General features: G+C 64.8%; 105 protein-coding genes (1 of these 105 running past the window's edge). 50 read left to right on the top strand and 55 right to left on the bottom strand.

Going from position 1 to position 113,261, the window contains the following annotated elements; translation table 11 throughout:
- Positions 1-654, top strand: the 3' portion of a protein-coding gene (locus tag D2N39_RS18210; RefSeq protein WP_054300895.1) for a Crp/Fnr family transcriptional regulator. It extends 45 nt beyond the left edge of the window; only the last 654 of its 699 coding nucleotides appear in the window; its start codon lies off the left edge, out of view; its stop codon occupies positions 652-654.
- 5 nt (positions 655-659) lie between these two features.
- Here the strand turns inward: D2N39_RS18210 and D2N39_RS18205 are convergent, their stop codons facing one another.
- The 9 genes from D2N39_RS18205 to D2N39_RS18165 form a co-directional block, all read right to left on the bottom strand.
- Positions 660-905 carry a cytochrome C oxidase subunit IV family protein gene (locus D2N39_RS18205; protein ID WP_119136200.1) on the bottom strand — a complete coding sequence of 82 codons (246 nt, stop codon included), beginning with the start codon at positions 903-905 and terminating at the stop codon, positions 660-662.
- Positions 902-1,453 (bottom strand): cytochrome c oxidase subunit 3, encoded by a 552-nt coding sequence (locus D2N39_RS18200; RefSeq protein ID WP_233557255.1) that lies wholly within the window; start codon positions 1,451-1,453, stop codon positions 902-904. Before D2N39_RS18200 ends, D2N39_RS18205 begins: the two co-directional genes overlap by 4 nt.
- Positions 1,450-3,369, bottom strand: coding sequence for a nitric oxide reductase activation protein NorD (locus D2N39_RS18195; RefSeq protein ID WP_119136199.1), 1,920 nt, complete (start codon positions 3,367-3,369; stop codon positions 1,450-1,452). The genes D2N39_RS18200 and D2N39_RS18195 overlap by 4 nt, the downstream gene beginning before the upstream one ends.
- A gap of 8 nt (positions 3,370-3,377) precedes the next feature.
- Positions 3,378-4,184 (bottom strand): CbbQ/NirQ/NorQ/GpvN family protein, encoded by an 807-nt coding sequence (locus tag D2N39_RS18190; protein WP_119136210.1) that lies wholly within the window; start codon positions 4,182-4,184, stop codon positions 3,378-3,380.
- A 5-nt stretch (positions 4,185-4,189) separates the two neighbouring features.
- On the bottom strand, positions 4,190-5,554 hold the full coding sequence (locus D2N39_RS18185) for a cbb3-type cytochrome c oxidase subunit I (protein WP_108129644.1): 1,365 nt from the start codon (positions 5,552-5,554) through the stop codon (positions 4,190-4,192).
- A gap of 12 nt (positions 5,555-5,566) precedes the next feature.
- Positions 5,567-6,022, bottom strand: a complete 456-nt coding sequence (locus D2N39_RS18180; RefSeq protein WP_119136198.1) for a c-type cytochrome — start codon at positions 6,020-6,022, stop codon at positions 5,567-5,569.
- 95 nt (positions 6,023-6,117) lie between these two features.
- Entirely contained in the window at positions 6,118-6,987 is an 870-nt protein-coding gene (locus D2N39_RS18175; protein ID WP_119136209.1) for an FAD:protein FMN transferase, read from the bottom strand.
- Positions 6,984-8,183, bottom strand: a complete 1,200-nt coding sequence (locus D2N39_RS18170) for an NnrS family protein (protein ID WP_119136197.1) — start codon at positions 8,181-8,183, stop codon at positions 6,984-6,986. The genes D2N39_RS18175 and D2N39_RS18170 overlap by 4 nt, the downstream gene beginning before the upstream one ends.
- Positions 8,180-10,162, bottom strand: a complete 1,983-nt coding sequence (locus tag D2N39_RS18165; protein ID WP_119136196.1) for a NosR/NirI family protein — start codon at positions 10,160-10,162, stop codon at positions 8,180-8,182. The genes D2N39_RS18170 and D2N39_RS18165 overlap by 4 nt, the downstream gene beginning before the upstream one ends.
- Before the next feature lie 141 nt (positions 10,163-10,303).
- Between D2N39_RS18165 and D2N39_RS18160 the strand changes: the two genes are divergently transcribed.
- The 11 genes from D2N39_RS18160 (at position 10,304) to D2N39_RS18110 (ending at position 19,692) form a co-directional block, all read left to right on the top strand.
- A complete protein-coding gene (locus tag D2N39_RS18160) occupies positions 10,304-12,067 on the top strand; it encodes a nitrite reductase (protein ID WP_119136195.1) in 1,764 nt (587 codons plus the stop codon).
- A 102-nt stretch (positions 12,068-12,169) separates the two neighbouring features.
- Positions 12,170-12,952 (top strand): uroporphyrinogen-III C-methyltransferase, encoded by a 783-nt coding sequence (gene cobA / locus D2N39_RS18155; protein WP_119136194.1) that lies wholly within the window; start codon positions 12,170-12,172, stop codon positions 12,950-12,952.
- Complete coding sequence (locus tag D2N39_RS18150) at positions 12,945-13,253, top strand: c-type cytochrome (protein WP_119136193.1); 309 nt, start codon at positions 12,945-12,947, stop codon at positions 13,251-13,253. The genes cobA (D2N39_RS18155) and D2N39_RS18150 overlap by 8 nt, the downstream gene beginning before the upstream one ends.
- A complete protein-coding gene (locus D2N39_RS18145; protein WP_119136192.1) occupies positions 13,250-14,389 on the top strand; it encodes a cytochrome D1 domain-containing protein in 1,140 nt (379 codons plus the stop codon). Before D2N39_RS18150 ends, D2N39_RS18145 begins: the two co-directional genes overlap by 4 nt.
- Before the next feature lie 2 nt (positions 14,390-14,391).
- On the top strand, positions 14,392-15,360 hold the full coding sequence (gene ahbB, locus D2N39_RS18140) for a siroheme decarboxylase subunit beta (protein WP_119136191.1): 969 nt from the start codon (positions 14,392-14,394) through the stop codon (positions 15,358-15,360).
- On the top strand, positions 15,360-15,830 hold the full coding sequence (locus tag D2N39_RS18135; RefSeq protein WP_119136190.1) for an Lrp/AsnC family transcriptional regulator: 471 nt from the start codon (positions 15,360-15,362) through the stop codon (positions 15,828-15,830). The genes ahbB (D2N39_RS18140) and D2N39_RS18135 overlap by 1 nt, the downstream gene beginning before the upstream one ends.
- Positions 15,827-16,312, top strand: a complete 486-nt coding sequence (gene ahbB / locus D2N39_RS18130) for a siroheme decarboxylase subunit beta (protein WP_119136189.1) — start codon at positions 15,827-15,829, stop codon at positions 16,310-16,312. The genes D2N39_RS18135 and ahbB (D2N39_RS18130) overlap by 4 nt, the downstream gene beginning before the upstream one ends.
- A 3-nt stretch (positions 16,313-16,315) precedes the next feature.
- A complete protein-coding gene (gene nirJ, locus D2N39_RS18125) occupies positions 16,316-17,524 on the top strand; it encodes a heme d1 biosynthesis radical SAM protein NirJ (protein ID WP_119136188.1) in 1,209 nt (402 codons plus the stop codon).
- Positions 17,499-19,124 carry a nitrite reductase gene (locus D2N39_RS18120; protein WP_119136187.1) on the top strand — a complete coding sequence of 542 codons (1,626 nt, stop codon included), beginning with the start codon at positions 17,499-17,501 and terminating at the stop codon, positions 19,122-19,124. The genes nirJ and D2N39_RS18120 overlap by 26 nt, the downstream gene beginning before the upstream one ends.
- A complete protein-coding gene (locus D2N39_RS18115; protein ID WP_119136186.1) occupies positions 19,081-19,341 on the top strand; it encodes a hypothetical protein in 261 nt (86 codons plus the stop codon). Before D2N39_RS18120 ends, D2N39_RS18115 begins: the two co-directional genes overlap by 44 nt.
- 123 nt (positions 19,342-19,464) lie before the next feature.
- The gene (locus tag D2N39_RS18110; RefSeq protein ID WP_119136185.1) at positions 19,465-19,692 is read left to right on the top strand and encodes a hypothetical protein; all 228 of its coding nucleotides are present in this window, start codon (positions 19,465-19,467) and stop codon (positions 19,690-19,692) included.
- 365 nt (positions 19,693-20,057) lie between these two features.
- On the opposite strand, the gene D2N39_RS18105 is transcribed toward D2N39_RS18110, so the two are convergent.
- Entirely contained in the window at positions 20,058-20,594 is a 537-nt protein-coding gene (locus tag D2N39_RS18105) for a MarR family winged helix-turn-helix transcriptional regulator (RefSeq protein ID WP_233557254.1), read from the bottom strand.
- A gap of 119 nt (positions 20,595-20,713) precedes the next feature.
- On the opposite strand from D2N39_RS18105, the gene D2N39_RS18100 reads away from it, so the two are divergent.
- Genes D2N39_RS18100 through D2N39_RS18090 form a run of 3 tightly spaced genes read left to right on the top strand, consistent with a single transcriptional unit; the run spans position 20,714 to position 23,362 of the window.
- Complete coding sequence (locus D2N39_RS18100; protein WP_119136184.1) at positions 20,714-21,877, top strand: amidohydrolase; 1,164 nt, start codon at positions 20,714-20,716, stop codon at positions 21,875-21,877.
- Positions 21,878-21,905: 28 nt separating this feature from the next.
- Positions 21,906-22,643 carry a DUF5058 family protein gene (locus D2N39_RS18095; RefSeq protein WP_119136183.1) on the top strand — a complete coding sequence of 246 codons (738 nt, stop codon included), beginning with the start codon at positions 21,906-21,908 and terminating at the stop codon, positions 22,641-22,643.
- A 26-nt stretch (positions 22,644-22,669) separates the two neighbouring features.
- Entirely contained in the window at positions 22,670-23,362 is a 693-nt protein-coding gene (locus D2N39_RS18090; RefSeq protein WP_119136182.1) for a hypothetical protein, read from the top strand.
- A gap of 373 nt (positions 23,363-23,735) precedes the next feature.
- Here D2N39_RS18090 and repC read toward each other — a convergent pair whose 3' ends face one another.
- The 4 genes from repC to pdxR form a co-directional block, all read right to left on the bottom strand.
- Positions 23,736-24,878, bottom strand: coding sequence for a plasmid replication protein RepC (gene repC, locus D2N39_RS18085; RefSeq protein ID WP_119136181.1), 1,143 nt, complete (start codon positions 24,876-24,878; stop codon positions 23,736-23,738).
- Between the two features lie 276 nt (positions 24,879-25,154).
- Entirely contained in the window at positions 25,155-26,135 is a 981-nt protein-coding gene (gene repB / locus D2N39_RS18080; RefSeq protein ID WP_158589868.1) for a plasmid partitioning protein RepB, read from the bottom strand.
- A gap of 1 nt (position 26,136) precedes the next feature.
- The gene (repA, locus tag D2N39_RS18075; RefSeq protein ID WP_119136179.1) at positions 26,137-27,312 is read right to left on the bottom strand and encodes a plasmid partitioning protein RepA; all 1,176 of its coding nucleotides are present in this window, start codon (positions 27,310-27,312) and stop codon (positions 26,137-26,139) included.
- 383 nt (positions 27,313-27,695) lie between these two features.
- Positions 27,696-29,168, bottom strand: a complete 1,473-nt coding sequence (gene pdxR / locus D2N39_RS18070; RefSeq protein WP_119136178.1) for a MocR-like pyridoxine biosynthesis transcription factor PdxR — start codon at positions 29,166-29,168, stop codon at positions 27,696-27,698.
- Positions 29,169-29,276: 108 nt separating this feature from the next.
- Between pdxR and D2N39_RS18065 the strand changes: the two genes are divergently transcribed.
- From D2N39_RS18065 to D2N39_RS18025, 9 genes are all read left to right on the top strand, one after another.
- Positions 29,277-30,287, top strand: a complete 1,011-nt coding sequence (locus tag D2N39_RS18065) for a TRAP transporter substrate-binding protein (protein WP_119136177.1) — start codon at positions 29,277-29,279, stop codon at positions 30,285-30,287.
- A gap of 65 nt (positions 30,288-30,352) precedes the next feature.
- Positions 30,353-30,889, top strand: coding sequence for a TRAP transporter small permease (locus D2N39_RS18060; RefSeq protein WP_119136176.1), 537 nt, complete (start codon positions 30,353-30,355; stop codon positions 30,887-30,889).
- A complete protein-coding gene (locus D2N39_RS18055; protein WP_119136175.1) occupies positions 30,889-32,229 on the top strand; it encodes a TRAP transporter large permease in 1,341 nt (446 codons plus the stop codon). Before D2N39_RS18060 ends, D2N39_RS18055 begins: the two co-directional genes overlap by 1 nt.
- Positions 32,230-32,285: 56 nt before the next feature.
- Positions 32,286-32,669 (top strand): nuclear transport factor 2 family protein, encoded by a 384-nt coding sequence (locus tag D2N39_RS18050; RefSeq protein WP_054302168.1) that lies wholly within the window; start codon positions 32,286-32,288, stop codon positions 32,667-32,669.
- 30 nt (positions 32,670-32,699) lie between these two features.
- Positions 32,700-34,097 carry an NAD(P)/FAD-dependent oxidoreductase gene (locus tag D2N39_RS18045; protein WP_119136174.1) on the top strand — a complete coding sequence of 466 codons (1,398 nt, stop codon included), beginning with the start codon at positions 32,700-32,702 and terminating at the stop codon, positions 34,095-34,097.
- A gap of 24 nt (positions 34,098-34,121) precedes the next feature.
- Positions 34,122-35,903, top strand: coding sequence for a sulfoacetaldehyde acetyltransferase (gene xsc / locus D2N39_RS18040; RefSeq protein WP_054302166.1), 1,782 nt, complete (start codon positions 34,122-34,124; stop codon positions 35,901-35,903).
- A 59-nt stretch (positions 35,904-35,962) separates the two neighbouring features.
- Positions 35,963-36,976, top strand: a complete 1,014-nt coding sequence (locus tag D2N39_RS18035) for a YeiH family protein (RefSeq protein ID WP_119136173.1) — start codon at positions 35,963-35,965, stop codon at positions 36,974-36,976.
- Positions 36,977-36,979: 3 nt separating this feature from the next.
- Positions 36,980-37,981, top strand: a complete 1,002-nt coding sequence (gene pta, locus D2N39_RS18030; protein WP_119136172.1) for a phosphate acetyltransferase — start codon at positions 36,980-36,982, stop codon at positions 37,979-37,981.
- Positions 37,981-38,709: a sulfite exporter TauE/SafE family protein gene (locus D2N39_RS18025; protein WP_158589867.1), complete on the top strand. Its 729-nt coding sequence runs from the start codon at positions 37,981-37,983 to the stop codon at positions 38,707-38,709. The genes pta and D2N39_RS18025 overlap by 1 nt, the downstream gene beginning before the upstream one ends.
- A gap of 75 nt (positions 38,710-38,784) precedes the next feature.
- Here D2N39_RS18025 and D2N39_RS18020 read toward each other — a convergent pair whose 3' ends face one another.
- The 11 genes from D2N39_RS18020 to D2N39_RS23145 form a co-directional block, all read right to left on the bottom strand.
- Complete coding sequence (locus tag D2N39_RS18020; RefSeq protein ID WP_119136170.1) at positions 38,785-39,837, bottom strand: 2,3-butanediol dehydrogenase; 1,053 nt, start codon at positions 39,835-39,837, stop codon at positions 38,785-38,787.
- A gap of 67 nt (positions 39,838-39,904) precedes the next feature.
- Positions 39,905-41,704, bottom strand: coding sequence for an NAD(P)/FAD-dependent oxidoreductase (locus tag D2N39_RS18015; protein WP_119136169.1), 1,800 nt, complete (start codon positions 41,702-41,704; stop codon positions 39,905-39,907).
- 140 nt (positions 41,705-41,844) lie between these two features.
- Complete coding sequence (locus D2N39_RS18010) at positions 41,845-43,596, bottom strand: sigma-54-dependent Fis family transcriptional regulator (protein ID WP_119136168.1); 1,752 nt, start codon at positions 43,594-43,596, stop codon at positions 41,845-41,847.
- 507 nt (positions 43,597-44,103) lie between these two features.
- The gene (locus tag D2N39_RS18000; protein WP_119136166.1) at positions 44,104-46,698 is read right to left on the bottom strand and encodes a nitrate reductase; all 2,595 of its coding nucleotides are present in this window, start codon (positions 46,696-46,698) and stop codon (positions 44,104-44,106) included.
- Complete coding sequence (nirD, locus tag D2N39_RS17995; protein WP_119136165.1) at positions 46,695-47,030, bottom strand: nitrite reductase small subunit NirD; 336 nt, start codon at positions 47,028-47,030, stop codon at positions 46,695-46,697. The genes D2N39_RS18000 and nirD overlap by 4 nt, the downstream gene beginning before the upstream one ends.
- Complete coding sequence (nirB, locus tag D2N39_RS17990; RefSeq protein ID WP_119136164.1) at positions 47,027-49,462, bottom strand: nitrite reductase large subunit NirB; 2,436 nt, start codon at positions 49,460-49,462, stop codon at positions 47,027-47,029. Before nirB ends, nirD begins: the two co-directional genes overlap by 4 nt.
- A 17-nt stretch (positions 49,463-49,479) precedes the next feature.
- A complete protein-coding gene (locus D2N39_RS17985) occupies positions 49,480-50,667 on the bottom strand; it encodes an MFS transporter (RefSeq protein ID WP_119136163.1) in 1,188 nt (395 codons plus the stop codon).
- 20 nt (positions 50,668-50,687) lie between these two features.
- On the bottom strand, positions 50,688-51,485 hold the full coding sequence (cobA, locus tag D2N39_RS17980) for a uroporphyrinogen-III C-methyltransferase (RefSeq protein ID WP_119136162.1): 798 nt from the start codon (positions 51,483-51,485) through the stop codon (positions 50,688-50,690).
- A 239-nt stretch (positions 51,486-51,724) separates the two neighbouring features.
- Positions 51,725-52,810: an ABC transporter substrate-binding protein gene (locus tag D2N39_RS17975; RefSeq protein WP_119136161.1), complete on the bottom strand. Its 1,086-nt coding sequence runs from the start codon at positions 52,808-52,810 to the stop codon at positions 51,725-51,727.
- The gene (locus D2N39_RS17970) at positions 52,807-53,385 is read right to left on the bottom strand and encodes an ANTAR domain-containing response regulator (protein WP_119136207.1); all 579 of its coding nucleotides are present in this window, start codon (positions 53,383-53,385) and stop codon (positions 52,807-52,809) included. Before D2N39_RS17970 ends, D2N39_RS17975 begins: the two co-directional genes overlap by 4 nt.
- Positions 53,386-53,390: 5 nt before the next feature.
- On the bottom strand, positions 53,391-53,615 hold the full coding sequence (locus D2N39_RS23145; RefSeq protein WP_199725298.1) for a hypothetical protein: 225 nt from the start codon (positions 53,613-53,615) through the stop codon (positions 53,391-53,393).
- Between the two features lie 142 nt (positions 53,616-53,757).
- Between D2N39_RS23145 and D2N39_RS17965 the strand changes: the two genes are divergently transcribed.
- From D2N39_RS17965 to D2N39_RS17930, 8 genes are read left to right on the top strand one after another with little or no spacing between them, the layout of a single operon-like run.
- Positions 53,758-54,234, top strand: a complete 477-nt coding sequence (locus D2N39_RS17965) for a hypothetical protein (RefSeq protein ID WP_119136160.1) — start codon at positions 53,758-53,760, stop codon at positions 54,232-54,234.
- Positions 54,231-56,399, top strand: a complete 2,169-nt coding sequence (locus D2N39_RS17960) for a NosR/NirI family protein (RefSeq protein ID WP_119136159.1) — start codon at positions 54,231-54,233, stop codon at positions 56,397-56,399. Before D2N39_RS17965 ends, D2N39_RS17960 begins: the two co-directional genes overlap by 4 nt.
- A complete protein-coding gene (gene nosZ, locus D2N39_RS17955; RefSeq protein ID WP_119136158.1) occupies positions 56,396-58,324 on the top strand; it encodes a TAT-dependent nitrous-oxide reductase in 1,929 nt (642 codons plus the stop codon). Before D2N39_RS17960 ends, nosZ begins: the two co-directional genes overlap by 4 nt.
- Positions 58,321-59,646 carry a nitrous oxide reductase family maturation protein NosD gene (locus D2N39_RS17950; protein ID WP_119136157.1) on the top strand — a complete coding sequence of 442 codons (1,326 nt, stop codon included), beginning with the start codon at positions 58,321-58,323 and terminating at the stop codon, positions 59,644-59,646. The genes nosZ and D2N39_RS17950 overlap by 4 nt, the downstream gene beginning before the upstream one ends.
- Complete coding sequence (locus D2N39_RS17945) at positions 59,612-60,496, top strand: ABC transporter ATP-binding protein (RefSeq protein ID WP_119136156.1); 885 nt, start codon at positions 59,612-59,614, stop codon at positions 60,494-60,496. Before D2N39_RS17950 ends, D2N39_RS17945 begins: the two co-directional genes overlap by 35 nt.
- A complete protein-coding gene (locus D2N39_RS17940) occupies positions 60,493-61,317 on the top strand; it encodes an ABC transporter permease (protein WP_119136155.1) in 825 nt (274 codons plus the stop codon). The genes D2N39_RS17945 and D2N39_RS17940 overlap by 4 nt, the downstream gene beginning before the upstream one ends.
- Positions 61,314-61,865: a nitrous oxide reductase accessory protein NosL gene (locus D2N39_RS17935; protein WP_119136154.1), complete on the top strand. Its 552-nt coding sequence runs from the start codon at positions 61,314-61,316 to the stop codon at positions 61,863-61,865. Before D2N39_RS17940 ends, D2N39_RS17935 begins: the two co-directional genes overlap by 4 nt.
- A gap of 4 nt (positions 61,866-61,869) precedes the next feature.
- Positions 61,870-62,778, top strand: a complete 909-nt coding sequence (locus D2N39_RS17930; RefSeq protein WP_199725296.1) for an FAD:protein FMN transferase — start codon at positions 61,870-61,872, stop codon at positions 62,776-62,778.
- A 170-nt stretch (positions 62,779-62,948) separates the two neighbouring features.
- Here D2N39_RS17930 and D2N39_RS17925 read toward each other — a convergent pair whose 3' ends face one another.
- On the bottom strand, positions 62,949-63,392 hold the full coding sequence (locus tag D2N39_RS17925) for a Fur family transcriptional regulator (protein ID WP_119136153.1): 444 nt from the start codon (positions 63,390-63,392) through the stop codon (positions 62,949-62,951).
- Positions 63,393-63,508: 116 nt separating this feature from the next.
- Here D2N39_RS17925 and D2N39_RS17920 point away from each other — a divergent pair, with 116 nt between their 5' ends.
- The 4 genes from D2N39_RS17920 to D2N39_RS17905 are packed head-to-tail and all read left to right on the top strand — an operon-like array spanning position 63,509 to position 67,027.
- Positions 63,509-64,405 (top strand): metal ABC transporter substrate-binding protein, encoded by an 897-nt coding sequence (locus tag D2N39_RS17920; protein WP_119136152.1) that lies wholly within the window; start codon positions 63,509-63,511, stop codon positions 64,403-64,405.
- Positions 64,402-65,253 carry a manganese/iron ABC transporter ATP-binding protein gene (locus D2N39_RS17915; RefSeq protein WP_119136151.1) on the top strand — a complete coding sequence of 284 codons (852 nt, stop codon included), beginning with the start codon at positions 64,402-64,404 and terminating at the stop codon, positions 65,251-65,253. Before D2N39_RS17920 ends, D2N39_RS17915 begins: the two co-directional genes overlap by 4 nt.
- Positions 65,250-66,170 carry a metal ABC transporter permease gene (locus D2N39_RS17910; RefSeq protein ID WP_119136150.1) on the top strand — a complete coding sequence of 307 codons (921 nt, stop codon included), beginning with the start codon at positions 65,250-65,252 and terminating at the stop codon, positions 66,168-66,170. Before D2N39_RS17915 ends, D2N39_RS17910 begins: the two co-directional genes overlap by 4 nt.
- A complete protein-coding gene (locus D2N39_RS17905) occupies positions 66,170-67,027 on the top strand; it encodes a metal ABC transporter permease (protein ID WP_119136149.1) in 858 nt (285 codons plus the stop codon). Before D2N39_RS17910 ends, D2N39_RS17905 begins: the two co-directional genes overlap by 1 nt.
- 332 nt (positions 67,028-67,359) lie before the next feature.
- Here D2N39_RS17905 and D2N39_RS17900 read toward each other — a convergent pair whose 3' ends face one another.
- The 7 genes from D2N39_RS17900 to D2N39_RS17870 form a co-directional block, all read right to left on the bottom strand.
- On the bottom strand, positions 67,360-68,886 hold the full coding sequence (locus D2N39_RS17900; protein WP_119136148.1) for a L,D-transpeptidase family protein: 1,527 nt from the start codon (positions 68,884-68,886) through the stop codon (positions 67,360-67,362).
- On the bottom strand, positions 68,879-69,886 hold the full coding sequence (locus D2N39_RS17895) for an ABC transporter ATP-binding protein (RefSeq protein WP_199725295.1): 1,008 nt from the start codon (positions 69,884-69,886) through the stop codon (positions 68,879-68,881). The genes D2N39_RS17900 and D2N39_RS17895 overlap by 8 nt, the downstream gene beginning before the upstream one ends.
- Positions 69,879-70,856: an ABC transporter ATP-binding protein gene (locus D2N39_RS17890; RefSeq protein WP_119136146.1), complete on the bottom strand. Its 978-nt coding sequence runs from the start codon at positions 70,854-70,856 to the stop codon at positions 69,879-69,881. Before D2N39_RS17890 ends, D2N39_RS17895 begins: the two co-directional genes overlap by 8 nt.
- Positions 70,853-71,671 (bottom strand): ABC transporter permease, encoded by an 819-nt coding sequence (locus tag D2N39_RS17885; RefSeq protein ID WP_119136145.1) that lies wholly within the window; start codon positions 71,669-71,671, stop codon positions 70,853-70,855. The genes D2N39_RS17890 and D2N39_RS17885 overlap by 4 nt, the downstream gene beginning before the upstream one ends.
- Before the next feature lie 9 nt (positions 71,672-71,680).
- A complete protein-coding gene (locus D2N39_RS17880; protein ID WP_119136144.1) occupies positions 71,681-72,613 on the bottom strand; it encodes an ABC transporter permease in 933 nt (310 codons plus the stop codon).
- A gap of 63 nt (positions 72,614-72,676) precedes the next feature.
- Positions 72,677-74,314, bottom strand: a complete 1,638-nt coding sequence (locus D2N39_RS17875) for an ABC transporter substrate-binding protein (RefSeq protein WP_119136143.1) — start codon at positions 74,312-74,314, stop codon at positions 72,677-72,679.
- A 42-nt stretch (positions 74,315-74,356) separates the two neighbouring features.
- A complete protein-coding gene (locus D2N39_RS17870) occupies positions 74,357-75,262 on the bottom strand; it encodes a serine hydrolase (RefSeq protein WP_119136142.1) in 906 nt (301 codons plus the stop codon).
- Between the two features lie 134 nt (positions 75,263-75,396).
- Here D2N39_RS17870 and D2N39_RS17865 point away from each other — a divergent pair, with 134 nt between their 5' ends.
- Positions 75,397-76,323, top strand: a complete 927-nt coding sequence (locus D2N39_RS17865) for a LysR substrate-binding domain-containing protein (protein ID WP_119136141.1) — start codon at positions 75,397-75,399, stop codon at positions 76,321-76,323.
- Positions 76,324-76,329: 6 nt separating this feature from the next.
- On the opposite strand, the gene D2N39_RS17860 is transcribed toward D2N39_RS17865, so the two are convergent.
- From D2N39_RS17860 to D2N39_RS17820, 9 genes are all read right to left on the bottom strand, one after another.
- Positions 76,330-77,661: a type II toxin-antitoxin system HipA family toxin gene (locus D2N39_RS17860; RefSeq protein WP_119136140.1), complete on the bottom strand. Its 1,332-nt coding sequence runs from the start codon at positions 77,659-77,661 to the stop codon at positions 76,330-76,332.
- On the bottom strand, positions 77,661-77,918 hold the full coding sequence (locus tag D2N39_RS17855) for a helix-turn-helix domain-containing protein (RefSeq protein WP_108129552.1): 258 nt from the start codon (positions 77,916-77,918) through the stop codon (positions 77,661-77,663). The genes D2N39_RS17860 and D2N39_RS17855 overlap by 1 nt, the downstream gene beginning before the upstream one ends.
- A gap of 278 nt (positions 77,919-78,196) precedes the next feature.
- Positions 78,197-79,726 carry a M81 family metallopeptidase gene (locus D2N39_RS17850; RefSeq protein WP_119136139.1) on the bottom strand — a complete coding sequence of 510 codons (1,530 nt, stop codon included), beginning with the start codon at positions 79,724-79,726 and terminating at the stop codon, positions 78,197-78,199.
- Between the two features lie 4 nt (positions 79,727-79,730).
- Positions 79,731-80,684 carry an ABC transporter ATP-binding protein gene (locus D2N39_RS17845; RefSeq protein ID WP_054301911.1) on the bottom strand — a complete coding sequence of 318 codons (954 nt, stop codon included), beginning with the start codon at positions 80,682-80,684 and terminating at the stop codon, positions 79,731-79,733.
- A complete protein-coding gene (locus tag D2N39_RS17840) occupies positions 80,677-81,657 on the bottom strand; it encodes an ABC transporter ATP-binding protein (protein ID WP_119136138.1) in 981 nt (326 codons plus the stop codon). Before D2N39_RS17840 ends, D2N39_RS17845 begins: the two co-directional genes overlap by 8 nt.
- A complete protein-coding gene (locus tag D2N39_RS17835; protein WP_119136137.1) occupies positions 81,657-82,538 on the bottom strand; it encodes an ABC transporter permease in 882 nt (293 codons plus the stop codon). The genes D2N39_RS17840 and D2N39_RS17835 overlap by 1 nt, the downstream gene beginning before the upstream one ends.
- Positions 82,535-83,461 carry an ABC transporter permease gene (locus D2N39_RS17830; RefSeq protein WP_119136136.1) on the bottom strand — a complete coding sequence of 309 codons (927 nt, stop codon included), beginning with the start codon at positions 83,459-83,461 and terminating at the stop codon, positions 82,535-82,537. The genes D2N39_RS17835 and D2N39_RS17830 overlap by 4 nt, the downstream gene beginning before the upstream one ends.
- Positions 83,462-83,468: 7 nt before the next feature.
- On the bottom strand, positions 83,469-85,031 hold the full coding sequence (locus tag D2N39_RS17825; protein WP_119136135.1) for an ABC transporter substrate-binding protein: 1,563 nt from the start codon (positions 85,029-85,031) through the stop codon (positions 83,469-83,471).
- Between the two features lie 62 nt (positions 85,032-85,093).
- A complete protein-coding gene (locus D2N39_RS17820) occupies positions 85,094-85,990 on the bottom strand; it encodes a MurR/RpiR family transcriptional regulator (RefSeq protein WP_158589866.1) in 897 nt (298 codons plus the stop codon).
- Positions 85,991-86,236: 246 nt separating this feature from the next.
- Between D2N39_RS17820 and menC the strand changes: the two genes are divergently transcribed.
- Both menC and D2N39_RS17810 read left to right on the top strand, forming a co-directional pair.
- Entirely contained in the window at positions 86,237-87,370 is a 1,134-nt protein-coding gene (gene menC / locus D2N39_RS17815) for an o-succinylbenzoate synthase (RefSeq protein ID WP_119136133.1), read from the top strand.
- The gene (locus D2N39_RS17810; RefSeq protein ID WP_119136132.1) at positions 87,367-88,053 is read left to right on the top strand and encodes a GNAT family N-acetyltransferase; all 687 of its coding nucleotides are present in this window, start codon (positions 87,367-87,369) and stop codon (positions 88,051-88,053) included. The genes menC and D2N39_RS17810 overlap by 4 nt, the downstream gene beginning before the upstream one ends.
- A 98-nt stretch (positions 88,054-88,151) precedes the next feature.
- Here D2N39_RS17810 and D2N39_RS17805 read toward each other — a convergent pair whose 3' ends face one another.
- From D2N39_RS17805 to torT, 10 genes are all read right to left on the bottom strand, one after another.
- Positions 88,152-88,955: an SDR family NAD(P)-dependent oxidoreductase gene (locus tag D2N39_RS17805; RefSeq protein WP_119136131.1), complete on the bottom strand. Its 804-nt coding sequence runs from the start codon at positions 88,953-88,955 to the stop codon at positions 88,152-88,154.
- The gene (locus D2N39_RS17800) at positions 88,952-89,794 is read right to left on the bottom strand and encodes a fumarylacetoacetate hydrolase family protein (protein ID WP_119136130.1); all 843 of its coding nucleotides are present in this window, start codon (positions 89,792-89,794) and stop codon (positions 88,952-88,954) included. Before D2N39_RS17800 ends, D2N39_RS17805 begins: the two co-directional genes overlap by 4 nt.
- A 38-nt stretch (positions 89,795-89,832) precedes the next feature.
- Entirely contained in the window at positions 89,833-90,669 is an 837-nt protein-coding gene (locus tag D2N39_RS17795) for an IclR family transcriptional regulator (RefSeq protein ID WP_119136129.1), read from the bottom strand.
- A gap of 10 nt (positions 90,670-90,679) precedes the next feature.
- The gene (locus D2N39_RS23660; protein WP_325048519.1) at positions 90,680-91,129 is read right to left on the bottom strand and encodes a TRAP transporter large permease subunit; all 450 of its coding nucleotides are present in this window, start codon (positions 91,127-91,129) and stop codon (positions 90,680-90,682) included.
- A complete protein-coding gene (locus D2N39_RS17790; RefSeq protein ID WP_325048517.1) occupies positions 91,032-91,901 on the bottom strand; it encodes a TRAP transporter large permease subunit in 870 nt (289 codons plus the stop codon). The genes D2N39_RS23660 and D2N39_RS17790 overlap by 98 nt, the downstream gene beginning before the upstream one ends.
- Before the next feature lies 1 nt (position 91,902).
- A complete protein-coding gene (locus D2N39_RS17785) occupies positions 91,903-92,427 on the bottom strand; it encodes a TRAP transporter small permease (RefSeq protein WP_119136128.1) in 525 nt (174 codons plus the stop codon).
- Positions 92,428-92,465: 38 nt separating this feature from the next.
- A complete protein-coding gene (locus D2N39_RS17780) occupies positions 92,466-93,209 on the bottom strand; it encodes an SDR family NAD(P)-dependent oxidoreductase (protein WP_119136127.1) in 744 nt (247 codons plus the stop codon).
- A 55-nt stretch (positions 93,210-93,264) separates the two neighbouring features.
- Positions 93,265-94,257 (bottom strand): TRAP transporter substrate-binding protein DctP, encoded by a 993-nt coding sequence (gene dctP, locus D2N39_RS17775; protein WP_119136126.1) that lies wholly within the window; start codon positions 94,255-94,257, stop codon positions 93,265-93,267.
- Between the two features lie 320 nt (positions 94,258-94,577).
- Positions 94,578-95,003, bottom strand: coding sequence for a cupin domain-containing protein (locus D2N39_RS17770; protein ID WP_054302047.1), 426 nt, complete (start codon positions 95,001-95,003; stop codon positions 94,578-94,580).
- Positions 95,004-95,686: 683 nt separating this feature from the next.
- A complete protein-coding gene (gene torT / locus D2N39_RS17760; protein WP_119136124.1) occupies positions 95,687-96,763 on the bottom strand; it encodes a TMAO reductase system periplasmic protein TorT in 1,077 nt (358 codons plus the stop codon).
- Positions 96,764-96,841: 78 nt separating this feature from the next.
- Here torT and D2N39_RS17755 point away from each other — a divergent pair, with 78 nt between their 5' ends.
- A complete protein-coding gene (locus tag D2N39_RS17755; protein ID WP_147373512.1) occupies positions 96,842-99,727 on the top strand; it encodes an ATP-binding protein in 2,886 nt (961 codons plus the stop codon).
- On the opposite strand, the gene D2N39_RS17750 is transcribed toward D2N39_RS17755, so the two are convergent.
- On the bottom strand, positions 99,708-100,412 hold the full coding sequence (locus D2N39_RS17750) for a response regulator (RefSeq protein WP_119136122.1): 705 nt from the start codon (positions 100,410-100,412) through the stop codon (positions 99,708-99,710). The genes D2N39_RS17755 and D2N39_RS17750 overlap by 20 nt on opposite strands.
- Before the next feature lie 188 nt (positions 100,413-100,600).
- On the opposite strand from D2N39_RS17750, the gene D2N39_RS17745 reads away from it, so the two are divergent.
- The 3 genes from D2N39_RS17745 (at position 100,601) to D2N39_RS17735 (ending at position 104,591) form a co-directional block, all read left to right on the top strand.
- Positions 100,601-101,545 carry an ABC transporter substrate-binding protein gene (locus D2N39_RS17745; RefSeq protein ID WP_119136121.1) on the top strand — a complete coding sequence of 315 codons (945 nt, stop codon included), beginning with the start codon at positions 100,601-100,603 and terminating at the stop codon, positions 101,543-101,545.
- Between the two features lie 95 nt (positions 101,546-101,640).
- Positions 101,641-102,672 (top strand): quaternary amine ABC transporter ATP-binding protein, encoded by a 1,032-nt coding sequence (locus D2N39_RS17740; protein WP_119136120.1) that lies wholly within the window; start codon positions 101,641-101,643, stop codon positions 102,670-102,672.
- Positions 102,669-104,591: an ABC transporter permease gene (locus tag D2N39_RS17735; protein WP_119136119.1), complete on the top strand. Its 1,923-nt coding sequence runs from the start codon at positions 102,669-102,671 to the stop codon at positions 104,589-104,591. The genes D2N39_RS17740 and D2N39_RS17735 overlap by 4 nt, the downstream gene beginning before the upstream one ends.
- A gap of 282 nt (positions 104,592-104,873) precedes the next feature.
- On the opposite strand, the gene D2N39_RS17730 is transcribed toward D2N39_RS17735, so the two are convergent.
- Together D2N39_RS17730 and D2N39_RS17725 are read right to left on the bottom strand one after the other, a co-directional pair.
- Positions 104,874-105,989, bottom strand: coding sequence for a Gfo/Idh/MocA family protein (locus D2N39_RS17730; RefSeq protein WP_119136118.1), 1,116 nt, complete (start codon positions 105,987-105,989; stop codon positions 104,874-104,876).
- A gap of 8 nt (positions 105,990-105,997) precedes the next feature.
- The gene (locus D2N39_RS17725; protein ID WP_119136117.1) at positions 105,998-106,699 is read right to left on the bottom strand and encodes a GntR family transcriptional regulator; all 702 of its coding nucleotides are present in this window, start codon (positions 106,697-106,699) and stop codon (positions 105,998-106,000) included.
- Between the two features lie 85 nt (positions 106,700-106,784).
- Between D2N39_RS17725 and D2N39_RS17720 the strand changes: the two genes are divergently transcribed.
- From D2N39_RS17720 to D2N39_RS17690, 7 genes are all read left to right on the top strand, one after another.
- On the top strand, positions 106,785-107,942 hold the full coding sequence (locus D2N39_RS17720) for an LLM class flavin-dependent oxidoreductase (protein ID WP_119136116.1): 1,158 nt from the start codon (positions 106,785-106,787) through the stop codon (positions 107,940-107,942).
- A gap of 2 nt (positions 107,943-107,944) precedes the next feature.
- Positions 107,945-108,835, top strand: a complete 891-nt coding sequence (locus D2N39_RS17715; RefSeq protein WP_119136205.1) for an aldo/keto reductase — start codon at positions 107,945-107,947, stop codon at positions 108,833-108,835.
- A complete protein-coding gene (locus D2N39_RS17710) occupies positions 108,832-109,335 on the top strand; it encodes a flavin reductase family protein (protein WP_119136115.1) in 504 nt (167 codons plus the stop codon). The genes D2N39_RS17715 and D2N39_RS17710 overlap by 4 nt, the downstream gene beginning before the upstream one ends.
- Positions 109,336-109,390: 55 nt before the next feature.
- The gene (locus tag D2N39_RS17705) at positions 109,391-109,981 is read left to right on the top strand and encodes a TRAP transporter small permease (protein WP_119136114.1); all 591 of its coding nucleotides are present in this window, start codon (positions 109,391-109,393) and stop codon (positions 109,979-109,981) included.
- Positions 109,981-111,270: a TRAP transporter large permease gene (locus D2N39_RS17700; protein WP_119136113.1), complete on the top strand. Its 1,290-nt coding sequence runs from the start codon at positions 109,981-109,983 to the stop codon at positions 111,268-111,270. Before D2N39_RS17705 ends, D2N39_RS17700 begins: the two co-directional genes overlap by 1 nt.
- A 27-nt stretch (positions 111,271-111,297) precedes the next feature.
- The gene (gene dctP / locus D2N39_RS17695) at positions 111,298-112,356 is read left to right on the top strand and encodes a TRAP transporter substrate-binding protein DctP (protein ID WP_119136112.1); all 1,059 of its coding nucleotides are present in this window, start codon (positions 111,298-111,300) and stop codon (positions 112,354-112,356) included.
- A 48-nt stretch (positions 112,357-112,404) separates the two neighbouring features.
- Positions 112,405-113,261, top strand: an 857-nt coding sequence (locus D2N39_RS17690; RefSeq protein ID WP_119136111.1) for a YeiH family protein, incomplete at its 3' end; no start/stop codon positions are given.

Here is a 113,261-nt window from a genome sequence, read left to right as displayed (position 1 = left end):
GCCTCGGCGCCCGAACCTGTCGTGCAATCGGTGCTGGAGGAAGCACGGATACGCCAGTTCCCGCGCGGCGGCACGATCTTCCTGCAAGGCGAACGCGCCAGCGCGATCTATATTGTGGCCGAAGGCTGGATCAAGCTTTACCGCATCGCGCCAAATGGCGCCGAGGCGGTGGTGGGCGTGTTCACCAATGGCGAATCCTTCGGCGAGGCGGTGGCCTTTCGCAGCGACACCTATCCGGTCGCGGCTGAGGCGGTCACCGACTGCACGCTGATCCGCATTGAGGCCGACAGCTTTCTGCGCCAGATCCGTAACAACCCGGAAGTCGCTATCTCGATCCTGTCGGCGACCTTTACCCATCTGCACAGCCTTGTGGCGCAGGTCGAACAGCTCAAGGCCCGGACCGGCGCGCAGCGGGTGGCAGAATTCCTGCTGGAGCTTGCGCCCTGCCCGGCTGGCGCCTGCGAGGTGACGCTGCCCTATGACAAGGTGCTGATCGCCGGGCGGCTTGGGATGAAACCGGAAAGCCTGAGCCGAGCCTTTGCGCGGCTGAAGGAACAGGGCGTCACCATCCGGCAGAATATTGCCCGGATCGAGGATCTGGAAACGCTGCGCAACTATACCGAGGAAGACCCCGCAATGGCCTGGGCGCGCTGATCCCGTCAGGGAATCGCAACCGCGAGGCTGGTCAGGGCCAGCATGAACAGCGCAAGCCCCAGTGCGAATCCCCGCGCGATGTTCGGGGCCTGCGCAAGATGCAGATAGCGGTTCAGGATCAGTTCCGCCTTGGCCCAGGCAAGCGCAAGCACCACCAGTGCCAGCCAGCGCCCGGAAAGGCCGATCGCGGCAACGGCGGTGGAGGTGGCGGTGAGGGCGATCAGCCAGGCCCAGGCTCGGGTGACGCTCATATCAGGTAAACCACCGGAAACAGCAGCACCCAGACCAGATCGACCATATGCCAGAAGGCCGCCCCCGCCTCGACGGCGCGGGGGGTGGCCAGCCAGCCAACCAGACCCAGCAGCAGGATCCCTGCCAGCACATGCGCCGCGTGAAAGCCGGTCAGCAGCATGTGGAAGGTGTAGAACGCATGGCTTTCAAAGGTCAGACCGGCGGCCCAGAGATCGGCATATTCCTGCGCCTTCAGAAACAGGAACACGCCACCCAGCAGCGCGGCCCCGGCCAGCAGCGCCCGCAACCGGGCACGCCGCCCTGCCCGCGCCGCCTCCAGCGCCAGCGCAGCCAGCCAGCCGGAGGTCACCAGAACCAGCGTGTTGATCCCGGCCCCGGTGCTATGCAGATGCGCCTGCGCCTCGGCAAAGCCCGGCGGATCGGTCAGCCGCACCGCAAGAAACCCCATCAGCCCGGCGCCGAACACCGCGAGTTCCGACAGGATCAGCACCCACATCATCAGATCGCCGGGCAGATCGTCCAGCACGGATGCCTGCGGCGTGGTCATGCCGTCACCAGTTGCCGATAGATCGCGGGCAGCGCACGGGTCAGCTTTTCGGGATCGGCGATCACCTCATAGGCCCCTGCGCCGAAGATGCGCGGAAACCAGTCCTTGCCGTCGCGGTCCACCGTGATGCCGAACACCGCATGTCCGGCGCGGCGGGCCTCCTGCACCGCTTTGCGGCTGTCCTCGATACCGTGACGACCCTCGTAATGGTCCAAGTCGTTGGGCTTGCCATCGGTCAGCACCAAGAGAAGCCGCCGCTTGCGCGCCTCGCGCGTCAACCCGGCCGAGACATGGCGGATGGCCGCACCCAGCCGGGTGTAATGGCCGGGCCGCAGCCCGGCGATCCGCTGTTCGGTGCTGGCCGACATGGGTTCGGTGAAACCTTTCACCTCCTGCACGAAGACCCGCTGGCGGCGGAGCGAGGAAAAGGCGTGGATGGCGAAACGGTCGCCGCAGGCATCGAGGCCCCAGGCCAGTGCCGCCAGCGCCTCGCGTTCGATGTCGATGACGCTGCGCCCGTCATGGCCGTGCCCCGGCAGCGCGCTTTCGGTGCTGCGCGAGACGTCCAGCAGGATCGACACGGCCAGATCGCGGCGTTCGGCCCTTGTCTGGCGCCAGACCCGGTCTGTCCCTTCGCCGGTTGCCAGAAAATCGACCCGCGCGCGCACCGCCCGTTCGGTGTCAAGCACATCGCCTTCCGGGTGGCCAGCGGTCGAGACGAAGCCGGGACGCAGGGCCTCGAACTGGCGGCGGACGGCGCGGATACGGGCGGCGGCGCGCGGATCGTCCCGAAATGCAGGTATTGCCGGGCTTTCCTCGGCCCGTGACTGCAACACCCGGATATGCGCGGGCAGATAGACCCCGCCGCGCACATCCCATTCGGGATAGGTGGTAACGCCCGACAGCGCCTCGCGGTCCACATCCTCGGGCGCAAGGTCGAGATGCAGTTTCAGCCGCGTGGCCGGGGCTTTGGAAATCTGGGCCAGACCGATCTCTTCCTGATCGTCGGCGGCCTTGCCGGCGGTGTCCTCGTCGTCGTCCTCGATCCGGCGGTTGAGGTTGAGGAATTCGGTCATCGACAGGATCGCCTCGAACTTGTGGAGGATGAAACTGTCCTTGCGATCCGCCTGATCGGCCTTGCGGCGGCGGGCGCGGCGGGTGGTCTTTTCCTCGGTCTGTTCCGGGGTGCCTTCGGTCGCGCGAGTTTCGACAGCAGTGGCCTCGGACCGCGACAGCGCCCGCAGATCGGGCCAGAGCGGCACCGGCCGGAACGGGCGATAGCCGCGCGGGGCGCACGCGGGCAGCGGCGGCAGATCAAGCGTCGCACCAAGCGCCGCGCGGATGCGCGCCTCCACCGCCGCCTCGGCGGGCGGCAGGGCGGGCGTGCGGCGCAGCGCCAGCACGGCGGCGCACAGATCGCGGTGCAGCGGGCGGAAGCCCGGCGCATTGGCCAGCGCGGTTTCCGTCATCCGCTGCGCCAGATCCAGCGCCGCCAGATCGGCCAGCAGCGGGTCAACCTCGACCTGCGGCGCGCGGTCTTGCAGCGCCACCGCCGCCGCCGCGAGCCACAGGTAAAGCGCTGCATTGGCCTCGGCCGCCGGAAAGATGGCAAGCGACTCGGGCAAGCGCAACGTGGCGCCGTCAAAACTGGCGCGGGGAATTTCGTCGCGCCATGTGCCCAGCCTTCGTAGCAGGCTCAGCCGGTGCGCGCTGGTTTCCGCCGCCACCGGCTTGATCTCGACGGCGCCATCCCCGCCAAGACCGCGAAACAGGACTGCCAGCCGCCTGCCCACCTGTGACAGCGGGACACGGGCTCCATCGTGGACGGGATCAGCGTCCAGTCGGCTGGCAAAGGCGTGCCACAGTTTCCCGACGGTTTCTTCGGGTTCCCATGGCTCGAACTCGATCCGTGACATGGCCTGCCTCACCCGAATACGGCCGTCACGAGATCGCGGAGCCCGGCCTTCACATCCGGGTCATCGGTCAGCGGTTCAATCATCGCCGCGCGGATCGCGGCCTCGGTTGCCATGCCGCCGGCGATCAGCGAGGCGCAATAGATCACCAGCCGGGTGGAAACCCCTTCCTCCAGATCCTGCCCCTTCATGGCGCGCAGCTTGCCCGCCAGCCGCACCAGCGGCGCCACCCGATCCTCGGGCAGGCCGCTTTCACGGGCGACCACCGGGATTTCGTGTTCCGGTCGCGGGAAGCCAAATTCCAGCGCGACGAACCGTTGCCGGGTCGAGGGTTTCAGCGTCTTGAGGATATTCTGGTAGCCGGGGTTGTAGCTGGCGACCAGCAGGAAGTCGGGATGCGCCTCCAGCTCTTCGCCGGTGCGGTCGATCGGCAGGATGCGGCGATCATCGGTCAGCGGGTGCAGCACCACCGTCACGTCTTTGCGCGCCTCCACCACCTCATCGAGATAGCAGATCGCACCCTCGCGTACCGCGCGGGTCAGCGGCCCGTCCACCCAGACCGTCTCGCCGCCCTTCAGCAGCCAGCGCCCGATCAGGTCCGAGGCAGACAGATCGTCATGGCAGGCTACCGTAAAAAGCGGGCGGCCAAGCTGGTGCGCCATGGCGGCGACAAACCGGGTCTTGCCGCAGCCCGTCGGCCCTTTCAGCAGGACCGGCAGGCGCCGCGCGGCGGCGGCGGCGAAGATCTCGCATTCCGCGCCTTGAGGCCGGTAGAAAGGGGCGTTCGCCGCCCCTTCCGTGATATGGGATCCATCCATCTGCATCACTCCGCCGGCTGGCTTGCGCCGCGTTCGATGATCTCGCGCCGGGGCACGAGCACGGCATAGATGAACAGCACCGCGCCCAGCACCACCGCGACACCCGAGCCGAAGCGCATGGCGTAGAACAGCCAGAGCTGGTCCTGCACATCCATGTAGCCTTCGCCGTTCACCCGTTGCAGGTGCGTCTGGATCGTGCCCGCGAAAGTCAGCGTGAAGGTCATGAACACCACGCCGCCCGACATCAGCCAGAAGCTGACCATGTTCAGCACCTGGTTATACGGGTCACGGCCCAGCAGATGCGGCAACGCATAGGTGATGATCGCCAGATTGAGGCAGACATAGGCACCGTAGAAGGCCAGGTGGCCGTGTGCGGCGGTGATCTGCGTGCCGTGGCTGTAATAGTTCACCCCGTGCAGCGTGTGCAGGAAGCCCCAGACCCCGGCCCCGAAGAAGGCGAGCGTGGCGCAACCAAGGCTCCACAGCAGGGCGGCCTTGTTCGGATGGTCGCGGCGGCCCTTCCAGACCATGACGAAGGCGAAGGACATCATGGCGAAGAACGGCGCCACCTCGAAGCTGGAGAAGATCGAACCGATCCACTGCCAGTAACCCGGCGTCCCGATCCAGTAATAGTGGTGTCCGGTGCCAAGGATGCCGGAAAACAGCGCCAGTGCCGCAATGACATAAAGCCATTTCTCGACGACCTCGCGGTCCACCCCCGTCAGCTTCAGCATGAGGAAGGCGAGGATCGAGGCCATCACCAGTTCCCAGGTGCCTTCGACCCACAGATGGACGATGTACCACCAGTACATCTTGTCGAGCGCGAGGTTATCGGGGTTCACGAAGGCGAACAGGAACAGCAGCGCCAGCCCCCACAGCCCCAGAAGCAGGATATTGGTGATCGCGGTCTTGCGTCCGGCCAGCACCGTCATCGAGATGTTGTAAAGGAAGATCAGCGCCGCGACGACGATGCCCACCTTCACCCAGCGCGGCTGTTCGATGAACTCGCGCCCCTCGTTGCCCAGCAGCCAGTTGCCGTCAAACAGGTTGAACAGATAGGTGACAACCACCCCCGCCGTCCCGATGACGAAGATCGCCAGTTGCAGCCAGGCGAGCTTGGGCGAGTGGATCTCGCGTTCCGCCTCTTCCGGGATCAGGTAATAGGCGGCACCGAAGAAGCCCAGCAGCAGCCAGACGATCAGGCTGTTGGTGTGCAGCATCCGGCCCACGTTGAAGGGCAGGATTTCTGACAGGAAATTGGGCGAGATGTAGATCCAGCCCAGCACCAGCCCCATGGTCACCTGCACGGCGAACAGCGCCATGGCGACAACGAAATAGGCCAGCGCGATCTTTTGCGTTTGGTATTTCATGGCAGTCTCTCCTCAGCCCGCATCATTCGGCGGCCAGTCCTGCGCGCGGATCGTATTGGTCCACAGCAGGAAGTCGGCGATCTGGCGGTATTCATCGTCGGTCAGCCCGAAGTTGGGCATCTGGCGGCGGCCCTCGATCCCGGTCGGCATGGCATCCATCCAGCCTTTCAGCGCGGTGAAGGCGCCTTCATGGTCACCCGGCTCGACGCCCCAGCGCGTCATCACATTGGCCAGTTCCGGGGCGAAATAGGCGCCTTCGCCCAGAAGGGTGTGGCAGTTGATGCAGGCATGCTTTTCCCAAAGCAGTTTGCCCTGCGCGACGCTTTCGGTCAGCGTTGCCTTGTCGGTCGAGGTCTTGGTTATGTAGAAGTGCGAATGGGCCGTCAGACCCACGAAGATGAGGATGAAGAACAGTGACCCGCCGTAAAAGATATTGCGGGCCATGCTCTTGGTCATGACTTCGCGCATGGCGAGGTGTCCTTCCCTGAGCGGTTGCAGTCACCCTTCTGTGAAGAAGCCGCCCGAGTCTGGCCTTAACCAAAGTCAACCCGGCGATGTGACATTCACGCCAGAAGCACGATTTCTGTATCTGGGAAGGCGGCCAGAGCGCGGGTGATGGCGGCGCGGTCCATCAGGCAGAAGGCGGTGGACAGCGCATCGGCAAGCGCCGCGCGCGCGGCAGTGACACTGACGGTCTGCCAACGCGGCCTGAGCGACGCGCGGGGTCCGACGATATGCGGCTGCCCCGCCCCGATCAGCGTGCCGCGCGGCGACGAGGTGGCCATGGCGCCACTGCGCAGCGCAAATTCGCGCAGCGCCTGCCCTTCCGGCCCTGCAATGGTCACGCGCCAAGGGGTGCGGTCGGCGCGTGGGCCGGTGATGGCAATTTCACCCATGTCGATCAGCGCATGGCCATAGCCTTCGGCCCGCAACAGCGCCGCAATGCGGTCGGCGGCCCAACCCTGCGCGATGCCGTTCAGTGTCAGCGCCTGACCGGGGGCCAGCCGGATTTCACGCGCGTCAATCTGCACGCGACCCAGCCCGATGGCAGCGCGGGCAGCCTGTTGGTCGCCGCCTGTCGCCAGAGCCTGCCACAACGGCTGCACCGTGGGATCGAAGGCGCCACCCGTCGCGGCATGCACCTGCCGCGCCAGTGCCAGAACCTCCAGCAGCGCGGGCGGCGGCCCTGCCAGACGGCCATCGCGGTTCAGCCGGGTCAGCGCGGAGTCGCGGTGCAGGCTGAAGACCTGCTCGATCCGGTCGATCTCGGCCGTCAGGCGGGCGAAGGTCAGACTGGCACGAGCCGGGTCTGCCGCCTCCAGCCGCATGCTCACGGCGGCGCCGAAGGCGCGACCTTCCCATGTAGCGGCCTGCGCGGCATGGGGGGCGACCAGCGCGGCGGCGCTGAGGCTCAGGAACCGGCGGCGGTTCATCGCGGCGCTCCGACCGGGGCGCGTGGCAGGCGCGGTTGCCACCAGACCAGCCAGAGCTCCGCCAGATACAGGGTGAAGGCCATGACCCACAGCACGCCGGAGGCCAGCACCGCCGGTTCATAGACCTGCGGAACGGCCGAACCGATCCAGCGCAGCGCAGCGGCGAACGGCAGCAGCGCATAGGCCAGCACCACGCCGCGCGGCGCGACAAGGGCGCGCCCGCTGTGCCCAAGGCTCGCGCGCGACATGACGGCCAGTGTCATGCCGCCGACACCGCCGATAGCCAGCACATGCAGCGCCGCGATCTCGGACCCGAAGCCCAGACCTGCCAGCCCCAGCAGCACAAGGCCAAGCGCGTTCAGCGCATAGGACAGATGCAGCGTCCAGAGGATTGGCCGTCGCCAGGTCCAGCCCCCCCGCCACAACGCGACCCGGCACAGGGCCAACGCCCCGGCCAGCAGCGCCACCGCGCCGGTGAGCGTCTCGGGCAGACCGGCCAGACATGCCACCGGCACCGCGATGGCCGCAGTGACCGAACCCGCCGCCAGCGGACGCGGGTTGACGGGCAGCCGATCCTCACGCCCGCTGGCGACCATGGCGTTGCGGGTAAAGCCCGGTGTCAACCGCCCGCCCATGACGACGATCATCCCGGCCAGCACCAGCAGCCCGCCGCGCAACCCCTGCCCCGCGCTGGCTGTCAGGCCCAGCCAGTCCAGATGCACCAGCAGGTTCGACAGCCAGAACAACGCCAGCATCGCCACGAACAGCAGTTGTGGTCCGCGCGGGCGGCGCAGAAGCTGCATCAGCAACTGAACAGCAAGCAGCGGCGCGAAGGCCAGATCCGCCACCGCCACAACCGGCAGCGGCAAGGCGCCAGAGAACCACAGCGCCAGCCGCCCCGCCAGCCACAGCCCCGCCGCAAGCGCGATAAAGCGATGTGGCGCCGCCTTCCCGCCAGTCCAGTTGGGCACGGCTGTCAGGAAGAACCCGGCCAGCGCCGCGCCGCCATAGCCAAAGATCATCTCATGCGCATGCCAGTGCTGCGGCGCCATGGTGACCGGCAGATCGGCCAACCCGCCCGCGGCCTGAAAGGCCAGCCAGCCGGTCCAAAGCACCATGGCCAGCACGGCAAACAGCCCGGCCGACAGGAAAAAGACCCGGAAGCCTTCAGAGAACAGGCGTTTCACAGCACTCATGGCGTGGCTCCTTCCGAGGCACGGGCGCGGCGCTTCAGCACCGGGCATTGCGTGCCGTCATTCATGATGACCTGACAGCGCAGGCACAGGACACATTCATTGGGGTTGATGCGGCCGATGGTGTCGATGGCGCCGACGGTGCATTTCGTCTCGCACATCCGGCATTCGCGGCCGCATTGCGGGCGGCGCTTCAGCCAGTCGAAGATCTTCAGCTTGGCCGGGATCGCCAGCCCCGCACCCAAGGGGCACAGATAGCGGCAATAGAACCGTTCGATGAACAGCCCCGCCCCAAGGATCGCGGCCACGAACAGCAGGAACGGCCAGGCCCGCAGGAAGCGCAGGGAAATGGCGGTCTTGAACGGCTCGGCCTCGGCCAGCAGCAGCGCGTCATGCATGGAATAGAAGGACAGCGCGAGGATGGCGACGAACAGCGTGTATTTGATGACCCAGAGCCGTTCGTGCAGCGCCTGCGGCACCGCGATCTGCTGCAAGCCCAGCCGCTGCGCCAGCGTATTGGTCAGCTCTTGCAAGGCGCCGAAGGGGCAAAGCCAGCCGCAATAGACCCCGCGTCCCCAGAACAGCATCCCCAGCGCCGCGAAGGACCAGAGAATGAAAATGACCGGCTCGATCAGGAAGGTCTCCCACCGGAAGCCGGTCAGCAGGGAATGGATGAAGGCGACCACCTGCACGACGGAAAGCTGGCCGTTCAGCCCCATGCCCAGCACGAGGAAACTGGCGCCCAGAAAGCCGATGCGCCCGGCCCGCCACAGCTTCGGGCGCCGAGTGATCCATTCCTGCGCGAACAGGATCACCGTCAGCACCAGCAGCATCAGGAGCACGACGCCCGCCTGCACACGCTTGGCCTGCCAGATGCTGCGCCAGAGCGGTTCGGGCGTCGGCGCTTGCAGGATGAAAGCGGCCGGGAGCGCCACCGGCAGGCGGGCGATCAGCGCCACCTCGTCCCCCGTCGCGGTGGGGCGGCTGGCGCGGACCTCCAGCGTGAAGGGCTGCGTCGGGTCGATGGCGGCGGGCAGGGCGAACAGGCTGATCTCCTTCATCGCGGGGGCGTCCTTCAACGCCAGCCGCTTGATCAGGCGATAGCCGTCCGCGCCGGGCTGCCAGCGGGTTTCCCCCTGAACCACGGTCAGCCGGTCGAACCGGCCCGAGCGTTTCCAGTCGATGCCGCGATGCGATTGCAGCCCTGCGGACATGACCAGAAGCGCCGCCTCGCCCGGCCCCAGCGCGCCAAGAGCACGGGTGAATTCCTGTTGGCCCAGCAGGTTCTGGCCGATGGCGGGCGGGTCGATCACCCCGGCCCAGAGATGCAGGAAATCGCCGGGACCGGGCGTGACCGGCACTTTGGCGCCCGCCAGCGCCGTCGCCGCCTCGGTCATGCCGATGCGTGTTTCGCTGATCGCGCCGCTCGCCAGCAACTGCTCCCACCCGGCGGGCGCGAAACTCAGCCGGTCGATGGCGCCACCCGCGATGACGCCCCGCCCCACCGCCAGCGTGCGCGCGCTGCGCAGGATGCCGTCGCGGATGACCCCGGTCGAGACGGTAGCGCGGCTGATGACGTCGGGCGCCTGCGGTGGTTTGGGCGCCGCAAGGTCCAGCCCGGCGAAGCCGCTGACATAGGCGGCAATATCGGCATCCGAAATGCCCAATGTCAGCACCGGCTCGTCATGCCGGATCAGCCGCGCGCCGAGGATCACCCCTTTGGGCGATACGGCGACCAGCACATCCAGCGGCCGCCCGGAATACCCCACCGAACCGGCAATTTCCCATGTGGAGCCGATATGCCCGACCAGATCGCCCCCGGCGCGGACCTCCCAGCCCGGCACGCCATCGTCGATCCGGCGCAGCGTTACCGGGCCCGGCACGCCGGTCAGCGCCGCCGCCTCTTCGGGTGTCGGTCCTTCTTGCGCAAGGGCGATGCCCGCACCCAGCAGCCAGAGTAGCGCTATCAGGATCTGTCGCATGGCGGCGCCCTTCGGCTCGTCGTCTTTCCGCCTCGCACCCTGCCTGCGCGGGAACGTCGCGGCCTTAACCAAAGTCAAAGCCATCACAGCGCGATCACGGGAATGTGCACGCAGCCTCACCAGCTGAACGGAGAGATTCCCATGACCCGCCGAGCCACCCGAGCCAGGACGATCCTGTGGACCAGCGCCGCCCTCGCCCTCGGGCTGATAGCTGCGCCTGCCCTTGCGCAGGACAAGCCAAAAGAGCACGCAGACGGCCCCGCTGCCGCCTATGAACCCTCGATGACCACCCTCGGCCAGTTGCAGGTCGAGATTCCGGGCCGCAAGCCTGACGATCCGGTCATGTCACAAGAGGAGTTTCAGCAGGCGACGCAGATCTATTTCGAACGCTGCGCCGGTTGCCACGGTGTGCTCCGCAAGGGCGCGACGGGCAAGCCGCTGACCACCGACATCACCCGCGCCAATGGCTATGACTACCTGCACAGCTTCATCACCTATGGCTCGCCCGCCGGGATGCCGAACTGGGGCACCTCGGGCGAGCTGAGCGAGGCGCAGGTCGATCTGATGGCGCGTTACCTGTTGCTGGAACCGCCCTCGCCGCCGGAATGGGGCATGCCCGACATGAAGGCGAGCTGGCAGGTGCTGGTGAAGCCCGAGGACCGGCCGAAGCAAAAGGAAAACGACATCGACATCGAGAACCTGATGTCGGTGACCCTGCGGGATGCGGGGCAGATCGCGCTGATTGACGGCGGCACCTATGACATTCGTGCCGTCATCGACACCGGCTATGCGGTGCATATCAGCCGTATCTCGGCCTCGGGGCGCTATCTGTTCGTGATCGGCCGCGACGGTCTGGTCAATATGATCGACCTGTGGATGAAGGAACCGGCCTCGGTTGCGCAGATCAAGATCGGCATCGAAGCGCGGTCGGTCGAGACCTCAAAGTTCGAGGGCTGGGAAGACAAGCTGGCCATCGCCGGCGCCTACTGGCCGCCGCAATATGTGATCATGGATGGCGAAACGCTGGAGCCGCTTAAGATCGTCTCCACCCGTGGCAATATCTATGACGAGCAGGTCTATCACCCCGAACCCCGCGTCGCCTCCATTCTGGCCAGCCATTACAAGCCGGAATTCATCGTGAACGTGAAAGAGACGGGCAAGATCCTGTTCGTCGATTACACCGACCTGAAGAACCTCAAGACGGTGGAGATCGAAGCCGAACGCTTCCTGCACGATGGCGGCTTCGACAGCACGCATCGCTATTTCCTCGTGGCGGCCAACCAGCGCGGCAAGATCGCGGTGGTGGACACCAAGGAAGACAAGCTGACCGCGCTGATCGAAACCGGCGGCCAGACCCCGCATCCGGGCCGGGGCGCGAACTTCACCCACCCGGTCTATGGGCCGGTCTGGGCGACCTCGCATCTGGGCGACGAAAGCGTGGCGCTGATCGGCACCGACCCGGAGGGCCACCCCGATCAGGCGTGGAAGATCGTGGACAACTTCTTTGGTCTGGGTGGCGGCTCGCTGTTCATCAAGACCCATCCGAACAGCACGCATCTTTATGTCGATGCACCGCTGAATCCCGATGCCGAAGTGTCGGCCAATGTCGCGGTGTTCGACATCACCGCCATGGGCGGCGATCCGGATGTGGACCCCGAGTTCACCACCCTGCCGATCGGCGAATGGGCCGGGATCGCGGATGGACAGCCCCGCGTGGTGCAGCCCGAATTCAACAAGGAAGGCACCGAGGTCTGGTTCAGCGTCTGGAACGCCAAGGACAAGGAAAGCGCCATTGTCGTGGTTGATGACACGACGCTGGAGTTGAAGCAGGTCATCAAGGATCCGCGTCTGATCACCCCCACGGGCAAGTTCAATGTGCTGAACACCCAGAAGGACATCTACTGATCGCGCTTCCCCGCCGCGCGGCCTCAGGGGCGCGCGGCATCCCGGCGGGCACATCCTTTGTGCCCGCCCCCTTTTTCAACCAGCCAGTCGGGACCGACAGCCATGAAAGACCTCGCCCCCTCGCAATCCGGCGGTATCGTGCATCTGGTCGGCGCCGGCCCGGGCGACCCCGAGCTTCTGACCCTGCGCGCGCTGCGGTTGATCCAACTGGCCGATGTGGTGGTCCATGACCGTCTGGTCAGCCCCGAGATCATGGCGCTGGTGCCCCCCGCGACGCGACGCATCGACGTGGGCAAGCTGCCGAAACATCATCTGCTGCCGCAAGAAGACATCAACGCGCTGCTGGTCGCTCTGGCGGCGCAGGGGCTGTGTGTGGTGCGGCTGAAAGGCGGCGATCCGCTGATCTTCGGGCGCGGCAGCGAGGAGGCGACGGCGATCCGCGCCGCAGGCCTGCCCTGCACCCATGTCCCCGGCATCACCTCGGCACAAGGGGCCGCCGCCGCGACCGGCGTGCCGCTGACCCACCGGGGGCTTGCCACCGGCGTGCGCTATGTCACCGGACACCGCGCGAAGGACGCGGCGCTGGATCTGGACTGGCGCTCGCTCGCCCATGCCGAGACCACGCTGGTGGTCTATATGGGCGCCGCCGCCATGGCCGAGATTTCGACCCGGCTGCTGGACCACGGCCTGCCCGCCGATCTGCCGGTTCTGGCCGTCGCCGCAGCGACCACGCCGCGTGAACGGCGGGTGCTGTCCACCCTTGCCGACATCGCAACCGCCGTCGCGGATGCCGAGCCGGGGGTGCCGCTGCTGTTCATCATCGGCCGCGTCGTCTCGCTTTACGCGCCCCTGCCCGACGCGGCGCTTCAGGTGGCCCATGCCTAAGCTTGCGCTTTTCCTTGCGATCCTGCCCGGCATGGCACTGGCCGAGATCGCGCCCGAACAGGCGGCGCGGCTGGAACATATCGTCACACAGGATTGCGGCTCATGCCATGGGCTGACGCTGCGGGGCGGGCTTGGCCGCCCGCTGACCACCGAGGCTCTGGCTGGCGCCGACCCCGCCACGCTGGCCACCATCATCCTCGACGGTGTGCCGGGCACCGCCATGCCGCCCTGGCGCCCGCTTCTGACCGAGGAAGAGGCGCGCTGGATCGCCGATTACCTGACCACGAAGGACCAAAGATGAAACGCGCGCTTGCCCTTGCCCTGCTGACCCTTCTGCCGCTGCCCGCGCTGGCGCAGGCGACCGGCGACCTTGGCCTTGTGGTCGAACGCGCCAGCGGCAGCCTGCTGCTGGTGGATCGGTCCGACCGCGCGGCGTTGACGCGGATCGAGGGCTTGGGCGACCTCTCGCATGCCTCGCTGACCTACAGCCCCGACGAACGCTTCGCCTATGTATTCGGCCGTGACGGCGGGCTGAGCAAGGTAGACCTGATCGACCGCAAGGTGGTGGCTCGGACCATGCAGGCGGGCAATTCCATCGGCGGCGCGATTTCCGATGACGGCAGGCTGGTCGCGGTGTCGAATTACGAACCCGGCGGGGTGAAGGTTTTCGATGCCGGGACGCTGGCGCCGGTGGCCGACATCCCGGCGGAGGGCAAGACCATCGGCCTTGTCGATCTGCCCGGCCGCCGCTTTGCCTGGGCGGTCTGGGATACCGGCGAGGTGTTTACGGGCGATTTCTCGGGCGCTGCGCCGGTGGTGACCTCGCTGGGCATCGCCGGGGTCAACCCCTTCGATGCCGTGCTGACGGCGGATGCCCATACCTATCTGGTGGGCCTCTTCGGTGAAAAGGGCGTCATGTCCTATGACCTGTGGTCGCCCGAAACCCCACCGCAGAAGTTTCTGACCGATTACGGCAAGACGGGCGAAGACATGCCGGTCTACAAAATGCCGCATCTGCAAGGCTGGGCCTTCACGGAAGGCCAGTTCGCCCTGCCCGCCGTAGGGCGGCACGAGGTTTTGTGGGTGGACAGCGAAACCCATGCCGACCGGGGCGCGACCCCGGTGCATGGCCAGCCGGTGTTCATCATCGCGCAACCGGCCTCGCCCTATGTCTGGGTGAACTTCGCAACACCCCTGAACGATACCGTGCAGGTGATCGACAGCCGCGACCACAAGGTCGTCGCCACGCTGACCCCCGGCAAGGCGGTGCTGCACATGGAATTCGCCCCGCGCGGCGCCGAGGTCTGGATCAGCGCACGCGATGACGACAGGGTGTTGGTCTACGACACGCGCACCCGCGAGAAGCTGGCAGAGATCGCGGCCAAGGCGCCCTCGGGCATCTTCTTCACGGCGCGCGCGCATCGGCCGGGGTTGTGACCATGAACGCCCTTGACCTGCGTCTGCTGGACGAATTTCAACGCGACCTGCCGCTTTGCCCGCAGCCCTTCGCCGCAATCGGTGCGGCCCTTGGCCTGACCGAAAGTGCGGTGATCGACCGGCTGATCCGGTTGCGGGCCAACGGACAGGTGGCTCGGGTCGGCGGCACGGTGCGCCCCAATACCGCCGGGGCCTCGACCCTTGCCGCCATGGCGGTGCCGGAGGACCGGATTGAGGACATCGCCGCGCTTGTAGGGACCGAGCCGGGGGTGAACCATTCCTATTTGCGCGAGGCCGACTGGAACCTGTGGTTCGTCGCCACCGCCGCCGACAGCGAGGAGCTTGCGGCGCTTCTGGACAGGCTTCGCAGCGCATCAGGGCTGCAACTGCTCGACCTGCGGCTGGTGCGGCCCTTCAACATCGACCTCGGCTTCCGGCTGACAGGCGGTTTGCGGGCCATGCCTTCGGACCGCCCTCCCCTGCCCTATCAACTGCATCCCGGCGACAGCGCCCTGCTGCATGAACTGTCTGCGGGGCTGGCCCTGACCCCGCGCCCCTTCGCCGCGCTGGCGGAGGCACTTGGCCGCGATGAAGACGCCGTGATCACCCGTGTCGCCGCGCTGCTGGCAGCCGGGATCATCACCCGGCTGGGCGTGATCGTGCGCCATCGTGCGCTGGGGTTTACCGCCAATGCCATGGTGGTCTGGGACGCCCCGCCCGAACAGGCTGAGGCTGCGGGCCACGCCCTTGCCGCCCATCCCGGCGTGACGCTGGCCTATGAACGCCGCACGGTGCCCGGCCTCTGGCCTTGGCGGCTTTATTCCATGATCCACGCCCGCAGCAGGCCCGAGGCGCTGGCAGTGCTGGAGGCCGCGACCCGCCTGCCCGCCTTGCAGGGAATGGCCCATCGCGTGCTATTCTCCACCCGCTGTTTCAAACAGACCGGCGCCCGGTTGCGGAGGGCGGCGTGATGCGGCGGCAACTGCCCCCCGAGGCGCTGGACGCCACCGACCGGAAACTCCTCAACCACCTGCAGGACGGGATCGAGATCACCGCCGCCCCCTTCACCGCACTGGCCCGCGAAACCGGCCTGACCGAGGCGGCACTGCTGGACCGTATCGCGCGCCTGCGCGAGATCGGCGCCATCACCCGCTTTGGCCCCTTCCTTGATGCCGCCGCCATGGGCGGGGCCTTCTGCCTTTGCGCCATGGCGGTGCCCGAGGACCGTTTCGAGGAGGTCATGACTTTGGTCAATGCCCATGCCGAGGTCGCGCATAATTATGAACGCCAGCACCGGCTGAACATGTGGTTCGTTCTGGCCTGCGAAAGGGCCGAGGGCATTGCGTCCACAGCCGCCGACATCGAGGCGGAAACCGGGCTGACCGTGCATCTTTTCCCCAAGGTGCAGGAATTCTTCATCGGCTTCCGGGTAGAGGCATGAACATCGACGCCACCGACCGCCGCATCCTTCAGGCCACCGCCGGCGGCCTGCCGCTGACGCCGCATCCCTTCGCGGAAATCGCCCGCTGGCTCGACCTGACCGAGGCCGAGGTGATGGACCGCATGGCCCGGATGCAGGCGGCGGGGGTGATCCGCCGCATCGCGCTGGCGCCCAACCATTACGCGCTTGGCATGGTGGCGAATGGCATGAGCGTCTGGGACGTGGCCGACGACCGTGCGGCCGGGCTTGGCGCCCAAGTCGGCGCCCTGCCCTTCGTCAGCCATTGCTACCTGCGACCGCGCAGTCTGCCCGACTGGCCCTATAACCTGTTCGCCATGATCCACGGCACCAGCCGCCCCGAGGTCGAGACGAAACGCGGGCAGATTGCCCGCCTCCTCGGCCCGGCCTGCCGGGCGCAGGATATTCTCTATTCCACCCGCATCCTGAAAAAGACCGGGATGCGCCTTGCCGAAGGGGGCTGAGCCATGTTCCGTCTGACCCAATACATGCGCGAACTGGTGGCCCCCACCCCGGTGCGCCGACGCGCGGGTGCGGTGAAGCCCGTGGTGATCTGGAACCTGACCCGCACCTGCAACCTGCGCTGCCGGCATTGCTATACCACCTCGGCCGACGTTCCCTTTCCGGGGGAACTGAGCCACGAACAGGCCATGGCGGTGCTGGACGACCTGTATGCTTACGGCATCCCCGCGCTGATCCTGTCGGGCGGCGAGCCGCTGAGCCGGTTCGATTTCTTCGACCTTGCCACGCGGGCGCAGGAACTCGGGTTCCGTCACCTGTCGCTGTCCACCAACGGCACGAAGGTGGCCGAACACATCGACCGTATCGCCGATCTGGCCTTCGATTATGTCGGCATCTCGCTGGACGGGATCGGCGCAATGAACGACTGGTTCCGCGGCATGGACGGCGCCTTTGATGCCGCCCTCGCCGGGGTGCGAGCCTGCAAGGCGCGGGGCGTGAAGGTGGGGCTGCGCTTCACCATCACCGAGGACAATGCCGCCATGCTGTCCGCGATGATGGACCTTTGCGACGCCGAAGGGGTGGACAAGTTCTATCTGTCGCACCTTGTTTATGCCGGGCGGGGCGACAAGAACCGGGGAGAGGATACCGCCCACCGCCGCACCCGTCATGCGATGGATCAGCTGATGGATCGCGCATGGATCGCGGTGGCCGAGGATCAGCCGCTGGAAATCGTCACCGGCAACAACGATGCTGATGCCGTCTATTTCCTGCGCTGGGTGCGGCGCAATTTCGATGCAGACAAGGCCGCACAGGTCGAGGCGCATCTGGCGGCCTGGGGTGGCAATTCCAGTGGGCTGGGCGTCGCCAATATCGACCCGCAGGGCAAGGTGCACCCCGATACCTACTGGTCCGACTATACCGTGGGTTCGGTGAAGGACACGCCGTTCAGCCAATTGTGGACCGGCACCGACCCGATGCTGGCGACGCTGCGCCAGCGGCCGCGCCCCTTGAAGGGCCGTTGTGGCGCCTGCGCCTTCAAGACGATCTGCGGCGGCAATACCCGCATCCGCGCGCTTCAGATCACCGGCGACCCCTGGGCTGAAGATCCGGCCTGTTACCTGAGCAACGCTGAAATCGGGCTGGATGCGGCCGAGCGGCTGACCGTCACGCCATTCCGGGGGAAAAGCCATGATCCGGCGCATCGTTTCCTGTAACCGCGCACCCGGTGGCGCGGACAGGACGCCTCCGGCGGGGGGATATTTTCGCCAAGGTAAATGGGCAGCGGCGGTTCTGCTGGGGCTCGCCGAAGCCGCGCTGGCGGGGCCGGACGGGGCGGCGATCTATGCTGATCTTTGCGCCTCGTGCCATGCCGAAACGCGGCTGGGCGGCAAGGGGCCGGCGCTGATCCCGGAAAGCCTTGGCCGTTTGCAGGGCGACAGGTTGCAGGCGGTGATCGCCGAAGGGCGGGCCATGACGCAGATGCCCGCTTTCCGCGATACGCTGCGCCCCGAGGAGATCGCGGCGGTGGCGGATTATGTCTCGGCCCCGCTGGCGGCCCCGCCCGTCTGGGATGCGGCGGCGATCGGCGCGACGCGCGAGATGACCGCCGATTACCAGGCCGCGTCCGCGCCGGTGTTCGCCGCCGATCCGATGAACATCACGCTGGTGGTGGAAACCGGCGACAGCCATATCTCGGTGCTGGATGGCGACAGCCTTGCGGTGCTGGATCGGTTCGAAACCCCCTTCGCCGTGCATGGCGGCCCAAAGTTCAGCCCAGACGGCCGCTATGTCTTTGTCATGTCGCGCGATGGCTGGGTGCAGAAATACGACATCTGGTCACTGCACGAGGTCGGTCGGGTGCGCGCGGGTCTCAACAGCCGCAACATCGCCATGAGTGCCGACGGCAAATGGCTTGCGGTGGCGAATTACCTGCCTGCAACACTGACGATCCTGTCCACCGATGACCTGAGCGTCGCCCGCGTCATCGCGGTGGCGGATCGCAAGGGGCGGCCCAGCCGGGTTTCCGCCGTCTATCAGGCGCCGCGCCGCAAGACTTTCGTGCTGGCACTGAAAGATGTGCCCGAGATCTGGGAGATCGCCACGTCCGAGGATGGCGGCCCCTATTCCGAGGGGCTGGTCCATTCCAACGAGAACGGTATGGAAGAGGCGATGGGCGTCGAGCGCGGCTTGTTCGCGAGGCGCCGCATCGCGGTTTCGGCGCCGCTGGACGACTTTTTCTTCGACCCCGATTACCGCAACCTGATCGGCGCCAACCGCGAGGGCGAGACCGGCGTGGTGGTGAACCTCGATGTCGGGCGCGATATCGCCACCCTGCCCCTGCCCGGCATGCCGCATCTGGGCAGCGGCATAAGCTGGATGCGCGACGGTCGCCGCGTCATGGCGGTGCCACACCTGAACGAGGGGCGGATCAGCGTGATCGACATGCAGGACTGGCATGTGCTGAAGGTGATCGAGACCTCGGGGCCGGGCTTCTTCCTGCGCAGCCACGATGGCGCACCGCAGATCTGGGCCGATGTCTTTACCGGGCCGCACAAGGGCGAGATGCATCTGATCGACAAGCAGACGCTGGGGGTGGTGAAGGTGCTGAAGCCCGAACCCGGCAAGACGGTGGCCCATACCGAATTCACCCGCGACGGCAGCAAGGCGCTGGTTTCGGTCTGGGAACAGGAGGGCGCAGTAATCGTCTATGACAGCCACAGCCTTAAGGAACTCACCCGCCTGCCGATGCGCAAGCCTTCAGGAAAATACAATGTCTGGAACAAGATCACTTTCGAAGACGGCACCAGCCATTGATCCGCGCCGGATGTGGCGGCTCAGGCTGTGGATCTGGCCCTTTGCCACCGGGGCGGTGGCGATCAACCTTTTTCTTCTGGGGCTGATCCTGCATTCCGTCGGTTTTGCCAATATCGCCCCCGTGTCCGCGTTGGTCTGGAGCCTGCCACTCGGCCTTCCTGCAACCTTGGCCGCTGCACGCTGGATTGGCGGGCTGATCGCCGAGGCAGAGCGGTAACAACCCTGCCTTGCCCTCAGCGCAATGCTGCAATGCAGCATCTCCGGTTGTGAGCTCGGCCCTGCCGACGTAAGTTCAGCCGCAAGGGGGGAAACCAACCGATCCATGCTTCAGGAGGTTTCCATGAGCTATACATCAGACATTCCGAGCCGCAATGCAGGCCTTGGCAAGAAATTCGGCGCGCAGGTTCTTGCATATATTGGCGCCGCGCTGGTCCGCTATGGCGAAATGCGGTCGCGGGCCGACCGCGTGGAACGGCTTCAGGCGCTGAGCGATGCGGAACTGGCCAAGCTTGGCCTGACCCGCGACCGGATCGTGCAGCACGTCTTCCGCGACCAGTTCTACTACTGATCTGTGGCGCCCCTCAACGCCGCAAGGCGTTGATAATGCCCGGTGCCATCGTGCCACTGAATGTGACATGGGCGATCCTCGGATGGCGCATGCAATTCCCCGCCGCGCCCCAAATCGCGGCAGGGATTCCCTCGTCGTCACGGGCCGAGCGTGAACCCCCGCTGTTTCGGGATGCGATGGCAAGGTCTGAGCCGCGCTTTCAGATCCCGCATCCCCCGCCAAGCAGGCCGCTGTCACCAAAGCCAAAGACTGACTGCGCCGCGTGCCGGAGCGGTTGGCACGCCAAGCGCCCTGCCCTCCCCCATCTGAAACCCACCTGTCGCGCCCTGCGCGGCGCGATGTGGACGGTGATGGCCGCCGCGGGGCTAAAGCGTTTCAGCCCGGCGGGCGGCTTCGTCCAACTGACTGGCGGCGCTGCGCTCAAACTCGTCGCTGTCGATCCATTCAGCCAGCCGGTCCATCATGCTGCTGAACGCCGCAACCTCGGCGGCGTCGAAATCCTGAAACAGCAGCTTCAGCCCCACCTCTGACAGAAGATCGGCGCGCGCCCGCGCGGTGCTGCCAGTTTCGGTGATGTAAAGGCCAAAGCGACGGGCATCCTGTGGGTCGTTGTGGCGCTCGACATGCCCGCCACGCACGAGACTCTGGATCAGGCGCGAGGCAAGGCTGCGTTCCAACGCGCCATAGGTGGCGATTTCGGCAAACCCGATGCCGGGGTTATCGCCGATCAGCCGCAGCACCCGCACCGTTCGCACATCAAGCCCCACCAGCGCGACGAAACGGTCATCAAGCGCCCTGACAGCAGCCGTGCCCAGCATGTTCAGCTTGTAGACCGCGTTTCCCTGCCGAAACGCCTTTGACCAGTTCCTGTACATCGCGGCCTTTCCATCGCGTTTCGGCATGCGCCCCCTGTGCAATACCGGCCCTGATCCATCAAGCCGCAAATATTCGTTAGGCACAATAGTATCAATATGAGACTATTTCTGAGTGAAATAATATCAGATGATTCGGGAGGAACAGGATGGGGATGATCGAAAGCATCGTTGCGGCGCAGGACGAATTCGCCCGCATGCGCCGGGCCATGCACGAAAATCCGGGGCTCGGCTTTCAGGAGACCTTCGCAGCGGAACTGGTGGCAACCAAGCTGCGCGAATACGGGATGGACGAGGTGCATACCGGCATCGGGGGCACTGGTATCGTGGGCGTGTTGCGCGGCAAGCGGCCTTCAAACCGCACCATCGGCCTGCGCGCCGATATGGATGCGTTGCCGATCACCGAAGAAACCGGGAAGCCCTACAGCTCCAAAGTGCCGGGGGTCATGCATGCCTGCGGCCATGACGGTCACACCGCCACCTTGCTGGCGACCGCTTGGCATCTTTCGCGCGACCGCGATTTCGCGGGCAAGGTGCATTTCATCTTTCAGCCGGCGGAAGAGGGTCTGGGCGGCGCGCTGGCCATGCTGAAGGACGGGTTGCTGGAGCGGTTTCCCTGTGACCGGATCTATGCCTATCACAACGCGCCGGGCTATGCGAAGGACCACATCTTCACCCGCAGCGGGCGGATGATGGCGGGCAGCCGCTTCTTCACCATCCGGGTGCAGGGCCGCGGCGGCCATGCCGCCCTGCCCCAGACCACCATCGACGCCACGCAGATCGCCGCGAACATCGTGATGACGGCGCAAAGCATCGTGGCACGCAATGTCGATCCCATCGAATCCGGCATCGTGTCCTTCACCGACGTCTATGCCGGGACCAACAGTTTCAACGTAATCCCCGACAAGGCGTCGATGAAGGGCTGCCTGCGTTACTTCAACAAGGCGGTGGGCGACCAGATGACCCAGCGCCTGACCGAGGTGGTGCAGGGCGTGGCTACCACCTATGGCGGCAGCGCCGAGATCACGTTCGAAGACATCTTCGTGCCGCTGGTCAACGACCCGGACGCGACCGCCATCGCGCTTGCCGTCGCCACCGAAACGGTCGGCGCCGAGAACGTGCATGGCGATGTGGCCCCCTTCACCGGCAGCGAGGATTTCGCCTTCATGGTCGAGGATGTGCCCGGCAATTACATCATGGTTGGCGCCGGTCCCGGTGCCATGCCGCACAATCCGGGCTTCGATTTCAACGATGACATCCTGCCCACGGCAGCGAGCTATTTCTGCCGCCTGATCGCGGCGGAACTGGCCTGATCCCATAATCAGCAACAGGGAAAACCAAATGGAACAGGTTCTTCAGATTGCGAACGGCCCGGTCTTGTGGCTGTTCGCAACGCTCGTGATCGGCGTTGTGGTGGTGCAGTCGTTGCTCTATCTGCGCATGACGCTGGATTTTTCGGACCGCTACGCCATCCTGACGCCCGAGGAGCGGCGGATCGTCTACAAGACAGCGGCCATCAACTCGGTCGGCCCCGCCATCGCTATCTTTTTCGTCGCGGTTTCGCTGATGGCCATGGTCGGCGGGCCAGTCACGCTGATGCGGGTCGGTGTCATCGGCTCGGCGGTGTTCGAATTCCTTGCGGCCGATCAGGGCGCCAAGGCGCTAGGCGCGAAGCTGGGCGCCGACAGCTATACGCTTCAGGCCCTTGCCGCCTCGGTCTGGGTCATGACGCTGGGCGGCATGGGCTGGCTGCTTTCTGCCTTCCTTCTGACCAAGGGGCTGGACCGGGCGCAGAACAAGATGTCGGTCAGCAACCCCGGACTGATCCGCGCCGTGGGCACCGCGACCCCCGTCGCCATCTTTGGCCTGCTGGGCGTGAATGCGGTGATCGACAAGACCTGGCTCAGCAATTTCAAGTTCGAGTTGGATGACATGGCTGCCGTCGTCGTTGCCGCGCTGTGCATGGTGATCCTGCACATGATGGGCAAGCACCGGGCCTGGCTACGGGAATGGTCGGTGGGCTTTGCGCTGATCGCGGGGCTGGTCGCGGGTTCGGTCGCCAGTCACCTGCTGGCCTGATCGCACAATACTGGAAAGGAAGTGAGATGACCCAACAGAACATGGAAGGCTTCTACAGAAGCATTTTCATCCCGCGTGCCCATCGCATTGGCCGACTGACCCTTGCTGTCGCCATGGTGCTGTGCCTGATGCCTGCGCTTTACCTGTCCTTCGTGCTGGGGGCCTTTCCGGGTATTGGCCCGATCCTGACCGGCTTTCTGGCCATTGCCACCATCGCGGGCATCATGTGGGTGGTGGAGCCGGTTTCCTATTTCCCCGTCCTTGGCGTCTGCGGCACCTATATCAGCTTTCTGTCGGGCAATATCGGCAACATGCGTATGCCAGTAGTAATTTCCTGCCAAAGCGCCATTGCAGCCGAGGCCGGAACCCGCAAGGCCGAGGTCGCAGCGGTGCTTGGCATCGTGGTGTCCGTGCTGGTGAACCTGGTATTCCTGATCGCGCTGGTGTTGATCGGCGGTGCGCTGATCGCCATTCTGCCGCCACCTATGGCCGATGCGATCAAGGCCTATACCCTGCCCGCGCTTTACGGTGCCGTGGGGGTGATGTTCTACAACAGCGCCACGCGGCGCAATGCAATGACTGGGATCGCAGCGGGGCTTGCCATCTTCCTGTCGCCGATCCCGGAAATCTATAGCTCTGCCGCCGCCGGTATCCTTGCCATCGTGCTTGCGGTTGCACTGAACTGGGGCACTCGCACTGCTGTCGCAAAAGCCACCTGAACGCCCTGCCGTTTCTGCGGGCCGTCTCCAGACAGGGGCGGCCCGTTCGGCATCACCCCAGAGGTCGAGGTGAAGCCCCTGCGCCCGCCACTGGTAAAGCGGTTTCGCTTCGAGTTCTGGCTGACGATCCGATAGAAGCCAGCAAAGAGCGTGCGGGATGTTACGGAGCTGCTCACAACGCCCCTTGCAAGCTTAGGAATGCTGAGTTGCGCAAGGGCTTTGCCAAACTCTGTCAATATACAATCCTTTCGCATTCGTAACTGTAGCGTGCATCGGGCGGGGGCATGGCCGCTATTCTGTTTTCGATCATATTGCAGCACGAGGTCATGTTTACCCCGGTATACGGCTTGTTTGGGGCCGAGAGAGCGGATGTTTACCCCGGTAAACATGGCGATGCTAAGGACACCGCGTGGCGTCTGTTCTGGCAACTGACCAAGGATCGGAACATGCGGACAAGATCAAAGCCCTGTTCCTGCGCCTTGTCAGAAAGACGGGATAAATAGGCCTGAGGGTTGCGAATTCGTCCGAATGCCTGCACCAGACCCAATACTGCGAGGGCAGCACCATGTGGGCCAAGACGGGTTCGCGCGGTCTCTATAACGGTTCGCGAAAGTCCTATTGCAGGTGCAAGGGAAACAGACAGATCAATAATGTCTGACCAACAGCGCGGCCTTTCCAATGCAAATTCCACAGCGGCTGGGGCCAAGCTAATGCATTCTTCAATCGAAAGATCGCTATCAGTGGCGGGCTCTTTTTCTCGTGCGCTGTGCAAACGCAACTCTTGTTCTGCACATTCGTCACCGTGTTCAGATTCATAAGATTCTTTTTCTGGAATCTGAATGTGCCGGTCATTTTGACTGTCGCTGTCGGTCAGATACGATGTTTCCGACGGCTGATCGATCGCCGCAAGAAGCTTCCGCAACTGGTGGCTGTCAACAGAGCGGCGCAGGGCAAGACGGGCTTCTTCGCAAGCCTCGGCTTTCGACGGTTCAGATTGGTGATACAGCGCGTGGCGGATCATTGCGCGCAAGGTTTTGCGCTGCATCTCTTCCCGCTGTTGATCTTCAGCCAGCGCGTCAAGGTCCGGGCGGAGGCGAAAGAGAGGGGTAAGGTCAATGCCATAGGTCAGACAGGTTTCGGCCTGCGCGTCGCGGATCTGATACCGCTTGCCGTTCGGGCTGAGTTTGCGGGTCAGCAGGCCTTTCGATTGAAGGTGAACGATCCGGCGGCGGAGGGTGCGCTCGTCAATCCCGTCACACCGCTCCATCAGCGCGCGATTGGAGGCAAAGACAACCAGTCTCGCAGGTTCGGCAGATTCTGGCACAAAGGACAGCAAACCGCGCAGGACGGTGATGTCACGGTCGCGCAAGCCAAGCGGGCTGCGGCAGATGCGGACAAGATCGAGCACCCGCCAGCGAGGGTCTGCGGATTTTGTGGCAGCCCGCTCGGCTTGCGCGCAGACGTCAGAGCCTGCCCGCCGACCAGCCCGCACGGGCGATGACGAGATGTGTTCCATGGCATGTTCAGTGGAACGATCCAGGCGCTCCGCGGGTCCCGTGCAGACATCAGACCGAAGAACGACACTTTTCCCCAGAAAAAAGGGCAAAAAACATCGGTTCACCGCGATGCGATGTTGCGTGTGATTCGGGCCTGCGCTAGTTTGCTCTTGCTAGAAGATGAGCATTCTCAGGGTTGGCGCCCTGTGGTTTGCGCGGGCCTTCCGGGTGGGTTCCATTCGGGAGGCCTATCCTTTTCCGATCCTGCTCCTCTGTTGGTTTCGGTGTTTCAACTGTCAGTCATCCGTCTTGGGCCGGGTGACGAATTCCTGGTGCAGACGCGAGAAAACGGTTTCCGCATTCTCGTGCAGCCAGGCAGCGAAGTCGGTTTGGCGCGCAGAAGGGCGAAAGCCGAGCTTGCCCCTGTTCAGTTCGACTTCGCCAATGTCTGTGCCATCTTTCGCCGTAATGCTGATCGGCGAACGCGGCTTGGCCGGTGCTTTCGGCGGTGCGGGCAAGGCCTTTACCCAGGCCGCAAACCGCTGGTCTGATGTAAAGCCGTCAGGAAACGGGGCAGGGTGGATCGCCGAGGCGTCGATTCCCTGTTCAAGCACCTTCACCGCCAGCTCATACCAGCGTTTCCAGCCGATCGAAGGCGCGGCCCCGATGCGTTCCAGCACGTCACGCGGAAAGGCCTCGCGCACCTTGCGCATATGCGATGTATGGCTGCGATTCACGTTCAGCGCATCCTGAACAACCCGTGCATCATAGCCCGCATCTTCCAGATCACCGGCGAACAGCGCCTTTTCGATGAAGGAAGGGTCTTTGCGCAGGTTGTTTTCCTGCCCCTGCGCCAGCACCGCCTCTTCATCTGAAAGCGTGCGGATCAGTGCCTTGACCGGAGTTCCCAGCCCCCGGATCGCCGCGAGCCTGCGGCGCCCATAGACAACCTGATAACGCCCGCTCAGCTTCGGATGCGGGCGCAGAAGGATGGGAACCTGCTGGCCATGCTTGGCAATGCTGTCGCGCAGATCGGCGATATCATCATCCAGTGCCCCGATGCGGTCCTTCAGGCCGGTATCTTCGACCAGTTCGGGGTCGATGTCCTGAATGGACCGGCTGCCGACGCTGCGCAGATCGTTGCGGATGGCGGCGATCGGTCCGGCACTTTGAAAGACCTCGGGCATTTTCGGTGCGGTGCGGGGCAGGGGGTCTTTTCCTGCGTCGTCGGCCCGTGCGGCCGGGGCGATGCCTTCGAACATGTTTTTGCGTGCCATGTCAGATCCTCCCCCACGCGCGATGGATGTCCTGCTCCAGCTCACGCGCAACCGCATTGATCGCTTCCATCGCGCGGTCATAGGTGTTGCGGTTCATGCTGCCCCTGCCGACCTCGAAAAGCGTCTGATGCGTCAACCCGGCATCGGAAACGGCGGTTGATTTCAGGAAGGTCTCGGTCATCACCCGCTTCCCGAAATTCGCCCGCAAAAGCCCGGCAACCTGCGCCTGTGGCCCGTCTGATGGCTCAAAACGGGACACCAGATAGCGCAGGAAATCGTATTCCAGCGTCATGCCTGCGTCGCGGATCGTATCCAGCAGCGACGAGGTCATGGTCAGGAACTGGGCCAAAGACGCCACGTCGATAAAGTTCGGCACGACCGGAATGATGATCGAGGAAGAAGCCACCAGCGCAGAGAGCGTAAGGAAGCCCAGTTGCGGCGGACAATCAATGAAAACAAGATCATAGCTTGACTCTACGGATTGGATCGCTTCGCGCAGACGCAGATAGAACGGCGGTTCGGAGCCATGCCGAAGGGCATAGGGCGTTTCGGTTTCATATTCCGAAAGGATCAGCCCGCCCGCCGCGATATCAAGCCCGTGGAAATAGGTCTTTCGCACGACCTCGCTCATCGGCAGCGGGTTATCGTAGCGGATCGCGTCGTAGATCGTGCCCTTCTGGGTAAAGTCGATCTCAGGGCGAAGCCCGGTCATGGAGGACAGCGAGGCCTGCGGGTCCATGTCGATGACCAGCACACGATAGCCGTGCAGGGCATACCACTGGCTCAGATAGGCCGCGGTGGTTGTCTTTGCGCTGCCGCCCTTGAACGATACGCAAGAGATGATCTGCAAGGGCTCGGTGCCGACCCGCCCCCGCAGATACAGTGACGGGTCGCGCGTGGTGCGCGCCAGCGCCAGCCGGATCTGCGCCAGATCTTCGGCGGAATAAAGTTTGCGCCCACGTTCATCCAGGGGAACGTCGGGGATCTTGTCTTCGGCATGCAGTTTGCGCAGGTGGCCCGGCGCGAGCCCAAGAAATTCTGCCGCTTCGGTCGAGGAAAAGCTTCTGAGGTGCTTGCGGGCATCGGGCGCAAAATTGCGCTCCAGATGCAACCGGATCGACTCATGCAGTGTGGATGCGTCGCCTTGAAGCTCGGCAAATACCTGCTCTGCTGCCATGCTGCCCTCTCATTTCAAGCTGGCGCGGTTGGTCCGCACTCAGCATACTCTTCCGAGTCCTTGGTTCTTCGTAGCGCAGAAATCCGAAATTCTCGCAGTTTTCCGCTACGAACAGAAATGCGCCAAGTCGGCCAGTCACGCAAGGAAATTCTACAACTGGTGTGGGGTCACGGTCCCCGATGGCATTCCGCAAGATGTGTAATGAAATTAACGTAATGATAAATATACATAATTCAGGAGACTCTTGAAAGGTGATCCACCCAGATCTTGTTGGTGGCGGTGTCGCAGCTATTCGGTGCAGTGGCAAAAATGGGGATCATTCGAATCGCAGGGCAGGGCGGTCACGGTGCCAAAGCGGGCCCAGACTAGGCGACGCGGCAGTTTCACCGCCAATCCGCCGCGGTTTCAGCCAGATGCGCCACGCCAGCCTTGATCCTGTCCTCGCCGATAGAGGAATAACCCAGACGGAAGTGGCGACAGATGCCGGAGGGGGCGGCAAAGAACGGATGGCCCGGCTCGATCAGCACGCCTTTTGGCCGCAGCGCTTCGGCAAAACTGGCGCTGTCGATGGTTTCGGGGGCGGCAACCCAGAGGCTCGATCCCCCGTGGCGGGCGGCGCCCACCACTTCCAGCGGGGTCTGTGACAGGGCGCTGACCAGCGTTTCGCGTCGGCGGCGGAACACCTCGCGCAGGCGCACCAGATGGGCGTCGTAATGGCCGAGCGCCAGAAAATATCCGGTCACACGCTGCATATGTCCGGGCGCATGGCGCAGCATCATCGCGCGCAGCGCCCGTGCCTGCCGGATGAACGGCTCGGGACCGACCAGATAGCCGATGCGCAGGCCCGGAAACAGCGATTTGGAAAAGCTGCCCAGATAGATCACCCGCCCCGAGGCATCCAGCGACTTGAGCGAAGGGGAGGGGGGTTCGAGAAAGCTCATCTCGGTTTCATAATCATCCTCGACCACCAGAAAGTCATGCCGGTCGGCGGCGGCCAGCAGCGCGCGGCGGCGCTCCAGTGTCATGGTGATGCCGACGGGGATGGAATGGCTGGGCGCAACCAGAACCAGCCCGGTCTGGGGCGGAAGGTCATCGGGGTTCAGCCCCTCTGCATCGGTCGGAACGAACAATGTCGGCATCCCGTGCAGCCGGAGGCTTTCTGCGAAGTCAGGAAAACCGGGGTCTTCGACGACCGCCAGCCGGTCCGGCAAGGCCAGCAGCCCGACCGCGATCCACAGGGCGTTCTGCGCCCCCAGCGTGATCAGCACCTCTTCCGGCCGGGCGCGGATGCCACGGCGGGGCAGGGTGTTGCGGCAGATGTAATCCACCAGCACCGGGTCATCCTGCGTCAGGCTGTCATCCGCCAGTTCGGCAAAGTCGCGCGCCCCCAACGCCCGGCGGGCACAATCGCGCCAGGCGGTGTGGTTGAACAGCTTCGGGTCTGCCTGCCCGTAGATGAACGGATAGGGATAGCTGCGCCAGTCCAGCGGCTTCACGATGCGCCGCCGCCGTGTCAGATCGGGCAGGCGCGCGGCCCAGTTCACCCGGCTGACCGCTGTCTGGTCGATCGCCTCCAGCCGCCGGTGCGGCACTTTCTGCGAGACCGCAAAACCGGAGCGCGGCAGGCTTTCAAGATAACCCTGCGCCACAAGCTCCTGATAAACCAGCGTGACGGTCAGGCGAGACAGGCCAAGATGCGTGGCCAGCGCGCGGGTGGAAGGCATCCGGCTTCCCGGCTGTGCCCGCGTATCCAGCAGGGCCGAGGTGATCGAGGCCGCAAGCTGCATCTGCAACGGCTCGCGCCGGTTGCGATCCACGAAGAACATGTCGGGCGAGATCTGGCCGGTCAGCGGCATGCGAAACTGGACCTAAGTTTGTGCGTAACTGGATATAAACATGCCCGACGCCGCGTGACAACCTGACGCAGCCCGACCGTGAGAGTCGGTAGAACAGGGAGTTCCACCATGACCTTTTCGCCCCGCACGCTGCGCCGTGCGACTGTCCTTGCCATGCTTCTGGCCAGCGCCGTCCCGGCCGCCGCACGCGATTTCCGTATTGCGGTCGGTGACGGGGCAGGCGGCACACAAGAGGCGCTTGGCCTTGCCTTCATCAAGGCGCTGGAAGAAAAATCCGGCGGCGCGGACAGCGGCACGCTGTTCCTGAACGGCCAGCTTGGCGATGAACAGGATACGGTGACCGCAGCCGCGACCGGCACGCTGGATTTCTCGATCCTCGCCATCAACAACATCACGCCCTTCTCGCCCTCGGTCGGCACGCTGACCCTGCCCTATGTCATCCTGTCGCTGGAGGATGCCGAGAAGATCACCCAAGGCGAAATCGGGCAGCAGATGGTTGACCGCACGGTCGAGGACGCGGGCGTGCGCATCATCGGCTGGGCCTATTCAGGGTTCCGTGTTCTGACCAACTCCAAAAAGCCGGTGACCACGGTGGCCGATCTTCAGGGCCTCGTCGTGCGGGTGCCGAAGAACGAGATCATGATCGAGACCTACAAGTCCTGGGGCATCAATCCGACGCCGATGGCCTGGTCGGAAACCTTTGCCGCGCTGCAACAGAAGGTCGTGGACGGGCAGGACAACCCCTACATGACCGTGCACGCGATGAAGTTCGACGAGGTGCAGAAATATGTCACCAACATCCGCTATATCTTTTCGATCGAGCCGCTGATCGTCTCGGAACAGTTGTTCCAGTCGCTCAGCCCCGAAGAGCAGGCCAATGTGCTGGCGGCAGGGCACGAGGCGACGCTGGCCTCGGGGCAGTTCCTGCGAGATCAGGAGGCCCAGATCAAAACAGATCTGGCGGCCAAGGGCATGGAGATCAGCGATCCGGCGGATGGCGAGGCAGAGTTCATCGAACGTGCCACCGCGACGGTCTGGCCCAAATTCTATGACAGCATCGGCGGCAAGGAGGTGCTGAACGGCGTCCTTGCCTCGCTCGGCCGCCCGACCGTCGAGTGATCGCCACCGGGGGCCGCCTCCTAAAGCGCGGCCCCGCCCCTGTCGTCTAGCAACAAGGGTCAGCCATGTCTTCCTTCTGGCGCCATCTCGACAAGCTGGAAAGCTATCTTTGCCAGCTTCTGCTTGCCTGCTTCGTCTGCCTGCTTTTCGTGCAGATCGTCGCGCGGTCGGTTTTCGGCAATTCGATCACCTGGATCGAAGAGCTTTCCGTCATCCTGTTCGTCTGGTTCGCCTATTTCGGGGCCAGCTATGCGGCGCGCATGTATGCGCATAACCGCGTGTCCTTCCACATCAACCGGCTGCCGCGGTCCGTGGCCCGCTGGGTCGAGGCGGCGGGGGATCTGGCATGGATCGGTTTCAATCTCGTCTTCATCCGCTACGCCATCGAATATCTGAGCCTGATGAAGCCTTTCGTGAAGGCGCAGACGCTGGGCTGGCCGATGAAATGGGTCATGCTGGTGCTGCCCGTCGCCTTCACGCTGATGACGCTGCGCATTCTTCAGGTCAACTATCTGAAGCTTGTCCGGGGTCAGGACCCGCGCGACCCTGACGAGGTGGACATGGCCGCCCTTGCTGCCGCAACCAGGGCGGAGGCGGTGTGATGGACGGTCAGATCACGCTGGTCCTGTTTGGCACCTTCCTCTTCCTGATGATCCTCGGGGCGCCGATCTCGGTCGGGCTGGGCGTCTCGGCACTGACGGCCATGTGGTATCTCGGCGACAACCCGATCAAGATGGTGCAGATCGCCTTTTCCTCGGTCGGGGCCTTTCCGTTGATGGCGCTGCCGGCCTTCATCCTTGCCGGGGCACTGATGGAGGCGGCGGGTATCTCGCGCCGTCTGATCACGGTCGCGGAAAGCCTTGCCGGCCCGTTCACCGGCGGTATCTCAGCCGCCACGGTGGTGGCCTGCCTGTTCTTCGGCGCGATTTCCGGCTCTGGCCCCGCCACGACAGCGGCGGTGGGGATGCTGATGATCCCGGCCATGGTGCGGGCGGGCTATGCCAAGGGCTATGGCGCCGCCGTCACTGCCGCTTCGGGCGGGCTGGGCATCGTCATCCCGCCGTCCATTCCGATGGTGATTTTCGGCATCTCGGCCATGGGCATGCAGCCCCCCGCCGAGGCGGTGGAGAAATTCGGCAGCTTCCAGACCGTGTCGATTTCCAAGCTGTTCATCGCGGGTTTCCTGCCGGGCTTCCTGATGGCGGCGGGCCTTCTGGTGATGAACTGGTTGCGCTGCCGCGCGGCAGGCTATTGCGGCGGGGCCGACCCGCTGTCGTCCGCCCATATCTTCGACGCCTGCCGCAAGGGGTTCTGGGCGCTGATGGCCCCCTTCGTGATCCTCGGCGGCATCTATGCCGGGCTCTTCACCCCGACCGAGGCTGCCATCGTCGCCATTGCCTATACGCTGTTCGTCGGCATCTTCATCTACCGGGAGATCCGCCTGACCGAGGTGATGAAATCGCTTGAGGCGACCACCTGGCTGACGGGGCGTGTGCTGCTGGTGCTGTTCACCGCCACGATCTTCGGCCGCATTCTGGTGGAAAACCAGATCCCCGCGCATATCGCCGATGCGATGCTGGGCCTCACGCAGAATATCGCCGTGATCTGGGCGCTGATCATCGTCTTCCTGCTGTTCGTCGGCATGTTCATGGAAACGCTGGCCGCCATCATGATCCTGGTGCCGGTGATGCTGCCGGTGGCCTATTCGGTGGGGATCGACCCGATCCACTTCGGCATCGTGATGATCTGCACCCTTTCGGTCGGGTTCCAGACCCCGCCGCTGGGCGAGAACCTGTTCATCGCCGCCGGGATTTCCAAGGTTTCCATCGAGGAAATCTCGCTGCGCGCCCTGCCATTCGCCGCCGCCAGCACCGCGATGATCGCCGTGATCGCGGCCTTCCCTGAAATCACGCTCTGGCTGCCCAGGGTGATGGGCTACTGACCCCCGTTTTCCGGCCCGCCCGTTCCGGCCCGGCCACTCTTGAAAGGACCAACCATATGACCCTGACCGCCGATGATCTGAAGGCTACGTTCGATGCCTTCAACCGCCATGACATCGACGCCGTGATGACCCATTTCGCCGAAGATTGCGTGTTCACAACCGTCGGCGGTTCCGAAGTGTTCGGCACGCGGATCGAAGGCCGCGACGCCATTGCCCAGGCCTTTGTCGCGGTCTGGACCGCGATGCCCGACGCCGAATGGGCCGATCACCGGCATTTCGTCTGCGGCGACCGCGCCGTGTCGGAATGGACGTTTCGCGGCACCGATGCCGAAGGCCGCCGGACCGAGGCGCAGGGGGTGGACCTGTTCACCCTGCGCGACGGCAAGCTGGTGATGAAGCAGGCTTTCCGCAAACAGCGCCCCGTCATCCAGACGCGCTGATCCCACCCCCACCATAGCAGGAATGCGTCGATGCAAGGCACGACACCAAGACGCGCACGCGCGCCATACAACCAGAAGTATGATCCGGTTACAGATAAATCCATCGGAAGTGGGGGCGATTATGCCCCGACCTACTGGATCGGCACCGCAGGCCCCGCCCCGCAGGATGATGGCCCGGTGACAGGCGACATGGATGTCGATGTCGTCGTGATCGGATCGGGCTATACCGGGCTGTCCTGCGCGCTGCATCTGGCCAAGGAATTCGGGATCAAGGCGCATGTGCTGGAGGCCAACGGGGTGGCCTATGGCTGCTCCACCCGCAACGGCGGACAGGCACAGATCTCGTCCGGGCGGCTCAAACGCTCGCAATGGATCGAGCGCTGGGGTCTGGAAACCGCGAAGGGCCTGCATGCCGAGGTCACCGAAGCCTTCGATCTGTTCCGTAGCCTGATCCGCGATCACGCCATCGACTGCGAACCGCAGGACGGCGGGCATTATTACATCGCCCACAAGGGATGGATGATGCCGAAGCTGGCGAAGGAAGCCGCACTGCTGCGCGAGACCTTCGGTTACGGCGCCCGGATGCTTGACCGCGAGGAACTGCACGAAACGGCGGTGCGCGATCAGGAAGCCCATGGCGCCCTGTGGGAGCCGGACGGCACCGCGATCCATGCCGCGAAACTGGCCTTCGGCTATCTGCGGATTGCGCGCGAACTGGGGGCGAAGGTCCATACTGACAGCCCTGTAGAAAGCTGGCAGACGATCAATGGCATTCACCATCTGCGCACCCCCGGCGGCACGGTGCGGGCGCGGGCGGTGGCGGTGGCGACGGCGGGCTATGCCCCGCGCGGCCTGCATCCGCGCCTGCGTGACCGGATCATGCCGATCATGTCGAACTCCATCGTCACGCGGAAACTGACCCCGGCGGAACGTGAGGCCTGCGGCTTCAAGGTCGGCTCGCCGCTGACCGACACGCGCACCCTGCGCCACTACTATCGTCTGCTGCCCGATGGGCGGGTGCAGATCGGATCCCGCGCCGCGATCACCGGGCAGGATGCGGATAACCCCTCCCATCTGGCGGGCCTGCGCGAAGGCCTGGCCCGCAAGTTCCCTGCGCTGCGCGGCATTGATCTGGATTACAGCTGGTGGGGCTGGGTCGATGTCAGCCATGACATGATGCCCCGCATCACCGCCATGCCCGGCCTGCCCAATGCCTTTTACGCCATGGGTTATGGCGGCAATGGCGTCATGTATTCCGCCCAGGCAGGGCGGCGCATGGCGCAGATGGTCGCCGGGCGCGCCTCGGATGTGCCGCATCTGCCGATCTTCCATCAGGAACTGCCCCACGAGGGCTGGAAGACGCCGTTCCGGCGGCTCGGCCAGTGGGGACTCTACAAACTTTACCACTTTCAGGACGAACGCGGCTGACGGCTGCGCAGAAGGAGACACGCAATGAAAATGACCACTGAAGAAGCCTTCGTGAAAGTGCTTCAGATGCACGGGATCGAACATGCCTTCGGCATCATCGGTTCCGCCATGATGCCGGTTTCGGACCTGTTCCCCAAGGCGGGCATCACCTTCTGGGATGTGGCGCATGAAACCAATGGCGGGCTGATGTGCGACGGTTTCATCCGCGCCACCGGCAAGATGGCCATGGCGATTGCCCAGAACGGGCCGGGCGTCACCGGCTTCGTGACGGCAGTGAAAACCGCCTACTGGAATCACACGCCCATGCTGCTGGTGACGCCGCAGGCCGCCAACAAGACCATCGGTCAGGGCGGTTTTCAGGAGATGGAGCAGATGCGCCTGTTCGCCGACAGCGTCTGCTATCAGGAAGAAGTGCGCGACGCCTCGCGCATCCCCGAGGTGCTGAACCGCGTGATCCTGCGGGCATGGCGCAATTCGGCCCCGGCGCAGATCAACATCCCGCGGGACATGTGGACGCAGGTGATCGACGTCGATCTGCCGCAGATGGTGCATTTCGAACGCCCGGCGGGCGGCGAAGAAGCGGTGGCCGAGGCCGCGCGTCTGGTGTCCGAGGCCCGGTTCCCGGTGATCCTGTCGGGCGCGGGTGTGGTGCTGGGCGGGGCGATCCCCGATGTGGTGGCGCTGGCTGAACGGCTGGATGCGCCGGTCTGCTCCAACTACCAGCACAACGACAGCTTCCCCGGCACGCATCCGCTGGCCATGGGGCCTTTGGGCTACAACGGCTCGAAAGCCGCGATGGAGGTCATCGCCAAGGCCGATGTGGTGCTGGCACTGGGCACGCGGCTCAACCCGTTCTCGACCCTGCCGGGCTATGGCATCGACTACTGGCCGAAAGAGGCCAAGATCATTCAGGTCGATATCAATGCCGACCGGATTGGCCTGACCAAGAAGGTAACGGTCGGCATTCAGGGCGACGCGGGCAAGGTGGCGCGCGGTATCCTCGCACAGCTTTCGGGCACGGCGGGCGACGAAGGCCGGGCCGATCGCCGCGCGCTGGTTTCGCAGACCAAATCCCGCTGGGCGCAGGAGCTTTCCAGCCTCGATCATGAACAGGATGATCCGGGCACTGTCTGGAACGAGGAGGCCCGCAGCCGTGACGCCGATCTGATGTCGCCGCGTCAGGCCTGGCGCGCCATTCAGGCCGCGATGCCGGACGAGGCCATCATTTCGTCGGACATCGGCAACAACTGTGCCATCGGCAACGCCTATCCCGCTTTTGAAAAGGGCCGCAAATATCTGGCACCCGGCCTGTTCGGCCCCTGCGGCTATGGCTTCCCCGCGATCCTCGGCGCCAAGATCGGCTGCCCCGATACCCCGGTGATCGGCTTTGCCGGTGACGGTGCCTTCGGTATCTCGATGAACGAGATGACGGCCTGTGGCCGCGACGACTGGCCCGCCATCACCATGGTGATCTTCCGCAACTATCAGTGGGGTGCCGAAAAGCGCAACACGACGCTGTGGTATGACAACAACTTCGTCGGCACCGAACTGGACCGCGACACCAGCTATGCCGCGATTGCACGGGCTTGCGGGGCGCATGGCGTGCAGGTCCGCTCCACCGCCGATCTGACCGAAGAACTGCGCCGCGCGGTAGAGCGTCAGATGAAGGACCGCCAGACCACCTTCATCGAGGTTCTGCTCAATCAGGAACTGGGCGAGCCCTTCCGCCGGGATGCGATGAAAAAGCCCGTGCCGGTGGCGGGGATCAGCCGTGAGGACATGCGCCCGCAACGCGGCGCGGTCTGAGACCTTCGGCGCGGCCCCGATAATGCGGGCCGCGCCGCCCCTTCCCCTTGAGGTTCGTCATGCTTGACACCGTTACCCGCGCGCCGTCGCAGATCCGGCTGCTGTTTCCCGGCCTCATCACCGCCACGCTGGTGGGCGTGACGGCACAATTCCTGTCGGAACATTACGGCGCGCCCGCCATGCTGATGGCGCTGCTGCTGGGCCTCGCGCTCAATTTCCTGTCCGAAGATGGCAGCCGCACGGCGCCGGGCATCGCCTTTACCGCCCGCACCGTCCTGCGTCTGGGGGTCGCGCTGCTGGGGGTGCGGATCTCGGTCGAGATGCTGGGCGCCCTTGGCCCCGGCCTGATCGCGCTGACCGTGGCGGGGGTGGGGGCAACCATCCTGTGCGGGCTGGCCTTGGCCCGGCTGACCGGACGCGACTGGCGCTTTGGGCTGCTCACCGGCGGGTCGGTGGCGATCTGCGGCGCCTCGGCCGCCATGGCGATTTCGGCGATCCTGCCCCGGCACGAGAAATCGGAACGCGATCTTGTGTTTACCGTGCTGGCGGTGACCGTGCTGTCAACCGTGGCCATGGTGGTTTACCCCATGATTTCCAACGCGCTCGGCTTCACCGCGATCGAAAGCGGCGTGTTTTTGGGCGGCACCATCCATGACGTCGCGCAGGTCGTGGGTGCCGGCTTCTCGGTCGGGCAGGAAGCGGGTGAAACCGCGACGCTGGTCAAGCTGATCCGAGTGTCGATGCTGGCGCCGGTCGTGCTGATCGCCTCGCTGGCCATCCGGGCGAAGGGGCTGGCGGCGAGTGAAGGCGCCCGTCCGCCGCTGCTGCCGGGCTTCGTTCTGGGCTTCGTGGCCTTGGCCGCCCTCAATTCTATGGGTCTGATCCCGGCAGAGCTGGCCGAGGGCGCGGCACTTCTGTCCCGCTGGGCGCTGCTGATCTCGATTGCTGCGGTTGGCATCAAGACCTCGCTGGGGAAAATGCTGGAGGTCGGTCCTGTCGCCATCGGCCTGCTGGTCGTTGAAACCCTGTTCATCGGCAGCTTCGTGCTGACCGGCCTGCATCTTCTGGATTGAGCCATGAAACCGCTGGACCGCATTCTTGAAGCCTGCCACGCCGCGCCGCGCCACATCCTGCTGCCCGAGGGCGAAGACCCCCGCATCCAGGCCGCTGCCGTTCAGGCGGTGGCACGGGGGCTGGCCCGTATCACCCTGCTGGGCGATCCGGCGCGTGTGGGTCCGGCGCTGGTTGCGCTGGGGGCTGCGCCCGGCGCGGTGGCGGTGATCGACCCGGCCCGCGCCCCGGATCTGGAGACGCTGGCGGCCGAATGCCACCGCCTGCGCGCGGCGCGGGGGGTGACACCGGATCAGGCCCGTGATCTGGTGCGCGATCCGCTGGTGCAGGCCGCGCTGCGGGTGCGGCTTGGTCAGGCCGATGGCACCGTGGGCGGGGCGGTCGCCACCACCGCCGATACCGTGCGCGCCGCCTTGCAGTTCATCGGGCGCGCGCCGGGCATCAATACGGTGTCCAGCTTCTTCCTGATGCTGTCCTGCGCCAAGGACGCGCCGATCAAGGGCGGCATGGTCTTTGCCGATTGCGGGCTGGTCATCACCCCGACAGCGGCAGAGCTGGCCGACATCGCCCGCGCCTCCGCCGCCTCGGCCCGCGCCCTGCTGAACGAGCCGCCCCGCGTGGCGCTGCTGTCCTTTTCCACCGCTGGATCGGCGGAACATGACAGTCTCGCCCGTATCCGCGAGGCGCTGGAGCGGGTGCGGACGGCCGAGCCGGATCTGGAAATCGACGGCGAAATCCAGTTCGATGCGGCCATCGACGATGCGATCCGCAGCCGCAAGGCACCGGGCAGCCGTCTGTCGGGGCGGCCCAATGTCTTTGTCTTTCCCGATCTGGCATCGGGGAATATCGGTTACAAGATCGCGCAGCGGCTGGGCGGGCTGACGGCCATCGGGCCGGTGTTGCAGGGGTTGAACCGTCCGGCGAACGACCTGTCGCGCGGATGCAGCGCCGAGGATGTGCTGGCGGTGATCGCCGTCACATCGGCCCAGTGCAGGGACGCCGCCTGATGAGCACGATGCTGCCCGCCGTGCTCGCGGCCATTCTGGTCGCCGGGCTGGCGCGGGCGCTCACCGGCTTTGGTTTCGCGCTGTTGGCGGTGCCGCTGCTCAGCCTGCATATGGCTGTGCCCAATGCCGTGGCGCTGACCATCGTTCTTCAGGTGGCGATGGTGCCACGGGATGTGTTTGTCTCATGGCGGCGGCTGGACCGGGGCTATCTGCTGCGGCTGCTGGTCTGGGCGCTGCCTGCCATACCGCTCGGCCAACTCGCGCTGCTGTCGGTGCCTGCCGAGGGCGCGCGCATGGCATTGGCGGGGCTGGTGCTGACGGGCGTGGGGATGAGGGCGGCCCCGCCGCCCCTCGCCGGACTTCTGCGCCGGATGCCGGTCGGCGTGGCCGGGTTTCTGGCGGGTTTCATGGGTGGGCTTGCCGCGATGCCCGGCCCGCCCGTTGTCCTGCATGCCCTGTCGCGCCCCGATGCGCCTGATCGGACGCGGGCCACCCTGCTGCTGTTCTTCGGGGCGCTTTCCATCTGCGCACTGCCGGTGCTGGTGCAAAGCGGTGCGGCGGATGCGGGTCTTGGCTGGTTGGCGCTGTCTGCGCTGCCCGTGCTGCTGCTGGCCGACAGTCTGGGCCGCCGCCTGTCTGGATATATCAGCGTCTCTGCCTATCACAATCTTTCCGCCGGGCTGCTGTGCCTGTCGGCCTGTCTGGCGGTTTACCCCGTGCTGCGCTGACAAAAGCCAGACAGCGGGGCAGGGGGATGGTAAGCCCCCGGTCCGCCGAACCGGGGACCAGTTCTTTCGCCGAAACTACTCGGGTGCCTTTACCAGAATCTTCACCTGCGATTTTTCGGCCACCAGCGCCTCGAACCCCTGCGCGACGATATCGTCAAGCGCGATGCGCTTGGTGACCAGCTTCTCGGCGCTGAAATAGCCCTGCACCATAAGCTCCATCACCGCCGGATAGATGTGGCGATAGGCAATGGTGCCCTGAAGCTGACGCTCTTTCAGCACGACGGTGTTGGGGTGAAAGGCCGCGTCGCCTTCCCAGATCGAAACGATCAGCGTCTGGCCCTCATGCCGGGTGCTGTCGATGCACTGCGGCAGTACGCGCGGAACCCCGGTCACCTCGAAGGCCACATGAACGCCGCCGGTCACCGCGCGGATCATCTCGACCGGATCGGCCGTCATCGGGTCAATCGCGGTGGTCGCACCCAGTTCCAGCGCCTTGCGCCGCCGCTCGGGCGAGGGTTCGACGACGTGGATCTGGGCGGCGCCGGCGACGCGCAGCGCCTCGACCACCAGAAGCCCGATGGGGCCCGCGCCAAAGACGGCAGCGGTGTCCCCGGCCCGGATCGCCGACATCCGCACCGCATGCAGCGCCACGGCGGCGGGTTCGACCAGCGCGCCTTGTTCCATCGACAGTTCGTCCGGCATCTTGTGGACCATGCGTGCGGGCACCACCGAGGTTGCGGCAAAACCGCCGTGACCGCCGGAAAGCCCGACGAAACCAAGTCTGTCACAGAGGTTGTATTTCCCCTCGCGGCAGCCCGGACAGGTTCCGCAGGCAAAGATCGGCTCTATGGCCACCCGATCGCCGGGGCGCAGCCCGGTCACGCCCTCGCCCAGCTCGGTGACAGTGCCGCAATATTCGTGGCCCATGGTGATCGGCGCCTTGTCGCGGCTCAGCGGATGGGCCTCGCCTACCGGAATGAAGATCGGCCCGGCCAGATATTCATGCAGGTCGCTGCCGCAGATTCCGGTCCAGGCAACCTTGATGGCAACCTCACCGGGGCCGGGGGTAGGGGTGTCGATGTCTTCGACGCGAATATCCTTCACGCCATGCCAACGTGCGGCTTTCATGGAAGTCTCCTTCAGTGTGGGGAAAATGCCCCGGCCTCAGAGGCCGGGGCAGGGCGGCGCGGCCGGGTCAGGACAGGTGATGAACCTCTTGCAGCCCGTAGACCGGGGTCTCGATCCCCTCCATCCGGGCCTTGAGCTGAAGCGCCAGATACAGCGAATAATGCCGCGACTGGTGCAGGTTGCCGCCATGGAACCAAAGCTGCTCCTGCTGCGTCGGCTTCCACATGTTGCGCTGTTCGCCCTCCCACGGGCCGGGGTCTTTCGTGGTGTCCGAACCAAGCCCCCAGACCTTGCCGACCTTGTCGGCGACCTCCTGGCTGATCAGATCGGCCGCCCAGCCATTCATCGAGCCATAGCCTGTCGCCAGCACCACCAGATTGGCGGGCAGCCGTGTGCCATCGGTCAGCACAACGGCATCTTCCTCGAAATGATCAATACCGCCCTTGGCCAGCTTCACCTCGCCGTCGATGATCAGCTGGCTGGCGCCCACGTCGATGTAATAGCCCGAGCCGCGGCGCAGGTATTTCATGAACAGGCCCGAACCATCATCGCCCCAGTCCAGATCGAAGCCCGCCTTTTCAAGCCCTGCGTAGAAGGCCGCGTCGCGTTCGCGCATCTGGTCGTAAAGCGGGATCTGGAATTCGTGCATGATCTTGTAGGGCAGCGAGGCGAAGATCATGTCCGCCTTTTCGGTCGTCATGCCATTGGCCACCGCCTGTTCGGAATAAAGCGCGCCAAGGCCGATCTCCATCAGGCTGTCCGAGCGCACGATATGCGTGGACGAACGCTGCACCATCGTCACATCGGCATCGCCTTCCCAAAGCGCGGCGCAGATGTCGTGGGCCGAATTGTTGGAGCCGATGACCACAGCCTTCCTGCCTGCCCATGCATCCGGCCCCTCGTGCTGTGACGAATGCTGGATCGTGCCCCTGAACGTCTCCATGCCGGGGAAACGCGGCATGTTCGGCTTGCCTGACATGCCGGTCGCCAGCACCAGATGGGTGGGTTCCAGCGTGACCGCCTCGCCGTCGCGGCTGACCTCGACCCGCCACTTTCCGGTGGCCGGATCATGGCTGGCGCGCGTCACTTCAGAGCGCGTCCAGTAATTGATCTCCATGACCTTGGTATACATCTCCAGCCAGTCGCCGACCTTGTCCTTGGGGGTGAAGACCGGCCAGTTGTCCGGAAACTTGATGTAGGGCAGGTGGTCATACCAGATCGGATCATGCAGGCAGAGCGACTTGTAGCGGCTGCGCCACTGGTCGCCGGGCCGGTCATGCTTGTCCAGCACGATGGTGGGCACGCCAAGCTGGCGCAGCCGCGCGCCAAGCGCGATGCCGCCCTGACCGCCGCCGATGATCACGACATAGGGCTGGGTGGTGTAGCCAAGGCTTGCCTCCTCCGCCTCGCGGCGTTCCTTCCAAGAACTGCGGTTCTTCTGCGCGCCGTGTTCGGCCCCCATCGGACGACGGGTGCCGCGGGGTTCCTCGAAGCCCTTCAACTCCTGAAGGGCGGTCAGCAGGGTCCAGATCCGGCCATCGCGCAGCCGTATCAGGCCCCAGCCGCGCCCGGCCTTCGTCTCGAAGGTGATCCACGCCGTGATCACACCGCCCTCCTCGGCGGGGGTCTCTCCGGTCTGGATCTGGAAGTTGCCGGGCCGGGTGTGGGCAAGCTGGCTGTGCAGCAGGTCCGCAACCCCCGCAGGCCCCTCGACCGTCTTGAGGTTCCAGCTTACCGCAACCAGGTCGCGCCAGTAGCTGTCGGTCGCAAACAGCGCCGCCGCGCGGTCGGCATCGCCGCCCTCCAATGCGGCGTTGAGGCTGTCCAGCATCTCCTGTGTCTGGCTGACCACTGTCATATCAAGCATCGCGTCTCCTCCTCTGCGCGTGTCTCGCGAGGAAGTATCGGGCGATGAATCAGGCGCGATCCACGTTTGCGAGGGCTGATGCCGGGGAAAAGTGCTCGCTGCGGCGCGGCATGTTGCGCATGCAACGCCTGCGCAACAGATCACGCGGGCGGCTGCAACCCGGCGGCGCGTATCCGGCGCAGGATGGTCGAACGGTTGACCCCGAACCGCCGGGCGGCACGGGCCATGTTCCAGTCGCAGGCGACCAGAACCTGCTCCAGCGCTGCCCACGGATCGGCAGACCCCGTGGTTGGCGCGTCGGACGAAGGCGCAGAATAGACCGGGCCGGGCAGGTCGGGCAGGTCGATGACCGGCCCGATGCAAAGCGCCGCCGCAACGTCCAGCACCTGTTCGAGTTCACGGATATTGCCGGGCCAGCGCCGTCCCATCAGATCGGCGCGGGCAGAGGGCGACAGGCGGATCGTGTCGGCCGCGTGGCGACGCAGATGGCGTGTCATCAGCCAGTCGATATCCCGCCGCATCCGCAACGGCGGCATCTCCAGCACACAGCCCGCCAGCCGGTGAAACAGCGGGCGCGGCACGCCGATCCGGGCCGGGTCGAGACAGGTCGTGGACAGCGGGCGCAGGCTGGGCCTGCGATCCAGCAGCCCGCTCAGCGCGATGGCGGTGTCGGGTGCCAGATCCTCGATCCGGCGCAGGACGAGCGTCGTCAGGCCAATAGCCTCCAGACAGGCATCGGTCAGGGCCTCGGGCGTCAGCCCCGCACATTCGAGGCTGATGAACCCCTGCGCCTTTCCCGTCATGTGGATCGCCCGTGCAAGCTTGGTCTTGCCGGTGCCGGTTTCACCCGTGATCAGCAGCGGCACGGTGCCGGGGGCCAGCCGCTCGGCCTGATCCAGCAGGCGCAACATTCCTGCGTCGCCGCCGGTCAGCCCTGCCAGCGCCCCGCCGGTGCGCATACGCTGATGTGGCTGGCGTGGTGCCTTGGGGGCGATGGCATGCCCGAACAACGCCCCGCCGTCCCGCGTTTCAATCACACGTTCTTCGGTCGGACGGTCGCGCATCAGATCGGGGAGGTCGTCAACGCTCATGTTCAGGACCTCGTCGATCCGCTGTCCGAGGATCGTTGCGCCCTCAGGGAACAGCCGGCGTGCGGCACGGGTATAGCCCAGCACGCGCCCGGCGCCATCCAGCCGCACCGCCGCCTCGGGATCGACGTCCAGAAATTCCGGGCTGGATGAAAGCCGCAGCACCCAGTCGCGCGGGCTTTCGGCCATCAGGTTCGCCATTTCGACCCGTCGCGCCGCCGTGGTCACGAGGCTCATTGCAAGGTTCTGGCTGGTCTTGGGCGCAGGAGAGCGCAGCAGCGAGATATCCAGCACCGCGGCAAGCTGCCCGAGGCTGTCGAAGATCGGCGCCGCCGTGCAGGACAGGGCGGTATGCGCATTGCCGAAATGATCATCCTGATGCACCGTCACCGGCTCCTGCAAGACGATGCAGGCGCCCACGCCGCAGGTTCCGGCCAGGTTTTCCGACCAGTTCGATCCAAGATATAGCCCAGAACGGCGCAGATCCTCGGTGAAAAGGTCGTCACCGAAGAAATCCACGCAGACCCCTTTGGCATCGGTCAGCAGCAGCACATAGTTCTGACCCGCGACCTGCCGGAACAACGACTGCAACCCTGATCGTGCGGTGGCAATCAGCCATTCGGCCTGCTTGCGATGATCACGCAGTTCCGCCTCGGTCACGATATGGGCCGGGTCAGCGCGGGTCGGGTCCATGCCATAAAGCTCGACACAGCGCCGCCAGGAGGCAGAGACAAAGCTGTCCCGCCCGGTCTGGCTGCCGTCCAGCACCCGCCCGATCTCCTCGACATGCCGCAGGTCTTTCATGGCGCATCGCCTCCCGCAGGGACTGTAGCACAGGACACAGCCATCGGAGATGGAACATTGGTCGAAGACAGCGGGCATCCGCCGGCGGCCTTGTGATGCTTGCGGGGCAAACGGCGTGGCAGGCGCATAGCCAATAGCCTGTCCGAACCGGGCGATATGCCCGGCTCTGTCCGTGCCCGGATACTGGCCGTTCTGGTTGCGGCGGTCCTGCTGGTGGTCGCTGGTGCCTTCACGGCTTCGGTGCGCGAAATGCGCGATGTGGCAGTCCGGAACGTCACGGCGCCAGATCAGCCAATGCAGGTTTTCATGGCAAGGGCCAGGTATCAGTCTCGGGGTATGCGCTGAAGTCGCAGCCGATAATCTGCTGATGCGGGGGCCGAACGGAACCGGCAAGCGCATGCATGATCCGGCGCAGGCGGCCCTGCTGGTGTCAGACGGGCTGACCACCGACCGGACCTTCCTGCACGATCTGGGGCACCTGCCGCGCGGAAGGTCTGTCGCAGCAGTCTATTCCGCAGCCTGGGGTCGGGCCAGTTGCGACAGAAGTGCGGCAATCTCGGGTCGGCAGGCCCCGCAATTGGTGCCTGCCCCCGTTGCCTGCCCGATTGCAGCCAGATCGCTGGCGCCGGCGCGGATGGCAGATTGCAGCCTGTTCCGGCCGACACCTGTGCAGGCGCAAACCAGCGGCCCGTTGTCGGCCCGGTCGGTGGTGCCGGCACAGGGGGCGAGTGTCGCGGCGTTACCCGGCGTGCCGATCCGCGCGATGGCCGTGTCCCGCGCAACCACCACGGGGGAGGGGGCCGCGAACAATAACGCCGCCACCCGTCCGGCCCGGATCAGCGCGATGGAAACCTGTCCGCGCGCCGCATCTTCCGTTTGCATGACTTCTGCATCCGGCAGGTCAAACAGGGTCCGGGCAAAGGCTACGGGATCATCCGGGGCTTCCAGTGCGGCGATCTCGGCGGCAAGGCCGGTTTCGGTGACCCGCCGCGCCCAGTAGCCCCCGCCCGGCACGATGCTTCCGGCGGCGCAGGCAAAGGCAAACCAGCGTGCGGGCCAGGGCCGCAGCGATACTGCGGCGGCTTTGGATTCGGGCTGACCTGACAGCGGGTCCGTCACGGCGCTGACCACGGCGTCTATCCGGCCAGTGGGGGCCGTTTCCCCGGTCCAGTGCAGCGGGGCGAAGATCTGCCGGGGGCGCACGCGATCGGTGACCACCACGCGCAGCACCGCATTTCCGGAGGTAGAGCGGACCTCGGCCAGTGACCAGGGCGACAGGCCCGAACGCAGCGCGTCAGAGGGATGAACCTCGACAAAGGGTTCGCCAAGATGCTGGTTGAGCCGGGGCGCCTGTCCGGTGCGCGTCATGGTATGCCACTGGTCGCGGATGCGCCCGGTGTTCAGCCGGAACGGATGCTCCGGGGTCAGTGCTGCCTGCGGGGGGGTGCTGGTCACCGCTATCATGCGGGGCCTGCCGTCGGGGGTGTAATATTGACCATCGCCAAAGAACCGGCCCCCTTGTCGCACCGCAGTGCTGGGCCAGCGGAAGGGCTCCATTCTGTCATAGTCGGCATCGCTGATCGCGGCCTTGCCCGAAATATCGAAATCGCGCCCCAGCGCCCCCGCAATTCCAGACAAAGCGGCATGTTCGCGGAAAATCGCGGCCGGGCCGGACCAGTCGAACCCGTCAAAGCCCATGCGCTGCGCCACCCCGGCCAGCATCCACCAGTCGGGGCGGGCGGCGCCGGGTGGCGCAAGCACCGCACGCTGGCGGCTGATCGTGCGGTCGGAATTGGTGACGGTGCCCGATTTTTCGGCCCATGCGGCGGCAGGCAGCAGAACATGGGCCAGCCGTGCGGTATCTGTGGCGCCGGTCACGTCGCTGACAGCAACGAATTCGCAGGCTGCGATGGCGGCGCGTACTGCATCGGCCTCGGGCAGGGTGACGGCGGGGTTGGTATGGATGACCCACAGCGCCTTTACCCGCCCGTCGCCCACGGCGCGGAACAGGTCCACCGCCTTCAGCCCCGGTCGTTCGGCCATGCGCGGGGCTTGCCAGAACTGCGCGACCGCCGCGCGATGGGCCGGGTTTTCCAGCGACAGGTGACAGGCCAGCTGATTGGCCAGCCCGCCCACCTCGCGCCCGCCCATGGCATTGGGCTGGCCGGTCACGCTGAAGGGCCCCATGCCGGGGTGGCCGATGCGGCCCGTTGCCAGATGGCAGTTCAGGATCGCATTCACCTTGTCGGTGCCCGAACTGGACTGGTTCACACCCTGCGAAAACACCGTCACCACCTTTTCGGTGCGGCACCACAGATCAAGGAACCGTGCCAGATCCGCAGGGGCGAGGCCGGTTTCGCCGCTGTCGGCGCGGGCGGATTGCACCGCCGCTTCCAGCCCGGTTACACCGCCAGTCAGAAACCCCCGGTCCGCCAGCGCCGCCAGCAGCCGGTTGAACAGTGCCACATCCGCGCCGGGGGCGATGGGCAGATGCAGGTCGGCCGCCCCTGCGGTGACGCTGCGCCGGGGGTCGATGACCACGATCTTCGTGCCCCGCGTGGCCCGTGCCGCCTCGATCCGCTGCCACAGGACCGGATGGCACCAGGCGAGGTTCGACCCGACAAGGACGACCAGATCCGCCTCCTCCAGATCGTCGTAGATGCCGGGCACGGTATCGGCACCGAAGGCCCGCACATGCCCCGCCACGGTCGAGGCCATGCAGAGCCGTGAGTTTGTATCGACATTGGCGCTGCCGATGAACCCTTTCATCAACTTGTTGGCGACATAGTAATCCTCGGTCAGCATCTGCCCGGAAAGATAAAGCGCCACCGACTCCGGCCCGTATGCGGCAATGGTCTGGCGAAAGCGGGTCGCGATCAGGCTCAGCGCCTGATCCCAGTCTGCGGGTCTGCCGTGGATCTCGGGCGTGGTCAGGCGGCCGGAGCGCCCGACCGTCTCGCCAAGTGCGGTGCCCTTGGAACACAGCCGCCCGCGATTGGCCGGATGATCCGGGTCGCCCCGCACGATCAGCCCGCTTTCACCCGCAGGGGCCAGCAGGACACCACAACCGACACCGCAATAGGGACAGGTCGAGCGGATCATGCGACGCGCTTTCCGGCCAGCCGATCCACGTCGATCAGCACGCGGCCCGCCATAACCTGCGCGGGATAGGTGGCCACCGCGCCCTCATCCGCGCCCTGTGCCCGGCCGGTTTCCAGATCGAAGACCCAGGCATGCAGCGGGCAGGTCACGGCATGGCCGTGCACGATGCCATCGGACAGCGGCCCGCCCTTGTGCGGGCAGCGGTCATCCAGCGCGAAGACCCGGTCGTCATGTGTGCGGAACACCGCGACACAGCCTTCGGGCGTGCGCAGGGTGCGGGCGCCCCGCAGCGGAATATCTTCCAGCGCGGCAATGTCGATCCAGCGCGTCATTCTGCGGCCTCCTGCATCAGCGTGGCAAGGGGGTGGAACCGCCGCGCCGCCTCGGGCGTGGCGCGTTCGGCCCAGGGGTCTTTCTGGTAGACGGATTGTGACAGGTCGAAGCGTTCGATCAGCCCGGCGCGGATTTCCGGGTCCAGCACCCGATCCTTTACCCAGTCCAGACCGACCTTCTTCAGCCATTTGTAGGGCCGGTCCAGATAGCGGGCATTCTCGCGGTAAAGCTGGATGAAGGCGGCGGTGAGGGCAATGGCCTCGTCCTCGGTGGCGACGGCGGCAAGACGCTCTGTTTCTTTCAGATCCATGCCCGCCGCGCCGCCGACACCGATCTGATAGCCGCTGTCAACGCAGATGATCCCCACATCCTTGCAGGTCGCTTCGGCGCAGTTGCGCGGGCAGCCCGACACCGCAAGCTTGACCTTGTGAGGCGTCCATGAACCCCAGAGCCGTTGTTCCAGCCTGACGCCCAGCCCCGTTGAATCCTGCGTGCCGAAGCGGCAGAATTCGGACCCCACGCAGGTTTTCACCGTGCGCAGGCCCTTGGAATAAGCATGACCGGAAACCAGACCGGCGGCATTCAGATCGGCCCAGATCGCGGGCAGATCCTCTTTCCGCACACCCAGCAGGTCGATCCGCTGTCCGCCTGTGACCTTGACCATGGGCACGTCATATTTGTCGACGGCATCGGCGATGGCGCGCAGCTCGGCGGCATTGGTGACGCCGCCCCACATGCGCGGCACGACGCTGAAGCTGCCGTCCTTCTGGATATTGGCATGCAGGCGTTCGTTGACGAAACGGCTCTGGCCGTCGTCGCAGTAGTCCAGCGGCCAGTCGGCCAGAAGGTAAAAGTTCAGCGCCGGGCGGCAGGTGGCGCAGCCGCACGAGCTGTTCCAGCCCAGTTCCTGCATCACCGCGGCCATGGATTTCAACGCATTGGCCTTGATCAGGCGGCGCACCTCCTCATGTGTGAGGCTGGTGCATTTGCACATCGGCTGCGCAGCGGGCCGGGCGAAGGCATCGCCCAGTGTCGTGGCCAGAACCTGTTCCACCAGCCCTGTGCATGTCCCGCAGGAGGCGCTGGCCTTGGTGCGGGCGCGCACCAGCCCCAGATCGGTTGCCCCCTCGCCGATCGCCCGGACGATCTGTCCCTTGCAGACGCCGTTGCAGCCACAGATCTCTGCCTCAGGCGGCAAGGCTGCAACGGCTGCAAGAGGGTCCGACTGGGCACCCCCCTCGAACGCGGGGCCGAAGATCAGCGTCTCGCGCCGGGCCGAAATGTTGGCGCCCTCCTTGATCTGCTGGAAGAACCAGTTGCCATCCGCCGTGTCGCCATACATCACCGCACCGATCAGCCGGTCATCCGCGATCACCAGCCGTTTGTAGATGCCGCGCGCCGGGTCGCGGAACACGATTTCCTCGCGCCCCGGCGCCTCGGCGAAATCACCTGCGCTGAACAGGTCGCAGCCGGTGACCTTCAGCTTGGTGGCGGTCTGCACCGGGGCGAAGGCTGCCACACGGCCGTTCAGCACCCCGGCCAGCACCTTTGCCTGATCGTAAAGCGGGGCGACGAGGCCGAATAGCTGGCTGTCGAACTCGACGCATTCGCCAAGCGCGAAGATCGCCGGGTCCGATGTGGTCAGTTGTGCATCGACCACGATGCCGCGCCCGACCTCAAGCTGCGCGTCATTAGCGAGGCGCACCTCGGGGCGGATGCCGACGGCCATGCACACCAGATCGGCGCCGTAGACGGTGCCATCCTCCAGCAGCACGGCTTCAACGTGGTCGGTGCCGAGGATCGCCTTGGTCGCCCCCCGGCAATGGACACGGATGCCGCGCCGTTCCAGATCCTTCTGCAAAAGGTAACTGGCGGCGGGGTCAAGCTGACGCTCCATCAGGTGGCCCATCAGGTGAACCACTGTCACATCGGCACCGCGCGCGGCCATGCCCGCCGCGGCTTCCAGCCCCAGAAGCCCGCCGCCGATCACCACGGCCCGCGCGCCGGGGCGGCTGGCCGCGATCATGGCGTTGGTATCCTCCAGATCGCGGTAGGTCACGACGCCCGGCAGATCCTTGCCCGGCACCGGAAGGATGAAGGGCGCCGAGCCGGTGGCGATGACCAGCCGGTCATAAGGCACCGGGCCGCCTGCGCCGTGAACCACCTTCGCCGTGCGGTCGATCCGGGTCACGCTTTCCCCGAAGCGGCAGTCGATGCCATGTGTGGCATAGAAGGCGTCGTCATGGGTGACGATCTCGGTGTAAGTCTTTTCGCCCGACAGCACCGGGGACAGCATGAGGCGGTTGTAGTTGCCGCGCGGTTCGGTGTTGAACAGGGTGATGTGCCAGGCGTTCGGGGCGGTGTCGCGCAGATGCTCGATCAACCGGCCGGAGGCCATTCCGGCACCGATGATGACAAGTCGCTGGGTCATGGGGTGTCCTCGCGGGTTCAGGCAGGTTGACCATCGGGAAGGCGGCGGATCGCGGACTGCATCCAGACGAGGCTGGCCAGCACGATCACGAACAGGGCGGCAAAGCAGCTTGACCAGTCGCCGGTCACGTCGCGCAGCCAGCCGAACAGCAGCGGCAGGACGAAGCCGCCAAGCCCGCCGATCATGCCGACCATGCCGCCGACGGCCCCCACATTCTGCGGATAATAGACGGGGATGTGTTTGTAGACCGCAGCCTTGCCAAGCGCCATGAACAGGCCCAGCACGAAGGTGATGGCGATGAAGCCCGCAGGTCCGATGCCCAGCGGCAGCGCCAGCAGCAGGGTCGCCACCGCCGAGACACCAAAGGTCCAGTAAAGGATCGCCCGCGCACCGTATTTGTCGGACAGCGCGCCGCCCCACGCCCGGAACACCGAACCGGGCAGCGAATAGGCCGCGCCGATCATGCCTGCCGTCGCCACATCGAACTGGTAAACTCCGATCAGGTAGCGCGGCAGCCACAGTGCCAGCGCGACGAAGCCACCAAAGACGAAGAAGTAGTAAAGCGAGAAGCGCAGCACGCGGATGTCGGCCATGACGGCAAATTCTGCCTTCAGGCTGCGCGGAGTGGCGGTGGCCTGCTGCGGGTCATCCTCGGACATGAGCCAGAACAGGATGGCGGTCACGGCCAGCACGGCGGCATAGACCTGCGCCGCGCCCTGCCAACCCAAGGCGATCATCAGGAAGGGCGCGCCGAACTTGGTCAGCGCGGCGCCGACATTCCCGACGCCGAAAATGCCAAGCGCCGTGCCCTGCCGTCCGGCGGGATAGAACCGCGAGACATAGGCGACGCCCACCGCGAAGGTGCCGCCTGCCAGACCGACGCCAAGCGCCGCGACAAGGAATTGTGCATAGGTGGTCGCAAAGCTGAGAAGCAGGGTCGCCAGCGCGGCGGCCAGCATGGTCAGGGTAAAGACCGATCTGCCGCCGATACGGTCTGTCCAGATGCCAAGCACGACGCGCACCAGCGATCCGGTCAACACCGGCATGCCGACCAGCAGGCCGAACTGGGTGTCGGTGAGTTGAAGCAATTCACGGATTTGCAGGCCGATGATCGCAAAGATCGTCCAGACGGCAAAGCAAATGGTGAAGGCGAAGGTGGACAGGGTCAGCGCCCTGGTCGGCGAGGAAAGAGAAATCTGGGCCATGGGTGCGGGCTCCGGTTTCGTCAGAGGAGGGGGAGGGGCGAGGCGGCGGCAACGTGGCAGCCGGTCGGACGGGTGCCCGTGCGGGCTTGCGGGACAGGCCATCGGATCAGCAGGATGGCCGGGTTGGTCATGTCGGCGGCTGCGGCGGCCATGCCGCGCAGCGCAGTGGTCAGGATGCGCTCTGCAGCAGTTCCGGCCTGCTGGACGATTTCGACCGTGCAGGTTTCGGGGGCGCCGGTGGCCAGCAGTTCCGCCTCGACGGCGGGCAGGCGGTGCATCGCCATGTAAAGCGCCAGCGTGGTGCCGGGCCGGAAGCTGCCTGCCAGATCGGCGGTTTCGCCGGGACGACAGGTGGCAGTGGCGAGCACCAGCCGCTCGGTCTGGCCCCGCTCGGTCAGCGGGCGGGTCAGCGCGGCGGCGGCGGCGCTGGCCGCCGTGATGCCGGGCACGATCTCGACCGGCACACCCGCAAGTCGGGCGGCCTCGATCTCTTCGCAGGCGCGGCCGAAGACCGAAGGATCGCCGGATTTCAGCCGCACGACCCGCAGTCCCGCCAGGGCGGCCGCGATTACAACGCTATTGATGCGGGGCTGGGGCCAGAGGTTCGCACCTACCGCCTTGCCGACATCGACCTTGCGCGCCGGGGTCAGGGCCAGCACCTCGGGGCTGACCAGCCGGTCATGGAACACGACATCGGCCTCGCGCAGCCGGTTCAGCGCCCGCGTGGTCAGCAGATCGGCCGCGCCGGGCCCGGCGCCGACAAGCGCAATCCTGCCCAACGGGTGCCCATGTGGCGGGTCGGGGGGCAGCAGGCTCATGTTTTCACCGCAGTCGGGATCATGGGTTCGTCCCTTTCTGGAAAAATGAAAAAGCCGCACGACAGCAGGGAACAGACCCTGCGGTCGAGCGGCTTTGCTCGGATGATGTTCGGGGGGAGTCTTGCGGGAACGCCATTGTTCCCGAAGTCCCCTTCACGCTGCGCCCTGCTGCCGGTCTGGTCAAGCGATCCGCCGGGCCAGCCGGTGAGGGCGCGGAAAATGCCTAGAATATGTGCGGATCAGGCGGTGTCGGGGTCAAAAACCGCACCGTCGAAGAACCTGTCTGGCAGCAGAAGCACCCGTCCCGCGGCTGCCGGATGCAGGCCGGGCTCGCTGACCGCGCCTTCCAGCCTGGAAGAGGCGGCGGGCAGGTCGGCCCCTGCCGGTCCCAGATGGAGACGGTAAAGATCGCTGCGAAACACTGCCTGCGCGGCATGGCGGGCCTGCGCGACATCCAGCCCGTGTCGGCGGGCAAGCCTTGCGCCGATCCATTCGGCCTGACTGCGCCAGGGAAAGGTCGCGCAGCCTTCGAAGAACTCCACACCGCTGTCCATCGCGCGCTCGATCAGGTCGGGCGGCAGGTCGAGATAGGGGCGGCGGGCCATGATTTCGGCAGCGGTGATCCGGTTTTCGCGCAGGCGCAACCAGCGGCAGGCCCGCCAGACCGCCCGCATCAGACGGCCGGTCAGATCGGGGTCTGCCTCCGCCCTGTCGTGCCGCATCGCCAGCACCTTGTCGGGCGGCGCGCGCCAGATCGTGGTGCCAGGAAGCAGAAGGCTTGCGATGCCCCGGTCCATTGCCCCGGTGGCCCAGGGTTCGCCCACGATGAAAAGATCCAGCTCGCCTGCCGCCATGGCATCGGGCAACAGGGGTGGCGGCACGGTCTGCACCGTGATCCCCTCGCCCAGCCAACGATACAGAAGCTCTGCATGGATCGAGAAGGGAAAGGGCACCCCGATCCGAAGCGGCATCGGCAGCGCGGCCCGCAGCGCAAAGGGATCGGCACGGTCCACCCCGTCCAGTTGCCGGGCGATATGATCGGGAAGGGCGATCATCTCGCCCCCTAGCGATGTGACCATCAACGCGTCCAGCGCCGCCGCGCCGCCGCCCAGCCCAAGCGCCTGCGCCACGGGAATGGGCGACAGCATCGAGGCCGCATCGACCTGCCCGAAAGTCAGCAGATCGCGCAGCGCCGACCACGAGGGCGCGCGCCGCAAGGTCAGGTCGAGCCCCTCTTCCTCGGCGAAGGCCAGTTCGCGCGCCACGATCAGCGGCGCGGCGTCGATCAGCGGCAGAAACCCGGCGGTGACGGACAGATGGCTCATTTCAGCAGGTCCGCCGCCGTGAGGATGGCCTGTGCGATTTCGGCGATCTTCTTCTTCTGGTCCATCGCGGTGCGGCGCAGCAGGGCATAGGCCTCGTCCTCGCCGATGCCGCGCGCCTTCATCACGATGCCCTTGGCACGATCCACGATCTTGCGTTCTTCCAGGGCCGCACGGGTGGCGGTGAGTTCGGCGCGCATCCGCTGGAACAGGTGAAAGCGCGCGATGGCCGCATCCAGCACAGGGCGCAAGCGTTCGGCCCTGAGGCCGTTTACCACATAGGCCGAAAGCCCGGCCTCGATCGCCGCGCGCGTCAGATCGCGGTCGGAACGATCGACGAACATTGCCACGGGCCTTTCCATCGGCGAGGAGGCGAGGCTGAGTTCCTCCAGCGTATCGCGCGAGGGGTTGGCCACGTCGATCAGCACCAGATCGGGGGCGATTTCGGCAATCCGCCGCGCCAGCCCCTGATCGCTGTCGATCACAGTGACCTCGCATTCTGCACGCAACGCCTCGGTGATCAGCACGGCGCGTTCGGGGATTTTCTCTATCAGAACGATGGAAAGTGGTTTCATCAGGCCGGTCAGATCAGCGAGGCAGGGTGATCCGCAGCATGCAGCGCGCCCCGCAGCATGGCAATCCCGCAGCCTTCGATGGCGCCCCCCGCCCCCCGAACTGCCCGCCATTTCCGCATCGGCGCTGCAAAGGCCGTCATTTCGTGCCTTATGTCCTCCAGCGCGGCGAATGTCGCCAGATCGACCGCCCGCGCCTTTCCCGCTGCGGCATGCGACACGCTGGACGATTCCACCGGGCGTCCAGCAGCCGGTGTCGCGGCTTTCGCCCCATGCCGGGCATGTCGTCCGCAGATCCCGGAGCCCTGACAACGGGCTGACCAGTCAGTCTTGACTATGGTCAAGGCTGCGAAGGCCCTGCGGGCCTAGACCCGCCGCATGCGCCACCTGTTCCATGCCCTTCTCTGCCTGTTGCTGACGCTGGCTTTCGTGCTGTCGGGCGCGCTGCGCAGTGATGCGGCCCTTGGCGGTGTCACCGAAATGGTGATCTGCGGCGATGGCGGAGCCACCACGATCCTTCTGGATGCGCAGGGCAACCCGGTCGAGGGCAAGCGGTGCTGCGATTGTGTGAAGTGCCTGCCATCGCTGACGTTCCTTCCTGAACCCGCTGTCGTCCTTCGCGCAGCACCTGTCCGGTTTGTCCGGCTGGGCAGGGTATTGTCCGGTGTGACCGCCGTGCGGCGCCAGCACCTTCGCCCGGTGGCGCGCGGTCCCCCGCAGGCGTGGCATGTGCCCCATTGCCAGCGCGGCGACCTGCCGCAGCCTCGACGTTTCGCCACGGGTCTTGAGTTTGGTCAAGTCCTGTCGCGCAGCGCCGGGGCAGAAACCGGGAACCTGAAAGAGGTTGCCCGATGATTCTGCTTGTCCGTCTGATCCTTGTCTGCCTTGCGCTGATGCTGCCACGGCTCGCGCTGGCCGAGCCGCTGTTGTCCGGCCTTCTGGCCAAACTGCCAGCCGCTGAACTGGTGCCACAGGCCGATGGCTATGGTCCGATGCGTGACGACCTGCCGGTCGTGCCCGTCCTCAAAGGTGGCGAGACCATCGGCTGGGCTTTCGTCACAAGCGACTTTGTCGGCACCACCGGCTATTCCGGCAAGCCGATCCACACGCTTGTCGCGCTGGATCCGCAGGCGCGCATACTGGGGGTAGCGCTGGTCAAGCATTCCGAACCCATCGTGCTGATCGGCATTCCCGACGCGAAGATCAAGGCGATGGTCGCGGGCTATATCGGGCTGGATCTGGTGGCCGAGGTCAATGCCGGCGGCACCGGACATGACATCGACATCATTTCCGGCGCTACGGTCACGGTCATGGTGATCGACGATTCCATCGTGCGGTCCGGGCTGAAGGTGGCACGGGCCCTTGGGCTTGGCGGTTTGCACCCCGATGCGCCTGCGCAGGGGCCGGTGTTTCAGGTCGATCCCGAGGTCGCAGCCCCTGCCGACTGGGCCACGATGGAAGGCAACGGCACGCTGCGCCGCCTGTCGCTGGACGTGGCGCAGGTGAACGAGGCTTTCGCCGCGCTGGAGGACAGGCGCGCGGGCGAACGCGCGCTGAAGGATGCGCCCGACACCCGCTATATCGAAATGCAGGCGGCGCTGGTGTCCGTGCCGGGGATCGGCCGGGCGCTGCTGGGCGAGGCCGAATACACCAACCTGCAAAGCTGGCTGCCACCCGGCGATCACGCGCTGATGCTGGCGGGACGCGGCCTCTACAGCTTCAAGGGGTCGGGCTATGTGCGCGGCGGTATCTTTGACCGGATCGTGCTGATTCAGGATGATGTTTCGGTGCGTTTCCGCGACCGGATGCACCGCAGGCTTGTCAGCCTCGCCCCTGCCGATGCGCCGGATTTCACCGAGAAAGATCTGTTCCGCATTCCCGCCGACAGCGGCTTCGATCCGGCGAAACCCTTCCGCATCCAATTGCTTGTGCAGCGCGAGGTCGGGCCGATTGAAAAGGTCTTCACCACGTTTGACCTGAGCTATCAGTTGCCCGCCGCCTATCTGCGCAAGGTCATGCCTGCCCCGGCCGCTGCCGAAGTGGTCGCCACGCAAGAGGAAGGCAGTGCGCAGGCCGATCTGTGGAAGAAGATCTGGCGGGGGTCACAGGCCGACATCATCGCGCTTGCCGTCATGCTGCTGGTGCTGACCGGGGTTTTCTTCTTCCAGACCTTCGCCACCCGCAATGCGCGGCTGTTCTTCTGGTTCCGCATGGGCTTTCTGACCGTCACGTTGGTCTGGCTGGGCTGGATCGCCAATGCGCAACTGTCGGTCGTGAACCTGATGGCGTTGTTCGGCGCGCTGGTGAACGGGTTTTCCTGGCAGGCGTTCCTTTTGGACCCGCTGACCTTCATCCTGTGGTTTGCCGTGGCCGCCGCGCTGCTGTTCTGGGGGCGCGGGGCCTATTGCGGCTGGCTTTGCCCCTTCGGCGCGCTTCAGGAAATCACCAACCGCATCGCGCGGGCGCTCCATGTGCCGCAATGGACACTGCCCTGGGGCCTGCATGAACGGCTCTGGCCGGTGAAATACATGATCTTCCTCGGCCTGTTCGGGGTCAGCCTCATGTCCATCGAACAGGCCGAGCATCTGGCCGAGGTCGAGCCGTTCAAGACCGCGATCATCCTGAAATTCATCCGCGCCTGGCCCTTCGTCGCCTATGCGGCGGCGCTGCTGATGGCGGGTCTGTTCGTGGAGCGGTTCTATTGCCGCTATCTCTGCCCGCTGGGGGCGGCGCTGGCGATCCCCGCGCGTATCCGCATGTTCGACTGGCTGAAACGCTACAAGGAGTGCGGCAGCCCCTGTCAGAGCTGCGCGAACCAATGCCCGGTGCAAGCCATTCATCCGACAGGGGAAATCAACCCCAATGAATGTGTGAACTGCCTGCATTGCCAGGTTCTGTACCAGTCAAAAACCATCTGCCCGGTGGTCATCAAAAAGATGAAGCGGCGCGAGGCGATCGGCACGCCACCCGCCGGGCATCCCAACGCAAAACCCGTCGCCTCTGAAGGAGTGACCCCATGACCACCGAACCGAAATCCGGCCTGAGCCGCCGTTCCCTGCTGGGCGCCACCGCAGGCGGGGCCGCCCTTGCCAGCACCCTTGGTGGACGGCTGGCGCTTGGCGCCGGTGCCTCGGGCCTTGCCACCATGGCCGCGACAAGCGCCGCCCGCGCCGCGGGTATCGAGGTCGCGCCGGGGCAGCTTGATGAATACTATGGCTTCTGGTCTTCAGGCCAGACCGGCGAGATGCGCATTCTGGGCATCCCCTCGATGCGCGAGCTGATGCGCGTGCCGGTGTTCAACCGCTGCTCCGCAACCGGCTGGGGGCAGACGAATGAATCCATCCGCATCCACCAGCGCACGATGAGCGACAGCACAAAGAAGCTGCTGGAGGCCAATGGCAAGAAAATCCATGACAATGGCGACCTGCACCATGTCCACATGTCCTATACCGAGGGCAAGTATGACGGCCGCTACCTCTATATGAACGACAAGGCCAATACCCGGGTGGCGCGGGTGCGTGGCGATGTGATGAAATGCGACGCCATTCTGGAAATCCCGAATGCCAAGGGCATCCACGGCATGCGCCCGCAGAAATGGCCGCGTTCCAACTATGTCTTCTGCAACGGCGAAGATGAAGCGCCGCTGGTGAACGACGGTTCCACCATGAAGGATGTCGGCAGCTATGTGAACATTTTCACCGCCGTCGATGCCGACAAATGGGATGTCGCATGGCAGGTGATGGTGTCGGGCAACCTTGACAACTGCGATGCCGATTACGAGGGCAAATGGGCCTTCTCGACCAGCTACAACAGCGAGATGGGCATGAATCTGGCCGACATGACGGCCAGCGAGATGGACCATGTGGTCGTCTTCAACATTGCCGAGATCGAGAAGGCCATCGCGGCCGGGCAGTATCAGGAGGTGAATGGCGTCAAGGTTCTGGATGGCCGGAAAGAGGCGAACAGCCAGTTCACCCGCTATATCCCGGTCGCCAACAACCCGCATGGCTGCAACATGGCGCCCGACAAGCGCCACCTCTGCATCGGTGGCAAGCTGTCGCCCACCGTCACGGTGATCGACGTGACGCTGCTGGATGCAGTCTTTGCCGGCGCTGAACCCCGGTCCTGCGTGGTGGCCGAACCGGAACTGGGCCTTGGCCCGCTGCACAATGCCTTTGACGGGCAGGGCAATGTCTATACCTCGCTGTTCCTCGACAGCCAGGTGGTGAAGTGGAACATCGACAAGGCGATTGCCGCCTACAAGGGCGAAAAGGTCGATCCGATCCTCGACAAGGTGGATGTGCAGTATCAGCCCGGCCACCTGAAGACCTCGATGGGCGAAACGCTGGAGGCCGACGGAAAATGGATGGTCTGTCTCTGCAAATTCTCGAAAGACCGCTTCCTGAACGTCGGTCCGCTGAAGCCCGAGAATGACCAGTTGATCGACATTTCGGGCGACAAGATGGTGGTGGTGCATGACGGCCCCACCTTCGCCGAACCCCATGATGCGATTGCGGTTCATGCCAGCAAGATGACCAACATCAAATCAGTCTGGGATCGCAACGATCCGATGTGGGCCGAAACCCGCAAGCAGGCCGAGGCGGACGGGGTCAACCTCGACGACTATCAGGACACGGTGATCCGCGATGGCAACAAGGTGCGGGTCTACATGTCCAGCCAGGCGCCGCAGTTCGCGCTGGAAGAATTTACTGTCACGCAGGGCGACGAGGTCACGGTGACCATCACCAACCTCGACGACATCGACGATCTGACCCACGGCTTCACCATGGGCAATCACGGTGTTGCCATGGAGATCGGGCCGCAACAGACCTCGTCGGTGACCTTCGTCGCGGCCAATCCGGGGGTATACTGGTATTACTGCCAGTGGTTCTGCCACGCGCTGCACATGGAAATGCGCGGCCGCATGTTCGTGGAGCCGAAATGACCCTGCGGCTGGCCCTTGCCCTGTGCCTTCTCGCACTGCCCGCCCTGGCGGAGCAGCGTGCCGTGGCGCCGGGGCCGGGGCTGGCCGCCGCCATCGCCGGGGCGGCCCCCGGCGATGTGCTGCTGTTGCAGGGCGGGGACTACCCTGGCCCCGTTCGCATCGACCGCCCGCTGACCCTGCGCGGCCCGCGCGAGGCGCGGGTTGACGGGCTGGGGCAGGGCACCGTCATCACCATCGCCGCCCCCGATGTGGCGCTGGAAGGATTCAGCGTCACCGGATCGGGCAATGCCAATGCCGATCTGGACTCGGGGGTGAAGATCCTCAAGGGCGCCGACCGCGCCCGCATCTCGGGCCTGCTGCTGCAAGACAACATGCACGGGATCGACGTGCATGGCGGGCGTGATGCACAGGTCACCGGCAATGTGATCGAGGGCCGCCGGAACCCCCGCATGAATGACCGGGGCAACGGTATCTACATCTGGAACAGCCCCGGCACGGTCGTCACCGGCAATTCCGTGCGCTGGGGACGCGACGGCATCTTTTCCAACACCTCGCGCAAGGGGCTGTATCGCGGCAACCTGTTCCGCGACCTGCGCTTTGCCGTCCACTATATGTATACCCATGACAGCGAGGTGTCGGACAACATCAGCATCGGCAACCATCTTGGCTTTGCCATCATGTTCTCCGACCGGGTGAAGGTGCAGGGTAACCGCAGCCTCGGCGATCGCGAGCATGGCGTGATGCTGAACTTCGCCAACAGCGCCGATGTCTCGGGCAATCTGGTGCGGGGCGGCACGAAGAAATGTCTGTTCATCTACAATGCCCACAAGAACCTGATCTGGGGCAACAGGTTCGAGGGCTGCGGCATCGGCATCCATTTCACCGCCGGATCGGAACGCAATGTTCTGACCGGGAATGCCTTCATCGGCAATGCCGAGCAGGTGAAATATGTCGGCACAAGGCTTCTGGAATGGAGCTTCAAGGGGCGCGGCAATTACTGGTCGGATCATCCGGCCTTCGACCTGAACGGCGATGGTATCGCGGATTCGGTGTTCCGCCCGAACGATCTGATGGACCATATCCTCTGGTCGCAGCCTGCGGCCCGGCTGCTGACCGGCGCGCCATCGGTGCAGCTGATCCGCTGGTCGCAATCGAACTTCCCCGCCACGCTGCCCGGTGGCGTGGTGGACAGTGCGCCGCTGATGGCGCCGCTCACCCTTCCCGTATCCGCAGACATCGCCGCGATGGAGGCCGAAGTGGCCGGCCGTTGGGCGAAAGGCAATTTCGATGACTTCAACCCTGACGATCTCGGGTCTCACTAAGCAATTCGCGGGGGTGACGGCCCTGTCGGACGTGACGCTTTCCGTCGCGCCGGGCGAGCGTGTCGCACTGCTGGGCCATAATGGTGCGGGCAAGTCGACGATGATGAAGATCATCCTCGGGCTGATCCCGCAAACGGCGGGGCAGGTTACGGTCTGCGGCGCCGCGCCGGGGTCGGCTGCGGCACGGGCGCAGGTGGCCTATCTGCCGGAAAACGCGGCCTTCCACCCGGCGCTGACCGGGCTGGAACAGATGCGCCACTACCTCGCGCTTCGCGGTGAGCCTGCAACGGCGGCGCTGCCACTGCTGGAGCAGGTGGGGCTGGGCGCGGCCGCGCGGCGGCGGATCGGCACCTATTCCAAGGGGATGCGGCAGCGTGTCGGCCTTGCGCAGGCGTTGATCGGCAGCCCGCGCCTTCTGGTGCTGGACGAACCGACTTCGGGCCTTGATCCGGTGTCGCGGCGCGATTTCTATGCGCTGCTGGACGGGCTGGCGGCGCGCGGGGCTTCGATTCTGCTCTCCTCGCACGCGCTGACCGAGGTGGAGGCGCGGACGGATCGTATCCTGATCCTCTCGAAAGGGCGGCTCGTGGCCGAAGGCCCGCTGGCCGATCTGCGGCGGCAGGCGGCGCTGCCCGTCGCGCTGCATGTGACGCCGCGCGCGGGGGCAGAACTGGATCTGCCGGGCGCGGTGGCAGTGGGCGGTGTGCTGCATCTGACCTGTGCGCAGGACGAGAAGCTGGCGCTGTTGGCGCGGATTACCGCGATGGGCGATGCGGTTGCCGATCTGGAGGTGCTGCCCCCCAGCCTTGAAGACATCTACAGCCATTTCAGCCAGAGGGCCGGGCAATGATCCGACGCATTCTTGCCACCGCCGGCTGCGAGTTCCGCATCGCGCTGCGCAATCGCTGGGTCTCTATCGCCGTTGCGCTGATGGGTCTGTTCTCGCTGGTGCTGGCCGCCGCAGGATCGGCGCCCACCGGAGGGCTGGGGGTGGACCGGCTGTCGGTCATCGTGGCCTCCCTCACCTCGCTGGGTGTCTATCTTGTGCCGCTTCTGGCGCTGCTGATGAGCTTTGATGCCATCGCGGGCGAGGCGGAGCGCGGCACATTGCCCCTGCTGCTGACCTATCCGGTCGCGCGGGCCGAGGTGCTGGCGGGCAAGATGCTGGCACATCTGGCGGTGCTGGCCCTGGCTTGCGGCACGGGCTACGGGCTGGCCGGTGTTGCGGCGCTCTGGTCCGATCCGGGGGCGGTTGCCGGGCTGCCCGCGCTGGTCCGGCTGTTCTGGACCTCGGTTCTGCTGGGCGCCACCTTCATCGGCGCGGGCTATGCGCTGTCGGCCCTGTCACGGCGGCCCTCGGGCGCGGCCGGGCTGGCAATCGGGCTGTGGCTCGGGCTGGTGGTCCTGTATGACCTTGGCTTGCTGGCCGCGGTGGTGGCCGACAATGGCGGGTGGTTCACGCTCAACGCCTTTCCGCTGGCCTTGCTGGCGAATCCGGCCGATGCGTTCCGGCTCTACAACCTTGCTGCATCCGAGGCGACGGCGGTAGCGGCGGGCGTGGCGGGCGCGTCGGCAAGCATTCCGCCGTGGCAGTCGCTGGCCTCTGTGCTGTTGTGGCCGCTGCTGGCAATGGCGTTTGCCGTGCTCGGGTTTCGCAGGGTGACGCCATGAGACATCTGTTCCTCCTCCTGCTGCTGGCCGCCTGTCAGGAACAGGCCACGCAAGTCACCGATCCGGTGGCGCTGACCCCCGATGCGGTGGGCTACTATTGCCAGATGAACCTGCTGGAGCATCCGGGCCCCAAGGCGCAGGCCCATCTGGAGGGGCTGCCCGGCGCGCCGCTGTTCTTCAGTCAGGTCCGCGATCTGGTCGCCTATCTGCGCGCGCCTGAACAAAGCCACCGGGTGCTGGCGGTCTGGGTCAATGACATGGCCGCGCCCGGCGCCACATGGGAAACCCCCGGCGCGACCAACTGGATCGACGCGCGGATTGCACATTACGTTGTCGGGGCCGCGATTGAAGGTGGTATGGGGGCGCCGGAATTCGTGCCCTTCTCCGATTTTGCCGCCGCCCGCGCCTTTGCCGCGCGCCATGGCGGGCAGGTCATGTCCTTGCAGGCGATCCCCGATGCGCTTGTGACCCTTGCCGCCCCCGATACCGCAGAAGACGCCGACTGGCAGCGCCGCCTGCAAGACCTGTCCCGCCAGACCGGAGGTTGATCCGATGCTGACCCGTCGCCGTTTTCTTGCCATTTCCGCCGTGCTGGCGCTGCCCGCAGCCGCCCGCGCCGCGCCGCCCTTGCATATTGCCACCGGGCAGGCGCTCGGGGCGCGTGTGACCTTGCGGCTGGCCCATCCCGAAGCCCCGGAGATTGCCGCCCGCGCCTTGGCCGAGATTGCCCGGCTGGAGGATGTGTTCAGCCTTTACCGCCCGTCATCGGCGCTGATGCGGCTGAACGCGGCGGGTGTGCTGGAGGCACCGCCATTCGACCTGCTGGAGTGCCTGACGCTGGCGGGACGGGTTCATGCGGCAAGCGGTGGCCGCTTCGATCCGACAGTGCAGCCGCTTTGGTCGTTGCAGGCCGAAACCGCGAGCCGGGGCCGGGTTCCTGATGCCAGTGAACTGGCCGCCGCCCGCGCCCGGACCGGCTGGCACCGGCTGCGCGCCGAAGCGGGGCAGGTCCGGATCGACCCCGGCATGGCGCTGACACTGAACGGTATCGCACAGGGTTATATCGCCGACCGGGTGGCGGATCTGCTGCGGGCAGAGGGGCTGGGCGATATTCTGATCGACACCGGCGAGATGCGCGCGCTTGGCGGCGATCCGCGTGGCGGCGACTGGCCGGTGCGCTTGCAGGATGGCGGAACCGTGCCGCTGCGTGACCGGGCGCTGGCGACCTCGGGCACACTGGGCACGACTTTCGATGCGGCGGGGACGCGGGGCCACATCCTTGATCCGGTGACGGGCAACCCCGCGCGGCCGGTCTGGCGTGCCGTGACCATCGCCGCCCCTTCGGCGGCGCTGGCCGATGCGCTGTCAACCGCAGCCTGCCTGATGCAGGACCGCGCCGAAATCTCCGCGCTCTGTGATCGGTTTGCCGAAACCGCTGCCCTGTCGCTTGTGCCGTTATGACGCTGCCCGGCAGGACCGTCATCCTCCAGAATTCAGGGCGGGTCTTGAGGCACATTCCTCAACAGGGTTGAAGCAGGCTCGCGCCATCTTCCCCATAGCGTTGCCATGTCCAGAAACATCCGCTGATGCCGGGTGTTTCTGGCCACTGCAATCGCGGATTTTCCGTGCGCTTATCCTTGCGGGGCAGGACTTGCCTTCTTGCGGACATAAAGCTCCAGCCGGTGATGGACGATTTCGTAGCCCATCGCATCGGCGATCTCGGCCTGAAGCCGCTCGATCCGTTCGTTCGCAAATTCCACCACCTCGCCGGTTTCCACGTCGATCATATGGTCGTGGTGATGCGTCTCGGTATGTTCAAAGCGTGCGGGCGTGCCTTCGAACTGATGACGCAGGATCACACCCTGCATCTCCAGTTCGGTCAGGGTGCGATAGACGGTCGAGAGGGAAATTCCCGGCACCACTTCTTCGGCGCGGCGATGAAGCTCGGTGGCTTCGGGGTGGTCTTCGGCATCGGCAAGCACCGACAGCAGCGCCGCCCGCTGGCGGGTTATGCGCACGCCTGCCTGACGCAGCGCGTCTGTCAGCTTTTCGGTTCTGTGGTCGTGGTCGGTCATACTTTCTCTTCGCGCATTTTCCCGTGCGGATGCAAGTCTCAGATGCAAATGGCTCGCATCTGGCTTGACAGTTGCAAATCATTCCTAAATGCATGTGGGGCGACAGGGAGAATCCGATGATTTACAGACGAGCACTTTTGAGCATGGCAACAAGCCTTGCCCTGACCGGCCTGACGGGTGCGGCCGCCGCGCAGGAGCGGCTGAAGGTCGTGACCACCTTCACCATCATTGCCGATATGGCACAGAACGTGGCCGGTGATGCGGCCGAGGTGGTTTCGATCACCCGCCCCGGTGCCGAAATCCACGGCTACGAGCCGACGCCGCGTGATCTGGTGAAGGCGCAGGGGGCGGATCTGATCCTCTGGAACGGGCTGAACCTTGAACGCTGGTTCGAAAAATTCTTTGTGAATCTGCGCGATGTTCCCGCCGCGACCGTTTCGGACGGGATCGCGCCCATCGCCATTGCGGGCGGCGACTATGCAGGCAAGCCCAATCCGCATGCCTGGATGGCGCTCGATTCCGCCGAAATCTACATCGACAACATTCGGGATGCGCTCAGCGCCGCAGACCCGGACAATGCCGCCGTCTATGCCGCAAATGCCGATGCCTACAAACGGCAGGTGGCTGCGGTCATCGGCCCGCTGCGCGAGGCCGCGCGAGCCCTGCCGGAAGGGCGCCGCTGGCTGGTGACATCGGAAGGCGCATTTTCCTACCTCGCGCGGGATTTCGGATTGCAGGAGGTGTACCTCTGGCCGATCAACGCCGATGCGCAGGGCACGCCGCAACAGGTGCGGTCGGTGATCGACACCGTGCGGGCCGAAAGCATCCCGGTGGTCTTTTCCGAAAGCACCGTATCGGACAAACCCGCGCGGCAGGTCGCACGCGAGACCGGCGCTGCCTATGGCGGTGTGCTTTATGTCGACAGCCTCTCTGAACCGGACGGGCCGGTGCCGACCTATCTTGACCTGCTGCGCGTCACCTCGGAAACCATCGTGACGGGCCTTCAGCCATGAGCGACGGCATCCGCGCCAGCGGCCTGACGGTTACCTATCGCAACGGTCATACCGCGTTGCGGGATGCCAGTTTCGCCATCCCGCGCGGCAGTATCGCGGCGCTGGTGGGGGTGAACGGTGCGGGCAAATCCACGATGTTCAAGGCGCTGATGGGGTTCATCCCCGTTTCCGCCGGAAAGATCGAGATTCTGGGCCAGCCGGTTCAGGCCATGATGAAGAAACAGGCCGTCGCCTATGTCCCGCAATCCGAGGAGATCGACTGGACCTTCCCGGTGCTGGTGGAGGATGTGGTGATGATGGGGCGCTATGGCCATATGGGCTTTCTGCGCCGTCCGCGTGCGGCGGATCATGCGGCCACGACAGCGGCGCTGCAACGGGTCAACATGGTCGAATTTCGGCATCGCCAGATCGGCGAACTGTCGGGCGGGCAGAAAAAGCGCGTCTTTCTGGCCCGCGCACTGGCCCAGAATGCGCAGGTGATCCTTCTGGACGAACCCTTTACCGGCGTGGATGTGACGACCGAGGAACAGATCATCACGCTGCTGCGCGAGATGCGGGCCGAAGGGCGGGTGATGCTGGTGGCCACGCATAACCTCGGCTCGGTGCCCGAGTTCTGCGACCGGGTGGTGCTGGTGAAGGGCACGGTTCTGGCGCATGGCCCGACCGAGGAGGTCTTTACCCCGGACCGGCTGCGCGAAACCTTCGGCGGTGTGCTGCGGCACTTTCTGCTGGAAGGGCCACGGCTGCATGACGACGCCGACCCGCGCCGTCTGGAAGTCTATTCCGACGATGAACGGCCGCTGGTGGTTTATGATGACCGGGCCCGCACCCTGAAGGGCCGGCAATGAACTGGTTCGAGCCCTTTCAGTATGGCTACATGACCAATGCGATCTGGGTGTCGGCGCTGGTCGGTGCGGTCTGCGCCTTTCTTTCGGCCTATCTGATGCTGAAAGGCTGGTCGCTGATCGGGGATGCGCTGTCCCATTCTGTCGTGCCGGGGGTGGCCGGGGCCTATATGCTGGGCCTGCCCTTCGCCCTTGGCGCCTTCCTGTCGGGCGGGCTTGCCGCGCTGGCGATGCTGTTCCTGCGCAGCCGGTCGGGATTGAAGGAGGATGTGGTGATCGGTCTGATCTTCACCGCCTTCTTCGGGCTGGGGCTGTTCATGGTGTCGCTGAACCCGATGGCCGTGTCGATCCAGACCATCATCATGGGCAATATCCTTGCCATCACACCCGAGGACACGCTGCAACTGGCGCTGATCGGGGGGGTGTCTCTGATCATCCTGCTGGCGAAATGGCGGGATCTGCTGGCGGTCTTCTTCGACGAGGCGCATGCGCGTTCCATCGGGCTGAATGTCACGGCACTGCGGCTGGTCTTCTTCACCCTGCTTTCGGCCTCGACCGTGGCGGCGATGCAGACGGTGGGGGCGTTTCTGGTGATCGCACTTGTCGTTACACCGGGCGCGACGGCCTATCTGCTGACCGACCGCTTTCCCCGGCTGCTGGCGCTGTCGGTGGCCATCGGATCGCTCACTTCGGCCTTCGGCGCCTATCTCAGCTATTTCCTCGACGGTGCGACCGGGGCGGTGATCGTCTGCCTTCAGACGCTGCTGTTTCTGGCCGCGTTCTTCTTCGCCCCCAAGCATGGCATGCTGGCGGCGCGCGCGCGCGCGAAATCTGCCGCTGCTCTCCCCGCATCGGCTCAAGCGCAAGACCTGCTGGCGGCGCGCGCGCGCGCGAAATCTGCCCTGAAGGAGCCGCTGTGATGGCCGACCTGTTGTTGCCGTTCCAATTCCCCTTCATGCAGAACGCGCTGCTGATCATCCTGCTGATTGCCCCGGCGGCCGCGTTGCTGAGCTGTTTTCTGGTGCTGAAGGGCTGGTCGCTGATGGGCGATGCCACCAGCCACGCGGTTCTGCCGGGCGTTGTGCTGGCCTATGTGGCCGGTATTCCGCTGCTGATAGGCGCATTTCTTGCCGGTCTGATCTGCGCGCTTGGCACCGGGTTCATCAAGGACAATTCCCGCATCAAGCAGGATACCGTGATGGGCGTGGTCTTTTCCGGCATGTTCGGTCTGGGTATCGTCATCTACACCCAGATCGAGACCTCGCTGCATCTGGACCACATCCTGTTCGGCAACATGCTGGGTGTTGGCGCACAGGATCTGTGGACGAGCGGGTTGATCTCGGGCGGGGTGGCGCTGATCCTCGGGGTGAAATGGCGCGACTTCCTTGCCCAGAGCTTTGACCCCGTGCAGGCGCGGATGATCGGGTTGCGGGTGGGGGCGCTGCACTACGGGCTGCTGGCCATCCTGTCCGCGACCATCGTTGCCATGCTGTCCTCGGTCGGGATCATCCTGTCCGTGGCCTATCTGATCGCGCCGGGCGCCATTGCCTTTCTGCTGACACGCCGGTTCGTGACCATGATGACGGTCTCTGTAGCGGTTGCGGTGCTGGCAGGTGCTGGCGGCGTCTATGCGTCCTTCTGGCTGGACGCCGCCCCGGCGCCCACCATTGTGCTGATCCTGACCGGGCTGTTCGTTATGGCGCTTCTGACCCGCAATCTGCGCGATGGCCGCATGGCCTTGTCTGGCGCCAGAACAGGGGAGGGGTCCGGCCGGTAACGGCTGGCCTGTCCCCGATCTTGGGTCAGCCGCGCTGCTTCGACGGCATGGGTCAGATCCACCTGCACGTCATCTTCGCGTCAGCTGATGAAGGCGGGGACAGCTTTTCAGATAGACTTGCCAGCCGTGCAGGAGGGCAACGTCATAACCAGTCCACCGAATGCAGGTGCGTTCCGGCATCTGTATTACCGCGGCAGATGCGCCGCTGCACTTCCGCGTGCTGGTGTGACCATGACCGCCACGATTGCGGATGGCGGCAGGCAGGTTCGGTCGGACGCCATGGCGGCCGATGGCACGATCCGACCGGACCTGGCCTGCCGTTTGTGGCGCCGCTACCCGGCCGGACCATGAAGGCAAAGGAAGCACATCTCGGTTCCCGCTTTCACCTTGCCGCTGGCAAAGATCACCGCCCCGTCATGTGGCGCCGTGATCGGGCTGCCGTCCGCACGCTGGCCGATCACCTCGCCCGCGCGCACCGGCTCGCCAGTGACGAAGCTGCGCAGCAGACGGTCGTCATCGCTTTCCGCAAAGATCGCATCCCCGATCTGGAGGATCTGCGGCGGTGGGGGCGGCGGGCCTGCCTCGCCCAAGATCAGGTCAAGCGCCGCCAAACCGCGCGCGATCACGTCATAGGCCACACCGACCGAGGCCGGGTCCTTGTGTGAGCCGCATTCCACCGTGATCGCCGCCCCACCGACAAAGCGCATGAATTCTGTGGTGCCGACGGCATGGGCGATGTCCTGTGCCCGACCCTGCTGCGCCAGTGCCTTCAGATGGGCGGACATCCAGCCCTGCACTGCGAAGGGCAGACCCAGCGCGCGGATCAGGCGGCGTTCTTCTTCCGGGCGGGCATGGGGTTCCAGCGTGCCGCCCGGTGCATCGGGACCGAACAGCGCAAAGGCGGGCCCTTCCGAGCCGAAGGAATGCAGGTCGATCAGCACGTCATGGGCGCGCAGCAGCGGACACAGCACATTCGCCACCCGGTCCTCGTTCACCTGCGGCACCGGATAGTCGCGGAGGTTGCGGTTCAGGTTCCGCTCGCCCTCGCGCTGGTCAAGCCGATAGGCCAGGGCATTGACCACCGGCACGAAGGTGACCGAGCCACACAGAAGCTTGCGGCGCCCGCTGCGGAACTCGGCGATCATCCGAGCGATGGCCTTTGGCCCGCAGACCTCGTTGCCATGGACAGCGCCGGTCACGATGACGCGCGGACCGGGCCGCAGGCTGTGGAAGCTGACACTTTCCAGACTGTCGGGCAGGGCAAGCGGCCCGGCCGCCTGATCGGGTGCGGCGATGTCGATGACCATGCCCGGCCGCAGGCGGCGCGCAAGGTTCAGCAACTGGTCATGCGGCACGGCGACACAACCGGCGGTGCCCGTCATCTCGGTGCGGGCGGCATGCAGGAAGATCGCGCTGCCCCCGGCCGCGCGCGGCACCGCATCGTTCCAGCCCAGCGGGATGAAGATGTCGAACAGCTTCGGCGCGCGGTCGGGCGGCGGCTCGTTATGGCTGCGGGCGCGCATCCGGTTGTAATCGGGGCTGGCCGGGTTCTCGATCCAGTCATAGCTGTCGGGCTTAGGCTTGAACGGAAAGGCCATGGCGGCCATTTCGGCGTCGGCAAAAACGCCCGGCTCGTAATAACCGTAGCGCAGGGCAAAGCGCCCCGCCGGGGTGGCGCCATCGCCCTCGCGTTTCAGCGCCGGATCGACGATGCCCGACCGGCCGACGGCACAGGGCACAGACCAGTCCCCAATCGTCAGCGTGCCGCGATGCGGGGCGGCAGGATCATCCCCCGCGCGCACCGTGATGATCAGGTCCGGCCCGATTTCGGGAATGGGGGCGGCAAAAAGCTCAGACATGGGGATTTCCGGTTTGCAGCAGATGACAGCGTGCCCGATGATCGGCGCTGATGCGGGTGAATTCGGGGCCGCCCCCACTGTGGCAGCGGGGCATGGCCAGCGGGCAGCGCGGATGAAAGGCGCAACCTTCCGGCGGGCTGAGCGGGCTGGGAATTTCGCCCCCCAGCCGGGCGGGTGCCCGGTCGCGGTGCATCGGATCGGGGATCGCAGAGATCAACGCGCGGGTGTAGGGATGGGCCGGAGCGGTGAAAATCTCGCGCCAGCCGCCTTCCTCGACGATCCGGCCCAGATACATGACAGCGATCCTGTCGCTCATGTGTTCGACCACGCCCAGATCATGCGAGATCAGCAGCAGCGCAATGCCCAGCCTGTCCTTCAGTTCCAGCAGAAGGTTGATGATCTGCGCCCGGATCGAAACGTCCAGCGCTGAAACGGGCTCATCGCAGATCACCAGTTTCGGCCGCAGGATCAGCGCGCGGGCGATGCACAGCCTTTGGCGCTGCCCGCCGGAAAATTCGTGCGGGTAGCGGCTGGCGACTTCGGGAGCCATGCCGACAAGCGACAGCATTTCGGCCACGCGGGCCTCACGCTCGGCCCGGTCGGTCATGCCATGCAGACGCAGCGGACCGGACAGGATCTCGCGGATGGTCTGGCGCGGGTTGAGCGATGACATCGGGTCCTGAAACACCATCTGCGCCGACCGCGCGAGCGCCATGGCCGGAACCTTGGCCGTGCCGGTGATCTCGTGCCCGTCAAGCCGGATCACGCCTTCGGTGGCGGGCACCAGACCCAGCAGCGCCTGCGCGATCGAGGATTTTCCGCAGCCGCTTTCCCCCACCAGACCAAGGCACTGGCCCGTGTGCAACGTCAGATCGACCCCATCCACCGCCTTGACGGCAAGTGGCTTGCCGCGCCAGCCGTGCCGCACCGGATAATGCACCTTGAGACCCTGAACCGACAGCAGGGGTTCGGCTTCGGGGATCATTGCAGCCTCAGACATGATGCAGACACCGGACCCGGCCCCCCTTGTTCAGATCGGTCATCGAAACGGGCGCCGCACGGCATTCAGGGGTGACGCGGCCACAGCGTGGCGCAAAGCGGCAGCCCTGCGGGAAATCGCGGATCGCAGGCACCACGCCCCCGATCTCTGTCAGCCGTTCCTGCCCGCGCTCCAGCCGACGCCCCAGCCGGGGCAGGGCATCGACCAGCCCGCGGGTATAGGGATGGGCCGGGGCGGTGAAGATATCCCCTGCACTGCGCTGTTCGACGATCTGGCCCGCATACATCACCGCCACACGGTTGCAGATGCGCGCCACCAGCCCGAGGTCATGCGAAATCATCATTACCGCCGTGCCCCGCGCGCGGCAGAGGTCCAGCACCAGTTCGACGATCTCGGCCTGAATGGTGACATCCAGCGCGGTGGTCGGCTCGTCGGCGATCAGCAGGGCCGGATCGCAGGCCAGCGCAATGGCAATCATCACCCGTTGCCGCATCCCGCCTGAAAGCTGATGCGGATAGGCATTGATGCGCCTTTCCGGGCTGGAGACCTGCACCTGTTCCAGCGCCTCGATGGCTTTCATCCGGGCGGCGCGGGCGGTCAGACCACGATGCAGCACGAACATCTCGCCGATCTGGTCGCCCACTGTCATCAGCGGGTTGAGCGCGGTCATCGGCTCCTGAAAGATCATCGACACCTTGTTGCCGCGCAGATGGCGCATCTCGCGCGGGGGCAGGGTGGCCAGATCGCGACCCTCCAGCAGAATCTGCCCGCCGCTGATCGCCATGGGCGCCTTCAGAAGCCCGGCCAGCGCCAGTGCGCAAAGGCTCTTGCCGCAGCCGGATTCGCCGACAAGGCCAAAGACCTCGCCCCGGTTGATGCTGAAATTCACCCCTTCGACCGCCGCGACGGGCGTGGGGCCGTCACACAGGCTGATCGCAAGATCGCGGACGTCCAGAACCGTTTCGGTCATTTGCGGCCCTTTCCATGCGGGTCCAGCAGGTCGCGCAGGCCGTCGCCCAGAAGGTTGAAGCCCAGAACGGCGGCAAACAGTGCCAGCCCCGGAAAGATGGCGACCCAGGGCGCGACCATCAGTTGCTCTCGCGCCGAGGAGAGCATGCCGCCCCAGCTCGGGTTCGGGGGCACCACGCCAAGGCCCAGAAAGGACAGCGATGCCTCCGCCATGATGGCGGAACCGACACCCATGGTCGCCACGACGATCAGCGGCCCCGCGATATTGGGCAGCAATTCACGGAACATCACATGCAGCGGGCCGAAGCCCATGGTGCGGGCCGATTGCACATAATTCAGCGACTTCTGCGTCAGCACCTGCGCGCGCGAAATCCGGCAGCTATAGGCCCAGTCGGTCATGCCAAGCGCGATCAGAAGGCTCAGAAGCCCCGGCCCGAGGATCGCCATGAGCGCCAGCGCGAAGACGATGGTCGGGATCGACAGCATGAGGTTGGTCAAGCCCTGCACCATCTCGTCCCACCAGCCGCCGATATAGCCGGCCGACAGGCCCAGCGAGACGCCGATGGCCGTGTTCATCACCTGCACCGCCAGACCGATGAACAGCGAAATCCGCGCGCCATAGACCATGCGGGAAAAGATGTCGCGGCCCTGTTCGTCGGTGCCCAGCCAGAACTGGGCGCCGGGCGGCTCTTCGGCATACATCAGATTGGCCGAGGTGACCGGGTCATAAGGGGCGATCAGCGGGGCAAAGATTGCCAGCACCGCGATCAGCAGGATGATCCCGCCACCGACGTAAAGGTTGGCTCCGGCTTTCATGGTGCCTCCTCAGCGGTAGCGGATGCGCGGATCGACCACCAGATAGGCAAGGTCTACCAGTGTGTTGATCAGAAGGAAGAACAGCACGATCACCAGAATGGCCCCCTGAACCGCAGGCAGGTCACGCAGCCCGACCGAATCGATCAGCAGCGAGCCGACGCCCGGCCAGGCAAACAGCTTTTCGATGACGACCGACCCGCCCAGCATCGAGCCGAATTGCAGCCCGATCGTGGTCAGCACCAGCACGAAGGCGTTGCGCGCCAGATGACGCAGCACAAGGCGCTGCTCTGACATGCCCTTGGAGCGGGCGGTGCGGATGAAGTCGGCATTCAGCGTCTCCAGCACGGCGGCGCGGGTGGTGCGGGCCAGAAGCGCCATGGGCGCGATGCCGAGCGTGATGGCGGGCAGGATCAGGTGACGCAACCCGCCCGAGCCATAGCCGAAGGTCGGCAACCAGTGCAGCTTGAGCGAGAACAGATACATCAGCACCAGCCCGGCCCAGAACGCGGGGATGGACAGGCCCGATACCGCCAGCGACATCGTGGCGGTGTCGAGCCAGGTTCCCCGGCGCATCGCGGCAAAGAACCCCAGCGGCAGCCCGATGCAGACCGCGAACAGGATCGCGCCGCACGCCAGCCGGAACGAGGCCCAGATCCGCCCCGCCAGCATGTCGGCCACCGGACGCTTGGTGGCGTAGGAGGTGCCCAGATCGCCCTGCACCAGCCCCGCCATGTAGCGGCCAAAGCGTTGCGGCAGCGGATCGTTCAGACCCAGCTCGGCCTCGATCCTCTCCAGCACCTCGGCAGAGACATCGCGCTTGTCGGCCTGAAGCGACGAGGCATAGGTGCCCGGAATCACGCTGAAAAGCAGGAAGACAAGGGTGATGACGACAAAGACAGTCAGCGCGGCCTGAACAAGCCGTCTGAGCAGGACATTCAGCATGACGGACCCACGGGCTAGGAAAAGCGGGCAAGGGGGCGGTCAGCCACCCCCCCGGCAGGCAGATCAGCGCGAAGGCGCGTTTTCGTCCAGCCAGACCTGATCGACCTCGATGATCGCGGCCTCGGTCACATTGGCATCGACGCCATGCACCCAGGGCTGCGTCGCCAGCACCGCCTTGTTGTAGTTGTGGAACCAGACCGGCGCCTGCTCGAAGATATAGGCATCGGCTTTCCTCACCAGTTCGATCCGCTTGACCGGATCGACCGTCGCCATGGCCTCGTCCAGCATCGCGTCATAGGCCGCATCCTTGAAGCCCGCCCGGTTGGTCGAACGCGGGCGGCGGCTGTCAAAGCTGCGCAGCGCCGAAATCGGGTCCGGCCCGGTGCCGTTGGAACGGAACCACGCGGGCGCCTCGCCCTTGTTGATCGCCTCGACCAGCACGCCCGCCTCGACCACCTTGGGGGTCACGGTGATGCCCACGGCCGCAAGGAAGGGGGTCATGGCCTGCAACACGCCCAGCGACGAGGTGGCATCGGTCACCCAGGCTTCAAAGCTGACGCCATCGGCCAGCCCGGCCTCGGCCAGCAACGCCTTGGCCTTTTCGGGATCGAAGGCATAGGGCTTGCGGTCGGGGTCGAAGCCCGAAGACGGCGTGGGCAGCCAGCCCACCGCCTTGAATGCCTTGTTCTTCAACAGCTTTTCGATGATGATGTCCCGATCCACCGCATAGTTGATCGCCTGCCGCACCCGAACATCGTCAAAGGGTTTCATGTCGAGGTTCATGCCCATGTGGCGGGTGAACATCTCGGCAATCTCGATGATGCCCTTCGACAGATCCGGGTCTTGCGCATACATCACATAGCCGTTTTCCGACAGAACGGTCGCGTCGATCTCACCGGCGCGGAAGGCCACGTCCAGCGCCGAATAGTCGTCTGTGATGGTGAATTCGATGGCATCGGCATAAGGCTTGCCGGGCTTGAAATACTTGTCGAACTTCTTGCCCGAGATGCGCGAGCCCTCGATATGTTCAACGAAGGTGAAGGGGCCGCAGCCGACCGGGTTCGACAGGAAGGTGCCGCTTTCCACCGCCTCGCGCGGCAGGATCGCCGTGACCGCCTCGAACAGCAGATAGCCGGGATCGGCGAAGCTTTCGAAGGTGATCGAAAAGGTCATGTCGTCGATCTTCGCCAGACCCGCCACATGATCGGCCTTGCCGTCCAGATAATCCTGCGCGCCAAGGATGTTTTGCAGGTTGGAAATGGCCGAGAGGCTGCTGCCCGGCGCAAGGATGCGCGAATAGGACCAGATCACATCATCGGCGACCAGTTGGCGACCGTTGTGGAAAAAGATGTTGTCGAGCAGCTTGTAGGTGAAGGTCTTGCCATCCTCGCTGACCTGCACCTCGGAGGCCAGTTCCAGCACGACCGAATTGGTCGCCGAATCCCAGTTGTACAGCGAGCGGTGGAAGGCTTTCGACACCGCCATGTCCTGCGATTCATAGGTGGCATGCGGGTCAAGGCTTTGCAGCGCCGAACCGAAGGGCGCCACCATCTGCAACTTGCCGCCGGGGCGCGGCGTGCCCGCGTCCTGCGCGCGGGCGCCGAAGGGGGCAAGGCCGGTGGCCGCGGCCGCGGTGCTGGCAAGCATGGCGGCCAGCATGCGGCGGCGGCTCAGGGTCAGGGAGACGGGCGAATGGGTCATGGTCAGCTTCCTGTTGTATATCGGCTTGTTATGTTTGAAGGGTCAGTCAAAGGCTTCGGCGATGAAGGCGCGGGCGAAGGCAGGCAGGGTGCCCGGATGGGCGGCAGCGGCAGGGCCTTCCGTCATCACCGCCAGCGTGGCTGAACGACCATCGGGGGCGGAAATCGCCGCCACATCATGCCGCGTCCACGAGGTATGCCCGGCCTTGGACCAGACGCGAAACCCTTCGGGAACGCCGCCGGTCAGGTAACCGGCAATCTGGTCGCCCTCGGGGTCCGGGGCTGCGGTGCGCTGCCAGTCGCGTGACAGATGCCCGGCCATCCAGTCGCGTCCGGGCAAGGCACCGCGCAGCATTTCATGCAGCATCGCGGCGCAGGCGCGGGCGGAAAGCTGGTTGCCGGGCCGCACCTGACGCGCCTGACGGGCGCGGCCATAGGGGCTGTCCTCATAGGTCGAATGAATCAGATGGATGCCCGCCAGCGCCGGAAGGCCCAGCCCCTCCAGCCAGTCTTGCACCTGATGGCGCGCAGTCACCCATTCCTCCAGTCCGGCGGGGTCGAGCACCGGGCCATCGAAAGCGCCGGTCAGGCGGCCCAGCAGATAGGTGGTCGCATCGTTGGACGATATGCCGATCATCGCCTTGGTGGCCCGATGATCCTCGTCATCCAGCACAAGGCGGCCCTTTGCCTCGAAAGCGGCAAGCGCGGCCAGATAGAACATCTTGCAGACCGAGGCCGGATAGATCTGTGCATCGCCACGATGTTGCCAGACAGGTTGCACGGCGAAGGGACCGGGATCGGCCTCGACCAGCGGGCGGTCGTTCAGCACGGCGCAAACCGCCACCTGACCGGCCCCGAAGGCACCCCCGGCTTCGCGCAACAAGGCATCCAGCCCGGCCTGCGCGGCGCGGTTCAGGCGAAAGGTGCTTGCCTCGGCTGGAATGGTCACAAGCTGTGTTCCCGGCTGGAAGGACGACGAAATCCTGATGGATGCTAAGCGGTGCAAGGCAGTCGGGGATATAGAAAAGGCTATGGAAGTTCATTCATTTTGGATATGAATATCGGCGATGATCGGAGGCCCGTGTGAACCCAGAGCTGAACTTGCGACAGGTCGATGTGTTCCGCGCCATCGTGAAATTCGGCACCGTCACGGCGGCGGCGGCCGCGCTTGGATCGTCGCAACCCACCCTGACGCGCGAGGTGTTGCGGCTGGAAGCCTCGGTCGGGTTTCAGTTGTTCGAACGCCGCCGACAGCGGCTGCACCCGACGGCGCGGGCGCTGAAACTCTATCACGCCATTGAAGAGGCCTATTCCGGCCTCGACAAGATCAATGCCTCGCTGCAACGGATGCGCGCCGCCTCTGGCGAAATTCTCCAGGTCTCGACCTTGCCGACCTTCGCGCAAAGCCTGCTGCCAGAGGCGGTGGCGCGGCTGCACAGCGAGGCACCGGGTCTGACCATCGAGATCGACAATGGCGATCCCCGCAGCCAGTCGCCCATCTCGGGGTTCAACTTCGACATTGGCCTGATCGAAGGCGAATATGACGACCCTACGACCGAGGTGATCCGGCTGGGGGCGTTCCGTCAGGTCTGCCTGATCCCTGCGGGGCATCCTCTGGCCAGTGGCACGGGGCCGCTGCGTTTGCAGGATTTCGAGGATCAGGCATTTGTCTCGCTGGGACCGAAAGATCCCTACCGGCTGATCCTCGACCGGCTGTTCGAGGAGGCCGGCGTAACGCGGCGCCTGCCTGTGACCATGCAATCGGCCAACGGTGCCTGCGAGATGGTGCGCAGCGGCATCGGGGTCAGTATCCTCAACCCGTTGACAGCGCTCGGCTATCTGGGGGATCGCGTCGTGCTGCGGGCCTTTGCGCAGGCACCGGCCTTTGAGGTTTCGGCCCTGCATCCGGTGGACCGGCCATGGGTCGATACCGCCGGGCGGCTGACGGGGCATCTGAAGGCAATCTGCGCCGAGGCGCAGCAGCGTCTGCAAGCGCTGCACCTGATCTGAGCGGCGCTAGGAGCCGGTGACAAGACCCGCTTCGATCTGCGCGACCAGAAGCGCCATGCGGTTGCGCGCATGGTCGAGAATCGGCCCCGAAACCCGATCGGGAAAGCCAACCGGCAGGGCATCCGCGACACGTTCGATGGCGGGAAGACCCGCCGCCGCAAGGTCGGCGAAGGCCCTGCGCCGCAACGCGGGCGGCACCCGCGCGCGGGCGGCCGTTTCGTCGAAATGTCGCGGTTGGATCTGGTCCAGCCGGTAATGCCGCCTGCGCCCGACCGACATGGCCAGCCGCAGCTCGCGGTGTCGGAAGGCGCCGGACCCCATGGCAGGGGCGGCGCTGAGAATGTCGTAAAGCGGGGTCATCCGAAACCCGGCTGGCCCGAGGAAGACCGAGTAATTCTTGGAATGCCCGTCGATGGCCGCCAGCAACCAGTTCACGATCTGGGCTTTCAGAAACAGAAGCTGATCGCCCGCCCGTTCGGCCGAACCTTCCAGCAGATGCAGCCCGTCCTGCACCCCCGGACCGCCATGTTCCTGATATTTCTGTGCCGATTCAAGCCCCTGAGCCTGAAGGAAATCTTCTTGCGGCAGTCGCAGAATACCGCCGCGCGGGCGGGGCGCACGGTCAAAGCGGGTGACGACCAGAACCGTCTGATCCTCGAAGCTTTCGATCCGCGCCTCGTTTACCGGCAGGCCAAGCGCGGCGGCAAGACGCAGGCACAGCCATTCATTTTCGACACTGTCGGTCATGTCGATCCCGTGCGACACGATCCCCATGCGCCGCTTGAAGATATGGGTGGTGGGCGTCAGCCCGACGGGTTTCAGCCAGCGGCCCTCCTGCCACAGGAAGGCGGTCTTTTCCTGCGCCCCGGCCAGCGAGATGCGGAAGGACTCATCCGCATGCAGGCCCAGCGGTGCGGTGGCAAGCTCGCGCAGCGTGGCTGCGATTTGCACCTCGTCCTGTGGCAGCCCTTCGATGCGGAAAGGATCGCCCGGATCGCTGCCCTGCGGCAGGAACTGCATCGCGCCAATGCAATCCCGCCCGATGGCGGCCAGCAGGTCATGCGGGCGGTCGCTGCGCGCGGCAGTCCGTTCCGCGATGCGGCGGCGCAGATCGGCATTGTCGGGCAGCAGGTTTTCAAACACCGCGCTGACATGTGCCCCGGACTGATTGCCCGTCATCAGCGGCAACTGGCGCGAGATCGGGAAGGCAAATTCCCATGCCAGCCAGTCGGCATCATAGGCAAAGCTTACCCCACCCGCCGGGGTATAGCGGTATTCCCCGGCCAGCCGTCCGTTGATGCGGACATCCAGCCGCCGCGTTACCGGCGGGCGCCCCATCAGAAGATATCCGTGATGGAGGGAGCAGGGGCGACCTTGCCCGCCTCACCCAGCACAAGGTCCAGCCCGAGGGCGGAAATCAGTGCGAAAAGGGTCGATACCTTGGGTTCATGTGTGCCATTCTCGATCCGCGATACATGCTTTGCCGCAAGCCCTGCGCGCTGGCCAAGCTCTTCCTGCGTCAGCCCCAGCGCACGGCGGCGACTGCGTAGCGCTTGTGTCAGGCTGGTTGCGTCACGAAGGATCTGGGTCTGCATGGTCCTGCCCGCAAGGTGATGAGAACGTGGATTTTTAGAAATAACCCAAATACATCACCATTGCAAGAAAGCCCGAAAACATCACCTTTCGGAAAAAAGTTGCGGTGACAATCGCACCGCGGCCTGAGAAGGCCGCGCAACCCGTGCAGCAGTTTATCCTGGACAGCAGATCGGTCACGGGCACCGCTGAAAGGTCACAGGCGCCACGGGCCTCCGGCTCTCTGCGAGAGGCAGCACAGCGCCAGAATGATCACCGCCAGCACTGTGCCGACCCATACTCAACTGATAATGAATTCTGGCGCGCCCGAAATAGTGTCCAACGGCCAGATCGGTCTGCGGACCTTCGTGTAATCGCGGATCTTGTAGTCTGGCGAGGCGATGGCGCCGCAGTCGCAAACGATAACCTCTGCGGCAATCGGCTCAAAGGCGGCGCGGAAGTGCTGCTGCGACTTCAGCCCCAGCACCGAGCATTGCTCGGGAGTGATGCCGAAAGCCTTGAACTGTTGCAGGTCATAGGCCTGTCCGCGCTCTGTCACGATCAGGATATCGACCCCGTTCACCCGCAGCACGGCGGTCTTGCCGAACCGGAAGGTGATGCCACCGATCACCGGCCCGTCACCGACCAGCAGCCCTTCGGTCGAGAGGTGGCGGATCTCGCCGGTCAACGTCAGCGGGCCACCACCGAAACGCGGGTCGCTTTTGCCGCCGACCGCGAGGGTGACCGTGTCGCCCTGCTGAGACTGGTGCAGGATCGCGGCGGCTTCGGGGTCGATCATGGGGCCGAAGGCCGCATTCTCCAGCCCCAGATCCAGCATTCCGGCCAGCATGTTGGTGGCATCGCCATAGGCACCAGCCCCCGGATTGTCTGCGAAATCGGCAATCACAAGCGGGCCGGGGCGCGCGGGTTTGAAGGCGCGCACATATTCGGCCATCTCTGCCACACTGAGGAAGCGGTTCACGCAGGAATTGCGCGCCTCCCAGATCGACTGTGCCAGATCGCGGGCGATCTCTTCTGCCCGCGCAGCGGCACCGGCGGTCAGCTCATCATAGCTGACGAGCACAGACGGCCCGGCCTCCAGAGTATCGGCATCGGCAAAGCCCGCATTGACCGAAACCGCCAGAATACCCGGCTCGGTTTCGTAGCGGCGGGCGCGGTCATAAAATTCCATCGTGGGCATCACATCCGACCGCCCGCCATTCGCCTCGTCCAGCATCGGCAGCTTCAACCGCAGGGTGCGGCCCTTTGCGCTGCCCTCCATCAACCGCTTCAGGACGCGGGCTGCCTGCGCGCCGGTCTCGACATGGTCGATATGGGGATAGGTTTTGTAGGAAACGGCCACATTGGCCCCGGCGGCCATTTCCGGCGTGGTATTGGTATGCAGGTCCAGCGTGATGCCAATGGGCAGATCGGGGCCGAGGATCGCGCGCAAGCGGGTGATCAGCTCGCCTTCCGGATCGTCAAACCCCTCGGCGCCCATGGCGCCGTGCAGGCCCAGCAGAACCCCGTGGATGCGGCCCTTCTGCGCGCGGGCCGCATCGGTGATGATGCCCGCCAGATGCTCGAACGCCTCGGCGGTGACAATCGGGCCGGGGGTCGCGGTTGCCGAAAGCGCATGCGTCACCTGCCAGCCCTCGGCCTCGGCGACATCAAGAAACCCCTTCAGTTCGGCCCGGCCTTCCCGCCGCTGTGCGATGGCCTCGGTTCCGGTGGCCAGAATTTCCACCCGGTATTCGTCAAGCCCGGTGCGGCCCGTATTGAAGGTGCTGCATTCCTGGATCAGCTCGGCGGTCAGGATATGGAAGGACATGACATCAGGCCTCGATTGGGTTGAAACAGCTCACACGGCCGATGGTGGTGGCCGTGGGTTGTGGCAGTTCGCTGCGGCAGCGGTCTTGCACACGGGGGCAGCGCGGCGCGAAGGGGCAGCCCTGCGGCAGCGCGAAGGGCGAGGGGATCTCGCCCTCCAGCGGCACGATGGTGGCGCGGGCTTCGGGGTCGGGCACGAAGGAGGATTCCATCAGTGCCCGTGTATAGGGGTGGCGTGGCGCGGCATGGGGATCTTCCATCACCTCGACCACGGACCCCAGATACATCACCACGATGCGCGAGCAGAAGTAGCGCACCAGCCCAAGGTCATGGCTGATGAACAGATAGGTCAGGTCGCGCTGCCGGTGCAGATCCTGCAAGAGCGCGATGATCTGCGCCTGGATCGAGACATCCAGCGAGGCGGTCGGTTCATCCAGCACGACAAAATCCGGCGCATAGGCCAGCGCGCGGGCGATGCCGACACGCTGGCGCTGGCCGCCCGACATCTGGTGCGGGTAGCTTTCGGCAAAGCTGCGCGGCAGGCCCACCTGATCCAGCAGGTCTTCGACCCGGCCGGGGGGAACCGGCTCTCCCAGTGCGCGGAACGGCTCCTCGATGCAGTCGCGCACGGTATATCGCGGGTCCAGCGAGGAATAGGGGTCCTGAAACACCATTTGCAGCTTCTTGCGCAGGGATTTCAGGGCCCGCCCGCCAAGATGGGTCACATCCTGCCCCTCGAAACGGATCGTGCCATCGCTTGGCTCAAGCAGTCGCATGGCAAGACGGGCAAGGGTGGATTTGCCGCAGCCGCTTTCGCCGACCACCCCCACGATGTCACCGCGCGCCACTTGCAGATCGACACCGCGCACGGCCGTCATGCTGCGGGCAGGGCGCAGGAAGCCACCGCCGGTCGAGAAGCGTCGGGTCAGTCCCGACAGGGCAAGGATCGGTTCAGACATCGAGGGCCTCGGGCTGTGCGGCAATGCCTTGCGGATGATGACAGGCGACCCAGGCCGCGCCCTGGGCATGCGGCAGGGGCCGGGTGGTATGGCACAGGGCGTCCGCGCGGGAACAGCGGCTGGCAAAGCGGCAGCATTCGGCACCATAGTTCAGCGCCGAGGGCACGGTGCCCGGAATGCCCTTCAGCGCACCGGTCGCCATGCCTTCGCGCGGGATGCAGCCGATCAGCGCCGCCGAATAGGGGTGGCGCGGCGCGTCGAACAACTGCCCGACCGGCCCGCTTTCCGCCACGCGGCCCGCATACAGCACACAGACCTTGTCGCAGATCTGGGCCACCACGCCCATGTCATGCGTGATCAGGATGAGGCCGATGTTGCGCTTCCTCACCAGCTCGGAAAGGATCATCACGATCTGGGCCTGCACCGTCACATCCAGCGCGGTGGTCGGCTCATCCGCGATGATGAGATCGGCATCGGCGGCCAATGCCATGGCGATGACCACCCGCTGCTTCATCCCGCCGGAAAGCTGATGCGGATAGGCGCGGGCTACGGTTGCCGCCTCGGGGATGCGCAGCCGCGTCAGGATATCGACGGTATGTGCCCGCGCTGCCTTGCGCGACAGGCCCAGATGTAGCCGCGAGACCTGATCGACCTGATCGCCGATGGTTTTCAGCGCATCCAGCGCCGACATCGGGTTTTGGGTGATGAAGGCGATCCGCTTGCCGCGCAGCTTGCGGTAGGCCGGTTCGGGCAGGTCCGAAAGCTCCTGCCCGTCAAAAACGATGCTGCCGCCGGTGATCCTGCCGCCGATGCGGCGCACAAGCCCGGTCAGCGCCAGCGCGGTCAGCGATTTGCCCGAGCCGCTTTCGCCGACCAGGCCCAGCACCTGCCCGCGATCGACCGCGAAACTGACCCGATCCAGCAAGGCAACCTTGCCGATGGACAGCGAGAGATCCTTGACTTCCATCAGCATCAGGCGGTCCTCACCCGTTCGCGGACATCCAGCTTGTGCAGCAGCGCGTCGCCGAACATGTTGATTGCCACCACCGTCAACGCGATGCAGAGGCCCGGAAACAGGATGATCCATGGCCCTTTGAACAGCAGCCCGGACCCCGAGGACATCATGCCGCCCCAGGACGGGGTCGGGGGCTGCGCGCCGAGGCCGAAAAAGCCCAGCGTCGCCTCAAGGATGATCGCATCGCCGGTCGCCAGCATCCCGGCCACCAGCACCGGACCCAGACAGTTCGGCAGCAGATGGCGGAACAGGATCGCGGCATTCGATGCGCCCATACCGCGGGCCGCCTCGACAAAGGTTTCCGATTTCAGCGCCATGACCTGCGCGCGGGTCAGGCGGGTAAACTGCGCCAGATAGGCGACGCAAATCGCAACCAGCGTTCCGGTCGTGCCGGGGCCGATGATCGCCACCAGCATCAGCGCGACAAGGATTTCGGGAAATGCCCAGGTCAGATCGACCGCGACCATCACCGCCCGGTCGAAACGCCCGCCAAAGTATCCGGCGCTGGCCCCCAGAACCATACCGCAGAACAGCGAAATCGCGATTGCCACCGCCGAGACGGAAAGCGATGTCCGCGCGCCGTAAAGAATGCGGGTCAGCACGTCGCGTCCGAATTCATCGGTTCCCATGGGGTGCGCAAGGTTGGGGGGCTGAAAGGCACCCGGCAGGTTCTGCACGTCAAAGCCGTAGGGCGTCAGCCAGGGTGCAAAAAGGGCCCCCAGCACGACAAGGATCAGGAAGGTGCCGGCCACACCGCCTTTCCAGCTTGCAAAAGCCTGGACAGGGGCCGAGCGGCGCAGCGCGGGCAGCAGGCCCGAAACAGGAGCGGTCACGGTCATTTCAGATTGTCCCGGATGCGCGGGTCCATCGCAGCCTGCAACAGGTCTCCCAGCAGTGTGCCCAGCAGGACCGCCATGGCAAGGATCAGAAGCGAGGCCTGAACGACCGGATAATCATGCTGGTTCAAGGATTTGATCAGCAAAGAGCCAAGACCCGGCCGGGCAAAGACCACCTCTACCGTAACGGCCCCGCCCATAATCCAGCCGATCCGCAGCGCCAGAATGGTGACGACCGGGATCAGGGCGTGACGCAGGACATGCCGCAACTGGATCACCGCAGGATGCACGCCCTTGGCATGCAGCAGCATCACGAAGTCGCGCCCCTGCGCGTCGATCATCGCCACCCGCGTCACCCGCGCCACCAGCGCGGTGCCGCCCAGACCGATGGTGACCACGGGCAGGATCAGGCTTTCCCAGCCGCGGGCACCGGACACCGGTGTCCAGCCCAGCGATACCGAAAAGACAAGGATCAGCAGCAGGCCGATCCAGAAATTCGGCAGCATGGAACCAAAGAGCACCCCGCCCATCAGCCCCTGATCCAGCCAGCTTCCCTTGAAGCTGGCCGCGATGATGCCCACCGTGACACCCAGCACGGTGGAGACCAGCAGCGCCAGCCCGCCCAGTGTCAGCGAATAGGGCAGGGCCTGGCCGATCAGGCTGGCCACGGGACGGCGCTGCACGATGGCATTGCCGAAATCCCCCTGCACCACATTGCCGATCCAGTAGAGGTATTGCTCGTACAGCGGGCGGTCGAGGCCGTATTTCTCGGTCAGGGCCGCCCGCTGATCGGGCCCCGCCCCGATCCTGAGCAGATTGTCGATCGGATCACCCGGCAGCATGTGGATCATCAGGAAGATGATCACCGACACCGCAAGGAACACCGGAACCAGCATCAGGATGCGTCGGATGGCGAAGCCCAGCATCTTGCGCTTATTCTTTCACTTCAAGCTGAAGGAAGCCCAGCGTGTTGAAGCGCGCGGCATGAAGCGGTTCCGGCAGGGTCACGCGGTCGGTATTGTAGCCCATCAACTGCACCGGCTCGTAGATCGGGGCGTAGGGATACAGCGAGTTGATATACTCGTGATAGGCTCGGAAGTTCGCCTCGCGTTCGGCCGAGTTCTTGGCCCCCGTCATCGCCGCCGCCTTCAGCTCTTCGGCCTTGGGATCATTCAGCATCGAGATGTTGGGATAATAAAGCCGCTCGCCACTGAAGAACCATTCCAGGATGTCGGCATTGTCCCAAAGATAGGTGCGCACCGCCAGTTGCTGTTCGCCGGTCTTGTATTGGTCGCGGATCGCCGCATTGTCGAAGGTCAGGATTTCGGCCTCAAGCCCCACCGCCTTCAGCTGCGCCTGCACCACTTCCGACAGGCGACGGAAGATGCTGTCCGACTGGGTCCATAGCGTCACTTTCAGCTTCTCGCCACCTTTTTCGCGGATGCCGTCAGCCCCTTTGACCCAGCCCGCGTCATCCAGTGCCTTGTTGGCGCGCTCGGGGTCATAGGTCATGCGGTATTCCGGCGCGATCTGCGATTCCGGCAGCGCCGAAATCAGGAAGCCATCGGCCGCCTTGCCCCGCCCGCCGAAGACCGCATCGACGATTTCCTGACGATTGATGGCAAAGGCCACGCCTTCGCGCACCTTGATGTCATCGAAGGGTGGCTTGGTCACATTGATCGGCATGTAGACAAGATCGGTGCCCGGCAGTTCCAGCAATTTCAGATTGCCGCTGCCTTCGACCTCGCCCACGAAATCGGTGGGCACGTTCATCAGCATGTCAACGCCGCCGGTCTTCAGTTCAAGGAACGCCGTCGAGGCCTCGGCGATTTCCCGCAGGGTCAGCGTTTCGATCTTGGCCGGATGGCCGGTCGCATCGCCCGGCCCCCATGCGTAATCGTCATTGCGCAGCAGGACGGTCTGGTTGCCGATCTCGAAACTGTCCAGCTTGAACGGCCCGGTGCCGACCACCTCGGCCACGCCGAATTCCTCGCCCAGCTCGGTGAATGCGGCCGGATCGGGGATCGAGGCATAGACCGTGGACAGGTTGTAAAGCAGGTTCGGCTCGGGCCGCTTCATCACGAATTTGACTTCGGTATCTGAAACCACCTCGGCATATTCGATGGCGTCGAAAAGATATTCGTTCTCCGACCCCTTGTAGAGCGGCAGCCAATCGACAACGGTCTGTGCGGTGAAGGGGGTGCCGTTGTGGAAGGTGACGCCGGGCTTCAGCTTGAAGGTCCAGGTCATGCCGTCCGGCGCTTCTTCCCAGCTTTCGGCGAGGTTCGGCACATATTGCAGGTTCTCGTCCTTGACGACGAGCCGGTCATACATCAGCCAGGCGCCAACCGACAGCAACGTCGCCGATACCGGATTGTAGGAGGTGGCGCCCGTCTCGTTCTGCGAGAGGACGGCAACAACGTCCTGTGCCTGCGCGGGCAACATCATGCCACCGGCAAGGGCCGTGCCAAGCAGCAGCTTTCCAAGGGATTTCATACGGACTTTCCTTCCTGTTGAAATGCCGGTTCCGGTTCAGGCCGGTCGGCTTGACTAAGGTGTCACCTCTGGTGACCCACGAATTGCTGATAGTGGCGGCTGATCCCGTTCAGGCGCGCTTCGATACCGGGGCCCAGCTCGCCGAAGATCCGGTTGACCAGCAGGTTGATCAGACCCGCGATCTGGCCGGTGGCATCCCAGTAATGGTTGAAATCGGTCTCGACCCGCAGCACCTCGTCGGCGACCTCGGTCGCCCAGCCGCAATAGGGATCGGTGATCAATGTCACCGGAATGCCCTGTGATCTGGCCGCCTTGGCAAGATCATAGGCAAGACGCGAGTAGCGCCGTGTCTCGATGATGACGAGCGCGGTATTCGCCGGATCGTCCAGAAACACCTCGGCAAAATGGCCGCTGTCCAGCGCCAGCGACGTGACACGGGGGCGCAGATAGCTCAGGTTATGGGCCATATATTGCGCCAGACCGCGTTCGGTCTGGAAACCTGCGATCTGCACCTGACCGATGGAGGCAAGACGCCGGGCGCAACGGGCGAAGTCCGGCCCTGCCGCCGTTTCATGGTTGCGCATGACTGCATGGATTTCACGCTCCAGCGCGGCGGGGCCGCCATCGGGCTTGCTTCCCTCGCTGCGGGCAAAGCGTTCGGCAAGAGCCACCCCCTTCAGCCAGGGGCTGTCACTGACAGCGGCAATGGCCTTCAGATCAGCCTCGGCCTTCAGCGCCTCTTTCATCTCTTTCAGGTTGCGATAGTCCAGAGCCCGCGCGAGACGGCCGATCGACACTTCCGAAACCCTGATCCGCGCCGCGAGGCTGGCCGCGGTTTCAAACGGCAGATCGGCGATATGGTTCAGCAGATAGGCCGCAATTGCCCGTTCAACCGGGGTGCCGGTGCCCAGAATCGCCTCAAGCCGGGCGTGCAGGCCTGTTCCTTCGGCTGGTTCCATCAGCTTCCCCAAGGCGTTCAAGGGCAGGTGCGCCCCTTTGCCGAAAGGGCCGCGTCTGCGGTTGGTCAGTGCTTCAGTCCGCTTGGAATCGAACATGACAGCAAACTAACAGTCGGTCAATCTTGACCGTAAACTAAAAATGGATTTCTCTGAGCTCGTCGTCGCGCCCGGACCACCGCACATCCCGCGTGCCTGAACCCGGCCAAACCCGTCGCGGGAAAAACCCCGTTTCGCAAAGGAAGACCCATGCCGCTTTCGCCCCTCCGCGACCCTCTGGTGATCGAATCGGCCGAGCTGCGGTTGATTGAATTGCCGCTTCTGCAACCCTTCACCATCGCCACGGGCACCATGGTTCGGAAGGTCATGCCGATTCTGGTGCTGCGCGGGGGTGGGCACGAGGGCTATGCCGAGGGCGTGGCCGATGTGCTGCCCGATTACCTGCCCGAAACGCTCGCTTCTTCCATGATGATGCTGCGCGACGTGTTCCTGCCGCAGGTCGTGGGCAAGAGCTTTGCCAATCCGCAGGAAATCGAACGGCTGTTCCGGCCCTGGCGGGATCACCAGATGGCCAAGGCGACGGTCGAGATGGCGTTCTGGGATCTGTGGGCCAAGGCGCAGGGCCTGCCCCTGTGGCAGGCATTAGGCGGCACGCGAAGCGAGATCGAGGTGGGCGTTTCGCTTGGCATCAAGGACATCCCGCGCACGTTGCGGGATGTCGAGATTCATGTGCAGCAAGGTTATCGCCGCATCAAGCTGAAGGTGATGCCAGGGCATGACCTGAAGCTGCTCGATGCGGTGCGCGCGGACTTTCCCGATACGCACCTGACCATCGACGCCAATTGCTGCTATACGCTGGCCGATATGCCGGTGCTGCGTCGCATGGATGACTATGCGCTGGACTACATCGAACAGCCGCTGGCATGGAATGACCTGCATGATCATGTGCGACTGCAAGCGGCACTGCGGACCCCGATATGTCTGGACGAATGCATCCGCACGCTGCCCGATTGCCGCAAGGCACTGGTCTCCGATGCGGGCCGGGTGATCAATATCAAGGTCGGGCGACTGGGCGGCCATACCGTTGCCAAACAGGTGCATGACCTGTGCCTGTCCCATGACGTGCCGGTCTGGTGCGGCGGCATGCTTGAGGCCGGAATCGGCCGCGCCCACAACATCCACCTTTGCACGCTGGAACAGTTTTCGCGGCCGGGCGACACCTCGTCATCGTCGCGTTATTTCGAGCGCGACATCGTGGTCGAAAAGCTTGAAACGGAAAACGGCCTGATGCCGATACCGCAGAATGGGGCAGGGATCGGGGTCACGATGGACTGGGATTTTCTGGACAGCATCTCGACTTCGGTTCAGGCGTTCCCGGCATGATCACCTATCGCGACCTGCGCGGGCTGACCGAGTTTCAGGCCGCCTATGACTTGCAACATGCTGTCTGGGGGATGGATGATCTGGCGGACCCGCCCGATCTGATGATGGTGGTTCAGTCCGAGGGGGGCATCGTCGCCGGCGCCTTCGACGGGGACCGGCTGGCTGGGTATGTATTCGGATTTCCGACGTCCGATCCCACCGTGCAGCACAGCCACCGGCTTGCCGTTCTGCCCGAATATCGCGGGCAGGGTCTGGGCGTGGCGCTGAAAGCCTATCAGAAAGACTGGTGCCAGTCGCGCGGCATTCGCCGCATTCGCTGGACTTACGACCCGCTGATGACACGCAATGCCAATCTCAACATCAACAATCTCGGAGCCTTCGGCACGGGTTATCTGGTGAATTACTACGGATCGGGCGGCAGCTATCAGGCCGGCGTCGAAAGTGACCGGGTGGTCGCCGAATTGTTCGTGACGGGTCGCCCCGAGGTGCGGGCCGAGGACAAGGTCGCCGTGGTGCCGGATTTTCACAAGCTGCTCCGCAGTGACGAGGCGGCCGCCCGCGCCGCCCGCGCCGAAGGCCGCCTCGCCATGCAAAGCCGCTTTGAGGCGGGCCTGCAAATCATCGGCTTCGATCCGGGGTGCAGCACCTATATCTTCGGCAGGCTCCTCCGCGAAGTCGCCTGAACGGACCGGCGAATGCCCGTGCCCGCCGCCCAAGGCAAGGTTGCGCGCCGCGCGTTGCCTCTCGGCTCATCCCAAAAACCTTGCGCCAGAGGCGCCGGTCATTCGGGCAGAAGCCCGGTCCTGACCGCGACGTGCCGATAGGCGGCCCCGGCAATGAAACCGCCGTCTATCAGGAAATCCTCGCCCGTGACGAAGCGCGCGGCGGGGGAGGCGAGGTATAGCACCAGTTGCGCCACCTCCTCCGCCTCGCCCGAGCGGTGGGCCGGGGTCAGGTCGATCATCGGTTGCAGATGCGGCGAGTTGCGGTTGAGGTCGGTCACGATCAGCCCCGGACAGACCGCATTTACCCGGATGTTCTGCGCGGCATATTCCATTGCGGCCGAGCGTGTCAGCCCGCGCAGGCCCCATTTGCTTGCGGTATAGGCAGGGTCCGCATGGCCGCTGAAGGCCGAGTTGGACGAGATGTTGATGATCGCCCCGCCACCACCTTCCGCCATCAGTGGCGCCGCCGCCTGAATGCCAAGGAAAGCGCCGGTCAGGTTCACATCCAGCAGGCGCCGCCATGCCTCGGGCGTGGTCTCGGCAATCAGTGTGCGGTTGATGATGCCCGCGTTGTTCACCAATACGTCCAGCCGCCCCGTCCAGTCGCGGCAGGTCCGGATCGCATCGGCCCAACCTTCGGCGCTGGTCACGTCAAGGCGCAGGAAGCGCGCGGCCTCGCCCAGATCTGCTGCCAGCGCGGCGCCGTCCTGATCTAGCACGTCGCAGATCAGCACCCGCGCCCCGCATTCGGCCAGAAGCCGCACCTCGGTCGCCCCCTGCCCGCGCGCGCCGCCCGTCACGATCGCGGTCCTGCCCGCCAGATCGGTCAGGGCCTGCCGCCATTCTGCGGGGCCGGTCATGCCGCAATCATCCGCTGGCGCTGGGTGCCCAGCCCCTCGATCCCCAGCGTGACCACCTGACCCGCGCGCAGATAGACCGGCGGTTTCATCCCCAGCCCGACGCCGGGCGGTGTGCCGGTCGAGATCACGTCACCGGGCAGCAGGGTCATGAACTGCGACAGATAGCTGACAAGATGCGCCACGCCGAAGATCATGGTGGCGGTGGTGCCGGTCTGACGCCGCACCCCATCGACATCGAGCCACATCGACAGCGACTGCACATCGGCGATCTCGTCGCGCGTCACCAGCCAGGGGCCGATGGGGCCAAAGGTGTCATGGCTCTTGCCCTTGGTCCATTGCCCGCCGCGTTCCGACTGGAAGGCCCGTTCCGACAGATCGTTGATCAGGCAATAGCCCGCCACATGGTCCATCGCCTCGGCCTCGGAGACATATTTGGTCCGGCTGCCGATGACCACGCCCAGTTCGACCTCCCAGTCGGTCTTTTCCGATCCACGCGGGATTTCCACATCGTCATCCGGGCCGCAAATGGCGCTGGTGGCCTTGGCGAAGACCACGGGTTCCTCGGGGGGTTCCTTGCCGGTTTCGCGGGCGTGATCTGCGTAGTTCAGACCGATGCACAGGAACTTGCCCACCGCGCCAACACAGGCGCCGATGCGCGGCGTGCCCTCGATCAGCGGCAGGCTGTCAGGGTCCAGCGCCGCAAGACGCGCCAGCCCCTCCGGAGAAAGCGCGGCGCCAGCGATATCAGCAACATGGGCCGACAGATCACGCATCTGTCCAGCCGCATCCAGCAGCGCCGGTTTTTCCTGCCCAAGGGGGCCCACTCGCATCAGTTTCATGCCTTCGTCCTTTCGTGTCGGGCCGCCCGCCCGGTGCTTCAGCTTCGATAGACCGGGGCGCGGCGCGGCTTGGCGGCGGCGCCGGGGGTGATCGCATCGAAACGGTTGGCGCGGCTGATCCCGCGCTGGATGCCTCGTGACAGTTCGCGGATTTCCTCGGCCAGTTGCTCGGGGTCCGAGGTCTGGTAGCGCTGCACCGTCAGCACGAAGACCACGCTGCCCAGAATCTGCCCGTTGAGATCCAGCACCGGCGCCGCGACACCCACCAGATCGGCAAAGACCTCGGCCCGCGTGACCAGCGCCCCGGCGGCGCGGATCGCCGCCATCTGGTCAAGGAAGGCAGCAAGGTTGTCGCCCAGCCCGGCCTCGCGGATCTGCGTCTCGTTATGGGTCCAGATGGATTTCAGCAGCGCAAGCGAATGATTGGCCAGAATGACCTTGGCCATCGCGCCGCGAAACAGCGGCATCGAACGCCCCGGTCGATAGATGTCCGGGGTGCTGCGGTCTGCCCATGCGAAATCGGTGCACAGAACCTTGTCGCCGTAATAGCTGCACACCATGATGTTCAGCCCGGTGGTCTGGCTGTAATGGCGGATCAGGTGATGCGAGGCGCGATACAGCGGATCGTTGACGCGGCGCACCATCTCCAGTTCGATCACCCGCGACCCCAGCGCATAGGTGCCGCCGCTGGCCGGGGTCAGCAGGCCCGAGCGTGTCAGCGCCTGAAGATAACGGTAGGCACTTGGGCGCGACGAACCCGAAAGCGCGGCCGCGCGGCCGACATCCAGCACCACATGATCCTCGTCGAACCCGTCAAGGATGGCCAGCATCTTTTCAAGGCTGTTCGATTTGCCGCCGCCGTCTTCGTCCTGCATCACCCTCTCCTCACTGCCCCGAGATAAACCCGGCGGGTACGATCACGATTGCAGGAAAAAGGATCAGCAGCGCAAGCACCAGAAGCTGTGCGATGATGAAGGGCCAAATGCCTCCGATCACCCGCGTCAGCGGCACCCGCGACACGCCCGCCACCACGTTCAGCACCGATCCGACCGGCGGGGTCAGCAGGCCGACCGCCGTGGCGATCATGAACACAACCGAGAAATAGACCGGGTCGATGCCCGCCGCCTTGACGCCCGGCAGCAGCACCGGGAACAGGATCAGGATGATCGGCACCATATCCATGGCGCAACCGACCACCAGCACCAGCGCCACGACCACCAGCATCAGAAGCCGCGGATCATGCGCGAAGGGGGCAGTCAGTGCCGCGATCTGGTCGGTCAGGCCCGCAATCGTGACCATCCAGCTGGACACCATGGCGGCGGCGACAAGAAACATCACCATGGCCGTAGTCTTGGCCGCGCCCAGAAACACCGGATACAGATCGGCAGGCTTCCGTCGGGGTGAACATGCCCATGCGCAGGCCGACCAGAATGATCACCGGCAGCATCAGTGCCCAGATCCCGGCGCGCGCCTCGGCCAGCACGGCGCCGCGGGGTGCGCGCGGCAGCGGCTCTACCCGGTCGTGACGGGCCACCAGCATCCAGGTCAGCGCCAGAACCCCGCACATCAGAATCCCGGGCACGATCCCGGCGATGAAAAGCCGGGTGATCGAGATATTGCCCACAACGCCCAGCAGGATGAACCCGATGGAGGGCGGGATGATCAGCGCCGAGATCCCGGCCGAGGCAATCAGCCCGGCCGACCGGCCCGGCCCATGTCCGGCGCGCACCATCATCGGCACCAGAATGGCCGACAGCGCCGCCGCATCCGCCGCGGCCGAGCCCGACAGGCTGGCCAGCACCGCCGCCGCCAGAATGGCAACATAGCCCAGCCCGCCCCGCACATGGCCCACCGCCGCCACCGACAGGTTGACGATGCGGCGCGACAGGCCGCCGGTGTTCATCACCTCGCCCGCCAGCATGAAGAAGGGCACGGCCATCAGCGGGAAACTGTCTGCCCCGTTCAGCAGGTTCTGCGCCACGATCTGCGCATCAAAGAAATCCAGATAGACCATCAGCCCGATGCCGGACATGATCAGCGCATAGGCAATCGGCATCCCGATCGCCATGCCGCCCAGCAGGCAGCCCAGAAAGATCAGCAGCGTCATATCATTTCACCCCGGCCTGATGCAGCGCGGCGGCCTCTTCGTCGATGATGGTGATGCGGTCCAGCCGTCCGGTCAGGATCAGCCAGATCCGCCACAGCAGGATCGCGGCAGTGGACAGGCCGAACACCAGCCCGACCCCGAACAGAAGCGACATTGGAAGGCCAGTGGCGGGGGCATAGGAATTGCTGTTGACCGAAACCAGCACCCAGCTTCCGGCCAGCACCAGCCATGTCGCATAGACCATCAGCCCGTGCGCCAGCACGAGGCACAGGCGGCGCAGCGGGCGGGGCAGGGCGTTCACGATGAAATCCAGCCCCAGATGGCCGTTTTCATGCAGCACCACGATGGCACCGACGAAGGTCATCCAGACGAACAGCCAGCGCGAGAACTCCTCGGACATGGTCAGTCCCGAGTTGAAAGCATAGCGCAACACAACATTGCCGAAGACCAGCACCACCATGCCGGCAAGGCAAAAGACGATGAAGCCCTTCAACAGGCGCAGATAAAGTTGGAACAGGGTCGTCATCGGCTCCTCCCCGGCGGGCGCGCGACAGGCGCGCGGCCTCAGTTCATGTGCATGCCGCCGTTCACGTCGAGCGACGATCCGGTGATGTAGGATGACAGGTCCGAAGCGAGGAACAGGCAGGCCCGTGCCACATCGTCGGTTTCGCCAAAGCGGCGCAGCAGGATCTGCGACATGACCTTTTCGGTCAGGTCGTCGTCATAAAAGCCGCGGGTCATGGAAGACAGGATCACGCCGGGATTGATGGCATTGACCCGGATGCCGGAGGGCGAGACATCGCGCGCCATGGCCCGGACCAGCCCCAGAACCCCCGCCTTGGAGGCGGCGTAATGCGGCCCGCCCATCAGCCCGCCGCCGCGCTGCGCAGCGATGGAGGCGATGCAGATGATGGAGGCGCCGGCCCCCATCAGCCCCAGCGCCGACTGGCACATCTGCAAGGTGCCGCGCAGGTTCACATCCATCACGGCGTCATAATCCTCGCGTGTGATGTCAACGGTGCGGCGGGCCTGCACGCGGCCTGCGGAATTGACCAGAATGTCCAGCCCGCCGAAACGGTCGCGCGCAAGGGCGCAAAGATCGGCGCAGGCCCCGGCATCGGTCACATCGGTCGCCGAGCCAAGCGCCGCCGGACCCAGCACCCCGGCCGCCTCGGCCACGCCCGCCGCATCGCGATCTGCCAGAATGACCCGCGCGCCTTCGGCCACGAAAAGGCGGGCGACGGCAAAGCCGATCCCGTCCAGATTCCCGGCGCCGGTGACGATGGCGGTCCGACCTTGCAACAGCACGCGTTCTCTCCTGTTTCTGGTTGGCAGCAGGGGCGATGCCCCTGCCGCTGCGGGCTCAGTTGCCCTTGTTGGCTTCGACTTCGGCCTTGAAAGCCTGCACGAAGGCAGGGTCGAACCGGGCATTGATCTTTTCCACCACCGGCGCCACGGCTGTGCGGAACCGCGCCAGCTCCTCGGGGGCGATCTCGTCGATCTGCATGCCTTTTTCCGCAAGGAAATCAAGCGTGCCCTGCGCGCCGTCATTGATGATCTGGCGGTTGAACTCCGAAGTTTCGAGGCAGGCTTCGCGCACGGCGGTCTGCTCCGCCGGCTCCAGCCCGTCCCAGAGCTTCTTCGACACATACATCACAGACAGCGTCGTGAAATGCCGTGTCTCGGTCAGGTATTTCTGCACCTCGAAGAACGATCCGGCGCGCGTCACGTCATTGGCGATCTCGTTGCCGTCGATGGCGCCGGTCTCAAGCGCGGTGAAGGTTTCGGGGAAGGGCAGGGGCGTCGGATTCATGCCCATGGCCTGAAGCGAGTCGATATAGACCGCGTTCTGGATGGTGCGCACCCGCAGACCGCTGACATCTTCCAGCGTCTTCACCGGGCGCTTGTTGTTGGTGATGTTGCGGAAGCCGTAATCCCAGTAGCACAGGCCAACGATGTTGTTCGGCTCCAGCTTGGACAGAATGTCATTGCCGACCGCGCTGCGGGTCACGGCGTCAAGCTGGGCGTAGCTGTCAAAGGTGAAGGGCGCGTTGAACATGTCGAATTCAGGCACCATGGCGGCAAGACCTGCCGTGGTCGTCACCGCCGCCTCGACGATGCCGCCCTGCGCAGCCGAGATCGACTGGATTTCATTACCAAGCTGCGCGCTCGGGAATGCCTTGACCGTGACCGCGCCGCCGGTCTTGGCCTCGACCAGCTCGGCAAACTTGTTCACCGTCTGGCCCATGGTGCTGTCCTCGGCCACCGGATAGCTGAACTTGATCACATCCGCCTGCGCCGCGGTGGCGCCAAGCACGATCAGGGATGCCGCGGTGGCGGCCTTAAAGTTGGTCATGACTCCTCCCAGAGCGTTATGGCCGCTTTCCTTGCGGCGCGATACCTGTTTCGCAGATAGTGAGATTTGATGTCAACAAATTATTAGTAAGTGATATATGTTTCTTGTGAGCCATACGCCGAGATGATTGCATGGCCGAACAGAAATCGTTAAAATTTCAATATATTACGCGTAGTTCTTCGATTCTACGCCAGAAGGCAGAGGCTACCCTTCGGTTGCCTGGCGCGGATTTGCACAGGAAATAGTATCGAAATACGATACTGGTCACAGATTGAGATTCAGGCACGCATCTCTGCGTGCCCGTTGATGTTGCGCCGCGGTCAGGCCCTGCGATAGCCCTCCAGCGCCGAATCCGGCACGTCAGGCAGGTTGGTCACCAGATTGTCCGGCGTGCGGCAGGTCAGCCAGACCAGCTCCTCGGTCGTGGACATGTTCACCTCGACATGCGGCATGAAGGGCGGCACGAAAACGAAGTCGCCTTCATGAAGATCGACATATTCGCTGTAATCCTCGCCGTAATAGATCCGGCCGTGCCCTTTCAGCACATAACCCCCGGTCTCGCATTCCTCGTGGTGATGCGGGGGCGAACGGTGGCCGGGTTCGTTCGAGACACGGCCGAACCAGATCTTCGTCGCCGGGGTGTTCTGAGGGCTGACACCGGACCGACGGACGCATTCGCCCGATTGCTGTGTGCTGTCGTCCAATGCGAGGGCGCGAGTAACGACCGGGATAACTCTGGCTGCCATGTCGGACATCCTTTTCTTCATTGAGGGGCAAAAGCTGTGCAGGGCGGCGGGCGAAGACAGCGGGGCGCCGGCCCGCGCCGTCCTTGATGAAGAGGCTCGACAGGGGAGCAGCTTCGCAATCATCAGCGCATTTTCCCTAACCTTGCGGTTCTATGTTACATCAATTATTGAATGTCAATAATTGTGTAGACTATTAGTCATATTTTGCAAATAAAGGCGCGTTAGGTGATATACGATACTTAGGAATCCAGCTTGGCATGTGGGCAGACGCGGCACAGCCACGGGCAAGATCGGCCGCGCTGATCGCCTCTCAGTCAAGTTCTGCGATCCGATCTGGATGCTGATGGGAGCGGGTCAGGGGGCTTGGTGACAGGGAAAACCGGGCCTGTTCGTCCCGACAGTCGCCCTACAACAGCAATAGCCACAAAGCATTCCGGGGTTCGAGTGAGCCACCCGCTACGACTGATGCCCCAAGATGGTCCTCTCCACCGTCACCCTGGCTGCGACCGTCATGTTCCGGCCATGACGCAAGGCCGAGCCTGACCCCGGTCTCTGGAAGCGGAGTTTGACCGGGCGTCTTCACAGCGTTCTGCGGCCCGCTTCTCAGGTCCGATTCAGGATGTTACACTCTGTATTCCCTGACCGGGCCAGCGGTGTCATTCCCGTATCTGCGTATCGCTGGTTCAGGGTGCCTTTCCGGCTGACATGGAAAACACCGGGACGAAACTTGCCGGAGCAAGCGAGCCGTCCACCACCGCGCGGCCAGCGGTTTCTGCCGTCACAACCAGAATGGGCGGCCCGGCCTGTTTCAAGCCTGGCTGCTCTTCCAGCGAGCGGACTGCCATTTCCACCGAAAGCCGCCCCTGTTCGACCGGAAAATCGGTCGGCGCCGCCATGATCCGCCCCCGGATGATCCCACGATAAACAGCATGGCTAAGATAGGTGGAAACAATCCTGACACGCCCTGTCAATCCGCGTGCCCGCAGGATCGACACCGCCGCCTCGGCCATCGGACCGCTGCCGACCAGATAGTCGATGTCGGGACGTTGCTCCAGCGCCTGTTCGACCAGCAAGACCTGCTGCTCCAGCCCGGTATCACCGTAAAGCGTGGTCACGATCTCGGCCGCGCTGCCTGCGATTGCGGCGCGGAAACCCTGCTCGACGAAACTGACCCAGCCCGCCCCACGCGGCCCCGGAAACCATGCAATTCTCACCGGCGCGCTGCCCGCCGGATGGCGCGCGGCGATGAACCGTCCTGCCGCGGCGCCCATCTCGGCCCAGGGCACGCTGGCCTTGCCGGTGATACCCCGGTCGTCAATGTCGTTCACCGCCGCGATTACCGGCTTGCGGGCAGCCAGCGCCTCGACCACCGGGACCAGCCCGTCATAGGACACGGTTCCGAGGATCACCGCGTCAAATTCGGCGGAAAAGCAGCTTTTCAACTGCTGGATCTGACGGTCGAGATTGGGGTAGCCGCCCGCCTCGAACACATCAAATCCGACACCCAGCCGCCGTGCCTCCTCGACCATGCCATAATTGACCGAAAGCCAGTAAGCGTCTTTCAGATGCGGATACAACACACACAACCGCCACGGCCGCGTTGCACGGTCCAGCGGCCGATAGGTCAGGGGCACCGCAGGACTGTTGCTGTCGAACGGCAGGCTGCGTGCCTCCAGCCGCCATGTGGTTTCGGCCCGGCCCGGCCCACCGCCCGCAAGACCTGCGGCAAGCACAAGGGTAAGGCCCGGAAGAATGCGCATCTGCGGTCACTCCCATTCTGCGGAATTGATGTTAACCTGCGGTGAACACCCGCCCGGAAGCAAGCCCGGAGACATCCGTTGCGCATCCTCGACTACAGATCCAGCCTTGGGGGGCGGCTGATGCTGGCCGTCCTGCTGATCGCCGGCTTCCCGGCGGCGGCGGGTCTTCTGGGCTGGTTCGAACTTCGGGATGTGGCGCGCATCCAGTCCCGCGTGGTGACCGAGGCAATCCCGGCGATTTCCGAGGTGCGCGGCGTGGCCGAGGAAACCAGCCGTGTCGTCGCCATGGCACCCGAACTGGCCGCCGTCACTGACGAGACGCTGCGCACCGAACGCTCGGATTTCCTGTTCTCAAGGGCAGATGCGCTGCGCGACCGTCTGGCGCGGCAATCCGATGTGCCGGGAGAGGCTTTGCCCCGCGCCATGGAGGCCGAAGCGGCACTGCGGCGGGCGCTGGCGGCGATCGACGGTCAGGTGCGCCAGCGCATTCATCTGATCGCGCGCCGCGACACGCAACTGCAAGCCGGACGCACCGCCGCCGCCGAACTGACCGAAATCGCCGATACGCTGGTGGCCAATGCCGAAACCGGCGCGGCGGCGGTCATCTCGGGCCTTTACGATCTTGAGATGGACCCCGCTTCCAGTCTGGATACCCGGCTGGAAGCGCTTGACAAGCTGATTGAGGTCGATCTGTTCCAGATGGGCCTGATGTTTGAACTGCGTGCCCATGCTTCGGAAATCGGGCTTCTGCTCAACAGGGTGACCGGCGTTCGCAGTCAGGACGAGCTTGATACGATCCGGCAGGATCTGGACCTGCGCGCCAAGGTAATCGCGCGACGTCTGGCGTCGGTGAACGATCCGCGGCGCGCTGAACGCGCGCTGGTGCTGCTGCGCACCATCGGCACAGGCGTGGCCACGCCACCTGAAAGCGCCACGCTGTTTGAAACCGCCGCCACCGTTCTGGTGCTGACCGACCATATTGCGGCGGCGGAAACCGAATTGCGGCAGGCGGCAGTGACGCTGGAGCTTGCAGCGGCGGCTTTGGCCGATGAGATCGAGGCGCGCGCCATGTCTGCGGGGCAGGCAGCCGAACAGGCGATCACCGCGACCCGGCGGCTCTATGCCTTTTCCGCCCTGCTGGCGCTGGTGCTGTCGCTGGCCGTGCTGTGGCTTTATGTCCGGGGCAACCTGATCCGGCGCCTGAACGTCCTGTCTGCGCGGATGACGGGGCTGGCAGAAGGCGATCTAGGCCCCGAAATCCAGCCTGACGGGCAGGACGAGATCGCCCGGATGGAAAGTGCGGTCGAGGTGTTCCGCCAGCAGGCGATCGCCAACCGCACCTTCGCGGCAGAACGCGAACGCCATCTGACCGAACTGCATCGCCATCGCAACGAACTTCAGGCCCTGGTAGACGAACAGACCGAGCAACTGCGCGGCGAGGTAGCCGCCCATGATGCCGCCCGTGTGCGGGCCGAGGCGGCCGACCGTGCGAAATCGGACTTCCTTGCCATGATGAGCCACGAAATCCGCACACCGATGAATGGCGTTCTGGGCATGTTGCGCAGCCTGTCGGACGAAGGGCTTTCCCGTCGTCAGGCCGAACGGGTCAACGTAGCTCTGGCTTCTGGCAACGGGCTGATGGGGCTTCTGAACAGTATTCTGGACTATTCGAAACTGGATCAGGGCGGCACAAGCGAAAGCAGCGTCACCTTCGATCTTGCGATGGCGCTGCATGATATCGCCCTGCTGATGGCCCCGGTCGCCGAGGAAAAAGGGCTGCGTCTGCGCTGCATCCTGCCTGATGCGCCGGTCCCGCCCTTGCAGGGCGATATGGGCAAGCTGCGGCAGATCCTGTTCAATCTGCTGTCGAACGCGGTCAAGTTCACCTCCGAAGGCGAAGTGGTGCTGCACGCAATCCTGCAACCCTGCGACGGCCCCGAGGCGCCGCTGTGCCTGCGTTTCCGGGTGGAGGATACCGGCAAGGGTATTGCCCCCGACGCGATGGAACGCATTTTTGCCCCCTTCCAGCAGGAGGACAGCCAGACCGCCCGCACCTATGGCGGCACCGGGCTCGGCCTGTCGATCTCGCGGCGGCTGGCCGGAATGATGGGAGGCGCGCTGAGCGCCGAGAACCGCCCCGGAATGGGTGCGGCCTTCACGCTGACTGTGCCATTCCAGCGTGCAGAGGCGGTGCCGGAGCCGGAGCTTGCCCCTGCACCCGTCGCCCCGCCGCGGGCGCTGAAGGTGCTGGTGGTCGAGGATCACCCCGTCAATCAGGAGGTGGCGCGGTCCTTCCTGCATGCGCTGGGGCATATCTGCGTCCTTTCCGAAACTGGCGAAGATGCTGTTGCCCGGCTGGCCCGTTGCGACTTCGACGCCGTGCTGATGGATGTCAACCTGCCCGGTATCTCCGGTATCGAGGCCACACGCCTCATCCGTGCCCTCCCGACACCGGGCGCCGCGCATCTGCCGGTCATCGGGCTTTCGGCCCATGTCCAGCCCGAGGAAATGGAGGCCTGCCGCGCGGCCGGGATGAACGACATGATCGCCAAACCCCTGACACCCGAGGCACTGGCAGCCGCGCTGAACCGGGCTTGCCCGCTACCCGCCGTTCCGGCCTCGGTTCAGGCTGCGCTGACCGATCTGGGGCCAGACCAGACCCGTGCGCTGGTGGCGCTGATGCTGGAAACTCTGCGGCCGGGGGCCGAGGCGATCATCGCCTCGGCGCGCTGCGACGACCGCCCGGCACTGGCGCGTCATGCCCATCAACTGAAAAGTGCCGTCGGCAATTTCGACATGCCCGAACTGGTAGACTTGCTTGCCGGGCTGCACCCGCCTGTGCCGGAAACCGTGCTGTCCCGCTTTCTGGCAGCGGTCGCACGGGCAGAGCAGGATCTGCAATCGACCCTCGCGGCCTTAAAGCCCCGGATAGAAGCGACATCCCTCAGTCCAGCGGCGCGGTGAAGACGTAGCCCTCGCCATGCGAGGTGCCGAAAATGCGCGGCACCTTCGGATCATCGGCGAATTTGACACGCAGGCGTTTCACCAGAACATCGACCGTGCGTGTGCTGGTCGCCAGTCGCCGATGGGTGATCGCCGACAGCAGGCGGTCGCGGTTCATCACAATACCGGGGTTCATCACGAAAGCGCGCAGCAGTTCATATTCCGCCCGCGTCAGTTGAATCGGTGCGCCATCGGCGCCGCTGACATGGCGCGCGGCGGTGTCGAAGGTGAAGCCTGCGAAATGCACAACCCGCCGCGCCAGTTGCCGCATGGCCGCCGTGCGGCGCAGCAGGTTCTTCACCCGCGCCAACAATTCGCGCCGGTTGAATGGTTTGCAGACATAATCGTCGGCGCCCAGTTCCAGCCCGACGATGCGATCCACGTCATCTGTGCGGCCCGACAGCAGGATGATGCCGATCTCTGACCGCGCGCGTTGTTCGCGGGTGATCTCCAGCCCGTCCTTGCCCGACAGGTTGATGTCAACGATCAGCAGATCCGGGTTTTCCTGATTTAGCACCCGTTCGGCCGCTTCGGCACCAGCACAGACCGTCACGCGATAGCCGAAGGTTTCCAGATAACCGGCCAGCGCCGAGCGTGTAACCGCGTCGTCCTCGATCACAACGATATGCGCCGCTTGAGAGGTCACGGTTTGGCTTGTCCCGGCTTGCTGGTCTTCATTCTGTTAACATCTTGTAACATCTTTTTCCAGCCCGTTCATCCCGACAGCCTGACCTGTTCACAAGTGCTGGCTAATATTGCCTGTCAGGAAAGACGTGCTCTTTCCGGGGAAAACGCCGCCCCGAACCCGGCGCCAGATAACAGGGATTGAAAAACATGCAAAACAGACCGTGGCTGCTCATCTCTGCCGCAGTGCTTTCGCTGACCGCCGGAACCGCATTTGCCGAAGATTCAAGGGATCCGATCGTCATTCCCGTTCACAACTGGTCCAGCCAGATCGTGATGTCCAACGTGGTCGGGCAGATCTTCCAGTCGCTTGGCGATTCCGTCGAATATGTCTCGACCGACAGTCAGGCCGTCTACGAGGCGATCCGGCTGGGGGATGCCACGCTGGAGCTGGAGGTCTGGGAGGGCGCCTTCGGCAATTCCTTCCGCGCCGCGATGGAAAAGGGCGGCATTCACGATGTCGCCACCCATGCCGCCATCACGCGCGAGGACTGGTGGTATCCGATGTGGACGAAAGACGCCTGCCCCGGTCTGCCCGACTGGAAGGCCCTGAATGCCTGCGCAGCCGCTTTTGCAACGCCGGAAACCGGCGACAAGGGGCGCTTTCTGGGTGGCCCGGTAGACTGGCTGAAGCATGATCAGGAAAAGGTCGATGCGCTTGGCATGAATTTCGTCGTGGTCAACGCAGGATCGGCCGCGGCGCTCTGGGCCGAGATCGCGGCGGCGGAGAAAAGCAAGACGCCCATCGTCCTGTTCAACTGGACGCCCAATTTTGCCGAAGCGGTCTGGCCGGGCGAGTTCGTCGAGTTTCCGGCATGGGAAGACGGCTGCGACAAGGATCCGGCGAAAGGTCCGCTGCCCGACAAGGTGTATGACTGCGGCAACCCGGCCAACGGTTATCTGAAGATCGCGGCCTGGGACGAGATGAAGGTCAAATGGCCCAAAGCCTATGCCACGCTTCAGAAGGTGAACTTCACCAACGCCCAGATCGCGGAAATGGCCAAGCTTGTCGATGTGGACGGCATGGAACCCGAGGATGCCGCCGCCGAATGGCTGGGCGCGAATGAAGCTGTCTGGAAACCCTGGACCGAGTGACTTCGCCCGCGCGTTCATCCGTCACCTCCCTGTGACAGGACGCCCAACTCCACCCGGCTCTTCCGGGTGGCCTTTCCCTGCTGCGAGGTCCGACCATGGGTCAGAACGACAACGTCATTTCCTGCAAGAACGTCTGGAAGGTATTCGGCGATCACCCCGAGCGACTGACCGGGCACCTGAAGCCTGAAACCACTTCGGAAGAGCTGCGCGCGACCGGCCATGTCGCGGCGGTGCGCAATGTGTCGCTCGACATCGCGCGGGGCGAGATGCTGGTGGTCATGGGGCTTTCGGGTTCCGGCAAATCCACGCTGATCCGTTGTCTTGCCCGGCTGATCGACATTACCGACGGCGCGATCACCGTCGAGGGCCGTGACCTGGGCACAATGACCGAAACCGAGCTGATCGACCTGCGTCGCCGCAAGATGGGCATGGTGTTTCAAAGCTTCGGCCTGCTGCCACATCGCACCGCGCTGGAAAACGTGGCCTTTCCGCTGGAAATGCGCGGGCAGGACCGGATTTCGCGTATCGCGCGGGCCAGCGAGATGCTGAATCTCGTGGGCCTCGGCGGGCGCGAGGGCTATTTCCCGCGCGAGCTTTCGGGCGGACAGCAGCAGCGCGTCGGCATCGCCCGCAGTCTGGCGGTAGAGCCGGACATCTGGTTTCTGGACGAACCCTTTTCGGCGCTGGACCCGCTGATCCGGCGCGAGATGCAGGATGAATTCCTGCGGCTGAAGGGGATGCTCGCCAAGACCATCGTTTTCATCACCCATGATTTCGACGAGGCGCTGCGGCTGGCCGACCGCATCGCCATCATGAAGGACGGCGCCATTGAACAGATCGACACGCCGGAACGCATCGTGATGGCACCGGCGACCCCCTATGTGGCCAAGTTCACCTCGGCTGTAGATCGCGCGCGGGTGGTGCATGCCGGGGCGCTGGCGCTGGCGGTCGAAGGACGGGCCATCGACGGGCCGGCGCTTCCCGCGATCGAGACGTTGCATGCGCTGGCCCGGCGCATTCTTCAGGACGACCGTGCCCTGATCCCGGTCGCGGGCCGTGACGGCGTGGTCACCGGCCTGATCGACCGCGCTGCGGCACTGGACCTGCTGCTTGGTCCCGCAGCATGAACCCGCGTCTTTCCCACCCCGCGCTCATGCTGCTAGGTCTGGCGTTGCTGCTGTGCCTTGGCCGTTTCGCCCTGCCCGAAGCACTGATCCGACTGCCCGAACCGTTGATCCTGCCTTTCGCGGACTGGATCAACGCGGTCTTTGCCTTTCTGCGCGACGATCTGGGGTTGATGGCGGTGACTCGTGCCTTTTCCGGCGCGGTGGAGTTTTGCCTCGATGTGACGGCGAACCTGCTTTACGGCAAGTCGCGCTGGCCGCGGCTGGGGCCGATCCCCTGGGTCGTCATCGCCGCCACGATGGGCATGGCGGGGTATGCCCTGGCCGGCTGGCGGCTGGCGCTGCTGTCGGCAGGCACATTCGTCTGGATCGCCGTCATGGGGCAATGGAAATGGGCGATGGAAACCCTGTCGGTCATCATGGTCGCAGCGCCTTTTTCGGTGGCTCTGGGCCTGTCGGCGGGCACACTGGCCTGGCGGTTCCGCGGGGTCGAGCGGGTGATGAACCCGATCCTCAACATCGCGCAATCGCTGCCTCATTTCGCCTATATGATTCCGGTTGTGGTGTTCATCGGCGTCGGGCCGAAAGCGGGCGCCATCGTCACCATCATCTTCTCGGTGCCACCGATGATCCGCATGACGCTGCTGGGTCTGCGCGCTGTGCCGCCCGAGATCATCGAAAGCGGCAAGATGAGCGGCACAACCAAATGGCAGCTGATGCGCAGCGTCCGCATTCCGGCTGCCCGGACCGAGCTGCTGATCGGTATCAATCAGGTCATCATGCAAAGCCTTGCCATGGTGGTGCTGGCCTCGTTCATCGGGATGCCGGGGCTGGGGCAGAAGCTGCTGAACCTGTTGCAATCACTGAAAATCGGACTGTCCGTCGAGATCGGTATCACCATCGTGTTGCTGGCCGTGGTGCTGGACCGGCTGTCCAAAGCCTGGGCGATGAAGCAGCCCGCGCATCTGGAACCCGGCGCCACCTGGGCCGCGCGCAACCGGCTGTTGCTGATCTGGCTGGGGTTGTGCGCCGCGGGCTTCGCGCTGGCAGCAGCGCATCCCTATTTCGCGGGGGTCGAACGCAAACAGGCGCTGAGCCTCGCGGTGCCGATAGATGCCGGGGTGGACGGATTCATCCGCCTTGTGACCCCGCTGACCGACTGGCTCCGCTGGTTCCTGATCACATGGGTTCTGATACCGCTGCGCGACGGATTCCTGTGGCTGCCATTCAGCGCCGTTCTGGCATTTATCGCTGCCCTTGGCTGGCTGGTGGGTGGTGTGCGTTCGGCCCTGATCTGCCTTGCCTTCATCCTGCCGATTGCGCTGTCGGGTTGGTGGGACCGGGCGATGATTACCGTATATACGGTGACCGTAGCTGTAACCATCGCGCTTCTGATCGGGCTGCCGCTGGGGTTATGGGCCGCCGCCCGCCCCAACCGCGCGCGGCGATTTCTGCTGCTCTGCGACACGCTCCAGACCTTCCCGAGCTTCATCTACCTGATCCCGGTCGTGATGCTGTTCGGGGTGAATGATGTGGCGGTCGTTGCGGCTGTCATGGTCTTTGCCACAGTGCCGATCCTGCGCTTCACCATCGAGGGGCTGTGTGGAGTTCCGCCCGAAACGATCGAAGCGGCCGAAATGTCGGGCGCGGGCCGGGCGCAACTCTTGTGGCATGTGAAGCTGCCCCTGGCCTTGCCGACCCTGATGATCGGTGCAAACCAGTCGATCATGTTCGCCCTGTTCATGGTGATCATTGCGGCCTTCATCGGCACGCAGGATCTGGGTCAGGAAATGCAGCGCGCCTTGTCCTCCACCGATGTCGGCAAGGGGCTAGTGCTGGGTCTTGCCGTCGCTTTCATGGGGTTGATGGCGGATCACCTGCTGACGGGTTGGGCCGCACGACGGCGCAAGGCAGCAGGCTGACCCGCGACCGTGGCCCGCCTTCAGTGCGCGGGCCACAGCCTTGTTGGTGACCAGTCAGTCATATAGCTGCCGCGCGGGGGGCAGGGTCCGAAGTCCGGCTTGCACCTATGGTGGGCGTGGTCACAGTGGAACCGGCGCCCGCATCGCAACTGTCTTGATGTTCAGCACTGCGGCGCAGCCCTTGGCCGTGATATTTTGCGGATAATCAATGTTATGTTGCTTGATACGCAAAGCTGATCCTGCCGCCCATTCCGGGCGGCAGAACAAGATCAAACCATCAGATCACACCGTCGCCTCGGGCACAGCATGGCGCAGATCCACCGCCTGACCTGTGCGGGCGCTTTCCTGTGCGGCCATGCCGATGGCTACGGCCCACCAGCCGTCCGTCAGGCTGACTTCGGGGGCTTGCGTGCCTGCAACCACACGGGCAAATCCCTGATGCTGATAGAAGGTTGATCCGTTGTGATCGCCCGCCGCCAGCAGATCTGGGTCCACCGGCACTTCCAGCAGACGCGGCCCTTTCGGCTCACGCGGGCTGACAATCACCTGCGGCACCGGCGGGGCGCCCAGATGCGCCGGCCAGAACCGGCCCGGTCCCGGCACAAGGCATTCGATCTTGCCCGACGGCCCGACGGCGCTGATCTCTTCCTGATAGCGGCTGCCCTCGGCGAACATGCAAAGTTCCAGCATCGTGCGCATGCCGTTTTCAAAATCGACGATGACATAGGCATGATCCCAGATGTCCGGCGTCGCGCCCTCGTAACATTCGTCCAGATGGTTCACCGCCTGCCCGCCCGAAGCCATGACCCGGACCGGATCACATTGCGCGATCAGGCGCATCAAATCAAAGAAATGGCAGCATTTTTCAACAAGTGTGCCGCCGGTCCGGGCGTTGAACCGGTTCCAGTCGCCCACCTTTTCCAGAAAGGGAAAGCGGTGTTCGCGGATTGTCAGCATGCGGATGCCGCCGGTCGCCGCTTCGGCCTCGCGGATCAGATGCGCGACGGGGGGCATGTAGCGATATTCCATCGCCACCCAGATCGGCGCGGGATAGGCAGCGCGCAGGGCCGCCAGCCGGGGCGCATCCGCCGGATCGGTGAACAGCGGCTTTTCGCATAGCACCGGCAGCGGGCGGATCTCCGCAATTTCCTCAAGCTGCGCAAGATGCAGGAAGTTCGGGCTGGCGATCAGCAGGCAGTTCACCTCGGCCACAGCCAGAACCGCCGCCACCGAATCGACGAGCCGCGCACCGGGGCAATGACGCGCCGCCTCGGCCCGCATGGCGGCATCGGGTTCGAAAATGGCCACCACCTCGGCATCGGGCAGCAGCGCGATATTGCGCAGATGTTCCTGCCCCATCATGCCGCAGCCGATGATGCCATAACGCAAGGTTTTCATGGGAATCCTCATTTCAGCCGCGCGACATAGCGCACGGTATCGGGGTCATACCAGGTGAAGGACGCTTCGGCAGACTGGCCCCCCTGGGACCAGCTGATCCGGGTGATCAACGGTAGCGGCGCGCCGGGCCGGTGGGTAAAGCGCGCAGGTGCCCAGTCGGGGCAAGGGCCGAGGCCGATACGGTCTTCGGCGCGTGCAATCCACAGGCCAAGCCGTTGCCGGTAGAACAGGTAAAGCGATTCCGACAGGTCATCGGCACCGATCTGCGGAACGATGTCACCGTCGAGCCAGATTTCCTCGACCGCCGCGACCTGCCCTGACAGAAAGCGCAGGCGGCGGATGCGGTGGCCTTCGGCGCTGGTGCCAAAGGCTGGCAGGTCGGGCGATTTGGCCAGGCGGTCCACCGAAAGCACCTCGGCCGTGGGCAGGCCACCCCCCTCCACCCGTTCCAGCCGAAACATGGCATAGACCGAAGCCGGGTCCGATTTCGCCCGGATATAGTTGCCCGACCCCTGCACCCGGTCCAGCAAACCCTTTTCTGCCAGCGATTTCAGCGCCTGACGCAGGGTTCCCACCGCGATGCCAAGGCCGGAGGCCATCTCGCGCTCTGGCGGAAGGCGTTCGCCGTCAATCAGCCGACCGGCCGCGATGTCACGGATCAGCAGTTCCGCAACCTGTTGATAGACGGGCAGAGAGCCGGGCTTCGCCATGACCACCTCAAATTGATATAGTATTGATCTACATATTGGCGGATGCTACGCAAGAGAAAAGATGCATGTGGAATAGAGAGAATCGATGACCGTCGTTCCTGTAACCTCCGCCGATCTGGATGCCGCCGAAGTCAGCTGGTTCGCGGCGCTTTGCTCCGATGATTATGAATATCTCGGCGTGCCGGACGGCCGCCTGCGCTCCAGCTGGGCGCATTGTTCCTCGATCGTGCAGCGCGCCGAGGGGCACGGGTTTCGCAATATCCTCTGCCCGTCCTCCTATCAGGTCGGGCAGGATACCCTGTCTTTCGTTGCGGGCTGCGCGCCGATCACCGACCGCATCAACTTTCTCGCCGCCATCCGCTGCGGGGAGATGCAGCCTGTCATGCTGGCCCGCACCGTGGCGACACTGGACCACATGTTGCAGGGGCGGCTGACACTGAATGTCATTTCCTCTGATTTTCCGGGCGAGGTGGCCGACAGTGCCTATCGCTATCGCCGCAGTCACGAGGTGGTCGAGATCCTGCGCCAGGCATGGACCCGCGATCACATCGAATATGACGGCGAGGTCTACAAGATTGCAAAAGTCAGCAGCGATCCGGCACGGCCCTATCAGCAGAACGGCGGCCCGCTGCTGTATTTCGGTGGCTACAGCCCCGATGCGCTGGAACTCTGCGGGGCGCAATGTGATGTCTATCTGATGTGGCCCGAACCGCAGGAGATGCTGGCCAACCGGATGCGCGCGGTTCACGAACGCGCGGCGGCGCATGGCCGCACGCTGGATTACGGGCTGCGGGTGCATATGATCGTCCGCGATACCGAGGCAGAGGCCCGCGAATATGCCGGTCATCTGGTCAGCAAGCTGGACTATGAATATGGCAAGCTGATCCGCGACCGGGCGCATGACAGCATCTCGCTGGGTGTCGCGCATCAGGCCCGCGCGCGCGAACTGGCCGATCAGTTCGGCTATGTGGAGCCGCAATTATGGACGGGCATCGGACGCGCCCGCTCCGGCTGCGGCGCAGCGCTGGTCGGATCGGTCGATCAGGTGCTGACCCGGATCGAGGAATACCGCAAGATGGGCATCCGGGCCTTCATCTTCTCGGGCTATCCGCATCTGGATGAATGCGACCACTTCGGGACCAAGGTTTTGCCACAGATCAAGACCTGCTCGCTGCCCCATGCCTATGGCCGGGTGCCCGCCAGCCCTCCCGCCACGCCCCTTGCAAACGGAGAACGCCGCTGATGATGGAACGCATCACGCTTGGAAACATCACCCTGTCGCGGCTGGTCTATGGCATGTGGCGGCTGGGCGATGATGCCGATACCTCGCCCGCCCATGTGCAGGCCAAGGTCGAGGCCTGTCTGGCGCAGGGCATCACCACGATGGATCAGGCCGACATCTATGGCGGCTATACTGCCGAGGGGCTTCTCGGCGCGGCCCTGCGCGCAGCGCCCGGTCTGCGTGACCGGATCGAGATTGTCACCAAATGCGACATCGTGGCGCCGGTGGGTCGTCATGCCGCCGCGCGGGTGAAATATTACGACACCAGCGCCGCCCATATCACCGCCAGCGTCGAGACCAGCCTGCGGGAGATGGCGACCGACCGCATCGACCTTCTGCTGATTCACCGCCCCGATCCGCTGATGGATGCGGATGAAACCGGGGCGGCGCTGGATGCGCTGGTGGTCAGCGGCAAGGTGCGCGCGGTGGGTGTGTCGAACTTCCGCCCGTGGGATTTCCGCCTGCTGCAATCGCGCATGGCCGCGCCTCTGGTCACCAACCAGATCGAGCTGAATCTGCTGGCACGCGAGGCTTTCGTGAACGGCGATCTGGCGTTCCTTCAGGAAAACCGTATCGCGCCGATGGCATGGAGCCCGCTCGCCGGCGGGCACCTGCTGGCGGAATCGCGCGAAGGCTTGCGCCTGCGTCTGGCCGAGCTTGGCGCCGCGGCCGGGGTGGACTGGTCGGCGGCGGCAATCGCCTGGCTGCTGCATCACCCTGCGCGCATCCTGCCGGTGCTGGGCACCAATACCCTGTCGCGCATCGCGGGCATATCCGATGCGCTGCGGGTGCCTATGGACCGGCAGACCTGGTTCGAGCTTTACACCCTTGCGCAGGGGCAGGAAGTGCCATGAGTTCCGAAACCGCCTTCACCCCCGACGCGCTGAGCGCGCGCGCCTTCCGCGATGCCCTTGGCTGCTTTGCGACCGGCATCACCGTCGTCACCATCGACAGCGCCGAAGGCCCGATGGGCTTTGTCGCCAACAGCTTTTCCAGCCTGTCGATGGACCCGCCTCTGGTGCTGTGGTCGCCCGCCCGCGCGTCGCGCCGGTTCCGCTTTTTCGCGGATGCGCCGCACTATGTGATCCATGTCCTTGCCGAGGATCAGACCGACTGGATCGCCCGTTTCGGGCGGGACGGCGGCGGATTTTCCGGTCTCGACGTGCCGCGCAATTCCGAGGGTGTCCCGCTGATCCCCGGTGCGCTGGCGCGGTTCGACTGTGCACAACACGGCACGCATGACGGCGGCGACCACCTGATCATCGTGGGCCGTGTGCTGCGGGCCGCGATGCAGGAAGGCGCGCCGCTGGTATTTTCCCGCGGGCGATACGGGCAGTTTATGCCTGCCGCCTGAAGGCAACGCATACGCGCCCCCGGGGAGGGGTGGCGCGACAAGGGAGGGGGAATTCATGGGGGCCTTCACAAGGCTTTTGAACGGTCTGGGCGCCTTCAATGCGGCCCTGCTCTGGTTGGGACGCTTGCTTGGTGCAACGGCCATGGGCCTTATGGTGCTCATCATTCTGGCACAGGTTTTCTTCCGCTATGTGATCGGCAATGCGCTGCCCTGGCCTGAGGAAGCGGCGCGGTTCCTCATGCTCTGGGCGACCGGGCTGATGATCCCGACCGCCTATCGCCGGGGCGGGTTCGTCTCGGTCGAAATGCTGGTGTCCTTCCTGCCCCGCATCGTCGGGCGGCTGCTGGGCCTTGCACTTCTGGCGCTGGCGCTTGTTGTTCTGGTCGCGGGCTTTCGCATCGGCCTGTCCGAGGTCACGGGCTTTGGCGGCAGGTTTGCGACCGACAGTCTGAAGGTGCCTGCGTCTCTTGCCCTCGATACCTGGGTGAAGGTGCCGAAATCCTGGATGATGGCCTCGCTCGTCACCGGGCTGGCCATGCTGATCCTCGTCAATATCGAACTCATGCTGCGCGGGCTGGCCGAGCTGACCGGGCAGCATCACGGACTGGTGGCGATCACCGATGCCGCCGATCTGAGGGCCGAGTGATGCTGAACCTGTTCCTTCCCCTGTTCCTTGTGCTGCTGCTGATGGGCCTGCCGGTGTTCTTCGGCCTTATCGCGGCACCCGGCCTGCTGCTTTGGGCCAACGGGCAAGAGCGTGATCTCGTCCTGCTATACCGAAATGTCTACAACGGCATGGACAGCTTCCCGCTGATGGCGATCCCGTTCTTCATGATGGCGGGCGAGGTGATGAACCGCTCGAACATCACCTTGCGGCTGGTCGAGTTCAGCCAGGCCATGATGGGCCATCTGCGCGGCGGGCTGGCACATGTGAATGTGCTTTCATCCATGCTGTTCGCGGGTCTTTCCGGCTCGGCGGTGGCGGATGTCTCCGCCCTCGGGTCCATGCTGATCCCGGCGATGGAGAAACAGGGCTATACCCGCCGTTTCGCCGCCGCGATCACCGCTGCATCGTCGATCATCGGGCCGATCATTCCGCCTTCGGGCATCATGATCATCTATGCCTATGTGATGGGCGAAAGCGTGGCCGCGCTGTTCCTTGCCGGGATCGTGCCGGGCATCCTGATCGGGGGTGGTCTGATGCTGGTCATTCACCTGCTGGCCGACCGCTATGACCTTCCGGCTGCCACCCGCCGCGCCTCTTGGGGCGAACGTGGGCAGGCGAGTATCAAGGCAATCTGGCCGCTGATGACGCCAGTCATCATTCTGGGCGGCATTCTGGGCGGTGTGTTCACCCCGACCGAGGCCGCTGCCGTGGCCGTCGGCTATTCGGTGCTGATCGGGATGTTCGTTCTGCGCAGCCTGCGGCTCGCCGATCTTCCGGGCATCCTGACACGGGCGGGGATCACCTCGGCTGTGGTATTGCTGCTGGTGGGCGCCGCCATGGCGTTCAAGACCGTCGCCTCGCTGTCGCACACGCCCGAGCTTCTGGCCTCGATCATCCTTGGCCTGTCCGACAATCCGCTGGTCCTGCTGCTGCTGATCAACCTGCTTCTGTTCGTGGTGGGCATGTTTCTGGATGCCGGCCCCGCCATCATCATCCTTGGCCCCATTCTCGGGCCGATCTTCACCTCGCTGGGCGTCGATTCCGTGCATTTCGCCATCGTCATGGCGGTGAACCTGACAGTTGGTCTGCTGACCCCGCCGATGGGGCTGGTGCTGTTCGTGACATCCTCGGTGTCAGGCCTGCGGGTCGAGACCGTCGCACGCGCCACCCTGCCCTTCCTCGCGGTCGAAATCGTCGTGATCTTCCTGATCACCTATTTCCCCGCGCTAAGCCTGACCATCCCGCGCCTTGCGGGTTTCGTGAACTGACCAAGAGAAAATGACAGGGAGGATGACATGATCTCGAAGACGCTGAAGGCGCTGCTGCTGGCATCGGCGCTGGCCGGGGCTGCCGGTGGTGCGTTCGCACAGGATATCGTTCTGCGCGCCACCGCCAATTCCAACGAGAATGACGAGGATTACGACGGGCTCGTTGTGTTCAAGAACTATGTCGAGAATGCCTCGAACGGGCAGATCGGCGTCGAGCTGTTCATCGGCACCCAGCTTTGCGCCAAGGGCGATGAATGCCTCGCGGGCCTCGCCGACGGGTCGATCGACATCTATATTTCCACCAGCGGCGGCGCGGCGGGGCTGTTCCCCTATATTCAGGTGCTGGACCTGCCCTATCTGATGTCAGATGACCGCGTTGCCGAAACCGTGCTGGAGGGTGATTTCACCCGCAAGCTGCGCGACATGGTGCTGGAGGATTCAGACAGCAAGATCCGGCTGATGACCATTGGCAATACCGGCGGCTGGCGCAATTATGCCAACACCCGCAAGCGCATCGCCGCCCCTGCCGATCTGGCCGGGATGAAGATGCGCACCGTTCCGGCTGATCTGCCGCAGACGCTGGCCACCACGCTGGGCGCCGCGCCAACGCCGATTCCGTGGCCGGAACTGTTCACCTCGCTTCAGACCGGGGTGGTCGAGGGCACCGCGAACGGGATCACCGACATCATGTCGATGAAGTTCACCGATGCCGGCGTGAAATACCTCACGCTTGACGGGCACAGCTACATGGGCGCCTTCTGGTGGATGGGCAATGACCGCTTCAACAGCCTGACGGACACTCAGAAACAGGTGGTTTTGGACGGGTTCGCGGCGCTGCAACAGGCCACTTTCGCCTCGCCCAAGCGCAAGGAAATTCAGGCTTACGCAGATTTCCGCGCTGCGGGTGGCGAAATCTATGTGCCTTCGGCGGAAGAGAAGGCCGCGTTCAAGGCTGCCGTCGATCCGGTGTTCGACTGGTTCCGCAACAATGTGGCGCGGGGCCCCGAGGTGCTGGACCTGTTCAACGCCGCCGTTGCCGAGGCGCAGGCCAAGGTCGATGCCGACCGCGCGGCCGATCTGAAGTAAGACAAGACAGGGGCGGGGCGCAGCCCCCGCCCCGTTTCGAGATCAGCCATGCACAGCCTTTCCCTTTCCGCGCGCCGCTATTTTCCGGGCCTTGCCATTGCGGCGGTCGTGGCGCTTTCGGCGCAGTTTCTGGCCGATCATTACGGCCCACCCGCCATGCTCATGGCCATCCTGATCGGGCTCGCGCTCAACTTTCTGGGGGCAGAGGCGCGCACGGCACCGGGGATCGCGCTAGCGGCGCGTCATGTGCTGCGGCTGGGCGTGGCACTTCTGGGTATCCGCATCAGCGCCGACATGCTGCTGGGGCTGGGCGCCCTGCCGCTGGTGATGGTGGCGCTTTCGGTGCCGCTGATCATCGGCTTTGGCCTGTTGCTGTCGCGTCTGCTGGGCCAGCCGGGGCGGTTCGGATTTCTGACAGGCGGGTCGGTGGCGATCTGCGGCGCCTCTGCCGCCATGGCCATCGGTGCCCTGCTGCCACAGGATGACCGCCGCGAAAGGGATATTGCCTTCACCGTCATCGCGGTGACCGTGCTTTCCACCCTCGCCATGATCCTTTATCCGATCATCGCCGCAAACCTTGGCCTGTCGACCACCGCCACCGGGCTGCTGCTAGGGGGCACGATCCATGATGTCGCGCAGGTGGTCGGCGCAGGCTTTTCGGTTTCGACCGAGGTGGGCGAGGTGGCGACCCTGTTCAAGCTGTTCCGCGTGATCATGCTGGCCCCGGCCGTGGTGATCGGCGCGCTGATCCTGCGGGGCGCGGCGGCGGGCGGCGGCACACGGCCGCCGCTGGTGCCGGGCTTCGTGCTGGGCTTTCTGCTGCTCGCCGGGGCCAATTCTTTCGGCCTCGTTCCCATGGCCTTGCGCGACCTGCTGGAGCCGGTGGTGCGCGCCTGCCTGCTGAT

Origin of the sequence: Gemmobacter lutimaris (assembly GCF_003570715.1) — a bacterium.
GTDB classification, from domain to species: domain Bacteria; phylum Pseudomonadota; class Alphaproteobacteria; order Rhodobacterales; family Rhodobacteraceae; genus Gemmobacter; species Gemmobacter lutimaris.
This window is presented reverse-complemented; position numbering and strand designations above follow the sequence as displayed.

What these genes read in the sequence shown, in the direction of transcription:
- D2N39_RS18160 (WP_119136195.1), top strand. Translation starts at nt 10,304, where the DNA reads ATGACCCGCCGAGCCACCCGAGCCAGGACGATCCTGTGGACCAGCGCC.
- D2N39_RS17825 (WP_119136135.1), bottom strand. Translation starts at nt 85,031, where the DNA reads ATGAAATCCCTTGGAAAGCTGCTGCTTGGCACGGCCCTTGCCGGTGGC.
- ahbB (WP_119136191.1), top strand. Translation starts at nt 14,392, where the DNA reads ATGAACGCCCTTGACCTGCGTCTGCTGGACGAATTTCAACGCGACCTG.
- D2N39_RS17735 (WP_119136119.1), top strand. Translation starts at nt 102,669, where the DNA reads ATGAACCCGCGTCTTTCCCACCCCGCGCTCATGCTGCTAGGTCTGGCG.
- D2N39_RS17715 (WP_119136205.1), top strand. Translation starts at nt 107,945, where the DNA reads ATGGAACGCATCACGCTTGGAAACATCACCCTGTCGCGGCTGGTCTAT.
- ahbB (WP_119136189.1), top strand. Translation starts at nt 15,827, where the DNA reads ATGAACATCGACGCCACCGACCGCCGCATCCTTCAGGCCACCGCCGGC.
- D2N39_RS18190 (WP_119136210.1), bottom strand. Translation starts at nt 4,184, where the DNA reads ATGGATGGATCCCATATCACGGAAGGGGCGGCGAACGCCCCTTTCTAC.
- repC (WP_119136181.1), bottom strand. Translation starts at nt 24,878, where the DNA reads ATGGAACACATCTCGTCATCGCCCGTGCGGGCTGGTCGGCGGGCAGGC.
- nirB (WP_119136164.1), bottom strand. Translation starts at nt 49,462, where the DNA reads ATGACCCAGCGACTTGTCATCATCGGTGCCGGAATGGCCTCCGGCCGG.
- D2N39_RS18010 (WP_119136168.1), bottom strand. Translation starts at nt 43,596, where the DNA reads ATGAAAGACCTGCGGCATGTCGAGGAGATCGGGCGGGTGCTGGACGGC.
- D2N39_RS17800 (WP_119136130.1), bottom strand. Translation starts at nt 89,794, where the DNA reads ATGAAACTGATGCGAGTGGGCCCCCTTGGGCAGGAAAAACCGGCGCTG.
- D2N39_RS17705 (WP_119136114.1), top strand. Translation starts at nt 109,391, where the DNA reads ATGGGGGCCTTCACAAGGCTTTTGAACGGTCTGGGCGCCTTCAATGCG.
- D2N39_RS18105 (WP_233557254.1), bottom strand. Translation starts at nt 20,594, where the DNA reads ATGCCGAAACGCGATGGAAAGGCCGCGATGTACAGGAACTGGTCAAAG.
- D2N39_RS17745 (WP_119136121.1), top strand. Translation starts at nt 100,601, where the DNA reads ATGCAAAACAGACCGTGGCTGCTCATCTCTGCCGCAGTGCTTTCGCTG.
- D2N39_RS17785 (WP_119136128.1), bottom strand. Translation starts at nt 92,427, where the DNA reads ATGACGACCCTGTTCCAACTTTATCTGCGCCTGTTGAAGGGCTTCATC.
- D2N39_RS17740 (WP_119136120.1), top strand. Translation starts at nt 101,641, where the DNA reads ATGGGTCAGAACGACAACGTCATTTCCTGCAAGAACGTCTGGAAGGTA.
- D2N39_RS17835 (WP_119136137.1), bottom strand. Translation starts at nt 82,538, where the DNA reads ATGACCGTGACCGCTCCTGTTTCGGGCCTGCTGCCCGCGCTGCGCCGC.
- D2N39_RS18020 (WP_119136170.1), bottom strand. Translation starts at nt 39,837, where the DNA reads ATGAAAGCCGCACGTTGGCATGGCGTGAAGGATATTCGCGTCGAAGAC.
- D2N39_RS18060 (WP_119136176.1), top strand. Translation starts at nt 30,353, where the DNA reads ATGTCTTCCTTCTGGCGCCATCTCGACAAGCTGGAAAGCTATCTTTGC.
- D2N39_RS17950 (WP_119136157.1), top strand. Translation starts at nt 58,321, where the DNA reads ATGACCCTGCGGCTGGCCCTTGCCCTGTGCCTTCTCGCACTGCCCGCC.
- repB (WP_158589868.1), bottom strand. Translation starts at nt 26,135, where the DNA reads ATGGCACGCAAAAACATGTTCGAAGGCATCGCCCCGGCCGCACGGGCC.
- D2N39_RS23660 (WP_325048519.1), bottom strand. Translation starts at nt 91,129, where the DNA reads ATGTTTCTTGTCGCCGCCGCCATGGTGTCCAGCTGGATGGTCACGATT.
- D2N39_RS18055 (WP_119136175.1), top strand. Translation starts at nt 30,889, where the DNA reads ATGGACGGTCAGATCACGCTGGTCCTGTTTGGCACCTTCCTCTTCCTG.
- D2N39_RS17725 (WP_119136117.1), bottom strand. Translation starts at nt 106,699, where the DNA reads ATGGCGAAGCCCGGCTCTCTGCCCGTCTATCAACAGGTTGCGGAACTG.
- D2N39_RS18175 (WP_119136209.1), bottom strand. Translation starts at nt 6,987, where the DNA reads ATGAACCGCCGCCGGTTCCTGAGCCTCAGCGCCGCCGCGCTGGTCGCC.
- repA (WP_119136179.1), bottom strand. Translation starts at nt 27,312, where the DNA reads ATGGCAGCAGAGCAGGTATTTGCCGAGCTTCAAGGCGACGCATCCACA.
- D2N39_RS18135 (WP_119136190.1), top strand. Translation starts at nt 15,360, where the DNA reads ATGCGGCGGCAACTGCCCCCCGAGGCGCTGGACGCCACCGACCGGAAA.
- D2N39_RS17985 (WP_119136163.1), bottom strand. Translation starts at nt 50,667, where the DNA reads ATGGCCCAGATTTCTCTTTCCTCGCCGACCAGGGCGCTGACCCTGTCC.
- D2N39_RS17975 (WP_119136161.1), bottom strand. Translation starts at nt 52,810, where the DNA reads ATGAGCCATCTGTCCGTCACCGCCGGGTTTCTGCCGCTGATCGACGCC.
- D2N39_RS17910 (WP_119136150.1), top strand. Translation starts at nt 65,250, where the DNA reads ATGAACTGGTTCGAGCCCTTTCAGTATGGCTACATGACCAATGCGATC.
- D2N39_RS18205 (WP_119136200.1), bottom strand. Translation starts at nt 905, where the DNA reads ATGAGCGTCACCCGAGCCTGGGCCTGGCTGATCGCCCTCACCGCCACC.
- D2N39_RS17770 (WP_054302047.1), bottom strand. Translation starts at nt 95,003, where the DNA reads ATGGCAGCCAGAGTTATCCCGGTCGTTACTCGCGCCCTCGCATTGGAC.
- D2N39_RS17890 (WP_119136146.1), bottom strand. Translation starts at nt 70,856, where the DNA reads ATGACCGAAACGGTTCTGGACGTCCGCGATCTTGCGATCAGCCTGTGT.
- D2N39_RS18200 (WP_233557255.1), bottom strand. Translation starts at nt 1,453, where the DNA reads ATGACCACGCCGCAGGCATCCGTGCTGGACGATCTGCCCGGCGATCTG.
- D2N39_RS17885 (WP_119136145.1), bottom strand. Translation starts at nt 71,671, where the DNA reads ATGAAAGCCGGAGCCAACCTTTACGTCGGTGGCGGGATCATCCTGCTG.
- nirJ (WP_119136188.1), top strand. Translation starts at nt 16,316, where the DNA reads ATGTTCCGTCTGACCCAATACATGCGCGAACTGGTGGCCCCCACCCCG.
- pdxR (WP_119136178.1), bottom strand. Translation starts at nt 29,168, where the DNA reads ATGCCGCTGACCGGCCAGATCTCGCCCGACATGTTCTTCGTGGATCGC.
- D2N39_RS17895 (WP_199725295.1), bottom strand. Translation starts at nt 69,886, where the DNA reads ATGTCTGAGGCTGCAATGATCCCCGAAGCCGAACCCCTGCTGTCGGTT.
- D2N39_RS17850 (WP_119136139.1), bottom strand. Translation starts at nt 79,726, where the DNA reads ATGTCCTTCCATATCCTGACCGCCGAGCTGATCCAGGAATGCAGCACC.
- pta (WP_119136172.1), top strand. Translation starts at nt 36,980, where the DNA reads ATGAAACCGCTGGACCGCATTCTTGAAGCCTGCCACGCCGCGCCGCGC.
- D2N39_RS17810 (WP_119136132.1), top strand. Translation starts at nt 87,367, where the DNA reads ATGATCACCTATCGCGACCTGCGCGGGCTGACCGAGTTTCAGGCCGCC.
- D2N39_RS17795 (WP_119136129.1), bottom strand. Translation starts at nt 90,669, where the DNA reads ATGCAGGACGAAGACGGCGGCGGCAAATCGAACAGCCTTGAAAAGATG.
- D2N39_RS17845 (WP_054301911.1), bottom strand. Translation starts at nt 80,684, where the DNA reads ATGTCTGAACCGATCCTTGCCCTGTCGGGACTGACCCGACGCTTCTCG.
- D2N39_RS18145 (WP_119136192.1), top strand. Translation starts at nt 13,250, where the DNA reads ATGAAACGCGCGCTTGCCCTTGCCCTGCTGACCCTTCTGCCGCTGCCC.
- D2N39_RS18050 (WP_054302168.1), top strand. Translation starts at nt 32,286, where the DNA reads ATGACCCTGACCGCCGATGATCTGAAGGCTACGTTCGATGCCTTCAAC.
- D2N39_RS17915 (WP_119136151.1), top strand. Translation starts at nt 64,402, where the DNA reads ATGAGCGACGGCATCCGCGCCAGCGGCCTGACGGTTACCTATCGCAAC.
- D2N39_RS18185 (WP_108129644.1), bottom strand. Translation starts at nt 5,554, where the DNA reads ATGAAATACCAAACGCAAAAGATCGCGCTGGCCTATTTCGTTGTCGCC.
- D2N39_RS18025 (WP_158589867.1), top strand. Translation starts at nt 37,981, where the DNA reads ATGAGCACGATGCTGCCCGCCGTGCTCGCGGCCATTCTGGTCGCCGGG.
- D2N39_RS17710 (WP_119136115.1), top strand. Translation starts at nt 108,832, where the DNA reads ATGAGTTCCGAAACCGCCTTCACCCCCGACGCGCTGAGCGCGCGCGCC.
- D2N39_RS18045 (WP_119136174.1), top strand. Translation starts at nt 32,700, where the DNA reads ATGCAAGGCACGACACCAAGACGCGCACGCGCGCCATACAACCAGAAG.
- D2N39_RS17855 (WP_108129552.1), bottom strand. Translation starts at nt 77,918, where the DNA reads ATGCAGACCCAGATCCTTCGTGACGCAACCAGCCTGACACAAGCGCTA.
- D2N39_RS17720 (WP_119136116.1), top strand. Translation starts at nt 106,785, where the DNA reads ATGACCGTCGTTCCTGTAACCTCCGCCGATCTGGATGCCGCCGAAGTC.
- D2N39_RS17940 (WP_119136155.1), top strand. Translation starts at nt 60,493, where the DNA reads ATGATCCGACGCATTCTTGCCACCGCCGGCTGCGAGTTCCGCATCGCG.
- D2N39_RS17920 (WP_119136152.1), top strand. Translation starts at nt 63,509, where the DNA reads ATGATTTACAGACGAGCACTTTTGAGCATGGCAACAAGCCTTGCCCTG.
- D2N39_RS18110 (WP_119136185.1), top strand. Translation starts at nt 19,465, where the DNA reads ATGAGCTATACATCAGACATTCCGAGCCGCAATGCAGGCCTTGGCAAG.
- dctP (WP_119136112.1), top strand. Translation starts at nt 111,298, where the DNA reads ATGATCTCGAAGACGCTGAAGGCGCTGCTGCTGGCATCGGCGCTGGCC.
- D2N39_RS17790 (WP_325048517.1), bottom strand. Translation starts at nt 91,901, where the DNA reads ATGACGCTGCTGATCTTTCTGGGCTGCCTGCTGGGCGGCATGGCGATC.
- D2N39_RS18165 (WP_119136196.1), bottom strand. Translation starts at nt 10,162, where the DNA reads ATGCGACAGATCCTGATAGCGCTACTCTGGCTGCTGGGTGCGGGCATC.
- D2N39_RS17905 (WP_119136149.1), top strand. Translation starts at nt 66,170, where the DNA reads ATGGCCGACCTGTTGTTGCCGTTCCAATTCCCCTTCATGCAGAACGCG.
- D2N39_RS17860 (WP_119136140.1), bottom strand. Translation starts at nt 77,661, where the DNA reads ATGGGGCGCCCGCCGGTAACGCGGCGGCTGGATGTCCGCATCAACGGA.
- cobA (WP_119136194.1), top strand. Translation starts at nt 12,170, where the DNA reads ATGAAAGACCTCGCCCCCTCGCAATCCGGCGGTATCGTGCATCTGGTC.
- D2N39_RS17805 (WP_119136131.1), bottom strand. Translation starts at nt 88,955, where the DNA reads ATGACCGGCCCCGCAGAATGGCGGCAGGCCCTGACCGATCTGGCGGGC.
- D2N39_RS18065 (WP_119136177.1), top strand. Translation starts at nt 29,277, where the DNA reads ATGACCTTTTCGCCCCGCACGCTGCGCCGTGCGACTGTCCTTGCCATG.
- dctP (WP_119136126.1), bottom strand. Translation starts at nt 94,257, where the DNA reads ATGACCAACTTTAAGGCCGCCACCGCGGCATCCCTGATCGTGCTTGGC.
- D2N39_RS17730 (WP_119136118.1), bottom strand. Translation starts at nt 105,989, where the DNA reads ATGAAAACCTTGCGTTATGGCATCATCGGCTGCGGCATGATGGGGCAG.
- D2N39_RS18035 (WP_119136173.1), top strand. Translation starts at nt 35,963, where the DNA reads ATGCTTGACACCGTTACCCGCGCGCCGTCGCAGATCCGGCTGCTGTTT.
- D2N39_RS17880 (WP_119136144.1), bottom strand. Translation starts at nt 72,613, where the DNA reads ATGCTGAATGTCCTGCTCAGACGGCTTGTTCAGGCCGCGCTGACTGTC.
- D2N39_RS18170 (WP_119136197.1), bottom strand. Translation starts at nt 8,183, where the DNA reads ATGAGTGCTGTGAAACGCCTGTTCTCTGAAGGCTTCCGGGTCTTTTTC.
- D2N39_RS18120 (WP_119136187.1), top strand. Translation starts at nt 17,499, where the DNA reads ATGATCCGGCGCATCGTTTCCTGTAACCGCGCACCCGGTGGCGCGGAC.
- D2N39_RS17700 (WP_119136113.1), top strand. Translation starts at nt 109,981, where the DNA reads ATGCTGAACCTGTTCCTTCCCCTGTTCCTTGTGCTGCTGCTGATGGGC.
- D2N39_RS18100 (WP_119136184.1), top strand. Translation starts at nt 20,714, where the DNA reads ATGGGGATGATCGAAAGCATCGTTGCGGCGCAGGACGAATTCGCCCGC.
- D2N39_RS17935 (WP_119136154.1), top strand. Translation starts at nt 61,314, where the DNA reads ATGAGACATCTGTTCCTCCTCCTGCTGCTGGCCGCCTGTCAGGAACAG.
- D2N39_RS18150 (WP_119136193.1), top strand. Translation starts at nt 12,945, where the DNA reads ATGCCTAAGCTTGCGCTTTTCCTTGCGATCCTGCCCGGCATGGCACTG.
- D2N39_RS17965 (WP_119136160.1), top strand. Translation starts at nt 53,758, where the DNA reads ATGCGCCACCTGTTCCATGCCCTTCTCTGCCTGTTGCTGACGCTGGCT.
- D2N39_RS18180 (WP_119136198.1), bottom strand. Translation starts at nt 6,022, where the DNA reads ATGCGCGAAGTCATGACCAAGAGCATGGCCCGCAATATCTTTTACGGC.
- menC (WP_119136133.1), top strand. Translation starts at nt 86,237, where the DNA reads ATGCCGCTTTCGCCCCTCCGCGACCCTCTGGTGATCGAATCGGCCGAG.
- D2N39_RS18000 (WP_119136166.1), bottom strand. Translation starts at nt 46,698, where the DNA reads ATGATCCGCTCGACCTGTCCCTATTGCGGTGTCGGTTGTGGTGTCCTG.
- D2N39_RS17840 (WP_119136138.1), bottom strand. Translation starts at nt 81,657, where the DNA reads ATGCTGATGGAAGTCAAGGATCTCTCGCTGTCCATCGGCAAGGTTGCC.
- D2N39_RS17925 (WP_119136153.1), bottom strand. Translation starts at nt 63,392, where the DNA reads ATGACCGACCACGACCACAGAACCGAAAAGCTGACAGACGCGCTGCGT.
- D2N39_RS18115 (WP_119136186.1), top strand. Translation starts at nt 19,081, where the DNA reads ATGTCTGGAACAAGATCACTTTCGAAGACGGCACCAGCCATTGATCCG.
- D2N39_RS17900 (WP_119136148.1), bottom strand. Translation starts at nt 68,886, where the DNA reads ATGTCTGAGCTTTTTGCCGCCCCCATTCCCGAAATCGGGCCGGACCTG.
- D2N39_RS18095 (WP_119136183.1), top strand. Translation starts at nt 21,906, where the DNA reads ATGGAACAGGTTCTTCAGATTGCGAACGGCCCGGTCTTGTGGCTGTTC.
- D2N39_RS17875 (WP_119136143.1), bottom strand. Translation starts at nt 74,314, where the DNA reads ATGACCCATTCGCCCGTCTCCCTGACCCTGAGCCGCCGCCGCATGCTG.
- D2N39_RS18195 (WP_119136199.1), bottom strand. Translation starts at nt 3,369, where the DNA reads ATGTCACGGATCGAGTTCGAGCCATGGGAACCCGAAGAAACCGTCGGG.
- cobA (WP_119136162.1), bottom strand. Translation starts at nt 51,485, where the DNA reads ATGAGCCTGCTGCCCCCCGACCCGCCACATGGGCACCCGTTGGGCAGG.
- D2N39_RS17960 (WP_119136159.1), top strand. Translation starts at nt 54,231, where the DNA reads ATGATTCTGCTTGTCCGTCTGATCCTTGTCTGCCTTGCGCTGATGCTG.
- D2N39_RS18015 (WP_119136169.1), bottom strand. Translation starts at nt 41,704, where the DNA reads ATGCTTGATATGACAGTGGTCAGCCAGACACAGGAGATGCTGGACAGC.
- D2N39_RS17820 (WP_158589866.1), bottom strand. Translation starts at nt 85,990, where the DNA reads ATGGAACCAGCCGAAGGAACAGGCCTGCACGCCCGGCTTGAGGCGATT.
- nirD (WP_119136165.1), bottom strand. Translation starts at nt 47,030, where the DNA reads ATGACGCGCTGGATCGACATTGCCGCGCTGGAAGATATTCCGCTGCGG.
- D2N39_RS17945 (WP_119136156.1), top strand. Translation starts at nt 59,612, where the DNA reads ATGACTTCAACCCTGACGATCTCGGGTCTCACTAAGCAATTCGCGGGG.
- xsc (WP_054302166.1), top strand. Translation starts at nt 34,122, where the DNA reads ATGAAAATGACCACTGAAGAAGCCTTCGTGAAAGTGCTTCAGATGCAC.
- nosZ (WP_119136158.1), top strand. Translation starts at nt 56,396, where the DNA reads ATGACCACCGAACCGAAATCCGGCCTGAGCCGCCGTTCCCTGCTGGGC.
- torT (WP_119136124.1), bottom strand. Translation starts at nt 96,763, where the DNA reads ATGCGCATTCTTCCGGGCCTTACCCTTGTGCTTGCCGCAGGTCTTGCG.
- D2N39_RS17930 (WP_199725296.1), top strand. Translation starts at nt 61,870, where the DNA reads ATGCTGACCCGTCGCCGTTTTCTTGCCATTTCCGCCGTGCTGGCGCTG.
- D2N39_RS17830 (WP_119136136.1), bottom strand. Translation starts at nt 83,461, where the DNA reads ATGCTGGGCTTCGCCATCCGACGCATCCTGATGCTGGTTCCGGTGTTC.
- D2N39_RS18090 (WP_119136182.1), top strand. Translation starts at nt 22,670, where the DNA reads ATGACCCAACAGAACATGGAAGGCTTCTACAGAAGCATTTTCATCCCG.